Here is a 115,343-nt window from a genome sequence, read left to right as displayed (position 1 = left end):
TCCCTTCTAATGAAGCAGAAAGAGACTATCGTGATGATGCAACAAGTGTAAAGAACTTCAATGCGAAAATAGCGCAGTATTTTACAGGTGATTATACTGCAGTTGTGGGTAGAGGATTCTATAAAGATGGTCAATTAAAAGAATTGAAACTTGAAATTCCAGTTCAGTTTAGTGGAAAGGCAGAAGTCATTGGATTTACACAATATATAGCTGGAGCTGTTATGGATTTCCCTAATTATATTAAAGTGCAAGTTACAATTAAATCTGTAGAACGTCCAGAAGCAATCATTATTCGTGACGTGAAACAAGATAAGCCGTTTGTTCAAGTGTTAGATTAAGAAAAGTCGTTCCTTTTATGAGGAACGGCTTTTTTGTATGTAAGTTACTGCTCTATACAGAATAAAAAGTGGCATGTACTTGCTTTCTCTTCTTGTCTTCGTATTGCACGTGGCAGGAAAAGGCTCTGACCGCTTCTATGCATGGTCAGATGCTCTCGTTCATTTAAAAAGAAAGGGGGTTTTATGTTTTTTAATTTATATTTATATAGTAAAAATTTTGTTATAATTTTTAATGTTGTTAATATACAAGGGGATCGAGGGAAAGTACAGATGGAAGATTTAAGTTTGCAAGTCATTATACTACTCATTGCTTTCGGTTTTTTAGCATCATTTATCGACTCTGTTGTTGGAGGTGGCGGTTTAATTTCGCTTCCGGCACTTATGTTTGTAGGTTTACCTCCTGCTTCGGCAATCGCAACAAATAAATTGGCGGCAACAATGGGTTCATTTACGAGTACAATATATTTTATTCGTTCTAAAAAAGTAGACTTTCGCATTGTAGGAAAACTTATTCCGTTCACAATTGTTGGGGCAATTGCAGGTGCATTTGTTGTAAAATTCATTCCACCGGATGTTTTGCGTCCTCTTATATTAGTTTTACTTGTGTTAATTGCTATTTATATTATTGTAAAAAAAGATTGGGGTAGTGTATCTACTTATAAAAAAATGACGAAGGGAAAAACATTTTTATTCTATTTAGTCATTTTGATTATTGGATTTTATGATGGTTTTTTTGGACCAGGTACAGGTTCATTTTTAATTTTTGCATTTTTATTAATTGGTTTGGATTTTATCCGTGCGGCTGCCGCTGGTCGGATTTTAAATTTTGTTAGCAATATTGTATCGCTGATTACATTTTTATTTTTAGGAGCAATTCAATTTAAATATGGTTTAATTATGGGTCTATCAATGATTGCAGGTGCATATTTCGGTTCGAGATTTGCTGTTCAAAAGGGCGTAGGGTATATACGGATTTTATTTTTGGTAGTAACAATTTTATTAATTGGTAAAAATTTCTGGGAATACATTCATATTTCATAACATAATGCATATGCATCATGTTGTTTTTTTATTTATTATATTCGAAAAATTATTTAATTTTAAAAATGTAAGTCTAAGAATATTTGAACAAATCGGAATTATCGTGTAGAATAATATTGTATTTATGTAAACGTTTTTTTCTAAGGGGAGGCTAAAATAATGGTAGTAGCATACAAACATGAGCCATTTACAGATTTTACAGTAGAGGCAAATAAAGTTGCGTTTGAAGAAGGTTTAAAGAAAGTAGAATCTTATCTTGGACAAGACTATCCATTAATTATTGGGGGAGAAAAGATCACTACAGACGATAAAATTGTTTCTGTAAACCCAGCAAATAAAGAAGAAGTCGTTGGCCACGTTTCAAAAGCAAGTCGTGAATTAGCAGAGAAAGCAATGCAAGTAGCGGATGAAACATTCCAAACTTGGAGAAAAACGAAACCAGAAATGCGCGCAGACATTTTATTCCGCGCAGCTGCAATCGTTCGCCGCAGAAAACATGAGTTTTCCGCAATTCTTGTAAAAGAAGCAGGTAAGCCATGGAATGAGGCAGATGCTGATACAGCAGAAGCAATTGACTTCATGGAGTATTATGGTCGTCAAATGTTAAAATTAAAAGATGGCATTCCAGTAGAAAGCCGTCCAATTGAATATAATCGTTTTTCTTATATTCCATTAGGAGTAGGTGTTATCATTTCTCCTTGGAACTTCCCATTTGCAATTATGGCAGGTATGACAACAGCTGCATTAGTGTCTGGTAACACTGTATTATTAAAACCAGCTAGTACAACACCTGTAGTAGCAGCGAAGTTTATGGAAGTATTAGAAGAAGCTGGCTTACCAGCGGGCGTAGTAAACTTCATTCCTGGTAGCGGCTCTGAAGTTGGTGACTACTTAGTAGATCATCCTCGTACACGCTTCATCAGTTTCACTGGATCACGCGATGTGGGTATTCGTATTTACGAACGCGCAGCAAAAGTAAATCCAGGACAAATTTGGTTAAAACGCGTTATCGCTGAAATGGGCGGTAAAGATACAATCGTTGTTGATAAAGAAGCAGATCTTGAATTAGCGGCAAAATCTATCGTTGCATCTGCATTTGGATTCTCAGGACAAAAATGTTCTGCATGTTCTCGCGCAGTAATCCATGAAGATGTATACGATCACGTATTAAACCGTGCAATTGAATTAACAAATGAATTAACAGTAGGAAACCCAGCGGAACAAGGCACAAATATGGGACCTGTTAACGACCAAGCTGCATTTGATAAAGTAATGAGCTATGTTGCGATTGGTAAAGAAGAAGGTAAACTTGTAGCAGGTGGCGAAGGTGATGATTCTAAAGGCTGGTTCATCAAACCAACAATCATCGCTGATGTTGCTGAAGATGCTCGCCTTATGAAAGAAGAAATCTTCGGACCAGTTGTAGCATTCTGCAAAGCAAAAGACTTTGATCATGCACTTGCAATTGCGAACAATACAGAATACGGTTTAACAGGAGCTGTTATTTCTAATAATCGTGAGCATATCGAAAAAGCACGTGAAGACTTCCACGTTGGTAACTTATACTTCAACCGTGGATGTACTGGTGCAATCGTAGGTTACCAACCATTTGGTGGCTTTAACATGTCTGGTACAGACTCTAAAGCAGGTGGCCCTGACTACTTAGCACTTCACATGCAAGCAAAAACTACTTCTGAAACTCTATAAGAAGTATAAGAAAGACCTTCTCGTAACCGAGAAGGTCTTTAATTATTAGTAAATATAAAATGGAAAAATGACATGATACCAGCGATTTTTAAAATATATCGGCGATTTGACACAATATAAAGTGAAACTTCCATCAGTGACGACTTTCTCACTGATGGAAAGCCCCCCCAATCGGGCTTTTACGGGCAGTCTTCTTCTCCATGCTTCCACAACCTGTACTGCCCGTTAATGCGGGATAAAGACCGTTCGGCAGCATTCGACATGCGTGCGCAGAAAGAAACTAACCTTAAAAGGCTTCTAGGTCAGATCCTATTCTTGTTTAGAAGAGGACATTTCTCTTGCATTGTTCTCATAAATAAATCGGGGTCCTTTGGTAACGATATAAGAGCCATATTATAATTGCTATAAGTAATTTCTGCGCGCTTAAATGTCCAGGCAGGTGCAGAAAGTAAGTTGTAAGTGTATCTGATGCTAGTTATTTCATGGAGCGGAATCATAATTTTGATGAAACCAAATATAGCAACGAGATGTGTGCTTGTAATCTCGTGATAAGAATGAAATAGTGCCCATAGAAGCATACCGATAACAGGTACTATGATGACACCTATTATAATAGAGCCTGCATCAGCTTCTTTTGCAAAAAAGAGAATAAAAGGTATTGGGCATAATGCAATAATAAGTAGAGAAAGCAGTGGATTTCGCTGAATTGGAATTTTCATTAGTTGTACCTCCTTTGTTATCAGTTTACCTTATTTTGGTTTTTTGTGCTTAGTTTAAATAAAAACACACAAAATTACTAGAAAATTTGCCCCATTCGTCATATTTCCTTGTATAAATTTTATAAATTTCCTGTATAATACAATTTGAAGGAAAATCTATGATTAGACAAGAAGACACCGCTTTCAGTTTGCTCGCTGAAAGCGGTGTTTCTTTTTGGATACATTTCACGAAAAAGTGAAATAACCTCTTTTGTTAAGTTTGAAGGGATTGCTCACGTTGTAAAAATTCCGCCTGGCTAATTACCTCAGCGTATACGTCGTTTAAGGAAGCGAGAATGGTGTTGTGAATATATACAGCGGGAATCGAAACATTTTTAAAGATTAAATCTTTCGTTGCACATGCGTCATGCACTACTGTACATGTAAAGCCAAAATCAAAGGCAGCTCGTACTGTAGCATCAATGCACATATGGGTCATCATGCCGCATACAACGACTTGTTCAATTTGTAAATTTTGTAATTCTTGTAATAGCGGTGTCTCTCGAAAACTATTAGGAAAATGCTTAAGTATGACCGTTTCCTGTTGAAAAGGACGAACACTTTCATGGATATGTACGCCTTCTGTATTCGGAAGAAAGAACGTTGCATTTTCCTGTACGGAAACATGTTGAATATGAAAAATAGGCTGATTTGTTTCACGGAAATGTTGAAGTATGCGCTTTGCATATTCGCTTGCTTCATCGGCGTTTCGCAGTTCCATCTTTCCATTTGGAAAATAATCATTTTGGATGTCAACGAGTAAAAGAGCAATTTTCATTTCAGTTGCAGCCTCCAGTTTTTAATTTTATATTCATTTAATTATTCCATTACTTTAGAGAGTTTTCCTTTAAAAAAATGTAAGATGAAGAAATTTACACTAAATTAAAATTAATTTATTTCAGTTTAGTTTTTAATAAACCTGTTTAGAAACAAATTTTCCTGTTTTAAATAAAATGGGAATTAAAATTGCTAATACTCCTGCTACTATAAGTGTGGATAAAAATAACTCTCTAAAAGTTAATTCGTTGTTTTTAAAAAAATGATAAAGAATGAAACTATTAATAGGAATATTCAATAACATACCAGTTAAAAGTCCTGGTGCATATCTTTTTAACACAATGCTTGCAAGTAAATGAGGAAAAATAGCATTAATAATCATTGAACCCATGAAGCCAATAAGAATATATTTAGCCAGACTTGAATTAGGGAAGGATAGATAATAAAAAGTTGAAAGGTAAGCCAATGAAGTAATAACAATAACTGCAAAATAAAATTCGTTTTTCCCTATAGGTTTATGGAATTTTGAGGCGTGATTTGACCACGTTGGTAACCATACTGCTTCTTCTAAATTATGCAATGTAATAGCAAATAAAAATAAAATAACCAATTCTTTCAATAGAAAACCCTCCTTTGTCTAATCTGTTTTATCCCGCTATTCGTGGGCAGTAATACTCCCACCTCAAAATTCAGCGAAAGCAAAGAAGTTAGGTGGGAGATAAACTGCTGGCATGCGCCCGATTGGTTCAACTAATAATCAGTGGGGAATGAAGAAAACCCCCACTGATTAAAGTTTCACTTTATTAAATAATTATTGTGTGTTGTGAGGATAATACATTATTTTTTTAAAAAAATATGCCTTTTTTTAGTTGAATAATGGAAGTTCTTAATATGGATACATTCTTAATTTCTCATAAAATTAAAGCTAAGAAGTTTTAAGTAGAAGAGACTAGGACATTTCCTGGTCTCTTCTTATATAATTATTCAATTGTTATAGGCTTTAAAGAGGTTTCTGCAGGCTGTTTCTGTTCCTGTATATAAGAAGTGAGTTCTTCTTGAAATATGTTTAATACCCCTTTTGCTCGCTGCTGAAGCGGGGCAGGTAATTCGTTTATCATATACGCTCCAATCTCAATTTTCGTCCGAATCATTTTGTGTAGTAAATCTTCATGCATGAACGACACCTCCAAATCGAATGTTGAGGACATCACCTTCAAATTTTGCACCTTGAATGGATAAATGCGTTAATGTTTTTGGTAATGTAATGTTTCGTTTTACGGAACCGGCGCGAATAATAAGTTCGTCACCTTTCTGATTTAAAGAGAGTTCACTTTTATCAGAGAATGGGATCGAAAGAACAAAGGTATATTCATCTCCGTTTTTTGTGACATACTGCGTCCGGCCGTTGAATTTTACCGCAGTTGGATCCGGATCATTTTTAAATAAAGCATCGCCAACACGCTCTAGCATAGATAAGCCCACTACTTCTTGTTCAAACATAGGTGCCTCGTAAATAGGGAGCGGCTGAAAACTATCCTGAATTAATGCTTTATATTTCTTTTGAGCATCTTTCCATGCTTGAAAATACGAATCTGTTACAGTATCAGGAATGACGCGATTAATCATGATAGCATCAACATTGTAGTCATATAAGTTTAAATATGTGAAGCTGCGCTGTGCCTCTTTAATAACCATTTTTTCTGGATTTACAACAACGCGAATGCTTGTTATTTCTCGGTTGGATAAAATATCTCTCATTTCGCCAAGTTGCTCTAGTGTATTTGTTAACTCTCCCATGACATCATCGGTAGGGAGTGGGATTCCTAAAAGCGGCTGAGCAACAGGGCGCACTACGTTTAATACTTTCCGCTTAATTGGGAACAGTTTTTCCATCCACCAGCCGAGCATATCAGGGAAGCTTAACATCGCTAACGTTTCACCGGTTGGGGCACAATCAATAATGATGACATCGTACGTTTTTTGTTTATAGTAGTCTAATACACGCAGTAAACTAATTAAATCTTCCATACCTGGGAACATCGTAAGTTCCTCTGTAGTAATATCGTCAGCCGCTTTTGATGTAAATAGCAAGGTAATATATTTTTGCAGTTTCCCCCAACCCTTTTCCATTTCATAGATTGTATTAATTTCTTGCGCCCATAGGTTTTCACAAATTTCTTGCGGTTCTGATGAAAGTTTCATACCAAAGGAATCTCCTAAGCTATGTGCAGGGTCTGTGCTCATGACTAATGTTTTTAATCCTTGCTTTGCACTTTGTATTGCTGTTGCTGCTGAAATACTTGTTTTTCCTACGCCACCTTTACCTGTGTATAAAATAATTCTCATCATCATATCCCCTTTGTTTCGATAGTCGAATATTACGAGAGTCGAAATATATGTTTGAATAAAAAACCCATAAAGGGTTTTACCCGCATTAACGGGCAGTAATATCTTCGTTTCAGAGTTTGGCGGTGCACAGAAGCTAAGTGGGAGATAAACTGCCCGTAAAAGCCCGATTGGTGAGGGCGGATAATCAGTGGGGGATGAAGAGCCCCACTGATTAAAGTTTCACTTTATTCGATCGGAATGTTTTTTATTTTAGGTGAAGTAAGCTTTTCTTCTGTTTTTTGTTGTGATGTAGCAATATGATTCATGATTTTTTGGAAGATCTGCAGTAAAAATGCTTTTTCTTCTTCTGATAGTGCTTCTGTTACAAGGTTAAAGTAATAAGCAGCATTTTGTTTTACTTCTTCTACAAGCCTTATACCAGTTTCCGTTAAACGAATCAATACAATGCGACGATCACTTTCACTTCGGTAGCGCTCAATATATTCCTTTTTTACGAGACGATTGACTACACCTGTTGTTGTACTCATTGGAATATCGAGAAGTTCCGCAATTTTACTCATCGTAATGTCTGTATTTCGCTCCATCCATAGTAGACAAAATACTTCCGTTTTTGAAAGTGATAAATCAAGGCTTACCCATTCTTCTGGATAGAAAAGCTTCTTGGCGTTATCAAGCAGTAAGTCTAAAAAATGTTCGTATTGCAGCAAAAATTTCCACTCCCGTATATTTCGAAGTTCGTAATATATTTTCATTCTATGTTCAATTGTAATAAATGTCAAATATTTTTCGATTTTTCAGACTAAATCTATTTTATTCTTTATAAAGAACTATATATATGCTAGAGTAATACAAAAGATAGGTTATTTTACATATTCCTGCATAATATGGATAATAGTTCCCTGTTCAATGGTGAATTGAGCAATGATAAGGAGGATAATAATGAGAAAGAGAAACACCCAAGCGTTCACGTTTTTAGCATGGACATCTTTCGTTTGTGCGCTTTCTGGTATGTTAATTGGTATTTATACGTTAGAGGAACCACTTAGTGTAAAAGGCTATTATTTAATTGGTACATTATTTTTAACAATGTCTAGTTTTGTACTGCAAAAAACAATTCGTGATAATGAGGAAGATAATGCACACCTTCCAAAGAAAGAACCAATTGAAAAGTAATAAAATGATAAGGAAGGCAAAAGCCTTTCTTTTTTTATGTAAAAATGCTGTAAGTCTTATGTGCTCACTTGCTTGAACTACTGAAAATTTGGTATCATCAATAGTATTGTAGATTGTACGATATATTATGGAGGTGGCCTAGCCGTGTCAAGAATTTCCGTTGAGAATGTAAAGCACGTTGCCCATTTAGCACGTCTTGCGATTACAGATCAAGAAGCAGAAAAATTTCAAAAACAACTCGATGCAATTGTTACATTTGCAGAGCAGTTAAATGAATTAGATACAACAAACGTAAAACCAACAACTCACGTACTAGATATGAAAAATATTATGCGTGAAGACGTACCTGAAAAAGGTTTACCAGTTGAAGAAGTATTAAAAAATGCACCGGATCACAAAGAGAATCAAATCCGTGTTCCAGCAGTATTAGAATAGAGGAGGGGAATTTCGATGTCATTATTTGATCATTCTGTATCAGAGTTACATAAAAAATTACATAGCAAAGAAATTTCCGTTACGGATTTAGTGGAAGAATCTTACAAACGTATTGCGGATGTTGAAGGTAACGTACAAGCTTTTCTTACATTAGATGAAGAAAATGCACGTGCAAAAGCGAAAGAACTCGATGCGAAGTTAGGCGCTGAAGAGAATGGTTTACTATTTGGTATGCCAATCGGTGTGAAAGATAACATCGTAACAAAAGGTCTTCGTACAACATGTGCGAGCAAAATTTTAGCAAACTTTGATCCAATTTATGATGCAACAGTTGTGCAAAAGCTAAACGCTGCTGACACAATTACAATCGGTAAATTAAACATGGACGAGTTTGCGATGGGTTCTTCTAACGAAAACTCTGGTTTTTATGCAACAAAGAATCCATGGAATTTAGATTATGTTCCAGGTGGATCTAGCGGTGGTTCTGCAGCAGCAGTAGCGGCAGGAGAAGTATTATTCTCTTTAGGTTCTGATACAGGTGGTTCGATCCGTCAACCAGCTGCATATTGCGGCGTTGTTGGTTTAAAACCAACATATGGTCGTGTATCTCGCTTCGGTTTAGTAGCGTTTGCATCTTCTCTTGACCAAATCGGACCGATTACGCGTACAGTAGAAGACAATGCATACTTACTACAAGCTATTTCTGGTGTAGACCGTATGGATACAACTTCTGCAAACATTGAAGTTGGAAATTACTTAGCTGGTTTAACTGGCGATGTAAAAGGTTTACGCATCGGTGTACCAAAAGAATATTTAGGTGAAGGTGTTGGCGAAGAGGCTCGTGAGTCTGTACTAGCGGCTTTAAAAGTGTTAGAAGGCATGGGCGCAACTTGGGAAGAAGTTTCGCTTCCACACTCTAAATATGCATTAGCAACGTATTACTTAATCTCTTCTTCTGAAGCGTCTGCAAACCTTTCACGCTTTGACGGCGTACGTTACGGCGTTCGTTCTGATAATGTGAATAATTTAATAGACCTTTATAAGAATACGCGTAGCGAAGGCTTCGGTGACGAAGTAAAACGTCGTATTATGCTTGGTACATTTGCACTTAGCTCTGGTTACTATGATGCATATTACAAAAAAGCACAACAAGTACGTACACTAATTAAAAATGATTTTGAAAATGTATTTGCGAACTATGATGTTATTATTGGACCAACAACGCCAACTCCAGCGTTTAAAGTGGGCGAAAAAATCGATGATCCGATGACAATGTATGCAAATGATATTTTAACAATTCCAGTAAACTTAGCAGGTGTTCCAGCAATTTCTGTTCCATGTGGATTCGGTGCAAATAACATGCCGCTTGGACTGCAAATTATCGGTAAACACTTCGATGAAGCAACAATTTATCGCGTTGCACATGCGTTTGAGCAAGCAACAGATTATCATACAAAAAAAGCAAGTCTGTAAGGAGGCGAGCATAGATGAATTTTGAAACAATTATCGGTTTAGAGGTTCACGTTGAGTTAAAAACGAATTCGAAAATTTTCTCTGCGAGTCCAACAGAATTCGGAGCGGATCCAAATACACAAACAAGTGTAATTGACTTAGGATATCCTGGGGTGCTTCCAACTCTAAATAAAGAAGCAGTTAACTTTGCAATGAAAGCTGCAATGGCATTAAACTGTGAAATCGCAACGGAAACAAAATTTGACCGTAAAAACTATTTCTATCCAGATAACCCGAAAGCGTACCAAATTTCTCAATATGATAAACCAATTGGGGAAAATGGTTGGATTGAAATTGAAGTAGACGGCAAAAAGAAACGCATCGGTATTACACGTCTTCATTTAGAAGAAGATGCAGGTAAATCAACGCATACAAGCGAAGGCTACTCATTAGTTGATTACAACCGTCAAGGTATGCCGTTAATCGAGATCGTATCTGAGCCAGATATGCGTACACCAGAAGAAGCGTATGCATACTTAGAAAAATTAAAATCAATCATTCAATATACAGGCGTATCTGATTGTAAGATGGAAGAGGGTTCACTTCGTTGTGATGCGAACATTTCCCTTCGTCCAGTTGGACAAGAAAAGTTCGGTACAAAAGCAGAACTGAAAAACTTAAACTCTTTCACTTATGTTCAAAAAGGTCTTGAGTTTGAACAAGTGCGTCAAGAAAAAGAGCTATTATCTGGTGGTATCATTCAACAAGAAACACGCCGCTATGATGAAGCGACGAAGAAAACGATCTTAATGCGTGTAAAAGAAGGATCTGACGATTATCGTTACTTCCCAGAGCCAGATTTAGTCGAACTTTACATCGACGATGAGTGGAAAGAGCGCGTTCGTGCTTCTATTCCTGAGCTTCCAGATGCTCGTAAAGTACGTTATGTTGAAGAGCTTGGCTTACCAGCTTATGATGCACACGTATTAACATTAACGAAAGAGATGTCTGATTTCTTCGAAGCAACAGTTGCAGACGGTGCAGACGCGAAATTAACATCAAACTGGTTAATGGGTGAAGTATTAGCATACTTAAACAAACAACAAAAAGAATTACAAGACGTAGCATTAACACCAGCTGGTTTATCTAAAATGATTCAATTAATTGAAAAAGGTACAATTTCGTCTAAAATTGCGAAAAAAGTATTTAACGAATTAATTGAAAAAGGTGGAGACCCAGAAGAAATCGTAAAAGCTAAAGGTCTTGTTCAAATTTCTGACGAAGGAGCGCTTCGCAAAGTCGTAACAGAAATTCTTGATAATAACGAACAATCTATTGAAGATTTCAAAAACGGTAAAGACCGTGCAATTGGCTTCTTAGTTGGTCAAATCATGAAGGCAACAAAAGGACAAGCAAATCCGCCGCTTGTTAATAAAATCTTACTTGAAGAGATTAACAAGCGATAATAAAGAAAAGCGGAGCTAGATATATAAATCCAAATTGAAAAAACAACATAAAAACCACTTTTTTTAGCTGGGCGAGAGCGGCTGGCCATGTTTAGAGCGGTCAGGGCCCTTTTCTGCCACAGGCAATGTTAAAACAAAGAGAGGTAGCATATCACTTTTTGTTTTACATACCAGCAACTTGGATTTTGAAAAATTAGAGTGGATATATATAACGAAAGGCAGAGGTGGCTCGATTAGAACGGGAAGGCGTTGGAGCTTTCGACAGAGAAGTGCTTTTTGCTTCGTCGGAGGAGGCGAAACGACTGACTGTTCTAGCCACTGGAGCTAGACAGTAACAACAACGATTAATCAGAAAAACACCCATATATGGGTGTTTTTCTGGGTTAATCAAACGTTTGTTTAAATGGTATTTCGTTTAAACAAACGTTTGATTAACTGACAAATATAAGCAAAATGCTGTCATGTTAAGTATGGTAAGATGGTTGCAAAAAACTTGTAATAATGATAAATCTAAATTTAGAGAGAATTTTTTCATCAGATGAAATAAATAGTTCCTTAATGTGAAAAATGAAGTTATAGGGCTTCGTGAGAGTGAAAAATGGAAGGAGGGTATGCATAGGAATGCTAAGTAAGTGCTTAGCGGCTATTCCTTTCCCTTTTTTGATGAATGAGGGTTTTCCTGTGCTAATGTTATATGAAACGAGCAAGAATTATTTATAATCCAACTTCTGGTCGTGAGTTGTTTAAGAAAAACTTACCGGAAGTACTGCGAAAATTAGAACAAGCAGGGTATGAAACGTCATGTCATGCGACAACAGGTCCTGGAGATGCAACTGTGGCAGCGAGGCAAGCGGCAGATCGTAAGTTTGATGTTGTTATTGCAGCAGGTGGCGACGGTACATTGAATGAAGTTGTGAATGGGTTAGTTGGAAATGAATATCGTCCAAAGTTTGGAATTATTCCAGTTGGAACAACAAATGACTTTGCTAGGGCGATTGGTGTACCTCGTACAATTGAAGAAGCTGTTGATATCATTTGTGCTGGTCAAACGGTACCTCTCGATCTTGGAAGAGCAAATGATACATACTTTATTAATATTGCAGGCGGTGGCCGCATAACTGAATTAACATATGAAGTGCCAAGTAAGTTAAAAACTGTACTTGGACAGCTTGCGTATTATTTAAAAGGTATTGAAATGTTACCATCCTTACATCCGACATATGTAGAAATTGAATATGATGGAAAATTACTGCAAGAAGAAATTACAATGTTTTTAATTACAAATACACGATCAGTCGGCGGCTTTGAAAAAGTAGCGCCGTATGCATCTATTAATGATGGTTTGTTTGATTTGTTAATATTAAAAAAAGGATCGATTGCGGACTTAATTAAAGCAGCGACACAAGCGCAGCGCGGTGAGCATATCAATAATCCAAAAGTGTTATATACACAAGCAAATCGAATTAAAGTACATTCAACAGAAAAATTAATGATTAATTTAGACGGTGAATACGGCGGTGATGCACCGATGGAGTTTGAAAATGTGTATCACTGTTTGGAATTATTTGTTCCAGAGCAACAAGAAGCTACCTTGTAAAAGGTAGTTTTTTTGTGAAGGATGGAAAATTACTAGTTATATAAATACAAATTGAAAAACCGATATAAAAAACCTTTCTTTTTTGAGTGGTCGAGAGCAGCTGGTCATGTATAGAAGCGGTCAGTGCCTTTTCTTGCCACGTGCCATGTTTAAAACAAAAGGAGAAAGCGAGAGTAGATCATGTTGTGTTTTGCATTGCAGTGATTTGAATGTTGGAAAATCAAAATGGGTTTATATATAAGTAAAAAAATTGACATAAAAACTGCCTTTTTTAGAGGAGCAAGAGCAACTGGCCAGGCGTAGCAGCGATTTATATAGAGAAATCTTTTAGACAAGTCCTTGAAGACTCGGAATGAGTCTTCAAGGACTTATTTTTGTATCAAGATGCACGGAAACATAAGAGAATCGTGCATTTGTAAGTTGGCACAAATTTTGCATTATAAAAAGCAAATGACTAAAAGAGGTGGAGAATATTATGAGAACAAATTTTGCTAAAGTTAATCAAAATATTCCGGGTTCAAAAGCAGCTTCATTATTTGAACGCCGTCAAAATATTGTACCAAGAGGAGTAAGCAATGGAATTCAAACATTTGTGCAATCGGCTCAAGGAGCACTTGTGACAGATGTGGATGGGAATCAATTTATCGACTTTGCGGGGGCAATCGGTACAATTAACGTCGGACATTGTCACCCGACCGTTACAGAAGCTCTTCATAAGCAAATCGATCAATATATCCATACAGGTTTTAACGTAATGATGTATGAGTCGTATATTGAATTGGCAGAAAAGCTAGCTGCATTAGCACCGGGTGAATTTGATAAGCAAGTTTTGTTTTTAAATAGCGGAGCTGAAGCGGTTGAAAATGCAGTGAAAATTGCTCGTAAGTATACGAAACGAACAGGGATTATAGCCTTTACAAAAGGGTTTCATGGCCGCACGTTAATGACGATGACAATGACAAGTAAAGTAAAGCCATATAAAAACGGATTTGGTCCATTTGCACCAGAAGTGTATAAAGCTCCATTTCCTTACGAATATCGTCGCCCAGCGGGATTAACAGAAGAGCAATATGAAGATTTCATTATTGAAGAGTTTAAAAATTTCTTAATCACAGAAGTAGCACCAGAAAGTATTGCTGCTGTTGTGATGGAGCCTGTACAAGGAGAAGGCGGCTTTATTGTTCCAGGTAAAAAGTTTGTGAAAGAAGTACACCGTTTATGTGCTGAACATGGTATTTTGTTCGTTGCTGATGAAATTCAAACAGGATTTGGCCGTACGGGGAAATACTTTGCGATTGACCATTACGATGTCGTACCGGATTTAATTACTGTATCGAAATCGCTAGGGGCAGGCGTGCCAATTAGCGGTGTAATTGGCCGGAAAGAAGTAATGAATGAGGCTGCACCTGGTGAACTAGGCGGAACGTATGCCGGAAGTCCATTAGGATGCAGTGCTGCATTAGCTGTTCTTGAAGTAATGGAGAAAGAAAATTTAAATGAAAGAGCTGTGCAGATTGGAAAAGTAGTGATGGATCGTTTTCATCAAATGGCTGGAAAATATGAATGCATTGGTGATGTTCGCGGATTAGGAGCGATGTGTGCCTTTGAATTAGTGAAAGACAAAATGACGAAAGAACCGAATAAAGAACTAGCTGCAAATCTTACTGCAGAAGCAAATAAAAGAGGTTTGCTGCTATTAACGGCAGGTACGTACGGAAATGTCGTTCGCGTACTAATGCCGCTTGTGATTACGGATGAGCAACTTGAAGAAGGGCTGATGATTTTAGAAGAGTCGCTGCAATCTTGTTATGGAAAAGTAGATAAAGCGCACGTGTAAGCTGTATATATATTGGCGTAAAAACCTCCTTTTTTAGAGGGGTGAGAGCGACTGGCCGCGCATAGAAGCGGTCAGGTCCCTTTTCTGCCACATGCCAGGTTTAAAACAAAAGGAGGAAGCAAGTAGCGGTCATGTTGTATTCTGCGAGGCCGTGGCTTATGTGTTGGGAAAATGATAAAACCTTTAATATGGCGGCCGTGCATAGAAGCTGTATTAAATCTATATTTTAAAAACTTGTTTGCCACTGTTCCCATGCTCCCTGTTATATAATGATATGAAAGCATTATATAAATTGGACGTGTTTGCATATTATGCCTATTAAAAGGTAAACTCTGCGGTATTTCAAAACAGGGTTATGAAACTTTTAAAATATTTAAACCTCAGGGAGTGACTGGGATGGTGGCGGAAAAGGAACGAGCGTTTATGGATTTAAAAGATGTATTTGAATACGCTTTTGATGAAATTTTTGTAACAGATGAGAAAGGGATTGTCGTTCGTGTAAACAGCATGTGTGAAAGACATTACCAGTTACCGGCGGAACAATTAATTGGTAAGAGTGTAAAAGAGCTGCAAAAGGAAGGGATTTTTTATCCGTCAGCAACTCTTGAAGTGATTGAAAAACAGAAGCCGATTGAACTTGTACAAACAACAAAATCGGGAGAATATTTACATGTTCGCACACGGCCAGTTTTTGATGATCAGAGCAATTTACGAAGGGTTATTAGCTACTCGCGTGATTTAACAGAGCTCTATCAATTGCGCCAAAAGGTAGAGACAATGACCGATCAATTAAAAACGTATAAAAAAGAATTACGAGAAACATATGAACATGAAGGACTTATTTTTAAAAGTGCAGCTATGGAGAGAATAGTTGAAACAATAAAAAAGGTATCTGTAGTCGATAGTACAGTTCTTGTTTTAGGAGAGACTGGAGTTGGAAAAAGTCGATTAGTACGCCATTTACATGAACTGAGTCATCGGAAAAACGAAATGTTTTATGAAATCAATTGTGCGGCTTTGCCAATGAATTTAATTGAATCCGAATTATTTGGATATGCAGGCGGTTCTTTTACAGGTGCGCATCGTGAAGGGAAAAAAGGAATTTTAGAACTGGCTCATAAAGGAACGCTCTTTTTAGATGAAATTGGAGAAATGCCTCTTGAAATTCAGGCGAAACTTTTACAAGTATTACAGGAAAAAACGTTTCGCTTGGTGGGGGGCAGAGAATTAAAAAAAGTAGACGTTCGCATTGTAGCTGCAACGAATAGAAATTTGCAAGAGATGGTGAAACAGGGAACGTTTCGAAAAGATTTATACTATCGCCTTAATGTTATTCCAATTTATATTCCTCCTTTACGTGAGAGGCAGGAAGACATTTTACCGCTCGTTTATTATTACTTGCATCATTTTAACGAGAAGTATGGACGCAGTGTGACATTATCCCCGCATGTGTTACATGCATTTTTAGAATATCCTTGGGAAGGAAACAACCGAGAAATAGAAAATGTAATGGAACGTGTTGTCATTACTGCAGATGAGCTTGTTACAATGGAGGATTTACCGTTATCTATGCAAAAGTCGACAATTGAGCAATCGGGGAAAAGTTTGTATGAAATGTTAGAAGAAGTAGAGCGCAGTATTATTTTGAAGGCGTATAAAGTACACGGGTCAAGCTATAAAGTAGCGGAAGCGCTAAAAATTAGTCAGTCTGCAGCAACGAGAAAAATTAAAAAGTTTATTGAAGAGGAAGAAGTATCGATAAATACGAATTGAAAAACCAAACATAAAAAAACTTTCTTTTTTGAGATGGGCGAGAGCAACTGGCCGTGCGTAGAAGCGGTCAGTGCCTGTCCTGCCACATGCTAGGTTTAAAACAAAGGGAGGAAGCGAGTGCGGATCCGGTTTTATTTAGCATGCAGCGGTTTGGATGTTGGGAAATTGAAAAGGATTTACATGATTAGAAAGTATCTTTGACTACCTCTTGAAAACTCTTTCTTTTTTTGGGGGAGCAAGAGCGTCTGGCCATGTATGGTAGCGGTCAGTGCCCTTTTCTGCCACATGCCGGGTTTAAAACAAAGGGAGAAAGCGAGTGCGAGTCATGTCGTGTTCTGCATGGCAGCGATTTATATGTTGAAAAGTTCGCCATAAAAACCTTTCTTTTTTGGATGGACCATGCGTAGAAGCGGTCAGGGCTTGTTTCTGCCACATGCCAGGTAAAACAAAAGGAGAAAGCGAGTGCGGGTCATGTAGTGTTCTGCGTAGCCGCGAGCATCTTATTTTTTAGGTTACATAAAAAGGTATATCATAGTAAAGATAAAGGAGGACGAACAAATTGGATAAAAAAGCAATGTTAGAGAAGAAAGCGATGTACATAAATGGAGAGTGGATTCATTTGCATGAGCAAATTGAAATTAACAATCCTGCTACACAAGAAGTGTTTGCTACTGTTCCAAAAGGCGGGGTAACGGAGGCGAAGCAAGCAGTTGATGCTGCACATGAAGCATTTAAGGCTTGGTCGAAGTTAACAGCAGCAGAGCGTGCGAACAAATTGAAAAAGTGGTTCACATTAATTGATGAGCAGAAAGAAGAAATCGCAGCTATTATGACAAAGGAACAAGGAAAACCGTTCCCGGAAGCACTTGGTGAAGTAAACTATGCAAATAGTTTTGTAGAGTGGTATGCGGAAGAAGGAAAGCGTGTATATGGCGAAATGATTCCTGCTTCTCACCCTAATAAGCGAATCCTTGTATCGAAACAACCTGTTGGTGTCATAGCAGCAATTACGCCGTGGAACTTCCCGGCAGCTATGATTACAAGAAAAGTAGCACCTGCATTAGCAGCTGGTTGTACGGCAGTTGTGAAACCAGCAAGCCAGACGCCATTAACAGCATTAAAACTAGCTGAGCTAGCGCATGAAGCCGACATTCCAAAAGGTGTTTTAAATATTGTAACAGGCAGTGCGAAAGCAATTGCTGATACATGGATGAATGATGGACGTGTGAGAAAGGTATCCTTTACGGGATCAACGGAAATTGGTAAAGAGTTAATGCGCAGTGCTGCAGAAACAGTGAAAAAAGTTTCTCTAGAATTAGGTGGCCATGCACCGTTTATTGTGATGAATGATGCGGATTTAGATAAAGCTACAGAAGCAGTAATCGGTTCGAAATTCCGTAATGCTGGTCAAACTTGCATTTGTACGAATCGAGTATTTGTTCAAGAAGATGTATATGAAAAATTCATAGAGAAGTTCCAAAAAGCTGTAGAAGAATTAAAGGTAGGTGACGGTTTTGCAGAAGGTACAACTGTCGGACCGCTTATTGATGGGTCAGCTGTTGAAAAAGTGCAAGAACATATAGAAGATGCAATTCAAAAGGGTGGAAAGGTACTGAACGGAGGACAAAAGATTGAAGAATTAAATGGTCACTTTGTTCAGCCAACTGTAATCGGTGAAGCGAATGATGAGATGTTATGTATGACAGAAGAAACATTTGGGCCGGTTGCACCTGTTGCCAAATTTAAAACAGCTGAAGAAGTAATTGAGCGTGCGAATAACACACCGTATGGCTTAGCAGCATATGTCTTTACAACAAATATTAGCCAAGCGTTTCAAATTAGTGAAGCATTGGAATATGGAATTATTGGTTTAAATGACGGTCTTCCATCGGTTGCACAAGCGCCATTTGGTGGATTTAAAGAAAGTGGTATCGGCCGTGAAGGTGGTCACTTTGGAATTGAAGAGTATTTAGAAATTAAATATATTTCATTAGGACTATAAAAAAAAATCGCATCAACGAAACCGTTGATGCGATTTTTTATTGTATGGGTACTAATTTACATTAAGCTTTCTGATGATGTGATAGTATCTCATGTTACCTTATAAAATGAAAAAAATTTAACAATACAAAGATTTCTTGAAATTAGAGATTCTGTAACTCAATTAGATCTAATTCTTTTTGTCTCTTTTTTTTAAAACGTTTTCTGCCTGAAGCCCATATACTTAAAAAACTGCATAAACCAGCTATTATCATTAGCCATGTAGAAAAATAATCACCATTGGTTATTAGCTTATTAAAAAAGAAGCTAATAAAACCTATGTATGCTAAAGGGAAAATTCCACCTAAATAAGGGTTTTTTCGAGATGATAAAAAGGCTTGCGTAACTATTATAACAATAGTAACTAGTATTCCAACTATAGGATTCATAATTAAACATCCCTTTCTTTTTTATATTTTTCTATGATGATTTTAGCAACGTCTAGACTAATTCGCTCATCAATAACAAGTCCCTTAATCATATTTACAAACTCTACATCATCTTCTTTACTGTGTACTTCGATCTTTTTTATTAACCTATCTAATTTGGCACGTACTGTTGGATAAGAAACATCATACAAGTTAGACATGTTTTTTAAAGAGCCAGAATTCAATATGAACTTTCTAATAAATTCTAAAGACTCTTTATCTAAAGCGAGAACCCATGAAGGAATTTCTTCCCTTTCCATAAATAACCACCACCTTACTTTAATGATATTAAACTTTTTATAAAAAATATTCAATATAATATTGAATAAAATTAAAAATATTTTAAATTTTATTCATTAAAACAAACATAACCCCGTCCTAAATTTAGAACGGGGTTATGTTTGTTTTAGGTTTTAAAATGAAATAATTTTATTGTAACTTTACAATTAAAACGCCCAATTCCCTTTACGGAAGATTGGTTCATGAGTACCATCTGCTGTAATACCATCAATATCTAGTTCGCCGGAGCCAATCATAAAGTCTACGTGTGTAATACTAGAGTTTGCACCGTTTTCTGCAAGTTCTTCTTTTGACATTGTTTTACCGCCGTCTAAGTTGAAAGCATAAGCATTACCGATTGCTAAATGGCAAGATGCATTTTCATCAAATAATGTATTGTAGAACAAAATATTTGTATTAGAAATAGGTGAATCGTGAGGTACTAATGCAACTTCTCCTAAGAAGTGAGAACCTTCATCTGCTTCAACTAAGTGTTTTAATGTTTCTTCGCCAACTTCAGCTTTGTAGTCTACAATGCGTCCGTTTTCAAATGTAAGTGTGAAGTTATCAATCACATTTCCGGCATAAACTAATGGCTTTTTACTTGTTACATAGCCGTTTACACCTGTTTTTAATGGCATTGTAAATACTTCTTCAGTTGGAATGTTTGCCATGAATGGTACATTCTTTTCGTTAACGCTGCCAGCGCCAACCCATAAATGTTTTTCAGGAAGTTCGATTGTTAAATCTGTGCCTGGTCCTTTATAGGATAATGCTTTATAGTGTTTATCGTTTAAGTAGTGTACTTTCGTATGTAAGTTATCGTTATGTTCGTTCCATGCTTCAACAGGGTTTTCTAAGTTCGCACGAGTAGCCTGGAAAATAGCATCCCATAATTTTGCGACTTGTTCTTCTTTCGGGACATCTGGGAATACTTTTGCTGCCCATTCTACTGTTGGAACAGAAATCACACACCAGCTTACTTTGTCAGCTTGCATATATTCGCGAACTGTTTTCATCGCTTCCCCAGCTGCTCGGTTTGCACTCGCAATACGCTTTGGATCCACACCTTTTAATAAATCTGGATTTTCTGCGTAAATAGACATAAATGCTGCGCCTTCTTTTGCTAGTTCCTCACGTGCACGTGCTTTCCAAGCAGGGAATTCAGCAAACGCTTCTTCTGGTGCTAAATCAAATTTTAAGCGTGATAATTGCTCATCTACAAAGTCAACGTATACATGTTTTGCTCCAGATTCATAAGCTTTTTTTGTAACAAGACGAACGAACGGGGCAGCTTCAATTGGTGCGCCAATACTTAATGTTTGTCCCGGTTGAATATTTACTCCGACATTTACGGCTAGTGCAGCATACTTTTCTAATGTTTGTTCAAATGACATATGTATTCTCCTTTGTTTCAATATTTATTATATACATAATACAGGAAAATTCTGAAATTATAAATAGAACCCAATTGTAATCGGGTTCTATTTTCTTATTTAATTGCTAACGCAAACTGTTCTACAGTCGTGTTGTTATGAATACGGACACGTTTCATACGTAATAACTCATCTTGTTCACCTTTTGTAATAAATTGTCCAGGTTTCGTTGTTGTCGCAAATTGATAGTATTTTTTCGTTTCTGCAACAACTTGATCATTTACATGGCCGAATGGATAAGCAATAGCAATAACGGGTTTTCCAGTAATTTTTTCTAGTTTCTCCTTTGAACCTTTTAGCTCTTCTTCATAGTTTGTGATTTTTGGTAAATCCGCATGTGTTGCTGTATGAGATTGAACAGAGAAGATTCCGGAATTCACCATTTCTTTTATATCAGCTGTAGATAGAGAACCATCTGTATCGATGGAATTGATAATCATATATTCTGTTGCAGTTGGTCTGAATTTGTCATCTTTAAGCTTTTGTAAAATATGAAAAGCGTTTAGATTATTTTTCATACCATCATCAAATGTAACGAAAATTGGTTTGTTCACTTTGTTAATGTCGTTCCAACGTTCAAAGGTTAAAAGTGTATAGCCATTATCTTTTAAATACTTCATTTGCGCTTCAAAGTTGGCAGGGGAGACGAAAAGGTCTTTAATACCGTCGCCTGCTTTATAATCATCAATCGCATGGTACATTAGAATCGGTACATGCTGCTGAAAGACAATTGCTCCTTTTGTAAGTGGAACTATTTTTCCATCTTCTTTTACACCATTTGCTTCAATTTGATATTCTCCGCGCTTTCCTTCAAATTCTTTCAGATCGAACGGTAAAGAAAAATGATTTGCTTTTTCTTTAGAAGAAAATGTTTTTACACTTTCTTTTCCGTCAGCAGTGCGCCAAATTTTATATTGCACCTCTGTAAGGGGATCTTTTACATCTTTTGTATAGATAACAGTATTTGTTGATTCGTGTGTAATTGGATTCGATGAAATAGCCCCTTGAGGCTGCACTTTCGCCTCTGTTTTCTTAGCGGTTTGCTGCTTGGAAGCTGCTGCTTCTTTTTTCGGTTCTGTTTGCGTCGAATTACTACAACCAGCGATGAACAGAGTAGAGAGTAGTATAGTAGAAATATATTTTTTCATAGTATAAGCATCCTTTAATCAAAGTATAAGAAGAGGCTGCTTTATTCATAAAAACAGCCTTACAATATATAAATTCATTTTCATTTTTCCACATAGCAGTCGCTGTTATGCGGCAGGAATTTATATTATTAATTGCGCTCTCTTACCAATGCCGTAAATTCACCCATTGTTGTTTTAGGTCCAACAAAATGGCGTTTAATTAAATATTGCTCGTTCGGTAAACCTTTGGTCAGATGATTGCCATGATCTGTTGTTACTGCAAATTCGTAATATTTTTTTGTTTCTGCAACAGCTTGATCGTTATAAGAACCTACTGGATACGCAAGAGCAATGATTTTCTGACCAGTAAGACTTTGAATTTTCTCCTTTGAAACCCGTAATTCTTCATCGTAATTGTTTGAAAAAGCCATCATTGCATGAGTAGATGTATGCGATTGGATAGAGAAAATACCAGAATCGACCATCTGTTTAATTTCATCTTTTGAAAGACGATTTGGTGCATCAATATCATTGGCAACGATAAACTCTGTTGCTGCTGGGTGAAATTTGTCATCTTTTAAACCTTGTAAAATTTTAAGGGCATTCATATTATTTTTTCGGCCGTCGTCTAACGTTATAAAGATAGGTTTATTAACACGATTTATATCACCCCAACGTTCAAAAGTCAGCATTGTATACCCATTATCTTTTAAATATTTCATATGTAATTCGAACTGTTCTGGTGGTACATACAAACCTAATTCACCGTCACCGGGTCCTGAGTATTTTTCAATTGCATGATACATTAGAATTGGTACAGATTGTTGGAATGTAATTGTAGATTTAGCAAGAGGTACTTGTGTGCCATCTTCTTTTAATCCTGTTGTTTCAATTTGATATTCCCCGCGTTTCAAATTGAAAGCTTTTAAGTGGAATGGGAAAGCAAAGTTACGTTCTTTTTCATGTGATGAAAATGTTTGTTTGCTTTCAGGGCCATCAGCAGTGCGCCAAACGTGGTATTGTACTTCTTTAAACGCATCTTTTAAATTGTTCATATAGAGCACGGTATTTTTTGCATCAGGTGCAAAAGGCTCCCATGTTATATTCCCTTGTGCTAAGGGAACGTCGACTGTTTTCGCTTCAACTTTTTTCTTCTCGGTAGCTGCTTCTTTTTTCTGTTTATCACTAGTTACGCTAGCGTTGCAGCCTACGAGAATAGTAGAAGAAAGTAAAGCCAATAGTGCGTATTTCTTCATCATATCCATCCTTCTATTGTGTATTATATCCTTGTTAATCATATCATTCTCGAATGGAGAGGGGAATATCCTTTTTTGGATAATTACGACAAAGATGCTGGATTTTTATAACTTATCAGGAAGATGTATATGTATCAGAAAAAACGATATAAAAAACATCCTTTTTTAGGGAGACGAGAGCATTAGGCTGTGTATAGAAACGGTCAGTGCTTTTTTCTGCCACATGCGACATTTAAAACAAAAAGGAGAAAGCGAGTAGCGGTCACGGTGTAGTTTGTATGGCAGCAACTTGTATGTTAAAAAAACGGTATGAAATGGGATGTTCATACTGTATTTTTTGTTTGTCTGTTATAACAAAAGGACAGATTAACAAATAAAAGAGACCAAATGTTCATCTGGTCTCTTGCTTATTATTTCTTCGGCTTAATATAAGGGACGATTTGTGCAGTAGCCCCTACAGAAGCACCACGAATAAAATCTTGATTTTCTAAGGCCTTAAAATTTTTGGTTTGACCAGTCAGCATTACCCCTAAAATTTTTACCTCATCAAACTGTTTATTTTTATTTGATTTTAAAAACTTCTGGATTGTTTCGTCACTACCATCTGTATCATATTTTTTAAGTGCATCAATAAAGCTATTGTATGCCTTTTTCGGTGAATCAGATGGATCGAATCCATAAACAGGCACACCAGCAGGTCCCTTACTTTCATCTGCAATTGGTGATGTCATATATAACCATGCGATGTTTAAGTTATCGGGAATCTTTGCTTGAATTTCTTGTAATGTATAAGGCTGATCGAAAGAAATTGCAACTTCCGCAACGTGATTTTCCATTTGTGAAATTTCACCTAGTTCATTTTGTACACCATCATAGTACTTTTTAATAGATGGATGATAAAATGTCGCAACTTTCTTCTTTGTTTGTTTATCATACTCATAGAACTCTGTATCAGACCAATAAAATCCTGGTATTAACTCATTGTGATCGATATTAACGCGAAGCCAATCATACGAACTTGTAAGTGTGCTCCATTGTACTAAATAACCATTAATATTTTTAGAGCGATTCGTCACAATGTTACCACCAAACATGGAGGAGTTACTCGTAACTTGAGAGTTGATTTTGATATTAGGTTCGGCAATTTCATTATGTAAAAAGAGTTGTTCGTGAAGTCTTGTAGAACTTTTTGCCGCAAAGTAATTGCCAGCTTTATAAAAGATTAGTAATAGAATAGGTACAACGATAATAGAAGTAATGACGATTTTTAGTAATTGTTTTCGTTTAGCTTTTTTTAAAGCATCTTTTAACGAAGTGTCCATTAATGTTTTCCTCCTATTTTTGACTGAATAAATTTACGTGCACGATATAATTTTTGTTTTACACTGCTTACTTTAATGTCCAAAATAGTCGCAATTTCTTCATATGAAAAATCATAGTAATACTTTAAAAAGAAAGCCTCTTTATATTCTTTTTTGACATCTTTTAATAAATAGAAAATCTCATCTTTATTTAAAAGTGCATCAAATTCGCTGTCTGTATATTGTAGCTTTGAATAAATTTCCTCAGTTAAGTAGATGTTCTGCTGCTCTTTTTTTCTTTTTAAGTCAATATATTCATTGAGTGCGACTCTAAAAAACCACGGACGTATATTGCTTTCAGTTAGATCATCCAGAAGTGTGTACACTTTGTAAAAAGTGTTTTGAATTATATCTTCAGCATCTTCTTTTTTTGCTCCTTTCGCTAGTAATAGGTTGAACACTTCCTCTCCTAAATTGATAAGATAGGAGGCGAGTATATCTTCTTTTTTCATTATTTGTCCTCCCTATACTTATACAACGAATAAATAATAATAAATGTATACACTTAAATGAATCAATTATATTGAAAAATCGACATAAAAACCCTCTTTCTTTTTAGGAGAGGACGAGAGCATCTGGCCGTGCATAGAAACGGTCAGGGACTTTTTCTGCCACGTGCAACGTTTAAAACAAAAAGGAGAAAGCAAGTAGCTGTCATGGTGTGTTTTGCATAGTGGTGAGTTGTATGTTGAAAGAATGAAACTATATATAGGTTTTGTGAAGAAAATAAAAAATAGCTTCCTATTTTTAAAATAGGAAGCTATCTGCTAGTTAAATGAATAATCCTGCGATTGTCGCAGATAAAATAGAAGCTAATGTTGAAGCACAAAGGAGTTTCCATCCAAAGCGTGATACAACGCTCCCTTGTTTTTCAGATAGAGCACGAATTGTACCAACGATTGCGCCAATCTGGCTAATGCTTGCAAAGCTAATTAAGAATACTGTTACAATCCCAACTGTGCGAGGGGATAATGTTGTCATGATTTTCTTTAAATCTAAAATCGCAACGAATTCGTTTAATGCAATCTTCGTTCCCATAATACCGCCAGCAGAAATAACATCATGTGCTGGAATTCCCATTAAGAAAGCAAATGGTGAAAGAATGTAACCGAAAATTTGTTGTAATGTAATTTTATGACCAATTGCACCTGAAGCGGAAGAGATTACGAAGTTTACAACTTCCATTACACCGATAAAAGCAATCATTAATGCCGCAACAATTCCGGCTACTTTTAAACCGTCTAATGCACCGTTAATCATTGCATCGATTAAGCTGTTACCAAACATATTTTTATCGAACTTTTGGAGCTTTTCATCCTCTTGTGCCGTATCAACTGGTGTTAATAATGAACAAACGATAAGACTGGAGAATAAGTTTAGCGGCAAGGCTACTAATACATATTTTGTATCTAACATCATCACATAAGATGCTGTGACAGAAGCTGATACAGAGCTCATTGCCGAGCAGCAAATGATAAACATACGGTTTGCATTAAAATGCTGTAGGTCATTTTTAATAACAAGTAATGCTTCACTTGATCCAAAGAAGACTGAGTTTACAGCATGGAACGATTCCACACGCGGCAAACCTGTAATTTTTGAAATCGCACCGCCAGCAACGCGAACGATAAAAGGTAAAATGCCAAGATAACTAAAAATAGAAAGTAGTGCAGAGAAAAAGACAATAATTAATAATACATTAAAGAAAAAGACAAAATCTTTATGAATGCCGTTAAATAAAAAGTCTACACCTGTCGTACCAAGTTTAATTAATTTATTGAAAACTTGACCGATAAAAACAATAATTTGCTGACCAATCTTTGTTCCAAATACAAACCAACCAATTAAAATTTGGAAAACAAGCATAATAATAATAGCGCGGAAATTCACTTTTGCTCTGTTGGTAGAGAAAGCAAAACAAATTCCTAATACGGCAAGAATGCCGATAATACTCATTACATAGTGCACAAAATCTTCTCCTTTCAGATGTTGTTAAGTAAATAGAGGAGTTACCCTCAAAGGTTTCAAGTCATACGTATGATGTCTGACCTTTAAAATAAAAATAAAAAAAGACCCATACAGATCGACTTCCTTCTATGCGAGAAAGCTAATCAATATGAGTCTTTATATATATAATAAAAAAGCTACTATTCATTAGTTTTCCCCATAGTCCAGCAATTTCCGGTTGCCGGGTAGAGACTCTCGATCCATATCATCAAGTATATATGAGGTAACACCATCCGTATGCAATTAGTAGTAGCGTAACATTTATAAAGAATTGTCGTCAATAGATTTTTTCTTCCAATGGCTAAAGAGCGAGGGAGTATGGTAAAATGTAACGCAGTGTTATGAAAAAAGAGAGGTCGGAAAATGAGTAATAAAATGACGCCACCAGTTGAAAAAAACGAGTTTATAGATGTAGTGTTTGAAGATTTAACACATGACGGCGCCGGTGTTGCGAAAGTGGAGGGCTATCCTATTTTCGTCAAAAACGGATTACCAGGTGAAGAAGCGCAAATTAAAATTATTAAAGTAAAAAAGAACTTTGCTTTTGGTCGTTTAATGAAGCTTCATAAAGAAAGTCCATATCGCAAAGACGCAGAATGCCCAGTATACAATCAGTGCGGCGGTTGTCAGCTTCAGCACCTAACATATGAAGGACAACTACAAGCAAAAGAAAAACAAGTACGTGACGTGATGCAGCGCATCGGCGGACTACATGATGTACCCGTTCACCCTGTACTTGGTATGGAAAACCCATGGGTATATCGAAATAAAGCACAAGTACCAATTGGCGAACGTGAAGGCGGACTTGTCGCTGGCTTTTACCGCCAAGGAACGCATGACATCATTAATATGGAAACATGCTTAATCCAAGCAGAAGAAAACGATACATTAATTCAAGAAGTAAAACGCATTTGTGAAAAGCACGGCATAACAGCGTACAACGAAGAGCGCCACAAAGGAACACTTCGTCACGTTATGGCTCGCTACGGACAAGTAACAGGGGAAATTATGCTTGTCTTTATTACACGCACCGCAGAACTTCAAAACAAACAGGCAATCATCGACGAAATCACAGCGAAGTTCCCAAGTGTAAAATCGATCGTCCAAAACGTAAACAACAAACGGACAAACGTCATTTTCGGCAGCGCGACAACAGTCCTATACGGATCAGAATATATTTATGACTTTATCGGTGACATTAAATTTGCGATTTCAGCACGTTCTTTCTATCAAGTAAACCCAACACAAACGAAAGTGCTATATGACAAAGCACTCGAGTACGCAAAACTAGATGGAAACGAAACAGTCATCGACGCATATTGCGGCATAGGAACAATCTCCTTATTCCTAGCGCAAAAAGCAAAAAAAGTATACGGCGTTGAAATCGTTCCAGAAGCAATCGAAGACGCAAACCGAAACGCAGAATTAAACAACATGACAAACGTTGAATTTGGCGTAGGAGAAGCAGAAGTAGTTATCCCAAACTGGTACAAACAAGGTATCATCGCCGACACAATCGTCGTCGATCCGCCTCGTAAAGGCTGCGATGAAGCACTATTAGACACAATCATCGACATGAAACCAAAACATGTTGTATATGTATCATGTAACCCAGCGACACTTGCTCGTGATTTGAAGGTGCTTGAAGAAGGTGGGTATAAGACGCAGGAGGTTCAGCCTGTGGATATGTTCCCGCATACTACGCATGTGGAGTGTGTGGCTTGGTTGAAGTTGGTATAATAGAAAAGCAGTTGATATAGAAAAAATCTATGCCACCTGCTTTTTTGTTTATAAAAATACCATTCAGGACCGATTTTAGTTAAAATAAACATTGCCGATTTTCACAATAGTTTTTCACAAATTATAAATGTCCAAATGTACTTGTGTTTGATAATAAGTTATTAAGCATAATATAAGTGTAAAAGAAGTGGAACATTTGGCTTCATAGTGAGAGGATTTGAGTTTGAAATGATAGATAATTTTTGGCGTGATTTACCACGACCATTTTTTGTACTTGCACCAATGGAAGATGTGACAGATGTTGTTTTTCGTCACGTAGTAAGTGAAGCCGGTCGACCGGATGTATTTTTCACAGAGTTTACAAACTCGGATAGTTATTGTCATCCAGAGGGTATGAAAAGTGTGCGTGGCCGTTTGATTTTTACAGAAGATGAACAGCCAATGGTGGCACATATTTGGGGGGATAATCCCGAATATTTCCGTCAAATGAGTATCGGCATGGCAGAGCTAGGATTTAAAGGCATCGATATTAATATGGGCTGCCCTGTACCGAATGTGGCATCGAGAGGGAAAGGTAGTGGCCTTATTCTGCGTCCAGACGTTGCGGCAGAACTTATTCAAGCAGCAAAAGCGGGCGGGCTGCCTGTCAGCGTGAAAACACGACTTGGCTATAAGGATGTAAATGAGTGGGAGGAGTGGCTAACGCATATTTTAAAACAGGATATTGCGAACCTTTCTATTCATTTACGTACAAGAAAGGAAATGAGCCAAGTAGATGCGCATTGGGAGCTAATTCCGGAAATCAAAAAATTACGTGACCGTATCGCACCAAATACGCTACTAACAATCAATGGAGACATTCCTGATCGTCAAACTGGGCTGCAGCTTGCCCAGCAATATGGTATTGATGGCGTTATGATCGGGCGAGGTATTTTTAAAAATCCTTTTGCTTTTGAAAAAGAGCCAAAAGAGCATAGCAGTAAAGAATACCTTGATCTTTTAAGACTGCAGCTTGATCTTCAAGATCAATATGCGGAAGTACTGCCACGTTCAATCACAGGGCTTCATCGCTTTTTCAAAATTTATGTCAAAGGATTCCATGGAGCTGCTGAATTAAGAAATCAATTGATGAGTACGAAATCAACAGATGAAGTGCGTGCATTGCTTGATAACTTTGAAAAAGAATGTTGATGGGACGGGGACAATGAACTGTGGAGGCTGAATGCGGGAAAGTCGTCTTTCGTAAAATAAGTTTTGGGCAGGAAACGGGCAGTGTTTTTGAGAAATCAAAGCACTGCTTTTTCTTTTAGTCAACGCTTCGGGTTATTTTACTACAAGCATGATTTATAGAGATGTACTTGAATTCATGGTACCGAGGCAATGTCTATGGTTGCTATCTCCAGTTCTGTACAAATGGCAGCATTTTAATGTTGCGGCGGAAAGAATCTTATAAGCGTACTTCCGGGTTTAACAAATATAGACCAAATCCACAGGCGTAATGAAAGAGACAAGAATGAATCAAAAAATCATGTTAATCTTTCTTCAGACTCAAGGTCTTCTTGGGGTTTTTGGTATAACCTTCACAAGTATTAATTCGGGTAAAACTATAAAACATGTCTTTAAAGTGTTAAAGTATTAATTTAGTGGGCATTAGCTTAAAAGTGTTGGGGAATACAATCTTAAGGACGATTCTTGGTGATACGATTTTATTTAACATGATAATTTAGAGCATGTTAGAGTATACACTTTGACTGCTGGATAAATAATCAACATTTTAGGAGGATTAACAATGGGTATGAGCAATAATGATATATTAAAGAGAGTAAGATATTCTATGGATATAAAAGATACAGATATGGTGGAGATATTTAAACTTGGTGGCATTGAAGTAACGAAAGAAGAAGTAGTTGGGATGCTTACAAAATTAAAGAAAAGTCCTCAGAATGAAGCTGACAATGATGGTGATGTAGTTGAAAGTGATTACGTACTAACATGCGATAATATTATGTTAGAGTCATTTTTGAATGGCTTTATTATTTTTAAAAGAGGAAAACAAAATCCAAAACCAGGGCAACCGGATAGACAAGCGATGCCTTTACAAAGTAATGAAAGTGCCAATAACCTTCTTCTAAAGAAAATAAAAATAGCACTATCATTAACGAGTGAGGATGTGCTTGATATATTAGAAGAAGTAGGAGTCAAGGTAACAAAAGGAGAATTAAGCGCTTTATTAAGAAAAGAAGGCCATAAGAATTATAAAGAGTGCGGTGATAGATACGCAAGGAATTTCTTAAAGGGATTAGCTGTAAAATATAGAGGATAAGGAATTGCGAATTCTTTTACACATAAATGATGTGGAAGAAAATTATCTCGAAGCAACAAGTGTTGTAACTAATTAATATTACATGTATTTGCATGGTGAGTGCACATGTGTATTCATGTTAAGAAAGGAAACGATACGATGGATGGAGTAGGAAGTTTTTATCCTACTCTTATTTTTTAATCATTTTTAATACATCATGCATAGGCATAATGCAAAAATAACACGAACGAATACTCTAGGTGATGAAATGATACATACATACTCAGGTGAGACAATTAATTTTCATATAAATTACAAGAAGAAAAAATCCGTACGTATTTACATAGATTCTTACGGAAATGTTGAAGTTCAGGCTCCTAAAGGAACGCCTGTTGAATACGTAATCCAATTGCTAGAGGAGAAGTGGGATTGGATTCAGAAAACACGCAAGGAAATGAAGGATAGAATGCTTGGGCCACAGGAGAAAATCTATGATCAAGGGGAGAGCTTTTTATATTTAGGGAATACATATCCGATACAGATTTCTCAAGACGCAAGTATTGGGCAAGACAGTGCAGTGTTTGAAGAAGGTAAGTTGCATATATATGTGAAACAGCTTGAGGATGAGAAAATAAAGCAGGCTTTGAAACGATTTTATTATCAGCAGTGCAAAGGGTTAGTAGAGAAGAGTATAAAATCGTATCAAAGTAACTTTAAAACAAAGCCGCGTTCAATCCGTATTTCAGATAGTAACCGTACCTGGGGAACCTGTGATTCAAAGCTGCAGTTAACATTTAATTGGAAGCTAGCAATGGCACCGCCGAGGGTAATCGATTATGTAGTCGTTCATGAAATGTGCCATATGGTCCATCTAAATCATGATCGATCCTTTTGGCGCCTTGTTGGGAAAATAATGCCTGATTATAAGGAACTGGAAAACTGGTTAGCATTATCAAGCTGGAAAATGACTATTTAACAGTGACATCGTTGGAGCAATTACTATTGCACTACAGTTTTAGTTTATAATTGCTTCTTTTCTTATAACTGAACTCACAAACACCCTATTGTATTGCCGCATATAATCTGGACATGTGGAGTGTGTGGCTTGGCTTGAAAAGAGCGAGAAGTAAACGGGGAAATTGTTATAAATAAAAGAAAGGTGAGCGCTACTACTAGTAGTGTCTCATCTTTCTTTTATATAGAATGAGTAAGAATTAAATATCGATCTTTAATGGAAGGCGCCAAAAAATAAGTAATTGTTAAAAAGCATAATAAGTCAAAAGTAGCTAAGTTTCTCGACATTAGCCGCTAGCCATTACATAGAAAATAGTGAGATCAGCTAATAAATGTGCAATGGAGCATAAGAAATGGGGAAGTCAATCTCCGAGATAATAGTTTTTAAGCCGTTATACATAAAGAAAAGCTTCCTCATTATAACGAGGAAGCTTTTGATAAGTATATATCCACTTTTGTTCCCTTTCCAATTTCAGATTGTACTTCTAATGTAGCTCCATGGAGAGTAGCGATTTGTTTGGCGATACTCATACCAAGGCCGACTCCTTCTATTTGTTCATCGGTGTTCGTTCCGCGGTAATAGCGTTCAAATAACTGGCCCATCGTTTCTTCATCCATGCCGACACCGTTATCTTCAATACAGATTTGTAGTCCTTTTGGAGATTCAGAGGCCCCAATGGTGATAGTTGTTCCGCTAGGATTATGTTTAATGGCATTAAAAATTAAGTTGTCCATCATTCGCTCGAACCATTTTCTATCTGCCTCAATTTCTACTTGTTTATGAATAGGCTTAAAGTGAAAGCGATAGTCTTGTAATGTTCGATCATCGGAAAATCTATTAAAAATTGTTTCAAGGAGATTATTCAATTGATATGTTTCTTTAGAAAGAAGGAGATTATTATTTTTTAGCTGAAACGTAAGTGAAAAATCTTCAATTAGGTGAAGCATGTAATCTCCTTTTTCGCGAATCGTTTTTCCTATTTCTTCAAGTTCTTCGGCTGACCAATCATAATGCCCACTTTCTAATAAATGTCCATATCCTTGGATGGAAGACAGGGGGGTACGAAGGTCATGAGAAATACCGGTCATCCATTCTTCTCGTGTTTTTTCCAGCTTTGCTCGTTCTTTTACCGATGCATCTAGTTTTTCCGCCATTTTGTAGAAAGCATTGATAACTTCTTTATACAAACGATAACGCATTCTTACTTTACCGTTTTTGCGGTAAATTTTTTTTCTTTCTTTTTCAGTTAATACTTCATCATAATTGCCTTGTTCCATTCTTTCTAACCAACTTGTAAAAAGAAATAGCGGTCTGCCATAACGGAAACCGTTCCAAGAAGAAAGGGTAATTGTAATTAACAACACGATGGCACTTACGATACCAAAACCAATAAGATATTCCTCCATGATAGATAGTGTTTGATTTTTATCTTTCTTTTTTGGTGTATGTAAAATCCAAATCTTATCGGAAGAAGGATCATTATAAACAGACATCTTCGTTGAATGAATACCAGGTGCGGTTTCTCTTGAAACAATATCTAAAGGATCATATTTTTTTAGATTCATTGGCTTCCCAATATTCTCGATAATATCCCCTTGTTTGTTAATAATATGAAGTGTGCCGTTTGTTTTTTTGAGCTGTTCTTCAAATTCAGCTCTATTTGTTTTGGAAATCTGACCATGTAAGCTGTAATTTTTAACAAATCCTTCCAATACATCCTGTTGTGTATCTTTATATCCAACCATAAAAATATGGTCTTTTTTATATGTATTATCAACTTTAGTTAAAACGGTAAATTCACTAAAATGTTTCGTTTCTTTTATTTCTAAAATGTCGCCTACAGAATAGTGTTCAGGCAGGGAGGAAGGCGCATTGCTTGATGTAATCACATGTCCTTGATCATTGACAATTTGTGCCCACATTTGTCTTTCGCGAAGCAATTTTTCCCATTTCTTATCAATTTTTGCCTCGCCATTTTCGATTATCGTATCGGTCGTAATACAATCTAGTATCCCGGCTTGAAAGTTCCGTCTTAATTCTTGGCTACTAATTTGTTGAATCAATAAAAAAAATAGAGCAAAAACTAATAAAATCATCCCAATTGATAAGGTAATAAATTGAAGAGAGAAGTGAAAAATTAACCTTCTTCGTAATGGTTTCATATTATTTCTCCTGAACCAGTTTGTATCCGAGGCCACGGACCGTTAATAAAAATTGCGGTTGACTTGGATCTTCTTCAATTCGTTCTCGAATTCGTCTTACATGGACAGATACGGTATTATCATCTACGTAATGGGTAAATCCCCAAACGGCTTCTAGAAGTTCGGATTTTGAGAATACTTTGTTTGGGTGTTTGCACAAATACAATAAAAGTAAATATACTTGGGTCGGGCAAGAAACTGGCTGACCGTTCACAAATAATTCTCCTTTGTCTTCATCTATTAAAAACCTTCCGAAGTTATATTGCTTCTTCTTGTTAAGGATTCGTGAAATTTCTACGGATGAAGTTCTACGAAAATGCGCTTTAATTCTCGCTGCAATCTCGAGTGGGTTAAATGGCTTTGTGACGTAATCATCTCCGCCAATCGCAAATCCAGTTAAGACGTCAAGATCCGATACTTTAGCTGTTAAGAATAAAATATAAGCATTTGAAATTGCACGGATTTTTGGGCATAATTCAAATCCACTATAATCAGGAAGCATAACATCTAGCACGATCATATCAATTGAATTTTTTTCTAGAATTGCTAAAGCATCTGTAGCTGTATGTGCAGTATAAATATGGCTGAATCCTTCTTTTCTTAACACCATTTCAATCATTTTTACAATAGCTTTTTCGTCGTCTACAAGCAAAATACTTTTGTTTTCCATTCTTATCCACCTCGGTAACTATATTAGCATACGAACATTACGAGAACTTGAACGGAAGTAAAAAAGGTTTATGAAATGTTAATCTCTTGTTTCGTTAATAGAAAGGTTAAAATTGTAAATTAAAAGTAGCAAAAACATGTAAGGGGATAAAAAATGGATAAATATCGAGTTTCTACAGTTGATGGTATAAGGGGATTTAGTTTATTAGGTATATTGTTGGCTAATATGTTGATTTTTCAGTACGGAATATTTGGTAAGGATGAAATTAATTTTTATTCATTATCTACGGCAAATCTAGGAGTTTATAAAGCTGTAAAAGTTCTGATAGAAGGTAGTTTCATGCCTATTTTTACGTTTCTATTTGGTTATTCAATGATTAAAATGAAGGAAAGTCTTGAGCGAAAAGGGGTAAAGGTAAAACGGTATTTTGTGAGACGCTTTTTATTTCTTTTTGTTCTTGGATTGTTACACGGTCATTTTTTATGGGAAGGAGATATTCTTTCCTTTTACGGATTGATGGGTTTTTTCCTATTACTATTTTTAAACCGCAAGAAGAAAACATTGATGGTTTGGGGAATTATTCTATTAGTCCTTACTTCATTCATGGGGTATGGACATATGGAAGAGACGGCCAAGGAGAAAGAAAAAATGGCCCATTATATTGAACAAACGAAGAAGGTTTATGGAAGTGGAAGTTATGCAGAAATTAAAGAGCATCGACTCAATGAAGATCCGTTAGATTTGCCAGATGAGTTTTACTTATTTGTTTTCTTGTTTTTGCCATTTATGTCTGCACCATTATTTTTATTCGGGATGTATGCGGCAAAGGTAAATTGGTTTGCGAATCCGATAAAGGAACGCTCGTTGTATGTGAAAGGGATTTTTCTATTCATCCCAATCAGTCTTGTTTTAAAGCTGATGCCTTACTTAGCGCCTAAAAACGATTGGGTAGGTGTAGGTGATATGCTTGGAAAGAATTTGTTGTCACTTGGGTATATTTTTCTGTTTGCCTATTTTTATACAAAATCATCTAAATGGATGCTTCGAAGGGTCTTTGAAAATATCGGAAAACTGTCGCTGACGAATTACTTAATGCAAACGGTTATTTGTACATCCATTTTTTATGGATATGGTCTTGGGCAATTTGGTAAGATGGGCATGATTTTGAGCGTTATTTTAGCGATTGTAATTTATGCCGTTCAGGCGGTTGCCAGCCACTATTACTTGAGAAGATTTAGTAGAGGCCCAGTAGAAACATTGTTAAGAATGTGGACAAACTTCTCATGGGATGGGCGTGTCCGAGTTAAGGAAGTGTTAACTGTAAAAGAAGTTTCTAGTAAAGTTGAAGGGCTTTAATAATCGGAAGAAAATGTAAATTAACATGTGGTTGGAGAAGTAAACACCGCTCGGAAGATTTTATTCTGAGCGGTGTTTATGTTATGAATATAAATAAAGGAGATGAGGTACATGAGCAGATTAATTGAGAAAGCGATGCAGTTTGCTGCGATTAAGCACAAAGGCCAAATGCGCAAAGGTACTAACATTCCATATATTATCCATCCATTTGGAGTAGCACTCATTTTACAGAAAGCAAAGCAGCGTGATGAAGTGATTGCTGCAGGGTTATTGCACGATACTTTAGAAGATACGAATACAACCGCGGCTGAGTTGTGTGAGCATTTTGGCGAAGAAGTGTTGAAATTGGTTCAGGCGGCTTCAGAGCCAGAGAAATCGTTGCCATGGGAAGAAAGAAAAAAACATACTATCCTATCTCTTCCACACCGTTCGAATGAAGAGATTACTTTAATCATCGCAGATAAATTACATAACTTACGGTCCATTCAAGAGGACGTAGAAAGAGAAGAAGATCAAGTATGGTCACGTTTTAAGCGTGGAAAACGTGATCAATCATGGTATTACATGAGTATCTTGCATGCTTTGAAAGAAAAAAAGCAGGACATTCCAATTATTCGGGTGTTCGAAAAAGAAACACAAAATTTATTCATTGGAAAAGAAACACTTACGTTGAAGGACATCGATGTATTATTCAGTTGTGCGTATGGCATTTATGAGTCACAAAAAGCGAAATTGCATGAAAGAGGTCTATTAAAATTTGTGAAGGAAGTTTCTATTGCTGGTGAGGCGATTTATCGTAGTGGAAATATGGAAATGATCACTCCGTTAGCAAATGATCTGCAAGAAAGAGGAGTTTCTTTTGAGTTCAATTCAGATGGTCCATTTATTTTATTAGCATATTTAACTGAGCTAAAGCATCGAATGGGGTGGTCTGATGAATTATTTTATCAGTATTACTTAAGAAGCTGTTCGAAGTTATAGAGAGGGCATACAACTAAAAGAGTAGGGAACAAATTATCAAGCTCTCTCTATGTTTTCTAAGAAGGACGTCTCATTGAAAAAGGTGATACACTACAGATAGTAGTATCTCACCTTTTTATTTCTTCGGATAAATAATATTAGAAAATGTGCTATTGTTATTTTACTTCCCAAATCAAACCCAATACTCCCCACTACAAAACTCCATCTCATACCCACGATAACCTTTCGCCAGCAACCTTTTCTGCCCAGCAATATCACTTATAAGAAGCCTTTCTATATTCACCCATTCTCTTTGTCTCTCACCCGACAACTCTTTCACAAACACATACCGCAACCGATCGTTATATTTTTCTTTTAGCGTAGCAACTTCCATACCTTGAGCAAATTTATCTTTTAAACTAGGGATATTAAACGGCGCAACGGTGCAGCAAACATACTCATAGTTGTGATCAGACTGTTTTAATTGCTCCATAATCACTTTCGCTAATATTTTTTGAAGTCCGTTTCCTTGGTAAGTTGGATGAACATTTGAAACTTCTTGATAGATGACACGTTCTAGTTCCTCATCTGTTAAGCCGATATCTAATCCTAAATGTTCTTCATCAAGAGGCGGAACTAAGAGCGCACGAAAGACAATGAGTTTGTGAATTTGAGATAGCTGATGTTACATAGTTATATGAGTGAGATTATGGAGATAAAACCTCATAAAGGAATGATGGAATAAAACGGTGATGTTAATTTCTCTTCTGGTACTTCCTCACATTATATTTCAAAAAAACGTGAGAACAATTGTGAATTATCTGTTTCTTTTTGTGTTCTTCTCCAAGTAGAATTTCTTGACATTTGAAAGAATATTCAATATGTTTTTGGGAAGCAGAATTGTTATCAATAAAAAAGGTTGTTTAGCGTCCAATATAGTTTTAAAAGAATAGTTGCGATTTTAGAAGGGAGAGCAAGACGTTGAAAAAAATAGATTTGCAGGATCGGTTAAGTGAGATTTTTCAACATTTACATGAGAACCCTGAAATAAGTTGGAAGGAATACAATACAACGGCCTATATTACTAAATTTCTTGAAGAAGAAGGAATATCATATAAAATATTTGATGATTGTCCAGGTGTAATCGCAGAAATGGGGAGCGGGAAACCGGTTGTCGCGGTTCGAGGTGATATGGACGCATTATGGCAAGAAGTAGATGGAGAGTTTAAAGCAAATCATTCATGCGGCCATGATGCACATATGACGGTTGTGATGGGGCTCATTTTACAGTTAAAACAGGCGGATTGGAAAACAGGAACAGTTCGATTTATTTTCCAGCCTGCAGAAGAAAAGGGAAGTGGAGCTCTGAAAATGGTGGAGAAAGGTGTTGTGGATGATGTCGATTTCCTATTTGGTATTCACTTACGACCGGTAGAGGAATTATCATTGAAGCAAGCAGCACCATCTATCCGGCACGGGGCGGCTGACTTCTTAGAAGCTCATATAATTGGAACTGACGCTCATGGTGCACGGCCACACCAAGGTACGAACGCAATCGATGTCATTACGATGATTAATATTGGATTGAAAAATATATGGCTTTCACCGCAATATTCCTATTCCGTTAAAATGACGAGATGCCAAGCAGGCGGTGAAAGTTTAAATATCATTCCAGGGAACGCTCATTTTGCTTTAGATGTAAGGGCAGAAAGCAATTTACTGTTGGAAGAGTTAAAGAAAAAGATAGAAAAAGTTATTCAATCAGCTGAATCAATGGGTGTAAAGATTTCTTATGATTGGGTCGATTATGTACCTGGGGCAGTGGTATCGGAGGAAGCGGAACAGTTCCTTCGTAAGGGGATTCTGCAAACATATGGAGTAGAAGGTTGCACCGCACCGCTTCGCACAGCGGGAAGTGACGATTTTCATTATTATACGGTGAAAAGGCCTCATTTAAAAGCGGTCATGCTAGGATTAGGTGCGAATTTAAAACCAGGGTTACACCATCCTCATATGACGTTTGACCGAGGTTGTATATTAGATGGCGTACAAATCTTGAAGCAAACGGTATTGGAAGTTTTGAAATAGTATTGTTTTTAAAAAATGAAAGTATAGATTGCAACAAATATAATAAATCCTGATGCTAAAAAAATGTATATGCTGAAGCTTTTCGATTTTCTTTTAAATCAGAAAGAAAAGTATACATTCAAAACACTATAAATAAAGAGATGCAGAAACCCATGGATAAAAAACCACATCTCATTGATGTCCAACCCATCCGAAGTAAAGAACAAATTGAAGATATGAAATGGGCTCTTAAACGTCACTGTTCAGAAAGAGACTACATCTTATTCATGATTGGGATCAATACAGGTCTACGAGTAAGTGATCTACTTCAATTAGAAACTCATATGATTTTAAAATTAAAACGAAAACGTAGAAAAGAATTAAAAATAAAAGAAGGAAAAACCAAGAAAGAACGGATGGTTAATCTTACTTCTATTTTTAACGAAGTATATCAATACGCCCAAACAGTAGAAAATACCTGGTTATTCCCTTCTCGTAAAGGAGATTGACCCATTAGTAAAATCCAGACCTATCGACAATTGCAAAAAGCCGGAGATTTTGCTGGTGTAGAATCCATTGATACCCACACCATGCGCAAAACCTTCGGCTATTGGTTCTATAAACAAACAAAAGATGTGGCGATGTTACAAGATATACTGAATCACAGTACACCACAAATTACCCTTAAATATATTGGGATTAATAAAGAAGAAAAAGACCATGTGTTAGATACATTTTATACTTTAATCCAAACTGATGATTTTAATCTATATAAAATCATCAGTTCCTATATTATGAAAATAAACCTAAAATTTAGATTCTCCGGTAATTCCCTCTATAAAGTCAAAGAAACCAGGTGCTGAAAAACCATTAAAAACATCTATCTTTTCATATATCTTTAGTTTAATTTCTTGTTCTAAATCTTCTCTTTCTTGAAGTGGTGTATTTCTTAAACTTTTTTTTATTTTAGGTAAAAATAAATTTAAAATTTCTTCGAAATTATCGTCACTTGAAAATTTAAAATTTGGCATTACCATCATTCTAATTACACCTCATCTTTTTAAATTCATAGACTGTCTTAATTTTTCAATGGCTTTTTTATGATTATAAGAAACAGTTTGTTCTGACTCACCTAGCAATTCAGCAACTTCCTTGTTGTTATAATTAATTATATAAAGTAATTTTAAAATCTTCAGTTGCTTGTCTGATAAAAAATTTAAAGATGCAAATAAAACTTCGTTAGAAATATGCTCTTGAATATCTTCCTGTATATTTTCAAATTCTAAATAAGTTAAATCCTCTTTTGAAGATGCCAAAACATCAAGTTTTGAAGTAATATTATTTTCTTCTGTAGAAATGGGGGTATCAAGATTTAATAATTGTCTTTGTTTATTAAGAGAAATCTTCTTATCAAAATCAATTGAATAAAAATATATAAGTTTACTAATGTAACTAATCATTTTTACCTTTTTATAATGTTGTTTAAAAACTAAATCTAACCTTTGTTTATTTTTTTCAGTTGGATCTATAATTGCATTTTTAAACAAAACATAATTTTCATCTTCTCTCAAAAAACTTTCAACAATGGGCTGATTTAATTTATCTTGATACTTCTCATAAAATACATCAAGTTGATTATTCCCCATAAAACTCCCTCCTCATAACTCCCTACAACAATAAAAGAGAAATGAAACATATAAAAATCAAAAATAGACACAAAAAAACGAACAAATGTTCCTGTTCTATTTCTATATTATCCCATCTTTTCATTAGAAAGAAAAGAAAAGAATTCATAATTTAACAGTATTTCATTTAATAATTTCTATATCTTAAAAAACAGAATCCGAATCAACAAAAATTATAATTTTTTTAACGATTTTTTTGATTTTTTAAGATGTTTCTCCTCTTTTAAAAATGTATATAGGATATATGTAAACAAGGAGGAAATACAATGAAAAAAACAGTCACTGTATATGGTAATGATAACTGTCACTTTTGTATAATGCTAAAAAATTGGCTAGAAAAAAAACACATTAAATATGCTATGAAAGACGTAAATCAAAATGATGTTAAAACTGAATTCCAAACATACAATGCACAAGGTATTCCACTTATAATTATTAAAGACTTTGAAACAAAAACAGAACAAAAAATTGTTGGTTTTAATAAAGAAAAACTAGAAAAAACATTTATAAAATAAAAATCGGCACAAAAATGTGCCGATTTTTATTTTTTCCATTTTAACTTCACTTTTACAGATAAAAAGAAGAAGGAGAAATGACTATGACAGAAATCACATTAAAACCAATACAGACTAAAACTCTATATGAAAATACACAAAAAATACCTGAAGGTATTGAAATGATCAAAGCAATAGATGTTTGGGGAATTAGTGAAAAAGGAAAAGGTATTGTAATAGCAATTATTGATACAGGTTGTGAAATAAATCACCCAGATTTAAAAGAAAATATCATAAGTGGATATAATTTCACAAAAGATGATAATAACAACCCAAATATCTACAAAGATTATCGAGGACATGGAACTCACGTAGCAGGAATTATTGCAGCAAGTGATAACGGAAAAGGAATTGTAGGTGTAGCTCCAGAAAGTAAATTACTCATTTTAAAAGTAATTGATAAAAATGGTATAGGAAGTTATGAAAATTTAATCAAAGCAATTGAGTTCTCAATAAACTGGGAAGGCCCAAATAAAGAGAAAGTATCCATAATAAACATTTCTTTAGGTGGTTCATTACCTGATAAAAAGCTTTATACAACAATAAAAAGAGCAAAGAAAAAAGGAATTTTTCTAATAGCTGCATCTGGAAATGAAGGAGATGGAGATGAAAATACAAATGAAATTTCATATCCTGGATTCTATAAAGAAGTAATTCAAGTAGGATCAATTACAAAAGATAAAAAACCTTCCAAATTCTCTAATACAAATATTAATTTAGATTTTGTTGCTCCAGGAGAAAATATTATTTCCACTCATCTAAATAACAACTATGTTCAACTATCAGGTACATCTATGGCCGCACCTCATGTAACAGGAGCAATAGCACTTATAATAAAAATAATAGGTAAACAAGAACCCGAAATACTTCCCTATCTGGTAAAATCCTACCTAATTGTTCATTCTCAACGACTAGGATTTCCAAATACACAAGAAGGTTATGGATTAATCCAATTAAAATAACTAAACAAAAAGGAGAACGAAAATGGATATGCTAGAAATAAAAACATTAATAATGATTATTAGTAATTTTGGTTTTCCAGTTGCACTAGCAATTTATTTATTAGTAAGATTTGAAAAGAAAATTGAAACATTAACAGAAGCAATTGATCGATTAAAAGAAGTCATTCGAATAAGAAATTAAAAAAGGCAACTAAATATAGTTGCCTTTTTATGGTGTATTCCAAAATATTAAAGAAACAGCAAAATACACAAGAAAAATGATAAATAACAGTACAGATATAATACATGAAACCTTTTGAAAAAAGTCTTTCTTCGAAAATAATGACGTGATAAATGTTAAGATCAAAACTAATAAGGTTGTAGACATTAAAAAATTATCATCAATTATTCTATTTCCTGTAAATAAATATAACCCCAATAAAACTATAGCCACTAATAACAAAATAAAAGGAACCAAACTTGATAGCTTTTTAATACAAATCCCACCTTTCATAAAATAATATTACAACTAACAAAAAACTAATACAAAAAAATTCCTTTTTAAGTAGGGATAGCATCAGGATTTTGCGGATTTACAACGTTAAGGTAGAAACCCTTGTATCAATAAGGTTTACTCAATTGATACTCAATTGATACTCAATTGATTTTGCTTGAAGTAAGGCTTAAGAGTGTCTCATATGACTTGTTTCAAAATCCTTATCGTTGTTAAATTATTCGTTTTTAATGATATAAACAACTTACCGTTGTAAATCCGCATTTTCGGGACGCTACCCTAAGTAATAAATACATTCATTAAAACATAATAAAAAAACCGCTGATTAATCAGCGGTTTTTTATTATGTTTAATTATTAGCACAACCAACCTCTAGGCTGGAAATAAGAATTAATTTGTAACCAACTCCAATAATCTTGATTTTGGTACGGGTCAATACAACTTGCAAGAGTTTTATCACAACATTTATCACCGTTACCAAAATTACTCCAACAACGATCATGAGCACGACAGCAACTATCAATTGAATTAATAGGCGTTCCTCCACCTAAACCCATGCCATCTCCGCAACCTGGTCCACAATGACGATAAAGCTTTCCAGCATCTTCATTATCTAAACAAAACTTACCATCAATCCAATCAAATGCTTTTTCAACTGTAATTTTACCAGCTTCATATCCTGGATTATTTGGAACATCTAAAGAAATTTGATAATCTAATTCACCTTCATAAGGTCTAGAGAAAGAAAGTTGAACTTGTCCATCTTGCGCAATAAAACCTTTATACTCATCAGTATCTGTAACTACTTTCCCATTAAATACTTCTGATACCTTATCAGCTGTTGTAACTTGAATATAAGAAACTGAAACAGTACGGTCTTTTGTTTCTAAAGTAACAACTTTAATATGAGCTAATTCAGTAGCATAGTTAAGTTGATCAAATTCATAAGATACTACTACTCCTAATTGATTTGCTGAAAAATTTTGTTGATGCTTACTCAACATATCAACGATTAAACCAAACTCCTTTTTTTCTTTCACTTTCTCCATCAAAAAAGTTGTTTCTAATGGAGATATAAACTTTCCATCTAAAATACCTTGCATAAAACATGCTCCTTTTCTCTATTAAATTTGAACTCTATTGCCCGTTCATTTATTAAAGAGAAAATTAACAATCCAAAATCAAAAGATAATATAGATTTTTTAAACTTTGATTTTTACATCCTAGAATTCTCTTTTAAATATATAAAAGTAAAAAGGAGATAAAAAAATGATAAAAAAAGAAATTATAGCTTATATAAGTCCTTCTTGTATGTACTGTTATGGATTAAAAACATTCTTCCAAAAACATGATATTGAGTTCACTTCTAAAAACATAAAAGATGAAAAATATGCAAAAGAACTTGAACAATACGATCCTCAAAAAGCTATTCCTTACATTGTAATCAAAAACAATGATACAGAAGAAACGATTAAAGGTTTAAATATAAAAAAAATACGTAAAATATTACAGATTTAAATGGGATGTGAAATATGAATAATATAGAAAGCAATATAATTAGATATAACGAATTAAAAATAGATTTATTAAACATAAGCAAATGCATTGAAACTTGCGAAGAATGTGATAAAGGATTCTATCAAGATATAGCTATTCAATACTCAAAAAGACATAGAGAAATGAAAAAATTCATAGAGAAAACATACAATGTGAAAATTTGTGAATGTTGCTCATATGAAAAAGATAAATTTTCTTTTGATAAACAAATGAAATAATTCTCTTTAAAAAATATAAAGAACAGAAAGGTGTTCTTAATGATACAAAATCGAATATTAAAAAAAGAAGAAATTATAAACTTAATTTAAAACCTCTATGCAACAAATAACATGCAACAACTAACTGATAAAATTTCAAACTTTATAAACATAAACTTAGCAAAATATAAAATAAAGCTTGCACAAGAATACATTACTAATTCAAAAGAAAAGATGACAATGCTAATCCTCAGTTATCATAATGAATCAATTGAAATCATTTTTCTAAAAGAAAAAACAAAACAAATTATCATAGCAACAATACTAGATGGTCAAAAAATTATGATTGCTTAAAACTAGCAAATGAAAGGAGGTGTTATACATGCATCATGAAAAGAAATTAACAGAACAAGCAACTACTTGCTCTCATTATCAAATTTGTAAAAAACATCGCGACTGTTGTATCAATAATGCATCATGTTATGGATGCGCAATGCCTGACTACTATACGGAAATCGCTTCTTGTGGATGTAGTCCTATTATTGGATAGTCAAAGATTACATCTCTTTTCTAATGTTCAACACAACATATTTTTACGTTCTTGCTTAAAAAACAAGAACGTAAAACATGGCGATATAGCCAAATGGTAAGGCAAAGGTCTGCAAAACCTTGATTGCCGGTTCAAATCCGGCTATCGCCTTTTTATATAACATCAAAACAAGTTAATATTAATCATCCTCTGTTTTTTTATTATCCCCCTCAATAAATTCAAAAAATCCAGGAGATATTTTTTCAACTTCATTTCTCTCTTTTTCTAATTCCTTTTTAATACTAGGATCCAAGTTTTCCAAAAACAATTTTAAATCTATATCTTTTTCAAACAAAGTAAAACACCCCTTTAAAATATAAAAAAATTTAATACCTAACTCATATAATTTAGAAATCAATTAAAAGTAATTTTCTTTTACCTTAACATATATATAGCAAGGGAATGCTTCCAAAATTGATACCATTTCTTTTCATTACTTGCCGCAACCATCTGTTTTACTTCTTGAAGTTCTCGCATAACAGTCATAACAGCTTTATCACGATCAGTAACCTGTTGTTTCTCTATATTATTAGAATGAGTTAATAATTTTTGTTGCGATTCCAATAAATTTGTTAGTTGAGCTATTTGTTCATTTTGATTCTGTAATTGTTTTTGTTGTAACTCCACTGTCCTTTTTAGTTCTTGTAATAATTCTTTCAAATCATCCGATCCAGGAGTTATAACGGTCATATCTGTAATCTTAACTGTTAATCCTTCCTCTTCTAAAAGTAATTTACAAGCATCTTCCAATGTAACTTGTGGCATACTTTTTAATTCTACTAACCTTTGTAATAACCCAACATCATAATCATCAAAAATAACCCGTTCCCTTTCATCCCTTTTAAAAGCATAACAGTTATAACTCTCAATTAATAAATAATATTTTTTAACCGTAGATGGTGATACTTTTAATCTTTTAGCAACTTGGGATACATTTTCATAAATTACAGGAGTCATAATAGTTATAACCTCCTTTTTTAGTATTTCAAATTCGTTATAACGGTTATAACTCCTCTATCTTAGCATTTTAAATAGACTTGATCTAAATCTACTCTTCCTTGCCCAGGATTTCTTGTCCTCGATCATAGGATCCTTCTCATAACTCTTTAAAACGTCCCCTAGCAAAAATATTGTTATTAATTTATCAGCCTCTCTCAGACCCATAGAGAGCTTCCTAGAGTTTTTTTGTTTTTTAATAGTTAACACCCTTTTCTCGAAACCCAAGCTTACAGGTCCTTTTGGAAGCTTCTCAGCTTGCTTATGTATCACTATTTATAGTTGGGATACTGTCAGCATTTCAGAAAAACCCCACGCTAGAAAAAAATAATAAGCCGTCCATATGGACAGCTCATTTACATAATTCTCGAATTCGGAAGTTAATAAGTCTTTAATTTAGTCTCTATATCTACATAAACAAGAAATCCACCTACTGTTACATTGTCGCTTGATTCGAAGTCAACAAGATATACTTCTTTACCGTCATAGGGTGTTTTTGCCTATCCCCCGAAAAGGGGGATGGGCAAAAACACCCAAAAAGGACTAATTGACTGTAAAAAAGAATAATAAAAAGAAGGTACGTGAAAAGTTTTAAATTTGATGAGAGGTGGAGATTCGTGAAAGTACACGATTGTCCTAATTGTAACACCTATAGTAGAGAATGTATCATTGTCATCAAAAATGCTCCGAATTTTTCGGAAGAGATATTAAAGTGCAGTATTTGTTCCTGGAACGGTAAGTGGTCGGACATGACAGTGCGGGAGGTTATATTGCCAGCGATTCCAGGCGGGATAGAGATCCCTGGCGTCGAACCAATTACTGATTATTATGTACTTCATTCAGATCAAATTAGAATTACTTATACAGGAGGTTGTTGCCCTCATTGTGGTGGAAGTGATCCGTTATGCTGGTGCATGACTTTATAAACGATTATCAGAGCCTCTTACTCGAAGTTGACGATTAGACAGGTGCGGACGAGAAATCATCCGAAATAATTTAAGCACTATCTAAAAATAAGGTTAATATTGCAATTTTTCGATCCTTATTCTTTTGGAAGTTGGTAAGCATTTTTAACATTTTAACACATAGACAACAAATATCTTATTGAACTAACGCATGCTTTATTTAAATAAGAATTCAAAAGGACTGTCTAAATTTTACAGTCCTTTTTGTATCGTTAACATAATAGATTCTTGAAGGTTCTGTTGCAAAGTTTGAAAAAAGCATAAACAGGTTGGTAAATGAGGAACAATGTTTAGGAAGTAGCTAGTAATTGTTGAAGTTCATTGTACGTTGAAAAGGCGGAGTCTCTTTGAAGACTTCGCCTTTGTTTATATAGGGCATGAATGGTCTCTCTTTCAGAATTTCAGAGACATCGCGATAACTTAAAGAAAAACAGCAGTAGTAGCCGACAGCTACTAAAATAATTTCTTTCTTTAATTGTTTTCCTTTAAAATATCTCATGCCTGATTCTCCTAGATTCTGTTTTCTAGAGTGTAGCTTCATGTAGAAAACTTTGCAACAGAACCGTTTACGTTAATAAAAGAAAAAACGGGCTTGTTAGACAACCCGTTTTTCTTTTAGCTCTTTTTTCTTTTTGATAAGTCAGGAGCCTTCTTCATTGTGTCAACAACATGCATGACCGCGAAATATGGATGTTTTAAAATCATTTTCGGTCCGCTCTTCTTCATAACATCCTTAACGAAATCTTTCATATCTGGTTTATAACAATGAATTTTGCAATTTTGACATGCTGGCTTCTTCTCTTGAAATGGACATTTTGATAGACGAAAATAAGCATACTCTTTTAACTTCTGGCATTCTTCACATATAGTATCTTGTTCATGTTCGTTTTTACAATACATATCAATCATAATGCTAATTGTTTTCTCTTCACGTTCAATTCGATTCATGGCTAGTGCCTCCCGTTCCAAAGTCTCCCTGCTTTGATTGTAAGACTTTTTTAGAGGGTTTACATGAATTTTCATTGACAGTTTTTCTAACGTTTATCTCTTTCCTACAAATTATTAATGGAGAATGTCCCTACCAATCATAACCAACAGTAAAAGCGAACGCATTAAGACTTAAATAAACATCTTTCTTTTTCTTACGAGCTTCGGATGCTTAAACCACTGGAACGACAAGCGTCCACTCGATTCTTCCACGCTATTGATTGATCTATTTTGACATGGAACTGATTCTATTGGTAGGGACAGTTTGACGCTTACTGTTATATCAAGTAATTCAGCCTTAACGTATGGAATCCGCGTTTTGTTGGGCCATCAAGTTAAGGTATCGGTTGTTCTCCAAAACGAAAAAAACGAGCTGAATTTACATGAATAACTGTCAAGAGATAAAAATTTCGTTTAGGGGGTACCTTAAAATATTAGCTTGATGGGGATGCGGCGATACCCCAATAAGGAAGAGAATTTAAAACGCATTTTAATATGTAATATTGCATATTAAAATGTATTGATAAAAATGTAAGCGCTTACTATAATAAGAGTATAAAGATGAATCACATCTTAACAACAAGAAAGAGGAGGAAGTTATATGGCAATCGCAATGGCAGTTTTAAAATTTATCGGTGGAATCATTCCATTCGTACAAGAGCTGTTAAAAGCAGTAATGTAAGTTCATTATTCAGCAATTATTTATAAAAATGATCTGTATAGCAAAGATGAATTGATGTACAGACCAGAGGAGGAAATCATATGGCAATTGCAATGGCAGTTTTAAAATTTATCGGTGGAATCATTCCATTCGTACAAGAGCTGTTAAAAGCAGTAATGTAAGTTCATTATTCAGCAATTATTTATAAAAATGATCTGTATAGCAAAGATGAATTGATGTACAGACCAGAGGAGGAAATCATATGGCAATTGCAATGGCAGTTTTAAAATTTATTGGTGGAATCATTCCATTCGTACAAGAGCTGTTAAAAGCAGTAATGTAAGTTCGTTATTCAGCAATTATTTATAAAAATGATCTGTATAACAAAGATGAATTGATGTACAGATCAGAGGAGGAAATCATATGGCAATCGCAATGGCAGTTTTAAAATTTATTGGTGGAATCATTCCATTCGTACAAGAGCTGTTAAAAGCAGTAATGTAAGTTCGTTATTCAGCAATTATTTATAAAAATGATCTGTATAGCAAAGATGAATTAATGTACAGACCAGAGGAGGAAATCATATGGCAATCGCAATGGCAGTTTTAAAATTTATCGGTGGAGTACTTCCATTAGTAGCAGAACTTTTAAAAGCAGTAATGTAAGTTCATATTCAGCAATTATTTATAAAAATTATCATACAAATGATCTGTATATCAAAGATGAACTGATGTGCAGATCATTTGTGTGAGCCAAGTCCCTTTATAATATGAAGGGACTTTTTTAGGTTTCTACATACTTGGACTGCTGATAAGGGGATTATGGTAGTAAGATAAAATTATATCCAAAAAACAAAAGTTTTACCCTTCTATAATTATCCATGAGGTAGGGCGTTTAATTTCGTTAGCTTGATGCTGAGGTGGCGAATCCTCTTTATCCCGCATTAACGGGCAGTAATACTCCCACCTCAAAATTCGACGAAAGCAAAGAAGTTAGGTGGGAGATAAACTGCCCGTAAAAGCCCGATTGGTTCAACTAATAATCAGTGGGGGATGAAGAAAACCCCCACTGATTAAAGTTTCACTTTATATAAATGTCTGAATTTTCGCACTTATTTTGTTGGTACGAAAGTTGAGTAAATTAATATTTTGAGTGTGGTTTTTTATAAGATTCTGAACTAGTTAGCGTAGAAGATGTTGCCTTTGTATAACATTTCAAAAATTGTTCGATATTTCACAATTTATGTTTCAAATTACATGTTATGATCAACTGGTAAAGATTAACTTATTAAAATTTTAAAACAATAAAGGGGAAATCGCATATGAAAGCAGTAGTGGTTAATAAAAACAGCAAAGCAAACATTGAAGTTATTGAAAAAGAATTACGTCCGTTACGCTCAGGCGAAGCATTAGTAGATGTAGAGTATTGTGGAGTTTGCCACACTGATTTACACGTTGCGAATCATGATTTTGGTAACACAGATGGCCGCATCCTTGGTCACGAGGGTGTAGGTATTGTTACTAAAATTGCTGATGATGTTACTTCACTTAAGATTGGTGATCGTGTAAGTATCGCATGGATGTTCCAATCATGTGGACGTTGTGAGTATTGCGTAACTGGTAGAGAAACATTCTGTCGTGAAGTTAAGAATGCTGGTTATACAGTAGATGGTGGTATGGCTGAACAATGTATCGTTACTGCTGATTATGCGGTAAAAGTACCAGAAGGATTAGATCCTATTCAAGCATCATCAATTACATGCGCAGGCGTAACTACATACAAAGCTATTAAAGTATCAGACATTAAACCTAGTCAACCTATCGTAATCTACGGTTGTGGTGGATTAGGTAATCTAGCTATCCAATATGCTAAGAATGTATTTGGTGCAAAGGTAATTGCAGTAGATATCAATGACGATAAATTAGCATTAGCTAAAGAGGTTGGTGCTGATATGACTATTAATCCAATTACTCAAGGTCCTGCTGACAAGATTATTCAAGAGGTGTTTGGTGGAGCTTATGCTGCTGTAGTAACAGCAGTTTCTAAAGTAGCCTTCAACTCAGCAGTTGATTCAGTACGCGCTTGTGGTAAAGTAGTTGCGGTAGGTTTACCAGTAGAAACTATGGATTTAAACATTCCACGACTTGTACTAGACGGAATTGAAGTAGTTGGTTCTCTAGTTGGTACTCGTAAGGATCTAGAGGAGGCATTTATGTTCGGTGCAGAAGGCAAAGTAGTGCCGGTTGTTCAAACTTGCCCACTAGATGAAGTGCAAGATGTATTCGAAGAAATGGAACAAGGTAAGATCCAAGGTCGTATGGTAATTGATTTTAAACAGCACAAGTGTAATTGCGAGTGTAAATAATTTATTTTGTTTTAACCATCGTTGGTACGATTCTCTTAGTAAATATTAAAAAGGTAGCTTCTTGGGCCTGAGTCCAGTATTGAACCGAATCTACTCATTAAGAATCGAGTTCGGGCTAGTCGCTATAGCCCACAACTTTATCAAACAAGCGGAAAAGAATCGCTCGTTTTGAGGAAGCAAACCTGAAAAATAACAAAACCCACGGAGAAAATTTATTTTCTCCGTGGGTTTTAGTCATTTAAAGGGGCTTTTGGAACATCCTCCTTTTTATCTTATAAATACTGAATATTCTATTTTTTTGGTATTTAAAATAAATTCCCTTACAATACCACCAAGAATTGGAGCAACGGTGAATATCCATAGTTGAGAGATTACTTCGCTACCAATGAATATAGCTGGTGCAATGCTGCGTGCAGGGTTAACAGATGTTCCAGTTAGCGGAATACCTAATAAGTGAACTAATACTAATGTGAAACAAAGTACAAGTCCAATTAAAGAAAGATTTCCTTTTTTACCCGTTACAGCAACAATAACTAGAATGAACACGAATGTTAAAATGAATTTTACTAAAAATGCTCCACATAAATCTAAATTTCCAAAACTATTTTGTCTTAAATTATCTAAAGGCAGGCTAGTAGATTGTAAAATCGTTATTAGTGTTACAGTTCCTGATAAACCACTATTCGGATAATTCAATACAAGGGAGCTCGATTAGAATTTTCTCTTAATGGACTTTCTTGTGATCCTTCAAGAGGTATCGTCATATACCCATCGGCTTAAAAATATGAACGCCCCATATATGATAAAATTGGATTGCATGCCAGTAGAAAAATTCCGTAGAAAATCAAACAGAGTCTCGATTATATCAAGATTTCTTTCATAGAGAGTAGGCTGAATACATGAACGAACAATATTATGATGCAGTGTTACATATAAAAACAGTAGGAGAGCAAAAAGGATTCAACAAATCCTTACATTATCATCGTTATGAACCAACACCATATTGCGCACTCGAAACATTATTTACGCAATATGACTTAAAAAGCAGTGACCGAGTTGTTGATTTTGGATGCGGGAAAGGACGATTAAATTTTTATATTCATCATTTCTATCGTGCGTCGGTTGTAGGGATAGAAATGAACGAGACGTTTTATAAAGAAGCGATGGAAAATCGAGGTCGTTATATAAAGAGAGAGAAAAAAGGTAAAGATAAAATCCACTTTCAATGTTGCTTAGCACAAGAGTACGAGATTGATCCGCGTGATAATAAATTTTACTTCTTTAATCCGTTTTCGGTGCAAGTGTTTATGAATGTTATAAATAATATATTGTTTTCGGTAGAACAGACAGAACGGGAAATAGATCTGATTTTGTATTATCCATCAGAAGATTATATTTATTTTTTAGATCATCAAACCTCGTTTGAATTGAAAGAGGAAGTGATATTGCCGGGTTTATATGAGCGTAATTTGAATGAGAGGTTTTTGGTGTATCGGTTGGGGGAGTAGTTGGTTTTGGGATTAATTACGCTGAATCGGACCATAAGTAAATGAGTTTTTCCATACACAGCAAAGTTTTATTAAAAAATGACTAGGCTTATCCAGAACGGATAAGCCTGCTTCATTTTCTTATAACTCTATTTTTCGGCGAGGGTTGTAGATATGCCTTAATTTTTGAGTGAAGATTTACTCAGCTTTTTAGGTAAAAGAACTAAATAGAAATTAAAATTTCCTTTCTAAGTTCCAGTTTTCTATATAAAAGTGCAAGTAGCATTGATGGAATAGTACAAACAATCATTCCAATAAAGGCATATCGTGGCTCAATTTCGTATAAATAGGCACCGAAAATTGTAAATACGGCAGTGCTCCAGCTAAGAGCCAGCGCTGAATATATGCCTTGTGCTTGCGGAATCTGTGTATGTGAAATGTTTTTGACTAGGTATTTCATAAAGGCATAATGCCCCATAGCAAATGAGCATGCATGCAAGGTTTGCGCGATACAGAAAACAATTACATTAGGAAAGGTAAATACTAGTATCCAACGTACGGAAGAACCAAGTGCCGCCAGTGCAAGCAAGGAGCCTACTGAAAAGTTATGAAACTTTCGGTCTGCGATTGAGAAAAAAATGATTTCTGCTATTACGGCAATGTTAATAATTATACCTATTAAATATTTGGGTGCATGGATTTCTTGTAAAAAGAGATAACCATAATTGTAATAAGAAGCGTGTGCCGCTTGCAGTAAAATTACTATAATGAGTACCAAACTAAAGTGCTTGATATGAAATAATTTTAACATGCCTTCTTTTTGTGTTTGGTCTGATTGAGGCTTTTTAGATAGAATGACAGGTGCACGCATAAAACCAAGACACACGAATATTACTGTGCCAAATAACAGGGCCCATAAAATCACTTCATCTCCAAGCATCCCCGTAAAGACAGATAAAATCATGCCGGCTAGGACGAACCCGATGGATCCCCATTGACGGCTTCTCCCATAATCTTTTAATTGGTTACTTTGTACGAGTACGCCAGCAGCGCTATCTAAAGCAGGCATCAATGTTGGATAAAAAAAATGGAATACTAATGTGACTATAAGTAAGCCGGTAAAGGAACTTGCCGGAATATAACACAGAATAGCAATAAGCGTACCGATTCCCGCCCCATTTAATAAGGTTTTACTACTAAATTTCCCTGATAAATAAGGAAATGCAAATAATGTGGAAAGGCCTCTTGCAACTAAACCTAAGCTCATAATCAAACTAGCTTGAGGAACCGTAATTCCTTTTGTATGAATCATCCATCCTGTCCAATAGGGTAGAAAAATTCCCCATGTCATAAAAAAACTAAAAAACTGTATACTCATCCAGCGATGTGTGTTCATGCTGTATCCCCCCATAGTTTGCATGTTATCATGTAAATACGTAAAAATAATATGAGATATCTCATATTTTTGAGGTGGATTATGGAAATCTACAAAGGTGAGAAAAAGCAATTGCAGTTGAAGAAGAGTTCTATTGCGCATTTATTTTCTTTTCCAGTTGAAGAGTTTATGGAAGTGCACGAGTATCAACGGGATGAATGGATTATTCAAGAAGGTATGAGAACAGATTTTCTATTTTATGTTATTGAAGGGAAAGCAAAGATATATGTAACACATCAAAATGGAAAAGTTTCCTTAATTAATTTTATTAACACAAATGAGTACATTGGAGAAATGGAATTATTTAATGAGGTGTACTATACAAAAGGAATTCAAGCATCAATGAAGACCATTTGTTTTGCTCTTCCTATTCATCGTTGTCGCACACAATTGATGGAAGATGCAAAATTTCTACGTGAATTAACTAAGTTTTTAAGTATAAAGGCAACACTTATGGCTGCAAAGTATTCACAAAGTCTTGCCTTTCCGCTTGAAAACCGGCTTGCAGATTTTATTTTGCAAACAGCTTATGAAGGGGTTTATAAGGAGAAACACGTAACGGTTTGTGATTATCTAGGTGTATCCTATCGTCACTTATTGCACGTACTAACACAATTTTGCGATAAAGGGTATTTGCAAAAGGAAGGGCGATACTATCAAATTAAACAGTACCATTCTTTATATGAACTTGCAGAGATGTTGAAGAATAAGTAACCATTTAGATAAAAGTATGTTGTGCAGTAAAAAATGTAATTGGAAGAAAAAAGTAACAGCACCCTCTAATTTGATGGAAAGGTGCTGTTTTGTTATTTGAATGCTTAGATGAACATTTGTTGCATAAATGATTGTTTTTGCTCTTGCGGTGAATTTAATTTTTTTGCTTACTTTAATATTCTCCTTTAATTACAAAAAACGAACCCCGAATTGTTCCAGCTAGTTTAGACTTCTGCCTAGCAAACTTAAACTTCTCTTCTAACTCCTTTGGTATCTCCATTCCCTCAGAAAGCTTAAAACCAACAGCTCGCTTCTTAGGGTTATCAACCGTATACATGACGTTGAGCACAAGACCATCCTCATAAATGACGTAGGTAAATTTGATATTTTCCACTTGAAAACGCGACGTTTCTAAAGGTTTGGCCGCAAACTCAATATCACGTTCTTCTTTCAAAATTCGGTTCACATAATCAAGGGTCTCCTTGCTTTCGCTAGCTGGTACAACCGTAAATTCATACTTGTATTTGTTCATAAAGTAACGGGATTCATGAGCACGTAAACCAGCAAGCGCTTCTGCTACAGGTGAAGACTCTAAACCAACCGTAGACACATTTTTAAAATCAACGATATAGGACAATTCCATTCCTCCTTTTATCTCCTTATTTCCTAACAACAGGAATCCATATTTCACCAAATAATAAGCCGTTTCGCAGCCCCATCTCAACTGTTGCATTTGGGCCACCAACATAGGCAAAATTCTTTGCTTCTGGCAAGACTTGACTAAAGGCAATGCCAGTAAGCTTATTACTCAATTCATCAGCCGTCTTTCCTTCTCCTTTAACAACTAGGTATTCCCCCTTAGGAAATTGGATAACCCTGGACTCTTCTGGTACCGAGGCCTCTGTCATGACGCCAGCATAATACATCATTTTGTTATTCACCGCTTCGTTCACGGCAAAAATGTAGTCATTTGTGGCTATGGATTTTAAAGTGTCAAGTCTTCCATCTTGTTTGACGGCCCACCAAAAGTCTGCCTTTTCCTTGTTTATGCCCGCATAGTCTGTGTAATCGCTCTTAAGCTCAGTTCCAATACCTAAAACGGTAAAGCTGTCTTTTTCCTCTAATGTATAATTTTCCATATTCAAAACCTACCTCTTTTTTTATTAATCAAATGATTTGTCTTTTCACTTGATGAGTTTATAATAGCCTTAAATCATGTCAAAAAATGATACTGTTTAGGAGGTCTCGATGAAAAAAGTTGAAAGGATTAATATTATCATGCGGTATATCAACAACCGCGCCCATTTTACAGTTTCTGAAATCATGCGAGAATTTAACATCTCTCGTTCGACAGCTATTAGGGATATCAGAGAAATTGAAGCTATGGGGATGCCACTTGTTGCTGAAGTTGGAAGGGATGGGGGTTATTTTGTCATGAATAACTCTGTCCTGCCCACTGTTCGCTTTACTGATAATGAGATTAAAGCTCTTTTTATTGCCTTTATGGCCACAAGAAATCAACAACTCCCTTATCTAAAGAGTCGTCAGTCTTTAGCTGAAAAATTACTAGGCCTCATCTCAGAAAACCAGCAAGATGACCTTGTTCTTTTAAATCAAATCTTGCTATTTGAAGGGACCAACCCCAATAATCCTGACCTACTTGATCTGTCGGACCTACCCCATCCTATGTTAGAAAAACTCATCCAAATCCTTCTTTTGGATAGCTATTTATTGATTACCATCAAAGAAGAGAAGGTAATAAAGTCTTATCCAATTTATCTCTTGCACCTTTATCGTGAAAAAGGCCTTTGGTTGATTGAAGGTTTTGACTTAAAGGATGAAAAGATACAGATTTTCCCTGTCGACAATCTCACCAATGTCAAAGCATACCCTACGAAAAAAAGATTGAGTAAGAAAAAGATTTTAGAAAAACTAAGTAAGCAGGAAGAAGTAATTAACCTTGTCCTTGAACTTGGTCCAAAGGCGATTGCCCAGTTCAAAAAATACCATCCTTTAAAAGTTTCGATTTCCTATACGAATCCTTACCAAGCCACGGCCATTCTAAAGACGTTTATCAATGTTAATAATCATAAAGAATTGACTGAAATAACAAATTGGCTACTTTTCCTAGGTGGGGATATCAAGGTCAGGGAAGTGCCAGAAGAAGTCTTAGAGGGTTTACAAGAGAGATTATGCTTATTCTGCACATAAGGAGTGCATGTTCATCGTGCACTCCTTCTTTTTGGTACTGTTTGCTTCACTACAATTGAACCTCTTTTTGATTAGGAAATTTATTACTTTTTTATCAGGATCAGTACAGTTTGGTATTAATAATAGTAGTATAATAGTGAATGAGGTGTTAATAGTATGGAAGATATAACCTTAGGATTACTACTAGATGTTGTTGGTGAATTATTTTCAGATGAAATTTCAATTGCCGTTTCGAATACGAAAGAATATATCTACTATCGGCCAAGTAAACGAATTGACTTAAAAATTAGCGTCGGGGATCCTATAAAGGAAGGGACGATTGCCCATAAAGCAATGGTGACGAAGCAAAAGGTTTCTGAGTTTATTGACCGGGATGTTTTTGGTATTCCTTATCATGGAATGGCCGTACCATTTTTTAATAATGGAAATCTTGAAGGCTGCGTGACGGCAATTTATCCAGCTTTAACGGATGGAAAGTCGGTTGTTACCGTAAAAACAACGGACGGCTGGGTTCCGATTCCTTTTTCGAAGGTCATTTATTTAGAGGCTAAAGATAAAAAGACGTATGTAAATTCAGAAGAGTTATCAGGAACACATAAATACTCGCTGCAAGAATTCGAATATTTACTTCCAAGGGATTCATTTATTAGATGCCACCGTTCATTTATTGTAAATGTTAATCATATTAAAGCGATTTATCCGGATACCCATTCTACCTTTTTACTTTCGATGGATAATGGTGAGAGGGTCCCAGTTAGTCAATCATATGCCAGTTATTTTCGGAAGCTTCTAGGATTCTAGATTTTCTGTTTTAGAACCTAGATTCTCTCTTTTATCTGGATTTTTCGTATCGTATACCAAAATCCCTATTTTCATAGTGTTAAAGTGTAAAATAATTATGAATATTCATTAAGAGAGGGATTACTTATGGAGAATAATTTGGAGAGAATCAGGGACCATCGTCTAAAGGACCGAGTAGTTACACCTGAAGAAGCAGCTTCCTGGATTCAAAGTGGAATGACGTTAGGTTTAAGTGGATTTACACGTGCAGGTGATGTGAAGGCAGTTCCATTTGCGCTGGTGAACCGCGTTAAAGATGATAAATCTTTTAAAGTAAATGTCTATACTGGAGCTTCCTTAGGTTCGGATGTGGATAAATTATTTGCTGAAGCAGGAATTTTAGGTAAAAGATTGCCTTTCCAAGCCGATGCGACTATGCGAAAAGGAATTAATAATGGAGACTTTTTATTTGTGGATCAGCACTTATCTCATACAGCAGAGCTGCTCCGTGCTGACGTTATGGATATAGATGTTGCTATTTTGGAAGCGGTTTCAATAACTGAGGACGGAATGATTATTCCAACCACTTCAATTGGAAATTCCTTAGCGTTTGCCTTAAATGCTAAGTCCATTATTATTGAAATGAATATGGCTCAATCGACACAACTAGAGGGGTTGCATGATTTATATGAACCTGGGAAACAAGGGGAAAGATCTCCGATTCCGCTCGTGAAATCGGATGATCGAATTGGAACGATCGGTATTCCGGTTGATGTTGAAAAAGTGAAGGGTATTGTGTTTACGAACCAACTTGATTCGCCATCGACGATTGTTCCTCCAGATGAAGAAACTGTCATCATGGCACAGCATTTAATAGAGTTCCTTCGAAATGAAGTAAAAGTAGGGCGATTAACAAATAGTTTAGCGCCATTACAATCGGGAATTGGTTCAGTGGCCAATGCAGTGCTGCATGGAATGTTAGATTCGGAGTTTGAAGATTTAGAAGTGTATTCCGAAGTATTACAGGATGCGGTGTTTGATCTTATGGATGCTGGGAAAGTACATTTTGCTTCCTGCTGCTCCATCACGCTTTCTGAAGAGAAAATGCAACAAGTATTTTCCGACTTTGAAAAGTATCGCGACAAATTAATGATGCGTCCGCAAGAGATTTCCAATCATCCTGAAATCATTCGCCGCCTCGGATTAATCTCGATTAATACTGCTTTAGAGTTAGATATATACGGAAATGTCAACTCTACTCACGTGTTAGGTACAAAAATGATGAACGGTATTGGTGGTTCTGGTGATTTTGCAAGAAATGCACGCTTAGCTATCTTTGTTACGAAATCCATTGCGAAAGGTGGTAACATTTCAAGTATCGTACCTTTCGTCTCTCATGTAGACCATACGGAACACGATGTCGATGTTATCGTCACTGAACAGGGATATGCTGATTTAAGAGGACTGGCGCCAAGGGAAAGAGTGGAACTGATTATTGAAAATTGCGCACATCCAATGTATCGTGACCAGTTACGAGCTTATTACGAAGAAGCACAAACAAGGGGTGGACAAACTCCTCATGTGTTAGAAAAAGCTTTTTCTTGGCATACGAATTATGCTAAAAATGGCACAATGCTTGAAAAGGTACTAGAAACTGTATAAGCAAGTAATAATAAACCACAAACAGGGGATTGCATTTAATATTAAAGAATTGAAGTTAAGGTTTGAATAAACAATATCTCCTCTATTTATAAAAAAGGACAAGCTTACTTAAATGAGCTTGTCCTTTTTTATCATATGTGGCGAGAAGACCTCCATCTCAAGCGAAATGGTAGGTGGGGGCAGTTCAATTACTTTTCACTACTATATTAATGTCGATTCCTTAAACCATATGTTGAGTCAAGGGTTATACAAACGTTTGGTAAAATAAGGTATACTTAATGTCGTTAATACATTTAATTGGGAGTGATTTTTATATTTAGGCAAAATGTAAAAAGGATACTTATGTCGTTATTAACAAATCCAGTATTAATAATTGGATACGGGATTTTTTGTTATGAGTTAGCTTTATACTGTAAGTATGGAAGAATGAATTATAATATTTATATTTTATTATTATGTATAGTGTTTTTTATATCTATAATTACATTTACTACAATGAGAGTGATAAAAGATAGAGAATATGAATCTAAAAAATTAACTAATTCAACTGCATGGAAATACATTTCTATTATTATCATTGTTGTAATTACATCATTTTATGGAGTAAAGATTTATAAAAGTGCAATAAATCTTGATGGCAAACTTGCATGGTTTATAGAAAGATTAAAACATGAAAGGTCAGTTGAACTTAAACATAATAATATATATGAATCTGGAGTAGAAGGTATTTTTGAAGATATAAATAAGAAATATCCTTTGCCAAAGAAATTATATATGGCAACTGATTTTGATCTTACATTTCATTCAGATGGAACAATCACAGCGTTTGATACATTTGTTTATGGGAAAAATGCTGACGGGAAAGTGGAAACTTATTTAATATCTTATAATAATAAGAAATCAGAAGATATTACTATAATACGAGATGGATATGCAAATCCTGATTATGATGATGATAAATTAGTAGAACCTCTAATTAAAACGGTTAAGGCTATTCCAGTTAAGCAAACGGTTAGTAAGTGGAATGAAAGTAAGTATGGATTGATTTATTATGGGAAAAGGAATTGGGGATACAATACAGATGGAATTATTAATATTACTGAGGATGGTAAGGAGCATAATCTTAAAGAAGCAGCTTCTGAAATCATTGGATATACTGTATCTATATTTGTTCCTGGAAAAGAGAAAGAGCTAGTACCTGCTAGATATAACTTAATATGTGACGCAAGTTGGAGTAAATCAAAGACTCCTCCAAATAAAGATAAGTTTAAAGAGAAGAAACAAGATTTAACGAATGAAAAGGAACAGTTTTTCCTATCAAAAGAAGTTGGTTATAAACTAAATATGACAGAAAAAGCATTAGGGAGTGCTTTTTATTCGCTAAGCAAGACTAGTGATGAAGGGAAAACATGGGAGGTTATCAATCCAGATCCATTTAATAGAGGGATTGGTAGTGTATCAGGAATAACTTTTATAAATGATAAACTTGGATTTTTAGGAGCAGTTAGACCTTCTGGTAATGAGGGAGAGTTATATCGTACAGATGATGGGGGCTTATCTTTCAAAAAGGTAGATTATCCGCCTCACGAAGTGAAATTAGATCATACACAGTCTATAATAAGTCCTTTTGATTCTCCAGGTATGCCATATGAGAAAGATGGAGTTTTCAATATGTTAGTTGGACAAGGAGCAGATGGAGACTACAATGGCGATAGTAGTGCACTTTATCAATCAAAGGATAAAGGAGAGACATGGGAATTTGTAGAGGAAGTTAAAAAGAAATAACGAGAATTTGCAATAACCCCATTACGAGTTATTATTCGTAATGGGGTTATTCCTTTCTAAAAAAGAAAGCCACTACACTACCAATTGGGTAGCACAGCGACTTTCTTTTTTGTTGTTTATGAACGGTACGTACTACTTATGTTCGGTTATTAATTACGGATTAGGTAATCGAATGCACCTAAGGCCGCGTTCGCACCTGATCCCATAGAAATAATGATTTGCTTATATGGACTATTTGTACAGTCACCTGCAGCAAATACGCCATCGACGTTTGTAGCGCCGTGTTTGTCTGTTACGATTTCACCACGAACACGTTCAACTGTTTCGCCTAACCAATCTGTGTTTGGTACAAGACCGATTTGAACGAATACACCTTGCAATCCAATGTGATGAACTTCTTCAGTTTCACGATCGATGTAAGAAATACCATCTACTTTGTCAGTACCAGTGATTTCTTTTGTTTGAACGTTCTTTAGAACAGTTACGTTAGGTAGGCTGTAAAGACGTTTTTGTAATACAGCATCAGCTTTTAGTTCTGGCATAAATTCAAGAACAGTTACGTGTTTTACGATACCTGCTAAATCAATTGCTGCTTCAATACCAGAGTTACCGCCGCCGATAACTGCTACGTGTTTTCCAGTAAACAATGGACCATCACAGTGAGGGCAGTATGCTACACCTTTGTTTTTGAACTCAGCTTCACCTGGTACACCAACATTGCGCCAACGAGCACCTGTTGAAATGATTACGCTCTTACTTTTTAGAACAGCGCCGTTTTCAAGTTCCACTTCAATAAGTTCTTTCTTTTCTAAACGTTTAGCACGTTGTAAATTCATTACATCAATGTTGTACTCTTTTACGTGTTCTTCAAGACTTGCTACGAGCTTAGGTCCTTCAGTGTGTTTTACGCTGATGAAGTTCTCGATACCCATAGTATCCATTACTTGACCACCGAAGCGCTCAGCAACGATACCTGTGCGAATGCCTTTACGTGCTGCGTAAATTGCTGCACTTGCACCAGCTGGGCCGCCGCCAACAACAAGAACATCGTATGGATCTTTATCAGAAAGCTCTGATGCATCAGGGCCATTCCCCATCTTAGCAAGAATTTCTTCAAGTGTCATACGACCACTGCTTAAGAATTCCCCATTTAAGTAAACAGATGGTACTGCCATGATGTCTTTGCTTTCTACTTCTTCTTTGAATGCAGCGCCGTCAATCATAGTATGTGTAATACCAGGATTAAGAACACTCATCAAGTTCAGTGCCTGCACAACATCTGGGCAGTTATGACAGCTTAGGCTGATGTAAGATTCAAAATGATATTCGCCTTGAATATTTTTTACTTGATCAATTACTTTTTGTTCAACCTTTGGAGCTCTGCCACTAACTTGTAGTAAAGCTAACACTAATGAGGTAAACTCATGTCCTAGAGGGATACCAGCAAACGTTACTCCAGTGTCTTCGCCGATACGATTCACACTGAAGCTTGGTGTTCTCTCCAATTGTGTTTTCTCTACCTTAATTTTGGATGACATTGTAGCTAATTCATCTACTAGAGCTAGCATGTCTTTCGATACGTCATCGGATCCTGCGCTAACTTTAAGTAGTACATCGTTTTCCATCAGTTGAAGATACTGGGCTAATTGTGCTTTTATATCTGCATCTAGTATCATTTTGATTACGCTCCTTAAATTTTTCCTACAAGGTCAAGGCTTGGTTTAAGTGTTGCAGCACCTTCTTGCCATTTAGCTGGGCAAACTTCACCTGGATTGTTGCGAACATATTGTGCTGCTTTAATTTTGTTAACAAGGATGCTTGCATCGCGGCCGATACCGTCTGCATTAATTTCAACAGATTGGATAACGCCATCTGGGTCGATGATGAATGTAGCACGAGCAGCAAGACCTTCTTCTGCAACTAATACGTCGAAGTTGCTAGTGATTGTGCGAGTAGGGTCACCAATCATAATGTATTCGATTTTGCCGATAGTTTCTGAGCTATCATGCCATGCTTTATGTGTAAAGTGAGTGTCTGTAGATACAGAGTATACTTCAACGCCTAATTCTTTTAAAGCTCCGTATTGATTTTGTAAATCTTCAAGTTCAGTTGGGCATACAAATGTGAAGTCTGCTGGGTAGAAGCAAACTACGCTCCATTTTCCTTTGAAACTTTCGTCAGTAACTTGGATAAACTCTCCATTATGATAAGCATTAGCTTTAAAAGGTTTTACTTCTGTTCCGATTAATAACATATTAAAATTCCTCCTAAATGTGAGTTATGGGCAGTAAAAATGATCTTGCTCATAAAGTAAATTTTTAAATTAACTATAATAATTCTAATTCGATACTAATTATCATATAAAATTGTTTATTTTGTCAAGGGAAATGTTTGACGCATATTCCTAACAAGCTATAATAAAAACTATATATAAGTTAAAAAACGGCGTAAAAAACCTCTTTCTTTTTAGGGAGACGAGGGCATCTGGCCGTGCGTAGAAGCGGTCAGGGCCTTTTCCTGCCACATGCGAAATTTCAAACAAAAGGAGAAAGCAAGTAGCGGTTTTGTTGTATTCTACATAGCAGCGACTTATATGTAAAATGGGATAGTATAGATGTTTGTTTTAAAAAAATTGTGATACATAGGTTGAAATAGTATCAATCTATCATTTTTACGGCTTTTAGAAAACGCTTACAATTAGGATGGAGGGAGAAACCATGTCTAAGTTTATGAAGTATTTTTTAATGGAAGCTAGTGATGTTATACCGTATGTGATGGAAAAATTGTCGATGTTCGAGGATACACAGCGTTTGCAGTGTAAGGAAATTGGAGATGGTAATTTAAATTATGTGTTTCGTGTTTGGGATGAAGAGAAGGGCACTTCTGTTATTGTAAAGCAAGCAGGAGATACGGCGCGTATTTCGGATGAGTTTAAGTTATCTACAAATCGTATTCGGATTGAGTCAGATGTGTTGCAGTTAGAGGGGAAGCTAGCACCAAGACTTGTACCGAATGTGTATTTGTATGATGATGTAATGAATTGCTGTATGATGGAAGATTTGTCAGATCATACGATTCTTCGGACTGCGCTTATAAATCATCAAATTTTTCCACAACTTGCAGATGATTTAACAACCTTTATGGTGAACACACTACTATTAACATCGGATGTGGTCATGAATCATAAAGAAAAGAAAGAGCTTGTAAAAAATTATATCAATCCAGAGCTGTGTGAGATTACAGAGGACCTTGTGTATTCTGAGCCATTTACAGATCATAACAAACGAAATGAGCTGTTTTCTTTAAATGAAGGCTGGATTCGAGAGCATATATATGGCGATCATGTACTTCGTATGGAAGTAGCGAAGTTAAAGTTTTCGTTTATGACAAATGCACAAGCATTGTTACATGGAGATTTACATACTGGATCTGTGTTTGTAAGAAAAGATTCTACAAAGGTAATTGATCCAGAATTTGCGTTTTATGGACCGATGGGATATGACATTGGGAACGTTGTGGCAAACTTAATATTTGCATGGATAAATGCAGATGCAACAATGGTTTCTGGAGTAGAGAAAGATGTGTATATGAACTGGTTGGAGAATGCAATTAGAGATGTAATTGATCTATTTTCCGTGAAGTTCTTAGAAACATGGGATGTTCATGTTACAGATATTATGGCGAAAGAATCAGGATTTAATCGTTGGTATTTACAGTCTGTATTAAAAGATACAGCGTCTGTTACTGGTCTTGAATTAATTCGCCGTATTGTCGGATTAGCAAAGGTGAAAGATATTATATCTATTACAGATGAAGAAGCTCGCGCTAGAGCAGAACGTATTTGTTTGCAAGCGGCAAAGTCGTTTATTTTACAAGCAAATGCGCATAAAACAGGAAATGATTTTTTACAAACGTTAAAAACAGAAGCGCTGTTACTTAGTACGAAATAAGGAGAGAAGCTCATGTCTGAACAATTAATACCGATTCAATGGAACGAGAACGCTTTAGTTTTATTAGATCAGACTTTATTACCAAATGAAGTTGTCTATGAGTCTTTTAAGACGGCAGAAAGTGTATGGGATGCGATTCAAGTAATGAAGGTGCGCGGTGCACCAGCAATTGGAGTCTCAGCAGCTTATGGCGTGTATTTAGGGGTAAAAGACGTGCAAGAAGATTTGATGGAATTGTTTATAAATAAAGTGCAAAAAGTATGTGCGTATTTGGCGACTTCAAGACCGACAGCTGTGAATTTATTTTGGGCGCTTGAGAGAATGGAGAATACTACAAAGGAAAATGCTCATTTGTCTATTAGTGATTTAAAACAGAGATTGTTAGAAGAAGCAAAAATGATTCATAGAGAAGATGAGGAGATTAATCGTCAAATTGGTGAGCATGCACTTACGTTATTTCAAGATGGCATGGGTGTGTTGACGCATTGTAATGCAGGTGCTTTGGCGACAACAAAATATGGAACAGCAACAGCACCAATGTATTTGGCAAAAGAAAAAGGCTGGAATTTAAAAATTTATTCGGATGAGACGCGCCCGAGATTACAAGGATCTACGTTAACGGCATTAGAATTGCAGCGAGCGGGTATTGATGTAACAGTTATCACAGATAACATGGCAGCGATGGTCATGTCACAAGGGAAAATTGATGCAGTCATTGTCGGCTGTGACCGCGTGGCAGCAAACGGTGATGTAGCTAATAAAATTGGAACGTTAGGTGTGTCTATTTTAGCAAGGTACTATAACATTCCATTTTATGTAGCAGCACCGACGCCAACAATTGATTTAAAAACGCCAACGGGAAAAGAGATTCCAATTGAAGAACGTGATGCGTCTGAAGTTATTAATCGTTTTGGGCAATATTCAGCACCGCAAAATAGCAAGGTGTATAACCCAGCATTCGATGTTACACCACAGGAGAATATTACAGCAATTATTACAGAAAAGGGGATTGTACGCCCACCGTTTGCGGCAAACTTGGAAAAGTTATTTCAGTAATTAGGAAAGATAAAAATGATGGAAAAGCGGTCATTATAGTGAATTAGCAGTAAGAAGCGTTTCGCTGAGGGGGATGTATAGTATATGTTACTACAAAAAGAGAGAGAAGAAATTGTAGAGTATGGAAAGAAATTAATTACAAGTGGTTTAACAAAGGGGACAGGCGGTAACATTAGTATTTTTAACCGTGAACAAGGCCTTGTAGCAATGAGTCCAAGCGGATTAGATTATTTTGAAACAACACCTGAAGATGTGATCGTACTAAATTTAGATGGTGATATTATTGATGGAACAAGAAAACCATCTAGTGAACTGGATATGCACCTCATTTATTATCAGAAAAGAGGCGATTTAAATGCTCTTGTGCATACACATTCTCCTTATGCAAAAACAATTGCATCATTAGGTTGGGAACTTCCTGCCGTTTCTTATTTAGTAGCCTTTGCGGGACCGAATGTACGCTGTGCTCCGTATGCAACGTTTGGAACGAGAGAATTGGCAGAAGCAGCTTATGAAGGAATGATAGATCGCCGCGCTGTTTTACTTGCGAATCATGGGTTAATTGCAGGTGGACATAATATTAAAATGGCGTTTACAGTTGCCGAAGAGATCGAGTTTTGTGCACAAATTTACTATCAAACGAAATGCATTGGAGAACCAAAACTATTGCCGGAAGAAGAGTTGAATGTATTAGCGAAAAAATTTGAGACTTACGGTCAAAAATGAACAAAGAGGAACTTTCATATGACCAGCTCCTCAATATACAATGTATGTGGTAAAGTTGATATGGACGGAAGTTGAATCGATTAATAAAAGGAGTCATTTCATTTACTCCTTTTATTATTAAGAAAGGACTGAATACATTGTATTTAACGGTAAAAGAAGCAGCTGAATTTTTAAGTATGCCAGAATCGTATATCGAAAGCTTAATTCAACAAAAACGCATACGTGCTGTTCATGACGGGGAGCAGTATTTATTGAATAAAGAGCAATTTAATACACACTTAGAACAAATGGAGAAATATAAAAAGCTAGTAGAAGAAATATTAAATGAACCAATTCCAGAAGATATAGATGTGAAAGATGAGGACTAGGAAGCATTTCCTAGTCCTTATATATGGGATCTCGCCAGCATTTTGGAAAACCCTCACGTTCAAGCAAAGATTCTTTTTAAATATTTTAAATCTACATTCTGAAAGATTAAGGCCTTATCCTAAAACTCTATACTTTTAATGCATGGTCTGAAAAAGAAAGAATTGTTGTCGTGAGCCTGTTAGATATTTACTAAATGGGCTCTTTGTTAGACAGAGATTACACAATAAATTTCTGTGAAGCAAATAGGGGGGAATCAGATATGTAAATAAAAAAAGATAAGACTAGGGATTCAGTCTTATCTATGACATAGGGAGAGACAAATGGGACAGAAACCATCACACGCTTATTATAAAATATTATCTTTTAATTTTGAATATTTAAACTGTAAATAATTAGGGTATTCATGTTGAGAAAAAATTAATAGGACTCTTTTTTTACTTTTCTTTTTATATTGTATATTCTACAGATGTGAAATTACCATAATCACGCTTATCAGCAGTCCAAGTATATAGAAACTTAAAAAAGCCCCTTTATAATATCTAAAGGGACTTTGCTCACACAAATGATCTGCACATCAATTCATCTTTGGTATACAGATCATTTGTATGATAATTTTTATAAATAATTGCGGAATAATGAACTTACATAAATGCTTTTAAAAGCTCTTGTACGAATGGAAGTAATCCACCTACAAATTTTAAAACTGCCATTGCAATTGCCATATGATTTCCTCCTCTGGTCTGTACATCAATTCATCTTTGGTATACAGATCATTCTTATAAATGATTGCTGAATATGAACTTACATAAATGCTTTTAAAAGCTCTTGTACGAATGGAAGTAGTCCACCTACAAATTTTAAAACTGCCATTGCGATTGCCATATGATTTCCTCCTCTTTTTTTGTATTACGATGTGGTTCATCTTTATACCCTTATTATAGTAAGCGCTTACATTTTTATCAACACATTTTAATATGCAATATTACATATTAAAATGTGTTTCAAATTCTCTTCCTTTTCTATGTGTTCATAGATTAAGTGATACAGGGAAATCTTGATACGTATACAAAGCCGTGCTATATATAAATGACTAATTTTTTCCTCCTCTTGTACCTAAGCTTTTGTACTATTATGTATACTACTTGATAAGAAAATAGATAAGGGGAGTGAAGGGCGTATGAGATGTTTAAAAATTACAAATCCCCTCTAGGTAATTTTGGTAATTTAACTTTAACAAAAGATTCAGAGTAACTCCAGTTTATAAGGCTTACTCTATTGTGGCGTTTGTATCTTGAATTCAAGAATAGAAAAAGTGTTGACGAGCATAGTGATTGTTTGAGTAAACAATTTGTTACGCAATATATAATTTGTTATTTTTAAATAGAGTATTGTAGGTTATGTATATATCGTTATAATAAAATAGTGGGAAGTTTTTATTTGAAAACATTTCAACCTATAAAGGAGTTTAATGTGGATCCAAGTACGATGCTGTTTCAAGAAGAAGGGAAAAAGCAAGTGATTTTGGTAGAGGCTTAATGGCTGTTTATAAAATTGTTGTTGCCGATAAAGGAGTTTTAACATGGACAAAGCTCATATACTTATACAAGAGGAAGTTAAAGCGTTAAAGCTTTTTTTAAGTTTATTTTATGTAATTTTCTTCTTGAGTGATATTCTGTATTATTATTTTTATCCAAAAGTGGAAATGGGAGATAGCGATATAGGCTTTCCAGAAGGTGGTTTAGGATTCTGGATGTATCCTTTTATGTTTTTATTGTTGTTAATTGCTATCTATTTTATAAAAAAGAAAAATATATATATTGTAAAATATATTATTTTTATAGGATATATTTTTATTGATTTTATTGATAATATAATGATTTATTATGGCACTACAAAACCATTTGACAGTGGTAATGCAGTAGAACCGTTTTTATTTTTATTTTCTCCTATTTTTGTAAATAAACGCTATTTTCGGATCGTGTCACTTGGGATTGTTGGAAAGTATGCCGTTTTAGGAATCATGTTACATGCACCAATTGTAATTGGACCTATTGTGCTATGTGTAAGTTTTGCAACTATCGCGTTTATTCTGTTAACACGTTTTCAATCGTACGTATGTACAATTGAAAACATGTTTGAAGAAGCACAACAAGCTGAAAAATTGGCAGTCATCGGAAAAATGGCGACTACGATCGCACATGAAATACGCAATCCATTAACATCATTAAAAGGCTTTACGCAGATGCAGAGAGAAAAGCACCCTGAAGATGTAGAATACTATAACATCATGGTGCAGGAAATTGAACGTATGAATGCGATTGTTAGTGAATTAATGGTTCTTGGAAAACCGAAAAAGAGACACTATACATTACATAATATAAAAGATATTTTATATTATGTGATTTCGATTGTAGAACAGACAGCCGCTCAATATGGTATTACAATTTCAACAATGTTTGTTAAAGAATTACCTTCTATAAAATGTGATGAAAAACAGATGAAACAAGTATTTCTTAATATTATTAAAAATGCGATAGAATCTATGCCCGGCGGCGGTAATATTATTGTGGAAGCGAATAGAGTTCATGGTGATGAGGTTGTAGTGAGTGTAATTGATGAAGGGTGCGGGATGGAGCAAGAGAAAATAGATAAAATAGGTGAAGCTTTTTATACGACAAAGGAAAATGGAACAGGTTTAGGTTTAATGGTTACATATAAAATTCTTGAAGAACATCAAGGTGAAATGGAATTTCAAAGCAGACTTGGTATCGGGACAAAGGTAAATATCAAGTTGCCAGTAGGAGAAGTGAATTAAATATACGTGAAAAAACTCTTCTTTCATATTCTAAAAAGAAGAGTTTTTTCGTAATTCTGAATGAAAATATTTGAAACACAAAGCTGTTTATTTTATCCGGCTATTTTTGTGCAATAAGACCACTATCTCAAGATTGGGAGAGAGGTGGAGGAAAAACTTACTGGTGGAAGTTTCACATTATACAAAGCCATTTTAAATTTTCAACATTCGCTGCTTTGCAGAATACAACATGCCCCGCACTCGTTCTATACGTTTAACCCTTGCACGTGGCAGGAAAAGGGGTTTATGTCGTTTTTTAATTTGTATTTATATACTTTATAGGTATTCACCTATTTTTTCCTGCTTGCATATTGTAGCTTATGTAGTGAAACTGCTTACAAGGGAGTGAAAGGCAGTGGAAGGAAACATAAAAAATTATTATGCTGGCGGTAATACAGCAAGGGGATTTTACAGTTTATATGAAGAGAACGTAACGGGGTTAGACCGATTATTTATTCTAAAAGGTGGTCCTGGAACAGGAAAATCTTCACTTATGAAGGCGATTGGTCGTGATTGGGTAAAGAAAGGATACGATATTGAGTTTTTACATTGTTCATCTGACAATCATTCAATTGATGGTGTGATTATTCCGGCGTTAAAAGTAGGGATTGTTGATGGAACGGCACCGCATGTGATTGAGCCGAAAGTACCAGGTGTTGTAGAAGAGTATGTAAACTTAGGTATAGCTTGGGATTCTGCTGAGCTTAGGACGCATAAAAGTGAGATTGTACATTATACATCAGAAGCGGCTAATTCGTTTCAGTCAGCTTATGCGTGTTTTAAGACGGCGCTAGAGATTCATGATGAATGGGAGAAGTTTTATATTGACCACATTGATTTTGAAAAAGCAAATGAATTAACAAAGCAGCTTATACAGCAGTTTTTCACTGATAAAACGTGTATGAAAAAAGCGAATGTGAAGCATCGTTTTTTAGGAGCGGCAACGCCAAAAGGAGCAGTTGATTTTGTTCCTAATTTAACGGAAGATGTACCGAAGCGTTATTTTATAAAAGGGCGACCTGGTTCTGGAAAATCGACGATGTTAAAGAAATTAGCAGCGGCAGCTGAAGAGAAAGGATTCGATGTTGAGATCTATCATTGCGGCTTTGATCCAAATAGTCTTGATATGGTCATTGTAAGAGAACTTGGCTTTGCCATTTTTGATAGTACAGCGCCGCATGAATATTTTCCAACTCGTGAGAGTGATGAAATCATTGATATGTATGAACTTATTATTGAACCGGGAACAGATGAAAAATATGCAGTAGAAATTCAAGATGTATCAAGACGCTATAGAGAGAAAATGAATGAAGCGATGTCCTATTTAGCAAAGGCAAAATCTGTGCGTGATAAACTAGAGAAAATTTATATTGCGGCGATGGATTTTGAAAAAGTGGATGCGTACAAAGATGAGATTCAATCTGAGTTTGAGCGGATTGCAGAATTTGTTGCCCAGCAGCAACAGTGAAGAAAAGGAGCTGACTCGAAAAAGGATTAATGTCAGCTCCTCTTTCAAATCGGACGTGTTTGTCTGTATAAATCAAGATTTGGACTTGATCCATTTATAATAACATCACGAATAATTCTAGAGAACACCATGCTGTATACTAAGCCATTATCACCATAAGGATAGATAAAATAGCAGTTAGGCATTTCTTCATATATACCAATCATCGGTAGTCCATCATGCGTGCCGCCATAAAGGGCACCGAAATAAAATTCAGGTTTCACATCGATATTGGGAAACAACTTTTGAAATTCTTTTAATAGTTTATCCCGTTTATGAATTAGTTTCGCATCTCGTTCTTCTGCGATATCCGTATCTTCATCAAGCCCGCCGATAATAACGCGGTTGTCAGCAGTAGTTCTTATATAAATATATGGGCGAGCAGTTTCCCAAATAAGTGTCCGTTTGTACCAGGAAGAAAAATCAGATACAGGGGTTGTGACAATGGCATAAGAACTGCTAAGTGTTGCATTTTTGTCTTTTTTGAACTCTAATCCTTCATAGCCAGCAGCAATTATCACTTTTTTGGTAGTAATAGAATGACCATTTTTTGTGAAAAAAGTAGCTTTCTCTTTTTCTAATTTCTGCCCTGTTATTTCGGTATCTTCATATATTTTTACTCCTTTATTTGAGGCTTGCTTTAATAGGCCGTGCGTAAATTTATATGGGTTAATTTCACCGTCGTTGTATGTATAAAGAGCGGCGCGTTTTTGAAAGGGATACTTTTGACCAATTTGTTTTTCTGTTAGCCAAACTGCTTTGAATCCATGCTTTTGTAAGTAATAAAGTTCTTTTTCTAGTTTCTCAATATCATCTTCACAGCTGGCATAGTACAAGCTATCACGGCGAATAAAATCAGATGAAATGGGTAAATTTTGAGAAGCAGCTTCAATGTCACAAATAGCTTGTTCGCATAATTTAAAATGACGAACGGCATGTTCTTCGCCAAACGTATTCACAAGTTCAAAAAACATTTTATCACCTAAATATTGAATAAGTCCCGTGTTTGGTAAATTGCTTCCATGTCCTACTTTTCTTTTATCAACAACAACGACACGTAAGTCTGTTTCACTTAAGAAATGTGAAAATTGTGCCCCAGAACTTCCTGCACCTATAATTAACACATCACATGTTATATCTTCTTGCAAAGATGAATACGTGGGTGGACTTGGGAGAGTTGTCGTCCAAAACATTTTACCTGTGTGTAAATCCATTCCTATGCACCTGCCTAAATGAAAATCATACTTCTAAAGTTACCGATTTAATGGAGTTGTATACGTTTTCGAATAAAAAGAAGGAATGTTATTATATTTGTCGAATTTCCGAGGAAATGATCAGAAAATGAGAGTGATATAGTATGAGAGAAAAAATCCAATTAGAATTAGAAAGAATTGAGAAAGAGAATGATGTGAAAGTCTTGTTTGCAGTTGAATCAGGGAGCCGGGCATGGGGATTTCCATCAAAAGATAGTGATTATGATGTGCGTTTTGTATACGTACACCGATTGGAATGGTATTTATCAATTGAGCCGAAGCGAGATGTTATTGAGTATCCAATTAACGATGATCTTGATATAAGTGGCTGGGAACTCCGCAAAGCACTGCAGCTATTTTCTAAATCGAATCCAGCTTTGTTAGAGTGGATAAGTTCCCCCATTGTATACAATAAGGCATCAAATCTTCCTGAACGCTTGCAGGAAATGAGTAGTCATTTTGATCCAAAAGCAACGATATATCATTATTTACATATGGCATCTAAAAACTATCGCACATTTTTGCAAAGTGAAGAAGTAAAGATAAAAAAATATTTTTATGTATTACGTCCGATACTGGCGTGCAAATGGTTAGAAGAGAAAAAAATATTGCCACCTGTTGAGTTTGAAAGATTAATGAATGGATTAGCATTGGATTCAGCACTTTTAGAAGAAATTGAGAAACTGCTTGAGAAGAAAAAAGCGGGTATCGAGCTGGATGTAGGACCAAGAATTACGTTATTGAATAAATTTTTAGAAGAGCAGATTACATATTATGAAGAGTACGTGAAGAGTTTAGAAAAGAAATCGGTTATAGATATTGAGCAGTTAAATGTATTATTTCGAGATATGTTACATCAAAGTTGGAAAGAGCACTGATAAAATATTGGTGCTCCTCCTTATATTAGAGATGAAATTTCATATTTAACTATATAAATCCATTTTCATTTTTCAGACATAAAAGTCGTTACTATGCAGCATACATCATGGTCGCTACTTGCATGCTCCCTTTGTTTGAAACCTCGCATGAGGCAGAAAAAGGCCCTGACCGCTGCAATGCACGGCCAGATGCTCTCGTCCTCCTCTAAAAAAGAGGTTTTTATGCTTTTTTACTTTTATATAAGAGAATAGTTGTAAGCTTACAGCATCACATATCTTCAATTCTTTTTAACGCTTCATCAGCCGGCCCTTCAATTACCTCTCCTTCAATTGAAAAACGTGAACCATGACAAGGACAATCCCATGTGCATTCACCGCTATTCCATTCCACTTCGCAGCCTAAATGTGTACAAGTTGTATCGACAATATGCAGTTTCCCATTATCATCTTTATACGCACCGGCACGCTTCCCATTTACTCTTACAACAGCACCTTCTCCGTTTTCGAGATCTTCTGGTTTACGAAGAGCAAACTCTAGTTTTCCTTCAATTAAATGCTTTGCTACGTCGAGGTTTTGCGTAACAAACGTTTTTATATCTGGATTCGTATGGAATCGTGATGGTGCATAGAGTTCTTTGTATGGGCTATCGATTTTCATAACAGATGCTTTTAGCAATAAAGCTGCTGCGGTTCCATTTGTCATGCCCCATTTGCGGTAGCCTGTTGCAACGAAAATGTTAGGGTTATTTTCATTGATGTGTCCGATATAAGGAACTTTATCAAGTGTAATTAAATCTTGTGTTGCCCATCTGTATGGGATTTCCTCTATGCCAAAAGTTTCTTCGCCAAATGCTTGCAGTGCTTCGTAATGATTCATCATGTTAATGCCTTGTCCTGTTTTATGACTTTCACCGCCAATTAACACGAGTTTTTCGCCATCCATTGTGGTGTAGCGGAGGGATCGTTTTGGGTTATCGATGCTTAAATACATTCCTCCTGGATACTCTTGCTTTGTTTTCACGCCAAGGACATAAGAGCGTTCTGCGTACATCCTTGCGAAGAAGAAGCTGTTTGCATCATAAAAGGGAAAGTGTGAACAAGAAATAATGTAACCACAAGTGATTCGATGTCCGTCCTTTGTAATCACTTGTTGATAAAATCCTTTTTCTACATCAATTGCAGTTGTATTTTCATATAGAACGCCGCCAGCTTTAATAAATTCTTCGACAAGTGCTGTGAGGTAGCGAAGCGGGTGGAATTGCGCTTGATTCTTTATAACAAGCGCAGCTTTTACGGGAATGGGAAGTGGGATACTTTCTACATATTCACCAGGGATATTAAGCTGTTTGTATGCTTCTAATTCTTCTGTTAACTTGTGTAAGTTGTCGATTGAGTTTGTATATAGATAAGCATCTTCTTCTGTGAAATCACATTGAATATTGTGCTCTTGTACGGTCTCTTTTATAAATTGCAGTCCTTCATTGTTTGCCTCGTAATATAATTTTGCTTTTTCTTCTCCAAAGTGATTAATGAGTTCATTGTAAATAAGATCGTGCTGCGTTGTAATCTTTGCCGTTGTATGTCCAGTTGTTCCGTTTAAAATATTTCCTGCATCGATTAAAGCAACTTTGACACCTTCTTTAGCGAGTAAATAAGCGGTTGTGATACCAGTGATACCTGCTCCAACAATGGCAACTTCAGTTCTAATGTCCTCTGTTAGCTTTGGGAAGGTAGGCAAATGAATAGAATCACGCCAATATGGTTCTGGAAATTTTGGGAGCTGATTATGTTCCAAGTGAATACACCTCTTATTTTAATGAGTTCTTGCTAACTATTTTTTCCAATTGTTAGGGATTTTATGTATTTGAATCGAATTGCTAATAAATTATTTTAAAATAATTTATTAGTCAGCTTTCCATATATGGTTTTGGCTTTTCATTTCATTAGCAGAACGCGGAATAAATAAGGTTAAGTATAGTATTGACCATGAAACGGAGTAATTAGTGAAGGACAGATGAAAGGATAGTAGGAAGTTGAAATGTAGGTAAATAAACGTTTTTCCTTTAGTAACATAGAAAGTAATTATAAAAATATAACCAACTTTTATTACTAGGTCATAAAATCTATTGACAATATAGAAAACGTACTGATATGATTCATCTTGTGGAAAGGTTGATAAAGGGTAAAAAGAGAAATGTTTTTCAATGAATAATAATTGTAAGAGTGAGTGAACATAATTTTCTGTGAGAAAGAAAATTTATAATAATAGTATTATCAATCTGGAAACGAAAATCAATATGTGCAAAGTGCGTAAGCGCGGCAAGAGAAAGGGGCAAAAGAATGAAGGATCTTCATACGTTTGGATGGTATGCAGCACGCGTATCACCACATTTGCCAAAAAAGGCATTTAAACCAGTCCCGGCTCGTTTGTTTGGAGGACTAGCCTATTTACTCGTTACAGTAGCGGGGTTTTTGGCAATTGGCTTATTCAATTTGAATGTGTGGGCTAATCTTGGAATTGCAATCGTTTTAGGATTGTGTTTTGCATCTATGGGATTTCTTGGTCATGAAATTTTACATGGCACAGTAGTAAGAAAAGCTTGGCTAAGAGATTTTCTTGGAGCAATTGCGTTCATGCCATTATCAACTGGACCGAAATTGTGGAGAAAGTGGCATAATTTAACTCACCATGTGCACACACAACATGAGGAGCATGATCCAGATGCGTGGCCAACGATGGATAAGTTTAAGAAAAGCAAATTTTTACGTTGGGTATATCGCCTACCATTACATGTTCGTTCTTTCTTCAGCTTTTTGTCGTTAACAATTCAATTTACAATGCATTCGTCTCGTATGTTTTTCCTTTTTATCAAGGAATTTAAACCGCAGAATCAAAAATCTGTGTGGTTCCAGCTTCTTTTGCCATGGACAGTATGGATTAGTTTATTGTTTATTATGGGTCCTGCAAAATGGTTTTTTGCTTATGTTATTCCATTATTAATTGCAAACTTCATTGTAATGGCATATATTGCAACAAATCATCGTTTGAACCCGATTGTTCCTGTAAACGATCCACTTGCAAACTGTTTATCGGTAACAGTGCCGCGCTGGGTAGATGTATTACATTTTAACTTCTCATATCATACAGAACATCACTTGTTCCCAGGTATGAGTTCGAAATACTATCCGTTAGTAAAAGAGAAAATTAAAGAAATGTGGCCAGAGCGCTATCATGAAATGCCAATGGGGAAAGCGTTAGCTGCCCTTTGGAATACACCGCGTGTATATTATCAAGGTAGCGAGTTAATTGATCCGCATAAAGCGCATTTATACGGCTCTTTAGGAAATGGACTAGATCCTGCGAATATTGAATATCGCCAGGAAAATATAAAAGAATCAAAAGTTGTGAAAAACGGCTAAAACATAATTTGAAAAAATGATATAAAAACCCTTTTGTTTTTAGGGGAGGACGAGAGCACCTGGCCGTGTATAGAAGCGGTCAGGGCTTTTTTCTGCCACGTGCGATGTTTAAAACAAAGGGAGCAAGTAGCGATCATGTTTTATTCTGCATAGCAACGATATATAATATAGAACCTTCATATATTTTATAGAATGATATTTCAACAAAGTGAAAGCACGAACTCGTGGAGAGTTCGTGCTTTTTACATGGGGATTTCTTCCTGTTTCACAGCTTGTGTATAATTCGTATTTTTTCGTGCCAATCTTTTTTCAAGAAGATGGACAAAGTACGTGAATAGAAGTACAAGCGCAAGATAATAGACGCTGACGATCATATATGTTTCGAGTTGCTGAAAGTTTGCGGCAGCTTCAGAAAGCCCAGTGCCCCACAGCTCTGACATTCCTACATAAGCAACGAGCGAAGAGTCTTTTAAGCCGATAATGAACTGATTGCCAAGCGGCGGAATAGATAAACGAAACGCTTGAGGCAAAATAATACGCCGCATTGCTAATGGATATGACATTCCTAAGGAGCGAGCTGCTTCAAGTTGACCGCGGTCTACAGACTGAATAGACCCTCTAAAAATTTCTGTAATATAAGCACCGTTATGAATAGCGAGAGCTATTGCCCCCGCCCAGAATGGGGATAATACAATAATAGATGTAATTCCAAAATAGAGGATCATAATTTGTACAACTAATGGTATCCCACGAATAATGGCAATGTATACATGTGCAATTCCATTTAAGAGTTTACTATTTGAAATACGAAAAAAAGCAAACAACAATCCAATTATGGATCCAAGTAATAGGGATGTTATGGTTAATTGTAATGTAATGACAATTGCTTTTAGGAACGTTGGATATGTAGATATGAAAATATCAATCATGGTTATCACCTCTATATCGCAGTTTATTTTCGTGTGATTCCGATGCCCCGTCAAAAGGTGCGGGGCATGATCTATGTGTAAAAAATCTATTTTCCTTTTTCACCTAGAATGTTACGACCGAACCACTTTTTACTGATTTTTTCATATGTGCCATCTTGAATGATTTCATCTAGAGCTTTATTTAATTTCTGTAGTAGTTCTTTGTCGTCTTTACGAACAGCAATGGCCATTTCATCAAGAGATAATAGCTTTCCGGCGTCTTTTATATTTGCTTTTCCTTCTTTCATTATGCGAAGACCTACCATTTGATCTGTTATAACAGCATCAATTCGTCCTGGTTCTAAGTCCATAAGGGCGGTAATATCACTATCGTATTCGGTAATTTGGTCTGTTTGTTTAGCAATAAGTGTTTTGAATGTACTTGCTTTCACAACACCTACTTTTTTTCCTTTTAGATCTTCAGCGGAGGATATGGAGGTGTTCGTTTTTGTAACGAAAATTTGTGCCCCAGAACGATAATATGGGTTCGTAAAGTTCACTGCTTTTAGACGGTCTTCTGTGATGGCCATACTCCCTAAAATCACATCATATTTTTTAGCTTGCAATCCTTGGATTAATGTTTCCCAAGGATTTGTCACAGGGACAGCTTTCATATTCATTTTCTTAGCAAGAGCTTCACCAATTTCGACGTCAAAGCCGGCAAGTTTACTATTTTCTTTATAGCTAAACGGTTTATACACACCGCTCATTGCATAGCGAAATTCTTTCTTTCCATCGGTTGATGAAGTACTACTTTCTTTACTGCAAGCACCTAATAATAAAGAAGCACATAATGTAATCACTGCTATCGCTTTAAACATATTTCGTTTCATAAAAGCACCTCCAATTTTTATAAAATATTTCGTAAAAATTGCTTCGCGCGCTGATTTGATGGAGCGGTGAAAAATTGTTCTGGGGGTGCATCCTCTACGATTTGTCCGTCATCCATAAAAATAATGCGGTCAGCTACCTCACGGGCAAATCCCATTTCATGTGTGACGATAATCATTGTCATACCTTCTTTTGCGAGATCTTTCATAACTTGTAGCACTTCTCCGACGAGCTCAGGATCGAGAGCTGAGGTAGGTTCGTCAAATAACATAATTGTTGGGTTCATTGCGAGTGCTCTTGCAATAGCAATTCTCTGTTTTTGACCACCTGATAAAAGATCGGGTGTTACGTTCGCTTTATCTTGTAATCCGACTTTTTCTAGTAATTCGTAGGCAATGCTTGTTGCCTTTGTTTTATCTAACTTTTTGACGTGAATAGGGGCTTCTATGATGTTTTCTAGTGAGGTCATATGAGGAAATAAATTGAAATGTTGAAAAACCATACCGACATTTTCGCGGACGTTGTTTAAATTTGTATGTTTCGGATGAATTTGTTCTCCCTGTATCGAGATTTCTCCATTATCATACACTTCTAGGAAGTTTAAACAACGCAGTAATGTACTTTTCCCTGAACCGCTTGCACCGATTAAGACAACAACTTCTTTTTCTTGTACGTGTAAATTGATGTTTTTTAACACGTTTAAAGACCCAAAGGATTTTGTAAGGTTTTGAACTTGTATCATGCATCCCCCTCCAAAGAAATGTAGATGTATAAAAATAACTTATTTTTGTTAATTAGTCATAAATCGTCAAATTCCTTTATTTTTGTTAAAAATTTTAAGGGAATATAGATTGTTGTATATAAATAGAAAACAGGAAAAATTGTTATAAAAAGTAGAGATATGAACGTTTCCGCAACATTTGTCGTTGTCTCTTTCAGAAGAAAATTATAGCAAGATATAATAAAGCTATAATATTAGAGGGAGTGTCTTTCATGAAAAAAGAGAAAAGACAACAACTAATTAAACAATTGGTGAGAGAGAATGAAATAGATACACAAGAAAAATTGGTAGAGTTGTTAGAGGAACGTGATGTATTGGTCACACAAGCAACGGTTTCTCGAGATATTCATGAATTAAATTTAGTAAAGGGAGCTTCTTCAAAAGGAGTAGCAATATATAAGGTTTTTACAGAAGAGAACCAGCGAGCAGATATACAGCTAAAGAAAAAAATAAGAGAAGTAGTTGAAAAAATCGATTATGTAGAACAACTGATTATTATTAAAACTTTGCCTGGGAATGCTCATGTTATCGGTGCTTTATTAGATTCTTTAGACTGGAAAGAAAAAATAGGATGTATATGTGGGAATGATACATGTCTTGTAATTGCGGGGTCAAAAGTAGATAGGGAGATTATAAAAGATAGATTGGGGTTGATTATGTAAATCCAAATTGAAAAAATGACAAAAAACCATTCTTTTTAGGTGGATGAGAGTATCTGGCCATGCATAGAAGCGGTCAGGGCCTTTTTCTGCCACACGTGAAGTAAAAACAAAGGGAGAAAGAAAGTAGTAGGCTCCTTTTTTCTACATAGCAGCAATCTATATGTCGAAAAATCAAAATGGATTCATATAGCTTTGTATAGAAGCGAATTGTATGTTAAAACATCAAAATATATTTATACATATAAATGAGAAGGCTGTTTCTAATGAAAATTAGAACAGTCTTTTTTAATTTATATATACAAGTTAAAAAAACGACATAAAACCTCCCTTTCTTTTTAGGTGGGACGAGAGCATCTGGCTGCGCATAGAAGCGACTTATATGTCGAAAAATTAAAATGGATTTATACATAAGGCTTAATCAGTCATCAGAAGGAGTGTCTTTATCTTCGCTAATCGGAATGGATCTGATAAAACGTCTTTGTTTTTACTAAACTTTATGCTAATACGATATAAAAAATTTTAACCTCAAATAGGAGGCAATTATACAGCTAATATGCGTGATATTTTACCTAGTTAGTTAATTATGAGATGAAATATCTTATAAAAATACAATTACATATGATTTTTAAAAAATAATTTGTGAAATATTCCACTTAACATTGTTAGCGTTTTCACAAAGAGATATGTGCATTCTGTTTATTATGTACTTGTAGACATCAAATGAATTTAAAAGGGGGTACAACAAATGAAACATCCGATACATGTTACTTCAGAAATTGGGGAATTACAAACAGTTTTATTAAAACGTCCAGGTAAAGAAGTGGAAAACTTAACGCCAGATTATTTACAACAATTATTATTTGACGATATTCCATATTTACCAATTATTCAAAAAGAACATGATTATTTTGCGCAAACATTACGCAATCGGGGTGTTGAAGTTCTTTATTTAGAAACACTAGCAGCTGAGGCGTTAGTTGATAAAAAACTTCGTGAAGAATTTGTTGATCGTATTTTAAAAGAAGGACAGGCTGACGTAAATGGTGCATATCAGAATTTAAAAGAATATTTACTTTCCTTTTCAAATGAAGAAATGGTTCAGAAAATTATGGGGGGCGTACGTAAAAACGAAATTGAAACTAGTAAAAAAACCCACCTGTATGAATTAATGGAAGATCATTATCCATTTTATTTAGATCCAATGCCAAATTTATATTTTACACGTGACCCAGCAGCTAGTATAGGTGGCGGTTTAACAATTAACAAAATGAGAGAACCAGCACGGAGACGTGAATCATTGTTTATGGAATATATCATTAAACATCATCCACGCTTTGCGAGTCACAATGTACCAGTTTGGTTAGATCGTGACTATGATTTTCCAATTGAAGGCGGCGATGAGCTTATCTTAAATGAAGAAACAATTGCGATTGGCGTATCAGCTAGATCATCGGCTAAAGCGATTGAACGATTAGCAAAAAATTTATTTAGTCGTCAAAATAAAATTAAGAAAGTACTAGCAATAGAGATTCCAAAATGTCGTGCATTTATGCATTTAGATACAGTATTTACAATGGTTGATTATGATAAATTTACAATTCATCCAGCTATTCAAGATCCAAAAGGAAATATGAATATTTATATTTTGGAAAAAGGAGAGAGTGAAGAAGTTCTCAAAATCACACATCGTACTTCTTTAACTGAGGCTTTAAAAGAAGTGTTAGGTTTGAGCGAATTGGTTCTTATTCCTTGCGGAGGAGGAGATGCGATTGCTTCTGCTCGTGAACAATGGAACGATGGATCCAATACATTAGCAATTGCACCGGGAGTAGTTGTTACATATGATCGCAACTATGTATCCAATGCTTTATTACGAGAGCATGGTATAGAGGTTGTGGAAGTATTAAGTTCGGAATTGTCTCGCGGTCGTGGGGGTCCACGTTGCATGAGTATGCCAATTGTTCGAAAAGATATCTAAGCTAAATACAAGAGAAAGTAGGGACGAATGATGATGATGACAAAACCAAACTTAAAAGGAAGAAGTTTTCTTGCTGAAAAAGATTTTACAGAGGAAGAATTTTTATATCTTATTGATTTAGCGGCAGAATTAAAAGAGAAAAAGAAAAACGGTATCCCGCATCATTATTTAGAAGGTAAAAATGTTGCCCTTTTATTTGAAAAAACTTCAACTCGTACCCGTTGTGCATTTACGGTGGCTTGTACGGATTTAGGGGCAAATCCTGAATACCTAGGTAAAAATGATATTCAGCTCGGGAAGAAAGAATCTGTTGAAGATACAGCAAAAGTGTTAGGACGTATGTTTGACGGTATTGAATTCCGTGGATTTTCACATGCAACAGTAGAATCTCTAGCGAACAACTCAGGTGTGCCAGTATGGAATGGCTTAACAGACATGTGGCATCCAACACAAACACTTGCAGATTTGTTAACAATAAAAGAGCACCTCGGAAAATTAGAGGATATTAGGCTCGTCTACGTCGGAGATGGACGTAACAATGTGGCGAATAGCTTATTAGTTGGCGGTTCGATGGTAGGAATGGAAGTACGCATTTGTACTCCAGAGTCACTATTCCCAGCACAAGAAATCATTGATACTGCTAAAAAATATAGTGATCGGGTCATGGTAACGAGCAACGTGGAAGAAGCTGTTGCCGGTGCAGATGTTATTTATACAGATGTATGGGTATCTATGGGCGAAGAAGATAAATTTGCTGAACGTATTGAACTTCTTACTCCATATCAAGTGAACATGGAAATGATTAAAAAGACCGGAAATGAAAATATGATTTTCTTACATTGTTTACCTGCATTTCATGATATAGAAACATTGTACGGAGAGGAAATATATGAAAAATATGGCATAAAAGAAATGGAGGTAAGTGACGAAGTATTCCGCAGTAAGCATTCAAAAGTATTTGATCAAGCGGAAAATAGAATGCATACAATTAAAGCGGTTATGGCAGCTACTTTAGGAAATATGGAATAAAGAAGGAGGAGATTCCTCCTTCTTTATCCCTCTATTGATAGAAGTTTCACCTTATCCCGCATTAACGGGCAGTAAGATCCCTATCTCAAGATTGAGAGGGAAGCAAAGAAGATAGGTGGGGGATAACTGCCCGTAAAAGCCCGATTGGTTCAACTAACCATCAGTGGGGGATGAAGAAAACCCCCACTGATGGAAGTTTCACTTTATTCCTATCTGATAAAAGAGAGGTGAGTGTAATGGGTGAAGAAAAGAAATTAGGACTGTTTACTTTGACCGCCCTTGTTGTAGGCTCTATGATCGGAGGCGGAGCATTTAACTTAGCAAGTGATATGGCAAAGGGTGCAGGCGCAGGAGCAATTATTATTGGTTGGATTATAACAGGTATCGGAATGGTTTCACTTGGATTGGCGTTTCAAAACTTAACAGTGAAAAGACCCGATTTAGATGGTGGAATTTTTAGTTATGCAAAAGCTGGATTTGGTAATTTTATGGGGTTCAATAGTGCCTGGGGATATTGGTTATCCGCTTGGCTCGGAAATGTAGCTTACGGTACATTATTATTTGCTTCAATAGGTTATTTTTTCCCAGTTTTTGAAGGTGGACAAAATGTAGCATCGATTATTGGAGCGAGTATATTACTGTGGTGTGTTCATATGTTGATTTTACGCGGTGTACAATCAGCAGCACTTGTGAATTTAGTAACAACAATTGCAAAGTTAGTACCTGTCTTTGTATTTATTGTTGTAGGGATATTTGCTTTTCATATTGATGTTTTCTTAGATGGATTTTGGGGGCAAGGTGCTACTTTTTCGTGGGCGGATGTAGGAAGTCAAGTTAAAAGTACAATGCTTGTCACACTTTGGGTATTTATTGGGGTAGAAGGAGCTGTAGTCTTATCGAGTCGTGCAAAAAGTCGAAGTGATGTTGGGAAGGCAACTGTTATTGGATTAATAGGAACTCTCATTATTTACATTCTCTTGACACTATTATCATTAGGCATTATGAAGCAGGCTGATGTTGCAAATTTAAAAAGTCCAGCAATGGCATATTTATTTGAAAGCGTTGTCGGGAAATGGGGAGCTATCTTTATTAATTTAGGTTTAATTATTTCTGTATTAGGTGCTTGGTTAGGATGGACGTTACTAGCATCTGAAATTCCTTACTTGGCTGCGAAAGACGGTGTATTTCCAAAATGGTTTGCGAAGGAAAATAAAAATAAAGCGCCTGTTAATTCATTATGGTTAACAAATGGTCTGATTCAAATTTTCTTGTTAACATTTGTTGTTTCAGATCAAGCTTATCATTTTGCATTTTCGCTCGCTTCTTCGGCAATTTTAGTTCCGTATGCTTTTTCAGCTTTTTATCAATTTAAGTATAGTTTGCAGTCTCAAGAGAAAGATCGCACAAAAAATATTGTCATTGGTTTAGTCGCGAGTATGTATGGGGTTTGGTTAATTTATGCAGCTGGTTTAGATTATTTATTGCTGACTATGACACTATATGCACCAGGAATTTTTATCTTTTACAAAGTTCAAAAGCAAACAAATTCAAAACAAATCTTTACTCGTGTCGAGCTTATATCCTCAATAGTCATTGGAGCTTTGGCACTGGTTGCAATTTATCAATTGGCTACAGGTGGTATTACTCTTTAAAAACTCTTTTGAAAAGAAATGGGAGGGTTACAAGATGACAAGAAAAAAAATCGTCGTTGCACTAGGAGGAAATGCAATCCAATCTGGAGATGCTACTGCAAAGGCGCAACAGGAAGCGTTAGAAAGAACGGCAGAACAACTCGTTGCAATTATCGAAAATAATGTAGATGTTGTCATTGCTCATGGAAATGGTCCGCAAGTAGGGAACATTTTATTGCAGCAAAAAGCAGCAGAAACAGAAAAAACACCTGCCATGCCACTAGATACTTGCGGGGCAATGAGCCAAGGAATGATCGGGTATTGGATGGAAAATGCAATTGAAAAAGCTTTGAAAAAGCGGGGTATCGAAAAAGATGTAGTAACGGTGATCACGCGGGTTGAAGTGGATGAAGAGGATGAGGCGTTCGAAAATCCAACAAAACCAATCGGTCCTTTTTATACAGAAGAAGAAGCACGGAAGTTAATGGAGACAACAAAAGCGACATTTAAAGAAGATGCAGGTCGTGGCTGGCGTCGTGTTGTCCCATCGCCAAAACCGGTAAGCATTCACGAACATAAAGTGATTAATGCGTTAGTGGAGGATGGTGATATTGTTATTGCTGTTGGAGGCGGAGGCATTCCTGTTATTGATTCGAAAGATGGATTAATAGGAACAGAGGCTGTTATAGATAAAGATTTTGCTGCTCAAAAACTAGCTGAATTAGTAGATGCTGATATTCTCGTCATTTTAACGGCAGTTGATTATGTGTATGTAAACTTCAATACACCAGATCAGAAGAAGTTAGAGCATGTTACAGTTGATGAGCTAACGCAATATATACAAGAAAATCAATTTGCACCTGGAAGTATGCTTCCGAAAATTCAAGCAGCTATTAATTTTGTGAATACAGATCTAAAACGAAAAACGATTATTACTTCATTGGAAAAAGTATATGAAGCGTTAGAAGAGAATGCGGGTACCATTATTTCCAAGTAAGATATATAAATAGTAGTTAGATGATAAAAAGAGTGAAGTGCTGTGCTTCATTCTTTTTGTGTACGAAGATAAAGTAAATTCATAAAGTATTCATTATAAAAAAAAGATTCAGCAATTAATTATGATAAAATAGTTTTTGAAGGCGCTTTCTTTACAGATTAGTCCCCAAATGATGAAAGTTTCACTTTATAGAAAGAGAGGACGTTCTATGCAAAGACGAAGCATAGTTAAAGACTTAAAGCAATTTGAATTATTTACTGATTTAACAGATAAGAAATTGAAGAGTTTAGCAGATCTTGTTTATTGGCGAACTTATAAAAAAGGGCAATTTCTATTTTTAGAAGGTGATTCAAGAGAAAGAATTTATCTTATGTTAGATGGATTTGTAAAATTAGAGCGGGCTAATCAAAGTGGAAATTTATTATATGAAGATTACATAAAGCGTTTTTCTATTTTTCCCTACTGTGGTATGTTTACAGACAAGTCATATAATTATACAGCTATAGCAATGACAGACGTTGATGTATACTATATTCCCACCTCTATTTTTGAGGATATGGTGAAATCAAATCATAAACAGCTCATGTATGTTGTTCAAGAATTGTCTTCTATATTAAAACTAAATGAAAGACGAGTCCAAAATATTACAATTCCAAACGCGCAAGATCGCGTCATACAGACATTAAGTTATTTGATGGACGATTTAGGGGAAGAAGCTGGAGAAGAAATTTTAATTTCATGTCCTCTTACAACAATTGAAATTTCTAAAATATCTGGGACGTCTCGTGAAACGGTTAGTGGAGTATTAAAGCAACTAAAAAATGATTGTATTGTTACAGTTCTAGATAAAAAAATTACAATACATGATCCAACCTATTTTGAAGAAATCTCTATGTAAAAACAAAATAATTGATAGTAGGAAAAGTACAAAGAAGATATCAATAGCCATTTTAATTGTTAATCTTCTTTTTCTCATTTTCTATAATTAAAGTTCTTTATATGTTTATAAAGGGCTTTTTCGCGTTATTAAATATAAAGATTATATATTGCTGTCTTAACAAATGGGATAAAAGTTTCACTTTGTTTAAGAATAATCATACATATATAAATACAAATTAAAAAACTGACATAAAAACGCCTTTCTCTTAGGTGGACAAAGGCATCTGTTCATGCATAGAAGTGGTCAGGACTTTTGTTTGCCACATGCAAGGGGAGAAAGTAAGTGTAGGTCATGTTGTATTCTGCATAACAGCGGTTTATCCCGCATTAACAGGCAGTAAGACCCCTACCTCAAGATTTAGAGAGAAGCAAAGAAGATAGATGGGGGACAACTGCCCGTAAAAGCCCGATTGGTCGGGCTCTCCATCAGTGGGGATGAAGAAAACCCCCACTGATGGAAGTTTCACTTTATATGAAATGGATTTATATAGATTAACGATAAAAATAGAAGATTTGTTTTTTAGATGGGTGTTTTAGTAATAGTGTAAAAAATATGGTTGCAAACTCTTCATATTTTGTTATGATAGTGTTACGAAAACGTTTGCATAACATTGTGCAAAAGGAGAGAAGAGATTATGAACAAAACGTGGTGGAAAGAAGCTGTAGCTTATCAAATTTATCCGCGCAGTTTTATGGATTCAAACGGTGATGGAATTGGTGATTTACAAGGTATTATTTCAAAATTAGACTATTTAAAAGATCTAGGTATTGATGTGATTTGGATTTGCCCAATGTATAAATCACCAAACGATGATAACGGCTATGACATCAGTGATTATCAAGATATTATGGACGAATTTGGCACAATGGCTGATTTTGATGAATTGTTAGCTGAAGTGCATAAACGTGATATGAAGCTTATTATTGATTTAGTTATTAATCATACAAGTGATGAGCATCCATGGTTCATTGAATCCCGTTCTTCTAAAGATAATCCAAAGCGTGATTGGTACATTTGGCAGGACGGAAAAGATGGGAAAGAACCGAATAACTGGGAAAGTATTTTTAATGGATCTGCTTGGGAGTATGATGAAGAAACGGACCAATATTACTTACATTTGTTCTCACGTAAGCAACCAGATTTAAACTGGGAAAATGAAGAAGTGCGCGAGGCGTTATATAGCACGGTGAATTGGTGGCTTGATAAAGGAATTGATGGCTTCCGTGTTGATGCGATTAGTCATATTAAGAAGGAAGAAGGATTCAAGGATATGCCGAATCCGAAAGGGTTAAAGTATGTACCTTCTTTCGATAAACATATGAATGTTAATGGCATTCAGCCGCTTTTAGAAGAGTTAAAAGCAAACACGTTTGCCAAGTATGATATTATGACTGTCGGCGAAGCAAATGGCGTGAAAGTTGAAGATGCTGAGCTTTGGGTTGGAGAAGAGCAAGGGAAGTTTAATATGGTATTCCAATTTGAGCATTTAAGCTTATGGGATGCAGAAAAGAAAAAAGAACTCGATGTTGTAGGGCTTAAAAAAGTTTTAACGAAATGGCAAAAAGGTTTAGAAAATAAAGGTTGGAATGCGTTATATATTGAAAATCATGATAAACCTCGTATTGTTTCTACTTGGGGTGATGATACACAATATTGGCGCGAAAGTGCAACGTCTTTAGGGGCAATGTATTTCTTTATGCAGGGTACGCCGTTTATTTATCAAGGTCAGGAGATTGGAATGACGAATGTTCAGTTCCCGCATATTGAAGATTATGATGATGTGGCGATTAAGAACTTATATCGTCAAAAGATTGAAGAGGGGACACCTCATCAAGAAATTATGGAGATTATTTGGGCATCTTGCCGGGATAACTCACGTACACCGATGCAGTGGAGTAACGAAGAAAATGCTGGTTTTACAACAGGTACGCCTTGGTTTGGAATGAATTCAAATTATAAAGAAATTAATGTAGCTGTGCAGCAAACAGACTCAAATTCTATTTTAAATTTCTATAAAAAGATGATTGCACTGAAAAAAGAACATGACGTGTTTACTTATGGCACGTATGATTTATTTTTAGAGGATCATCCGCAAGTTTATGCGTATACACGTACGTTAAATGATGAAAAAGTTGTTGTAATTAGCAACTTATCAAAGAATGAAGCTGCATATGATGAGACTGCATTCAAGCTAGAACGCAATCGCTTGCTTTTAAATAACTATGAAGTAGAAGAGCATGATGTAGTGACAACAATCACTTTAAAACCATATGAAACAAGGATTTATTATATTTATTAATAAAAAAAGATGCTTATATAGCATCTTTTTTTATATAAAAATTTATATTTTTTATAAAATTGTTATTGCAATATGAAAACGCTTTTATTAAAATGAATTTATGAAAACGATTGCGTAAAAAAGTTTTCGTAAGGGGATATGCAATTATTATTTATACATGAGGGATTGTAATTTAGAAAAAGGAGGAACAAAGAAATGAAGAAGCTTGGATCTTTTGATTTTTGGCAAAAATTCGGAAAAGCTTTATTAGTAGTAGTTGCGGTTATGCCGGCTGCTGGTTTAATGATTTCCATTGGTAAATTAATCGGTATGTCTGCTGGTGATGTATCGGCAGTGCAAACAATTGCTAGAGTTATGGAAGATATCGGTTGGGCAATTATTGTAAACTTACACATTTTATTCGCTGTAGCAATTGGGGGATCTTGGGCAAAAGACCGTGCAGGCGGTGCATTTGCAGCCTTGCTGGCATTCGTATTAACAAACCGAATTACAGGAGCAATTTTTGGTGTAAACGCTGTAATGTTAGCGGATTCAAAAGCGAAAGTATCTTCCCTATTAGCGGGAGATTTACTTGTAAAAGATTACTTTACTTCTGTTCTTGGTGCACCAGCACTTAACATGGGAGTATTCGTAGGTATTATTTCAGGCTTCTTAGGAGCTACACTATACAATAAATATTATAACTATGATAAATTACCACAAGCATTAGCGTTTTTTAATGGAAAACGTTTTGTACCATTCGTAGTAATCGTTGGTTCTACAATCACTGCTATTATTTTATCGTTAGTATGGCCGTTTATTCAAAGTGGATTAAACGAATTTGGACGTTGGATTGCAACTTCAAAGGATAGTGCACCAATTGTTGCACCATTTGTATATGGAACACTAGAACGTTTATTATTACCATTTGGATTACATCATATGTTAACGATCCCAATGAACTATACGGCACTTGGCGGCTCGTACACAATATTGACAGGTGCTAAGGCAGGACAAGTTGTTGCAGGACAAGATCCGTTATGGCTTGCATGGATTACAGACTTAAATAACTTATTAACTAAGGGTGATATGAAAGCATATCATGATTTATTAAACAATGTCGTTCCAGCGCGCTTTAAAGTAGGACAAGTTATCGGTTCAACTGCATCTTTAATTGGTATCGCATTTGCGATGTACCGTAACGTAGACGTAGAAAAACGTCATAAATATAAACCAATGTTCTTCTCAGCAGCATTAGCAGTATTCTTAACTGGGGTTACAGAACCAATTGAGTTTATGTTCATGTTTATCGCACCAGTATTATATGTTGTGTATGCAATTACAACAGGTTTGGCATTCGCATTAGCAGATTTAATTCACTTACGTATTCATGCGTTTGGTTTTATTGAGTTATTAACTCGTACACCAATGATTATAAAAGGTGGATTAACGAGAGACCTTATTAACTTTGTTGTTGTATCAGCTATATTCTTTGGATTAAACTTTACAATCTTCAACTTCTTAATTAAAAAGTTCAACTTACCAACACCAGGACGTGCTGGTAACTACATTGATAATGAAGATGGTGCTGAAGAAGTAGCAGCAAATGTAAAAGAAGGTTCATTAGCAGCAGCGGTTATCGAGCTATTAGGCGGGAAAGACAACATTGCAGATGTAGATGCTTGTATGACACGTTTACGTGTAACAGTAAAAGACTTAGATATTGTTGCAAAAGAAGCAGAGTGGAAGAAGAACGGAGCACTTGGATTAATTGTAAAAGATAAAGGTGTACAAGCTGTGTATGGTCCAAAAGCTGATGTATTAAAGTCAGATATTCAAGATATGTTAGGTATATAAGAAATGAAATTATTAACATTAAATTGCCATTCATGGCAAGAAGATGAGCAACTTGCAAAGATTCATTATTTAGCAAAAATAATTCAAGAAAATGACTATGATGTCATAGCATTGCAAGAGGTAAGTCAGTCAATTGCAGCAAGAAATGTATGCGGTAACATGAAAGAAGATAATTTTGTAAGCTTATTACAAGTGGAGTTAGAAAAGCTTGGAGCCGCAAAATATGACGCTGTATGGGACTTTGCTCATATTGGATATGATGTGTATGAAGAAGGTTTAGCAATTTTAACAAAGCATTCAATTATAAAGAGTGATTCATTTTTCGTATCAGACAGTATAGATACAACGTACTGGAAAACACGAAAAATTGTAAGTGTAACAGTTTCTTATTACAATCAGCCGGTGACATTCTATTCTTGTCACCTTGGCTGGTGGGACGATGAAAAAGAACCATTTAAGAAGCAAGTAGATCATTTACTGCATCGTGTAGAGAACGATGAATTGTCGTTCTTAATGGGTGACTTCAATAACAATGCGCGTATGCAGAATGAGGGCTATGACTATCTCATACAAAAAGGTTTATATGACACGTATAAATTAGCCGAAAAAAAAGATGAAGGAACAACTGTGCAAGGAAAGATTGCTGGATGGGATGAGAATAAGAAGAATTTACGTATCGATCTTATTTTAAGTAATCAGCCTGTACAAGTTACTTCTTCCAAAGTGATTTTTAATGGTATAAACCGAGAAGTAATATCAGATCATTTTGGTGTTGAGGCTCAAATTAACGTGTAATGAAAAGGCAACCACCGTGTAAAATACGGATTGGTTGTCTTTTTTATTACATTTCATATATAATCTTTAATATTGAACGTAAAACCAAAATAGTCATTTTGTTTGTATACTTTATTGAAATTATCATATAATGATGTATACCGTTTTTCAGGAACGTATAGATGATGTAAGTGAAATTTTTCTAGAAACAATGTTATAATGGCGAAATGCATGTATGAATTTGGAAGAAAGGAAAAACATATAATTAGGTGATTAATAATATGAAACAAATATGGCGTATTTATACGACAGACATACGGAATGTAGCGAAACATTGGGCTGCAATTGTTATCATCATAGGGCTGACAATTTTACCATCGCTCTATGCGTGGTTTAATATTAAAGCCTCATGGGATCCTTATGGAAGTACGAAAGATGTTCCAATTGCAATATCTAATAAAGACAAAGGTGCAAATTTACGAGGGAAGGACATTAATATAGGGAAGGAAGTCGTAGATTCCCTAAAAAAGAATAAAAATCTCGGTTGGAAGTTCGTTGATGAGAAGGAAGCAATACATGGTGTGGAGCATGGTGAATATTACGCAAGTATCACTATTCCAAAAGATTTCTCAGAAAAAATTGCAACGGTATTGGATGATAATCCGCAAAAACCAGAGATTCAATATTATGTGAATGAAAAGGTAAATGCCATTGCACCAAAAATCACTTCAAAAGGTGCGTCTGGTATTGTTGAAGAAATAGGCAAAAACTTTGTCAAAACCGCAAATGGTGAGATTTTTAAAATCTTTAATGAACTTGGAATTGATTTAGAAACAAACTTACCAAGTATTGAAAAAGTAAAGGACCTCGTTTTCAAATTAGAAGCGCAGTTCCCAGAAATCAACAAAATTGTAGATACAGCATTAACAGATGCTGATAAAGCGCAAGGTCTTGTAACGACAGCGCAAGATACGATGCCGAAGATTGAAAGCATCATTCATGATAGCCAGCAATTGACGAAGGATTTAGATACGTTCTTTGCAAAAAATGATCAAACGTTGGAAGAGGCACCGGCAGCGGTCAAGAGAGACTTAGTGTATGCGAAAAAAGCTGCAGATCGTACAGCGCAGATTACGGATTATTTAAAAGATCCGTTGGCAAATGTGAATAAGGAATCGATTAAAAATAATATAAAATCTGCACAAGGAACAGCAAATAGGGTAAAGGAAGTTTCGCAAAAGATTCCGAGTTATACAAATAAGGCGCGAGAAGAGCTAAATAAAGTTGATCCGGCAAAGGTCAAAGAAATTCTCGAAGGAATAGAGCAATTATCTGCAGGAGCTATTGAACAGATTAATTTAGATATTAAAAACTTACAGGATTCAAACCAACCTAATAAAGATGAAGAGTTGAAAAGATTAGAGGATCTTAAAACTGCATTTACTGCAATCAATAAAATGGCAACAGAAGCAGCAAACGATCCTAGCAAGAATAAGCAGTCCATTGAAAATTCATTAAATCAAATTGATAGTGCAGCAAAAGAGGCTGAAGGGCTTGCAGATAGTGTTATTGATGCTACAAATAATGCGATGAATATCATTGATAACGGTGTAGGTGATAAAGGATATTTAGAACCGGCAAAACAAGGATTGTATGATGTTCAATCACAGCTTCAAAAGGGCATTAATTTTATAGATGATATTATTCCCGTGTTAAATGATGTAGATAAGCTCGCAGGCCATGCCGGAAAAACAACAAACATTCCTGATACTGTAGCGAAATTAAATAATGCAAAAGGAGATATGCAAAAGGGAATTAATGCAACAAATAAGGCTCTTGATGCCATTAATAAAGGGAAACTACCGTCAAAAGATGATATAGAAAATATAAATGCAGCGGCTAAAGATGCATCTAAAGAAATAGATGGTATATTAGCACGATATGACTCTGAAATCGTCCCGAATTTCAACGATGCAATTGCTAAAACGAAAAAAATAAATAAAGAAGCAGCGGATGTTTTAAACACAGCAAATGAAAAGCTGCCTGATGTGAAAAAATTGTTAGAGGATGCATCAAAAGGGTTAGCTCTTGGCAAAGAGGACGTAACGAAAGTAAAAGCGGAACTCCCTGAAGCTGAGAAGAAAATTAAAGAAATTGCTAATAAAATTCGCGAATTTGAATCACAAGAAGATTTAAAGGATATTATTCGTTTGTTAAAGCATGACGTAGAAAAACAAAGTGATTATTTCGCAAATCCAGTAAACTTAAAAGAGAATAAATTATTCCCAATTCCAAATTACGGTTCAGCGATGTCACCATTCTACACAGTACTAGCGTTATGGGTAGGGGCATTGCTCATGGTGTCATTATTAACAGTAGAAGTACATGAGGAAGATGCGGAGTATAAAAGCTATCACATTTATTTCGGACGCTTTTTAACATTCCTATCCATTGGTCTGGCTCAGGCATTTATCGTAGCAATGGGAGATATATTCTTATTAGGAACTTATGTGGTTGATAAATTCTGGTTTGTCCTATTTAGCATGTTAATTGCTGGAGTATTCGTTTGTATTGTATACTCACTTGTTTCTGTATTTGGAAACATCGGTAAATCCATGGCAATCGTATTACTTGTATTACAAGTTGCTGGTTCAGGTGGAACATTCCCAATTCAAATGACGCCAAAATTCTTCCAAGCAATTTATCCATTCTTGCCATTCACATATGCAATTCGTATTATTCGTGAGGCAGTTGGCGGTATGCTTTGGGATATTGTATGGAAAGACCTTCTTGTATTGGGCATATGGGTCGGTATTATGCTCGTTATTGCATTGCTTCTGAAAAAACCAATTAATAAGTCCAGTGAAAGATTTGTGGAAAACGCAAAAGGAAGTAAATTGATTCATTAATAACAAAAGGTTTCTACCAATTTGGTAGGAACCTTTTTCTTTTTAGAGGAAGAGTATATCGAACGTTGTCGAAAGGGCTTTATCTTGTGTCGAATCGCCGATATATTAGTGGACATGGAAAAAGGAGTTGGTAAGCCAACTCCTTTAATCAAACTTCAATTTCTTTAATGCTTCTGCTAATGCATTATTCAGAGGTTCTTCCTGCTGTTGTTGCTGTTTCATGTATTTTTGAACGGCACGTTTATCTGCTTTGTTACCTGATTCTTTTTTACGACGTTCTTGGAATGTAGATAGTTTCTCACGGTAGCCGCATTTACATGTGAAGATTTGACCAGCACCTTCACCGCGTAGCTCTAATTTTTTCTTACATTGCGGGCAGCGTGCATTTGTCGTGCGGGATACATTTTTACGATGACCGCATTCACGATCTTGGCATACAAGCATTTTTCCTTTTTTACCGTTTACTTCTAGCATTGGTTTGCCGCAGTCTGGGCAAGTTTTTGTAGAAATGTTGTCGTGTTTATATTTTTTATTGCTTGATTTAATTTCGGAAACAATTTCTTTTGTGTAGTTTTTCATTTCTGAAATGAATACTTCTTTTTTCAATTTGCCTTTCGCAATCGCCTCAAGTTTTTGCTCCCACTCAGCAGTTAGTGTAGGAGATTTTAACTCTTCTGGAACTAAATCCAGTAACTGACGGCCTTTTGATGTAATGTGAATGTCTTTGCCGCGTTTTTCAATTAAGAACGAATTGAACAATTTATCAATAATGTCAGCACGGGTCGCAACTGTACCTAGTCCGCCCGTTGATTTTAATGTGTCTGCAAGTTGTTTGTTTTGCGTACCCATATACTTTGTTGGGTTTTCCATTGCTGAAAGTAATGTCGCTTCATTAAAGCGTGCAGGTGGCTTTGTTTGACCTGACGTTCCTGCAATTAGTTTCACATTTAATGTATCGCCTTTTTCGATGCGAGGTAAAAGTTGTTCTTTTAAATCATCTACTGCATCGTCATCTTCAAAGCGATTTTCATAAACTTCTTTCCAGCCAGAATTCACAATTGTTTTGCCGCGTGCGACGAAGTTTTCATCACCGATCTTGGCACGTAACGTTAGTTGTTCATATTCGAAAGCAGGGAATAAAACTGCTAAGAAACGTTTAACAACTAAGTCGTAAATTTTGCGTTCTTTATCTGTGAATGCAGAGAAGTTTACATAGCTTTCTGTTGGAATGATGGCATGGTGATCACTTACTTTACTATCATCAACAAAAGATTTGGAAACTTTAATTGGTTTCGTTAAGACTTTATTAGCTAAAGAACGATACTCACCTACTCCGCAAGCTTTTAGACGTTCTGAAAGTGTTCCAACGATGTCAGATGAGATATAACGTGAATCTGTACGCGGATATGTTAATACTTTGTGCTGTTCGTACAGTTTCTGCATAATATTTAACGTTTCTTTTGCAGAATAGCCAAAAATTTTATTTGCATCACGTTGTAGCTCTGTTAAGTCATAAAGACCAGGAGCAAACGACTTCTTAGGTTTTTTTTCAATTTCCACTACAGTAGCATTTTGGTTTCCTAGTTTTTTCACAATCACATCAATTTTTTCTTTATCAAAGCTGCGGCTATTGCCTTTCGCATCTTGCCAAGTTAGTTTTAATCTATCTGTTGTTTGCGCTTCAATGCCGTAGTATGTTTGTGCTTTGAAGTTTTTAATTTCTTCCTCACGACTTGCGATGATCGCGACAGTAGGTGTTTGGACACGACCGCAGTTTAGTTGTGCATTGAACCTTGTAGTTAATGCACGTGTTGCGTTAAGACCGATATACCAGTCAGCTTCCGAACGTGCAACAGCTGAAGCATATAAATTGTCGTATGCTTTACCAGGCTTCAAATTTGCAAAGCCGTCTTTGATTGCTTTATCGGTAACAGATGAAATCCAAAGACGTTTAATAGGTTTATTAACTCTAACTTTATCAATAATCCAACGAGCTACTAATTCACCTTCGCGTCCTGCGTCTGTAGCTACGATGATTTCATTTACATCATTTCGAGTCAGTTGACTTTTCACAGCATTAAATTGCTTGCCGGTTTGTTTAATCACTGTTAATTTTAAACGTTCCGGCAGCATTGGAAGATCTTCTAAAGTCCACGTTTTATACTTTACATCATAACTTTCTGGATCTGCTAATGTAACGAGATGCCCTAAAGCCCACGTAACAATATATTTACTGCCTTCAAGGTAACCATTTCCCTTTTTATCGCACTTCAATACACGTGCAATATCACGTGCAACAGAAGGTTTCTCAGCAATTACAACACTTTTTGCCATATTTCAAACATCCTTTCAATTTCCGTAAGTTAACTATAGCATACATCCCTTTTAGATTCAGTTATTCCAAAGATTTGAATCGGTTGTTATTAAATATAAGCATTACATTTTGAATTAGTTTTAGAAATGACCTGCACTTGCTTTCTCCTTTTGTTTTAAAGGCAGAAAAAGGCCATGATCGCTTCTATACATAGCTAGTTGCTCTCATCCACTTAAAAAGAAAGGTGTTTTTATGTTTTTTCTTTATGTAAATTTCGGCAAAGAAAATAAAATATACCCAGCACTCGCTTTCTCCCTTTGTTTTAAACGTTGCCCGTGGTAGGGATAGGCTATACATAGTCAGAAGCTCTCGCCCACCTAAAAAAAGAGTTTTTTTATTTTTTTCAGTTTGTATTTACATAGTTAAGAAGAACTTGTTATTTCAATAGAATCGGAGTAGACTACGGAAGTAGATGAATAAGAAAACACATGGGGGTTTGCGGATGCAAACTGAGAGTACGGCTAATCCGTCGTTGACCATTTGAACCTGTTGGGTAATGCCAGTGTAGGGAGAGTGTGAACGCACATTATGAAGACACTTTGCATGCGCAAAAGTGTCTTTTTTGCTATATCTCCCGTTATAAAAAAGGAGAGATACATATGAAAATGAAAGAAATTGCACAAGTAATTGAAACAGTACGTGAAAGAAATCCGCTCGTCCATAATATTACAAATGTGGTGGTGACAAACTTTACTGCCAATGGATTACTAGCATTAGGGGCATCACCTGTGATGGCATATGCGAAAGAAGAAGTAGCTGAAATGGCAAGTATTGCGGGAGCGCTCGTTTTAAATATGGGAACACTTCGCCAAGAAGAAGTAGAGGCGATGCTTATTGCTGGAAAGTCAGCAAATATGCACAACGTACCAATTGTCTTTGATCCTGTCGGTGCCGGGGCAACTTCGTACCGAACAGAAGTGGCAAGGCATATTCCAAGTGAAGTAAAGCTAGCAATCATCCGCGGGAATGTAGCGGAGATTGCAAATGTTATTGATGAGAGATGGGAGATTAAAGGGGTTGATGCAGGGGGAGGAAATGGTGATGTTGTGTCAGTTGCGAAACAGGCAGCAAAGCAGCTACGTAACATTATCGTTATTACTGGAAAAGAAGACGTTATAACTGACGGGGAAAGAACGTTTATTCTTCGTAACGGAGATCCCATTTTAACGAAAGTAACAGGAACGGGTTGCTTATTAACATCCGTTATCGGAGCGTTTACAGCAGTTGAAAAAGATTACGTAAAAGCAGCTGTTGCGGCTGTAGCATTTTACGGTGTAGCGGCAGAAATTGCGGCAAGTAAAACAGCTAAGCAAGGACCGGGAAGTTTCCGAATTGAATTTCTAAATCAGTTAGCAAACGTTACTGCAGAAGACGTTGAACGATATGGAAATGTTGAAGAGGTTTGCTAAGGAAGGATGAGAGAAATGGCACGGATTGATAAACAGCAGATGTCGGAGTTATTACAAGTGTATTTTATTATGGGAAGTAATAATTGCAGCAAAGATCCATTACAAGTTATGAAAGAAGCTCTTGATGGCGGAGTTACCCTTTTTCAGTATCGTGAAAAAGGTGACGGAGCATTAACGGAAGAAAACCTGTATACATTTGCAGGGCAGCTGCAATCATTATGTAAAAAGTATCATGTTCCATTCATCGTAAATGATGATGTGGAATTAGCAATAGCGTTAGATGCAGATGGTGTTCATATTGGGCAAGATGATGAAAACATTCAGATCGTACGTGAAAAAATGGGCGATAAAATCATTGGTGTATCCGCTCATACAATAGAAGAAGCTCGTTTTGCGATTGAAAATGGTGCCGATTATTTAGGAGTAGGACCGATTTTTCAAACAAACACGAAAAAAGATGCAAAAGCAGTACAAGGAACGGCAGGATTACGTTTTTTCCGTGAAAGTGGCATTGAAATTCCGATTGTCGGTATTGGTGGGATTACAACCTACAATGCTGCTTCTGTCGTGGAAGCAGGGGCAGATGGTGTTTCGGTGATTTCAGCGATTAGTTTAGCGGAGTCTCCTTATAATAGTGCGAAGAAATTGGCTGAGCAAGTGAAAAAAATTTAAACAAACGTTTGATTAAAAAGAGCTAGTCCTTGTAAAGACTAGCTCTTTCTTCATTAAAACATCAGTGAAACGAGAAGCATCCCTATTCCAATTGATGTAATTGTTGCGACAAGACCTGGAATCATAAAGCTATGATTTAACACATATTTACCGATACGAGTTGTACCTGTACGGTCAAAGTTAATTGCCGCGACGATTGTTCCGTAGTTTGGAATAAAGAAATATCCGTTTACAGCTGGGAACATTGCGATCAATAGTACCGGTGAAATGCCAAGTGTTAATCCAAGTGGTATTAATGCACGTACTGTTGCAGCTTGGCTATATAACAAGATTGATAGCACGAATAGTGCAATTGCAAATAACCATGGTGCACTTGTTACGAGGTCTTGAATAGAACCTTGAATCATTTGTAAGTTACCATTAAAGAACGTATCCCCCATCCATGCGATACCGAAAATCGCAACAACTGCTGTTGCTCCTGCTTTAAAGACGTTACCAGACACGATGCTTTCTACATTTGGTTTACAAAAAATAATAATAAGTGCTGCAATTGTTAGCATAACCATTTCAATGGTGTTTGGCATAGAAAGACGTACAAGTTTTCCGTCTATCATCCAACTAGGACGTAACGCTTCAAAAGACCCAAGAAGAACAACTAGAACCGTTGCAAGTAAAAAGAGGATAACAGACAGTTTTGCACCTTTCGGGACAGTAAACTCTTTCTTTTCTTCTAGTTTTGGAATCATGCCTTCTTGTAATCGTTTTAAGTATTCTTCATCTTCGTTTAGCTCTTTCCCCATTTTGCTTACGACGAAAGCAGCTAACATACAAGCGATAAAGGTAGATGGAATACTAATTTTTAAAATATCTAATAATGTAATCTTATAGTCAGCAAGCATAGCGAGAAGTGCAACGGTTGCTGCTGAAATTGGACTTGCCGTAATCGCTTGCTGCGATGCAATAACAGCAATTGACATGGGACGCTCTGGTCGAATTCCTGATTCACGCGATACTTCAGCAATGACAGGAAGAACTGAATAGGCAACGTGTCCTGTTCCTGCACAAAGCGTAAATAAATAAGTGACGATTGGGGCGAAGAACGTAATACGTTTCGGGTTTTTGCGGAGCGCTTTTTCTGCAATATGAACAAGATAGTCCATCCCCCCAGCAGCCTGCAAGGCTCCAGCGGCTGTAATAACTGCTAAAATCATAAGCATAACATCGATTGGGGGAGAGGTTGGTTGTAAGTGGAAGAAGAAGACAAAGATTGTCATCCCAACGCCTCCCATTACGCCAAGGCCAACACCTCCAAGGCGTGCGCCGATGAAAATACAGAGTAATAAGATGATAAACTGTAGCCAGAACATAGTATAGCACCTCCGAGATAATAATTAATTGTTATTATCAAATAATTTAACTTGTTTAATGATTCGAAAGTAGAGTGATATATATACAAGTTAAGAACCCGACATAAAAAAACTTTCTTTTTAGGAGGGAACGAGAGCATCTAACCGCGCATAGAAACCAAGTAGCAATCATATTGTATTCTGCATAGCAGCGACTTCTATGTCGAAAAATTAAAATGGATATATATAATAAATCTCTAAAAATCGCTTTTTTTTTCATTATATAACACATCAAAAACATGATTTACTCTAGTTGTTAAAATTATGTTACAAAAGGGTTATTTCGGAATATTATATTTATATGTACGGATAAATGGTTAATTTGATTTGGAGGTTGTAATCTGTGGACAGAGAATTGTGTAATTTTCATAAAACTCTCATATCGTTCATCGAGAAAGACAAACTTATGGAAACATAAGGACACAAAGCTGTAGGGGCTAAGGACGAATGAGACTAGGCTAGCCAGTTACCGGACTGATAGGATTGGTTAGGCCAATGTTTTTTATGACATTGATCTCTTTTTTATGTGTAAAGATAATAATAGTAAGAATACTACTACTAGCAACAAATGGGATAGTAGTGTGATGCCGATCAATTGCAAGAGCTAGTGTAATCATCATAACTGGAAGTCCAGCTGAGAAGTAATAACTGAATAGATACTTCTTTTCATGCAAAATTAAGAGATATTAACATATCCATCTACATACAAATTCCACCTCTCTACATCAATTGTTGAGTACAAAATGCATGAAGAGTAACTTGAGGATAGTATTTTTGAGAAGAAAAAATAAATTTGTTTGTTCATAAAAATAATCCGTGCTACAATGAAGACGAATTGAAACAGGGGAGCCGGTATGGCTGAGAGGATGTAACAAGACATCGACCCTTAACCTGATCTGGATAATGCCAGCGTAGGGAGTTGTATCAAGAATCGTAGCAATTGTTATTCTATGATAACTTGTATATAAGGCTTTCCTGCTTTTGGCAGGAAAGCCTTTTCTTTTTATACGAAATTTAAGGAGGAATTTATTGTGTCACAGCAAGTTACAGTTTCATTTTCAGTTGTACCACAAGCGAAGCATAAAGATGTATATGCAGTTGTAGATAAAGCGATTGAAGTTGTTCAGAAATCTGGAGTACGCTATGAGGTTGGGGCAATGGAAACGACGATGGAAGGAGAATTAGACGAGCTTCTTGCCATTATTAAACGTGCGCAGCAAGCTTGCATAGATGATGGAGCAGAAGAAGTAATTACTTCTATTAAAATCCACTATCGTCCAAGTACAGGCGTAACGATTGATGAAAAAGTGTGGAAGTATCGTGAAGAATATGAAAAAACAGAAGCGATCTAACATAGCGATTACAACAATATGGCTGTTCCTTCTCATCGCAATATGGGAAGGAGCTGTTTCCATATTCCATATTGAACCGTGGATTTTGCCAAAGCCTTCTGCAATTGTACATGAACTTATCGAAATGAAAGATTTGTTACTTCCAAATACGATGCAGACTTTGCAAGAAGTGTTCATAGGATTATTTTTTGCAATTATACTTGGAACGAGCATTGCAATTATTATGGATGTGATTCCGTTATTCCGTGTGTTAATGAATCCGTTACTAGTGATTTCACAAACAGTTCCGATTGTTGTACTAGCACCTTTATTTATCATTTGGTTTGGCTACGGAATGCTGCCAAAAGTAATGGTTGTGATTCTCATATGCTTCTTTCCGATTACACTTAGTATTTTAGAAGGCTTTCAAACGGTAGACAAAGCGATGTTAAAGCTGCTGCAAACAATGCGGGCAAGCAAGTGGCAAGTCTATCAAAAAGTGAAGTTTCCAGCAGTACTGCCATATTTTTTTTCAGGATTAAAAATTGCCGTTACATATAGCGTAATGGGGGCTATTATTGGAGAATGGCTTGGGGCAAGTGAAGGTTTAGGCGTTATGCTGACAAGAGCGACGAAATCTTTTTTAACAGCTCGTGTGTTTGGAATCGCTGCTGTTATTGCCTGTGTGACACTACTCTTGTATTTTATTGTTGAATTTATGGCAAGACTAACAGCACCGTGGGTTTACAGAAAGGATGGAGAGAAATGAAAAAAGGGTTAAAAGCGTTATTAGCAGCTTCTTTATTATTTACATTTGCAGGCTGCTCAGCAGGGAAGAAAGAAGAGAGTAAAGAGAAGAAAGTAACCGTAGTATTGGATTGGTTTCCAAATACAAACCATACTGGCTTATATGTAGCAAAGACGAAAGATTACTATAAAAAACAAGGGTTAGATGTAGAGATTATTCAGCCAGGTGAAAATACGTCTGCTGAACAAATGGTTGCATCAGGAAAAGCTGATTTTGGTGTAAGTTATCAAGAGAACGTAACAACAGCAAGGGTTGAAGATATTCCAGTTGTATCAATTGGTGCGGTTATTCAACATAATACATCTGCATTTGCATCTTTAAAAAAGGATAACATCACATCTCCAAAAGCATTTGAAGGAAAACGATATGGCGGTTGGGGAGCACCGGCTGAAGAAGCTACTTTAAAAACAATTATGGATAAGCATCAAGCAGACTATAATAAAGTGCAAAAGGTTGTACTTGGACAAACAGATTTCTTTAAATCTATTGGCCGTGATGCTGATTTTGAGTGGATTTATTATGGCTGGGATGGTATTGAAGCGAAGAGAAAAGGCATTGAGCTAAACACGATTATGCTAAAAGATTTAGATCCAGCGTTAGATTATTATAGCCCTGTTATTATTACTAGTGAAAAACATGCAAAACAAGATAAAGATTTTGTGAAGAAGTTTATGAAAGCAACAACAGATGGCTATAACTTTGCAATTAAGGAGCCGCAAGCATCAGCGGATATTTTAATTAAAAATGTACCGGACATTAATAAAGAGTTAGTACAAGAAAGTCAAAAATGGTTAAGCACGAAATACCAAGATGATGCGAAAGCGTGGGGAGTACAGAAGGAAGAGGTATGGACGAATTATATGAATTTCTTATATGACAATAAGGTCATTAAAAAGAAAATTGATGTGAAAGCGGCCTTTACGAACGAATTCCTTCCGAGCGAAAAATGAACGGACTACAAGTAAAAGACGTTACAAAAACATTTGATGGGAAAACAGTACTAGAGCATATGAACGTCTTGGTTCAAGAGGGTGAATTTGTCTCTTTCGTTGGACCAAGTGGTTGCGGAAAAAGTACGTTATTAAACATTGTTGCTGGGATTGAACAAGCAAATGATGGAGATGTGCTTTACGAAAACGAATCTGTTATGAATCGTAATATTGTTAGCTACATGCCGCAGCAAGATCTTCTGCTTCCATGGCGGTCTGCTCTTCATAATATTGTATTACCTTTAGAAATTGAAGGGCAATCCAAAAGAAAACGATTAGAAATTGGGATGGAAGCGCTAAGGCAATTTGGACTTGATGAATATGCAGACCATTACCCAGATGCTTTATCAGGTGGAATGCGGCAGCGTGTTAGCTTTTTACGTACGTATTTATGTGATAAACCGATTATGCTGCTTGATGAACCCTTTGGAAAATTAGATGCATTTACAAAAATGGAAGTGCATAGCTGGTTACTAGAATCATGGCAAAAAGGGAAACAAACAATCATTATGGTTACGCATGACTTAGACGAAGCGATTTTGTTATCAGATCGTGTCTTCATTATGTCACAGCAACCATCAACAATTGTTGGAGAAGTGAAAGTGAACTTACCGCGCCCTAGAACGATGGACATGTTAACGTCAGAAGAATTAAAAGAAGATAAAACAGAGATATTAAAAATATTGGCTCCTTATATGAGGAAATAAAGTATGGCCTCTTAACAGTTATTATTACAATTACTGTTAAGGGGTTTTTATTATATAAATTTATTTTGATATTTTGACATATAAGTCGCTGCTGTGCAAAACATGATCCGCATGTACTTTCTCCTTTTGTTTTAAACCTCGCATGTGGCAGAAAAAGGCCCTGACCGCTTCTATGCATGGCCAGATGCTCTCGTTTCCCTAAAAAGAAAGGGATTTTTACGGATTCTAAGCAGGAGTTTTAACAAATTTGCAGAATTTAGCATATGATAGAATAAATTTATGATTTTTGTTTATTCTATATGCAAATAATAATTTATAAAGAGGTGAAAGGATAAGATGACTTTATCAACTGTTCTTCAAATGGTTTTGGCTTGATAAGGGAGAAGTCTGCCCAATTTTTGAGTAAAAGCCAACCGAAAGACAGTAGATAAAGAACCTTATTCCTTTTTTACGATAATAATTTGTAATGGATAAGGTGTGTTTGCCTTATCCATTTTTACGTTTAGCGAATTGAATATTGTTTTTTTGTACTGTTCTCTCGTTTGGCTTTAGATGTAAAGCGAAAAGGAGAGAGTAAAATGAGTATGTTATCAGTTGAAAATCTTACCCATATGTATGGGGATAAAATAATCTTTCAAAATATTGGTTTTCGATTACTCCGAGGTGAGCATGTTGGTCTTGTAGGGAGCAATGGAGCGGGTAAATCGACATTACTGCGTATATTAGCAGGAGAGTTACTTCCTGATGAGGGAATGATTGAATGGTTTCCTCATATGAATATCGGTTTTTTACAGCAACATATAGATTTGCAGGCTGGAACAACTATTATGGAGTATTTACAAAGTGCCTTTGCCCACTTGTATGATATCGAAAATAATATGCTGCAAATAGCAGAAAAAATGGCAGTAGGTGATAACCTTGAAAAATTGTTAGTGCAATATGGAGAGTTACAAAGTGTACTAGAGCATTCTGATTTTTATCATATTGAGGAAAAAATAGAAATGGTCGCTGCGGGGTTAGGAATTTTAGAACTTGGTATGGATCGTAATGTAGAACAACTAAGCGGCGGCCAACGAACAAAACTGTTATTAGGAAAATTATTGTTAGAAGAGCCGCATGTTTTATTACTAGATGAACCAACAAACTATCTCGATAACGTGCATATTGAATGGCTGATGGGGTATTTGAAAAATTACGAACATGCTTATATTGTCGTTTCGCATGATGAAAGATTTTTAAATGAAATTACGAATGTCATTTATCATTTAGAGCATAAAGGACTGAAACGTTATATAGGTAATTATCAAACATTCATAACAAACTATGAGCAACATAAACAGCAATTACAAGTAGCGTATGATAGGCAGCAAAAAGAAATGGAAAGATTAAAGGATTTTATTCAAAAGAATAAAATTCGTAAAGCAAAACAAGCAAAAAGTCGTGAAAAAGTATTAGCAAAAATAAATCGAATCGGAAAGCCAACTGCTGTGCTGCAACCACGTTTTATGTTTCAGGTGTACTTGGAGCCTGTTAGCCGAATTTTAGAGACGAAAGATATGCAGATTGGCTATAAAGAGCCTTTATTTAGTCCTATTGATTTACAAATAAAGCGAGGTGAAAAAATTGCTATCGTCGGCTATAACGGGATTGGAAAAACAACAATGTTAAAAACATTGCTCGGGTATTTGCAGCCTTTAAGTGGCATAGTGCAAATAGGAGAGAGTGTAAACCCAGCTTATTTTGCACAAGAAGAATTTGCCACGGAGCAAACACCGCTTGAGGAAGTATGGTCATTGCGGCCGGATATGACGCAAAAACAGATTCGGCAGGCATTGGCAAGATGCGGTTTAACAGAAGAGCATATTTTACAGCCGCTTTGCTCTTTAAGCGGCGGGGAACAAACGAAAGTACGCTTATGTGAATTAATGTTGAAAGAAAGTAATGTACTTGTTTTAGACGAACCGACGAATCATTTAGATATTCGGGCAAAGGAAGCACTTAAGGAAGCTCTTATGGAATATGAAGGTACGGTTCTGCTTGTTTCTCATGAACCAGATTTTTATAAAGAATGGGTGACGCAAGTTTGGACGGTGCAAGACTGGTGTAAACGCGCTTAATAGTGAGGAAAGTATTTCTTGTTAATGGAATAAACTATAAAAGAGAGGAGGTGGTGGAGTCATGGATATCTTTTCGATTCTTGCTGAGGAACGTATTCGGCAAGCGATGAAAGATGGTGAATTTGCAGACCTGCCAGGGAAAGGGAAACCTCTTCAGTTAGAAGATTTATCGATGATCCCAGAAGAACTTCGCATGAGTTACAAGATTTTAAAAAATGCTGGTGTGATCCCTGAAGAAATGCAGTTACAAAAAGAGATGTTAAAAATTGAAGATTTATTGGCTTGTTGTCATGATGAGGCAGAGAGAAAACAATTACACGAAGAATTAACAGCGAAATCACTTCGTTTTCAGCAACTGATTGAAAGACGCAAATTAAAAGAAACGGCTTCATTTAATATATACCGCGATAAGATATTTCGAAAATTTTTGTAAGGGAGTTCGTATAATTTTGAAGTAAACAAGAGCTAACAATTGCTATCTGTACTATTAGTTTGAAATTAATCATAATATAGGTAAAAATGTAATTTTATTGGAGGATATGGAGGGAGTTTTGGCGAAATATTTAATTGTGATTGCTTTCCTTGAAAAATATAAATCGTACTCTAGTTGAAGGGTGAAAGGGGGATTTTAGAATGGAAATGGTAGTAGGCGTTATGTTTTTTATTTTACTGTTTGCCATTATTGTAAAGGCAAGTGCATCCAGTGGAAGAAAAAGAGGACGAAAACGATATAATTCCGATTCAACGGATAGTACAGGATATAGTGCACCAATATTTTTTGCAGGATCTAGTGATAGCTCGGGAGATTGCGGAAGTTCTTTTGGCGGAGATGGTGGCAGCTGTGGCGGTGGAGATGGCGGCGGCGGTGGAGATTAATGTAGAAACGCGCCTGAAAAGGCGCATTTTTTATTGTTTTGAAATGTAAACAAACGTTTGATTAGTTGGGGGAAAGCCTTGTGAAATGTATTAAACAAACGTTTGATTAATAAAGAGAAAAAGAGATAAAGAGGGAATATAGAATGGAAAAAAAGCCGAAAGTAAAAAACAAAGGGAAAATGATTGCATTTGCTGTAGTAGCAGGGGGAGTTGTTCTATTTAAGGTGGCGTTAAAAGTAGGGAAATTGTATACGATTCATAATTGGATCGATAAGATATTTTCTTAAATAAGAAAATTGCCTCTTGTAAGGAAGGGGCAGTTTTCGTTAAAATTAGACTGAACGGTCGGTTTGGTGAGGTGTAATGATGAGAAAGAGTGCTGAAGAAATTAAAAGAGAAATTGCTTATAAAGCTGAACAATTATTTTCAAAAACAGGGTATGCAGCAACATCTATGGAAGATATTTGTGAAGTTACTGAGCGGAGTAAGGGCAGTATTTACTACCACTTTAAAAGTAAAGAAGAATTGTTTTTATTTGTAGTGAAACAGCATACGTACGATTGGCTGGAAAAGTGGGCAGAAAAAGAAAAACAATACCATACAAGCACGGAAAAGTTATATGGCCTTGCTGAATATTATGTGGAAGATGTCCAAAACCCAATTTCTAGCACAATTGAAGAATTTCTAACGAGTCAAGTTGTAAGGAAAGATATAATGGATGAAATGATAGCCTTAACTCGTGAATCGTATAGTATTTTTAAGAAGCTAGTCGAAGAAGGGATGGCATCAGGTGAATTTCGCCAAGACGATGTAAATGATCTCATGTACGTTGTGAACGGTCTATTAGCTGGGCTTGGACCATTATATTATGAAATGAATGCAGAGGAAATGAAGCGGATTTATAAAAAAGCAATTGATGTTTTATTACAGGGAATGGCAGCTGGATCGTAATGTCAGCAGCTTTTCTTTTAAAACAAATTAGACTGAACGGTCGGTTTAGTGAAGGGGAGATATGATGAATGCTTTGTTAAAAAATCGAGTGTTTCTGCTTGTAATCGCTTCTGATATTTTACAGCAATTTGCGATTTGGATCCGAAATATGGCGCTTTTGTTTTTTGTTATGGAACATACAAATAATGATCCTGTTGCTGTCTCTTTATTGTCTGTCATGGAATATGCACCTATATTCATTTTTTCATTTGTTGGAGGTGCCTTGGCTGATCGGTGGAATCCAAAGCGCACAATGATTACAGGAGATATATTAAGTACGCTATCTATCGTCATGATTGTTTTCTTATTAAAGCTTGGATATTGGCAAGCGTTATTTGCTGCAACATTTGTGTCAGCGGTCGTCAGCCAATTTTCACAGCCAGCAACTTCACGCGTTTTTAAACATCATGTTGAAGAGGAACATGTTAGTGCAGCCATTGCAATATCTCAAAGTTTACAATCATTGTTCCTTATCTTTGGTCCAGTCGTAGGAACATTCGTATATACACAGCTTGGGTTATTTGTATCATTCTATAGCTTAATCATTATTTTTGCTTTATCAGCTCTTTGTCTTTCATTTCTGCCAGGATGGATGAAAGAAGTAGAGACGCGACAATCTTCATTATGGAATGATATAAAAGAAGGTTGGTTGTATGTGTTACGTTCGAATCCTTTACGAATGTTGGTGGCTACTTTTTCGATTATTGGCTTAGCAGCAGGTTTAGTACAACCGCTTGAAATCTTTCTCGTTGTGGAGCGATTAGGAATGGAGAAAGAAGCTGTCCAATATTTAACTGCAGCTGATGGCATTGGGATGTTAATTGGGGGCGGTGTGGCAGCTATGGTTGCTGCAAAAGTAAAGCAGAAACATCTACTTGTTTTTGGAATGCTTGTTTTAGCAGTCTCATTTGTTGTAGAAGGATTTTCGACTTCGTTTTGGATTACAGTATGCATGCGGTTTATAACAGGAGTTTGTTTAGCTTGTGTAAACATCGTAGTCGGAACGTTTATGATTCAACTTGTAGATGAGAACATGATTGGCCGGGTAAATGGAACGGTATTACCGCTATTTATGAGCACACTGTTAATCGGTGTTTCGCTAGGAGGAGTATTGAAGGAGACAACTTCGCTCGTAATCGTATTTAGCATAGCGGCAGTATTAGGATTAGCAGCTATTTTACCGGTACTTCGAATGAAAATGACACAAAAACAAGAAGGGTAAAAGAGAGGATACACTAGGAAAAGTAAATCCATCATAAGAACGCTCTCCCATATAAGCTGGGAGAGCGTTTTATTATAATGTTTCTGGTTTTTGAGAAGGTTCTGTTACAGAAGTAGACGAAACCTCTGGTACACGTGTTAACAGAAATCCTCCAATGATAAATAGTACGATAACACTTAAAACACCAGCGTTTGTTTTACCAGTTAACTGCGTTGTGACACCGACGAGAACTGGGCCCATAATGGCTGCAAATTTACCAAAGATGTTATAAAAGCCGAAGAATTCGTTTGCGGATTCTTTCGGAATAAGCTTTGCAAAATAGGAACGGCTTAACGCTTGAATCCCTCCTTGTGAAGTAGCAACGAGCATCGCTAAAATCCAGAAATCTAATGTTGTTTGTAAGAAATAAGCGTACGTACAAATAATAATATACATAATAATCCCAACATATAGCATTTTCTTGCCAGTAAATGTTTCAGATAACTTGCCATATAACAAGGCAAACGGACCGGCGACGATCTGCGTGACGAATAAAATAATTATTAAATTTGTTGCGCTAATTCCAAGGTCTGTTCCGTATGCTGTTGACATTGTAATGATTGTGTCGACTCCATCAATATAAAAGAAATAGGCAAGGAGGAAGAAGAAAACTGTTCGGTATTGACGGATATTTTTAAATGTATGAATAAGACGCTTAAAGCTTGTCACAACAGGATTGGGATCACGTTCGATAAAATAGTGTTGTTCCACATTTTTTAACATAGGGATTGTAAAGAGTCCCCACCAAAGCGCTGTAATTGCGAATGAAATTTGGCTTGCCACGCCGACTGATAATGGGATGATCTCTTTTTGCGAAAGAATAATAAGAGTCATGCAGCCGATAAATGGAATCGTGCTCCCAATATAGCCAAGGGCAAAGCCGCGTGTTGAAATACGGTTCATTCGTTCCTCTGTCGTCACATCTATTAAAAAAGCATCGTAAAAAATATTTGCTCCTGCAAATCCAATTAAGGCGAGCATATAACAGCAAAGTAAGAGAATCCACTGCGAAGTTGGTACGACTGCTAACATACTTGTAAAAATAATGCCTAATAGGAAAAAGAATGTGAAGAAACGTTTCTTAAATCCTTTATAATCAGCAATTGTGCCAAGAATTGGAGCGAGTATAGACACCATAAGTGTTGCAAAGGAATTGGCATATCCCCAATATGCAGTTGATGTTGTGCCTGCAAGACCAGCTTCTTTAGCAGCTGCTTTAAAGTAGATTGGAAATATAGCAGTTGTAATAACGAGTGAATATACTGAGTTTGCCCAGTCATATAATATCCAGCTTTTTTCTGGCCTGGACATTTTTTTCATATATGTTCCCCCTCTAATCAATGTAATGTTATTGTACAAAAAGGAATTTGTAAAAAAGATAAACTAACTGAAAATTTACATAATTTTTACATAGCTTTACAATTCCAATAAATCCTCTATAACCGTACCGTCTGTTTCACCAAGATGTAATCCAAGTAATCTTGCAATTGTAGGACCTTCATCAATTAGTCGCATGTGCGGAATAATCGCGCCTTGACGAATTCCTTTACCGGCTGCCATAAAAATCGTTTCGTAATTTGGCTTTGATGGAGAATAGCCGTGGGTACCAAACGTATACTTTTTACTAGAGGTCACATCTTTTCTTGTAATCTCTCTTATAAGGTCTCCAGTATGATTTTCTAAAAAGTAATAGCCTTCTCGTGCTTCCAGCATAAAGAGGCAATTTCCATCGGCACCGAAATCTTTTGCTTCCTCATCAGTTAATAGAAATTCTATGCCGTTTTCTTTATCTTGTATGAGTTCTTGTAGTAAACGGTGTACACTTCCGATTGTTTCTGTATCATTTTTATCTTTTACGTATACATATGCTGAGCCGTCACAGCTTTGACAATAAGCTTTCCAATTTATTACTTCTCCTTTTTTATTTACAGTAAGGAGTCCTTTTTCACGCAATAAGACATTTAATTGGATCGCTTTATGTTCATCTAATGCGCTGTGATCCCCCAGTACAACGATGGTTGTTTCTTCATACATATCGCTTTCGCGCAGCGCATCAATAATTGCACCTAGACGTTTGTCATGGCGATGAATCGCTGCGACTGTTTCCTCAGAAGAAAATCCATGATAATGGCGCTGTGTATCTAAGTCAGTGAAATGAACAAACATAAGATTTGGTTTTTTCTTTTGAATTGTATGTACCGCAGAAGCAAGTACAAAATCATCTAGCTCCGGTTGTGACAACCCATTCCGAATGTGACCAAAACGCTGATTTAATTCTAGTTGATACAATGGACTCCCGCTAAATAAGGAAACGAGCACTTGATTTTGCCATGGACGATTTGGAAAAATTTCTGGCATGTTGTAGTCAATTTTTGCTTTTCCTGTTACCGGCCATAGAAGTGCAGCTGTTTTTAAATTTGCTTTTCGCGCTTCATCATAAAGGGTTGTTCCTTGAATCGAGCGACGGTACCAGTGCCAGTCCGGGGATTCTTTTCCGGGCTGTAGTAATGTATTGTTCACAACCCGATGCTTTGCAGGGTAATTTCCGGTCACAATCGTTGTATGGCACGGATATGTAACAGATGGATAAATACTTTCAACTTTTTCGGCGTATGCACCACGTTTTAGTAAAGAACTGAAGTGAGGAAGGGTTTGTAATATAGGAAAATCTAAAGCTGATAAACAATCAAAAGATAAAACAATAACATGTTTTGCTGCAGGTTTGTTCATAGAAAATACCTCCAAAAGTTCTACAATCTATTTATATATATTACTATTAATACTTGGTAATAAAAACTACTGCTAATAAGAAAGTTTTTTTAGAATTTTGAGACTTATAAACATATAATAGAATTAAGGGAGTGAAAATGATGGAATTTTTTTTAATGAGTAGCATAATCACAACGGTTCTCATTTTTTTTATTTCGTTCACATTACGCAAAAGTTTTCCTAATCGTTCGCTTGATATTTTGTTCGGACTTATTATGATTATCATTTGCTTGGTTGGTTTTTTATGTACGTTATTTTTTATTGGTGGATGGGAAGGCATGGGATATGGTTTCTTATGTTTTTTTCTATTAATTGGAACACTTATTGGGATGATACTTCATCAAATCGTGAAATTTTTCCGTGAGAAATATATGTAACAAAAGTATAAAACAAAATAAACTGAAAATAATATATAAAAATCAAAAAATTCCCTATTGCGTTATAATTGGGTGTGTATTATGATAATCAACAAATTTATATTGTTATGACGATGAAAAAGGATTAGTACATATTCCATCTTTTTGCAGAGAGAGAATCCAGTGGCTGAGAGATTCTTAAAAGACAATATGGAACCTACCTTTGAGTTCTGCGTATGCAGCGGGAATTCCCGTTATCAAACAAGAGAGCATATACATATTGTATATGAATCAGGGTGGTAACGCCGGCAAAAAGCTCGGTCCCTATTTTAGGGATGCGGGCTTTTTTTATTTTTAGAAGGAGGAAAAGAAGATGAAAAAAGAACAAGTACAAGCCATTACAAAAATGGAAGAAGATTTCGCACAGTGGTATACGGATATCGTAAAAAAAGCTGAACTTGTTGATTATTCAAGTGTAAAAGGATGTATGATTTTACGTCCATATGGGTACGCTCTTTGGGAAAATATTCAAAAAGTAATGGATGAAAAGTTAAAAGAAACAGGTCATGAAAATGTATATATGCCAATGTTTATTCCAGAAAGTTTACTTCAAAAAGAGAAGGATCATGTAGAAGGTTTTGCGCCGGAAGTAGCGTGGGTAACGCACGGCGGGGATGAGGAATTAGCTGAGCGTCTTTGTATTCGTCCGACATCAGAAACGTTATTCTGTGAGCATTTCTCGAAAATTGTTCAGTCGTACAATGATTTACCAAAGCTATATAATCAATGGTGCTCTGTTGTTCGTTGGGAAAAAACAACACGTCCATTCTTACGCACAACCGAATTTTTATGGCAAGAAGGTCATACAATTCATGAAACAGCGGAAGAGTCACAGCAAGAAACGATTAACATTTTAAATATATATGCGTCGTTTTGTGAGGAGTATTTAGCGATTCCGGTTATAAAAGGGCAAAAGACGGAAAAAGAAAAATTTGCAGGGGCGAAAGCGACCTACACAATTGAAAGTTTAATGCATGATGGCAAAGCGTTACAAACGGGTACGTCGCATAATTTTGGCACGAACTTCACAGAAGCATTTGATATTAAGTTTCTAGATCGAAATGGGAAGTGGCAATATGCCCATCAAACATCTTGGGGTGTATCAACGAGAATGATCGGCGGCCTTATTATGGTGCATAGTGATAATAATGGACTTGTATTACCACCAAAGATTGCACCAACGCAAGTAATGATTGTACCAATTGCACAGCACAAAGAAGGCGTGTTAGAAAAAGCAACTGAGCTGCAAACTCGTATTCAAAAAGTTGCGCGGGTGAAAATGGATGCAAGCAACAAAACACCAGGCTGGAAGTTTAACGAATATGAGATGAAAGGTATACCAATTCGTTTAGAAGTAGGGCCGAAAGATATTGAAAAAAATCAAGTTGTCCTTGTGCGCCGTGATACGAAAGAAAAAGAATTTGTAGCTATAAATGAATTAGAAGAACGTATTACAAAGTTACTTGAGGATATTCAGCAGTCTCTATTTGAAAAAGCAAAAGCGCTCCGTGAAGAAAAAACGTATACGGCTATTACTTTTGAAGAGATGAAGCAAGTAGCAGCAGAAAAGCAAGGATTTATTAAAGCAATGTGGTGTGGAAGCCTTGCTTGTGAAGAAAAGTTAAAAGAGGAAATAGGCGTTACATCACGTTGTATGCCATTTGAAAAAGAGGAATTAGCTAAGCAATGTGTGTGCTGTGAGAAAGATGCAAAGCATATGGTGTATTGGGGTAAGGCATATTAAAGAATGGATATAGTTACTTGTGTGGCAGTAAATGAGTATAAGGGAAAAAGGTTAGTGAAATGCTAACCTTTTTCAGCATTGTAAAGTGCATTTTCTTTGATTTTATTAAATATTAATAATCTTCAAATAATTATAATAGTGGTATTTATGCTATAATATTAGATGAGAAAATAAGGAAAGGAAGTGAATAGAGAATATAAAAATCCTTATATTCTAATAAATAATGGAAAGAACAACGAAGCAAATAATAGCAGGTACATTTATAGCGACAGGAGCATCTCTTATTTCTACAAATGCTTTTGCACAAGAAGAAAGCACAGCTACAGTAAACGCGACAAATTTAAATATACGTCAACAACCAACAACACAAAGTCCAATTGTCGGACAAGTAAAGCAAGGAACAACTGTAAAGGTATTAGAAGCACAAAAAGATTGGGCAAAAATTTCTTACAATGGTAAAGAAGGATATGTTTCACTGCAGTTTTTAAAGATAGCAGGAACGAAGCCTACAATAGAATCGAAGCAACAACCGAGTATTAATAGTGAACAACGTGAAACGGGTGTTGTAACAGCAGCACGTTTAAATGTTCGTAATAGTCCTGAAATAGGTAGTACTCTTCTGGGAAGTGTTCAAAAAGGAGAGAGTGTTACCATTATAGGAAAAGCAAATGGTTGGGCAAAAATTGAATACAAAGGAAAAGAAGGATATGTTTCACTGCAGTTTTTAAAGATAGCAGGAACGAAGCCTACAATAGAATCGAAGCAACAACCGAGTATTAATAGTGAACAACGT

Annotated in this window: 103 protein-coding genes, 1 tRNA gene, 5 pseudogenes, 3 riboswitches and 1 other annotated feature (1 of these 113 running past the window's edge); of the genes and pseudogenes, 68 read left to right on the top strand and 41 right to left on the bottom strand. The window is 35.8% G+C overall.

Annotated features, from left to right (window positions below; translation table 11 throughout):
* The 3 genes from ACIGHG_RS12155 to pruA form a co-directional block, all read left to right on the top strand.
* Positions 1-338, top strand: partial view of a CamS family sex pheromone protein gene (locus tag ACIGHG_RS12155; protein WP_336472951.1) — the end only. It extends 841 nt beyond the left edge of the window; only the last 338 of its 1,179 coding nucleotides appear in the window; its start codon lies beyond the left edge, outside the window; it ends in the stop codon at positions 336-338.
* A 270-nt stretch (positions 339-608) separates the two neighbouring features.
* Positions 609-1,379, top strand: coding sequence for a TSUP family transporter (locus tag ACIGHG_RS12150; protein WP_336472982.1), 771 nt, complete (start codon positions 609-611; stop codon positions 1,377-1,379).
* A 159-nt stretch (positions 1,380-1,538) separates the two neighbouring features.
* On the top strand, positions 1,539-3,086 hold the full coding sequence (gene pruA, locus ACIGHG_RS12145) for an L-glutamate gamma-semialdehyde dehydrogenase (RefSeq protein ID WP_336472950.1): 1,548 nt from the start codon (positions 1,539-1,541) through the stop codon (positions 3,084-3,086).
* 302 nt (positions 3,087-3,388) lie between these two features.
* Here the strand turns inward: pruA and ACIGHG_RS12140 are convergent, their stop codons facing one another.
* The 6 genes from ACIGHG_RS12140 to ACIGHG_RS12115 form a co-directional block, all read right to left on the bottom strand.
* Positions 3,389-3,805 carry a PH domain-containing protein gene (locus ACIGHG_RS12140; protein ID WP_336472949.1) on the bottom strand — a complete coding sequence of 139 codons (417 nt, stop codon included), beginning with the start codon at positions 3,803-3,805 and terminating at the stop codon, positions 3,389-3,391.
* A 253-nt stretch (positions 3,806-4,058) separates the two neighbouring features.
* On the bottom strand, positions 4,059-4,622 hold the full coding sequence (locus ACIGHG_RS12135) for a cysteine hydrolase family protein (RefSeq protein ID WP_090917447.1): 564 nt from the start codon (positions 4,620-4,622) through the stop codon (positions 4,059-4,061).
* 132 nt (positions 4,623-4,754) lie between these two features.
* Positions 4,755-5,240: an HXXEE domain-containing protein gene (locus tag ACIGHG_RS12130; protein ID WP_336472948.1), complete on the bottom strand. Its 486-nt coding sequence runs from the start codon at positions 5,238-5,240 to the stop codon at positions 4,755-4,757.
* Positions 5,241-5,601: 361 nt separating this feature from the next.
* Positions 5,602-5,796: a DUF3926 domain-containing protein gene (locus ACIGHG_RS12125; protein WP_090917451.1), complete on the bottom strand. Its 195-nt coding sequence runs from the start codon at positions 5,794-5,796 to the stop codon at positions 5,602-5,604.
* Positions 5,789-6,970 (bottom strand): ArsA family ATPase, encoded by a 1,182-nt coding sequence (locus tag ACIGHG_RS12120; RefSeq protein WP_396548631.1) that lies wholly within the window; start codon positions 6,968-6,970, stop codon positions 5,789-5,791. Before ACIGHG_RS12120 ends, ACIGHG_RS12125 begins: the two co-directional genes overlap by 8 nt.
* 224 nt (positions 6,971-7,194) lie before the next feature.
* Positions 7,195-7,677 carry a MarR family winged helix-turn-helix transcriptional regulator gene (locus ACIGHG_RS12115; RefSeq protein WP_396548629.1) on the bottom strand — a complete coding sequence of 161 codons (483 nt, stop codon included), beginning with the start codon at positions 7,675-7,677 and terminating at the stop codon, positions 7,195-7,197.
* A 232-nt stretch (positions 7,678-7,909) separates the two neighbouring features.
* On the opposite strand from ACIGHG_RS12115, the gene ACIGHG_RS12110 reads away from it, so the two are divergent.
* From ACIGHG_RS12110 to ACIGHG_RS12075, 8 genes are all read left to right on the top strand, one after another.
* On the top strand, positions 7,910-8,143 hold the full coding sequence (locus tag ACIGHG_RS12110) for a YiaA/YiaB family inner membrane protein (RefSeq protein WP_336472946.1): 234 nt from the start codon (positions 7,910-7,912) through the stop codon (positions 8,141-8,143).
* 144 nt (positions 8,144-8,287) lie between these two features.
* A complete protein-coding gene (gene gatC / locus ACIGHG_RS12105; RefSeq protein WP_020062440.1) occupies positions 8,288-8,578 on the top strand; it encodes an Asp-tRNA(Asn)/Glu-tRNA(Gln) amidotransferase subunit GatC in 291 nt (96 codons plus the stop codon).
* Positions 8,579-8,593: 15 nt separating this feature from the next.
* Positions 8,594-10,051, top strand: coding sequence for an Asp-tRNA(Asn)/Glu-tRNA(Gln) amidotransferase subunit GatA (gene gatA / locus ACIGHG_RS12100; protein WP_396548594.1), 1,458 nt, complete (start codon positions 8,594-8,596; stop codon positions 10,049-10,051).
* A gap of 14 nt (positions 10,052-10,065) precedes the next feature.
* Entirely contained in the window at positions 10,066-11,496 is a 1,431-nt protein-coding gene (gatB, locus tag ACIGHG_RS12095; protein ID WP_090917460.1) for an Asp-tRNA(Asn)/Glu-tRNA(Gln) amidotransferase subunit GatB, read from the top strand.
* 694 nt (positions 11,497-12,190) lie between these two features.
* The gene (locus ACIGHG_RS12090) at positions 12,191-13,093 is read left to right on the top strand and encodes a diacylglycerol kinase (RefSeq protein ID WP_090917462.1); all 903 of its coding nucleotides are present in this window, start codon (positions 12,191-12,193) and stop codon (positions 13,091-13,093) included.
* Positions 13,094-13,568: 475 nt separating this feature from the next.
* The gene (gene gabT, locus ACIGHG_RS12085) at positions 13,569-14,930 is read left to right on the top strand and encodes a 4-aminobutyrate--2-oxoglutarate transaminase (RefSeq protein WP_336472943.1); all 1,362 of its coding nucleotides are present in this window, start codon (positions 13,569-13,571) and stop codon (positions 14,928-14,930) included.
* A gap of 396 nt (positions 14,931-15,326) precedes the next feature.
* Positions 15,327-16,703 (top strand): sigma-54 interaction domain-containing protein, encoded by a 1,377-nt coding sequence (locus ACIGHG_RS12080; protein WP_336472942.1) that lies wholly within the window; start codon positions 15,327-15,329, stop codon positions 16,701-16,703.
* A gap of 592 nt (positions 16,704-17,295) precedes the next feature.
* Positions 17,296-18,705: an NAD-dependent succinate-semialdehyde dehydrogenase gene (locus ACIGHG_RS12075; protein ID WP_396548627.1), complete on the top strand. Its 1,410-nt coding sequence runs from the start codon at positions 17,296-17,298 to the stop codon at positions 18,703-18,705.
* 142 nt (positions 18,706-18,847) lie between these two features.
* Here ACIGHG_RS12075 and ACIGHG_RS12070 read toward each other — a convergent pair whose 3' ends face one another.
* The 8 genes from ACIGHG_RS12070 to ACIGHG_RS12035 form a co-directional block, all read right to left on the bottom strand.
* Positions 18,848-19,132: a hypothetical protein gene (locus tag ACIGHG_RS12070; RefSeq protein ID WP_396548591.1), complete on the bottom strand. Its 285-nt coding sequence runs from the start codon at positions 19,130-19,132 to the stop codon at positions 18,848-18,850.
* Between the two features lie 2 nt (positions 19,133-19,134).
* Positions 19,135-19,431, bottom strand: a complete 297-nt coding sequence (locus ACIGHG_RS12065; protein ID WP_098916913.1) for a DUF2089 family protein — start codon at positions 19,429-19,431, stop codon at positions 19,135-19,137.
* A 186-nt stretch (positions 19,432-19,617) separates the two neighbouring features.
* On the bottom strand, positions 19,618-20,847 hold the full coding sequence (locus ACIGHG_RS12060; protein WP_396548589.1) for an aminopeptidase: 1,230 nt from the start codon (positions 20,845-20,847) through the stop codon (positions 19,618-19,620).
* Positions 20,848-20,942: 95 nt separating this feature from the next.
* Positions 20,943-22,034, bottom strand: coding sequence for a polysaccharide deacetylase family protein (locus ACIGHG_RS12055; RefSeq protein ID WP_336472939.1), 1,092 nt, complete (start codon positions 22,032-22,034; stop codon positions 20,943-20,945).
* 128 nt (positions 22,035-22,162) lie between these two features.
* Complete coding sequence (locus ACIGHG_RS12050; RefSeq protein ID WP_336472980.1) at positions 22,163-23,269, bottom strand: polysaccharide deacetylase family protein; 1,107 nt, start codon at positions 23,267-23,269, stop codon at positions 22,163-22,165.
* A 410-nt stretch (positions 23,270-23,679) separates the two neighbouring features.
* Positions 23,680-24,591 carry a sigma factor regulator N-terminal domain-containing protein gene (locus ACIGHG_RS12045; protein WP_336472938.1) on the bottom strand — a complete coding sequence of 304 codons (912 nt, stop codon included), beginning with the start codon at positions 24,589-24,591 and terminating at the stop codon, positions 23,680-23,682.
* Positions 24,591-25,082 (bottom strand): RNA polymerase sigma factor, encoded by a 492-nt coding sequence (locus ACIGHG_RS12040; RefSeq protein WP_396548586.1) that lies wholly within the window; start codon positions 25,080-25,082, stop codon positions 24,591-24,593. Before ACIGHG_RS12040 ends, ACIGHG_RS12045 begins: the two co-directional genes overlap by 1 nt.
* A 319-nt stretch (positions 25,083-25,401) precedes the next feature.
* Entirely contained in the window at positions 25,402-26,598 is a 1,197-nt protein-coding gene (locus ACIGHG_RS12035; RefSeq protein ID WP_090917477.1) for a NupC/NupG family nucleoside CNT transporter, read from the bottom strand.
* Positions 26,599-26,777: 179 nt separating this feature from the next.
* Positions 26,778-26,879: riboswitch (purine riboswitch) on the bottom strand.
* A 121-nt stretch (positions 26,880-27,000) separates the two neighbouring features.
* Here ACIGHG_RS12035 and rlmD point away from each other — a divergent pair.
* The 4 genes from rlmD (at position 27,001) to ACIGHG_RS12015 (ending at position 31,655) form a co-directional block, all read left to right on the top strand.
* Positions 27,001-28,377, top strand: a complete 1,377-nt coding sequence (rlmD, locus tag ACIGHG_RS12030; RefSeq protein WP_336472936.1) for a 23S rRNA (uracil(1939)-C(5))-methyltransferase RlmD — start codon at positions 27,001-27,003, stop codon at positions 28,375-28,377.
* Between the two features lie 228 nt (positions 28,378-28,605).
* Positions 28,606-29,568, top strand: a complete 963-nt coding sequence (locus ACIGHG_RS12025) for a tRNA dihydrouridine synthase (protein ID WP_336472935.1) — start codon at positions 28,606-28,608, stop codon at positions 29,566-29,568.
* A 598-nt stretch (positions 29,569-30,166) separates the two neighbouring features.
* Positions 30,167-30,700, top strand: a complete 534-nt coding sequence (locus ACIGHG_RS12020) for a YehS family protein (RefSeq protein WP_336472934.1) — start codon at positions 30,167-30,169, stop codon at positions 30,698-30,700.
* Between the two features lie 247 nt (positions 30,701-30,947).
* Positions 30,948-31,655: a M48 family metallopeptidase gene (locus tag ACIGHG_RS12015; protein WP_336472933.1), complete on the top strand. Its 708-nt coding sequence runs from the start codon at positions 30,948-30,950 to the stop codon at positions 31,653-31,655.
* Between the two features lie 455 nt (positions 31,656-32,110).
* Here the strand turns inward: ACIGHG_RS12015 and ACIGHG_RS12010 are convergent, their stop codons facing one another.
* Positions 32,111-33,856 (bottom strand): sensor histidine kinase, encoded by a 1,746-nt coding sequence (locus tag ACIGHG_RS12010; protein WP_396548583.1) that lies wholly within the window; start codon positions 33,854-33,856, stop codon positions 32,111-32,113.
* A gap of 1 nt (position 33,857) precedes the next feature.
* On the bottom strand, positions 33,858-34,565 hold the full coding sequence (locus ACIGHG_RS12005) for a response regulator (RefSeq protein ID WP_336472931.1): 708 nt from the start codon (positions 34,563-34,565) through the stop codon (positions 33,858-33,860).
* A gap of 153 nt (positions 34,566-34,718) precedes the next feature.
* Between ACIGHG_RS12005 and ACIGHG_RS12000 the strand changes: the two genes are divergently transcribed.
* The gene (locus ACIGHG_RS12000) at positions 34,719-35,921 is read left to right on the top strand and encodes a DUF418 domain-containing protein (protein WP_396548581.1); all 1,203 of its coding nucleotides are present in this window, start codon (positions 34,719-34,721) and stop codon (positions 35,919-35,921) included.
* A gap of 111 nt (positions 35,922-36,032) precedes the next feature.
* Positions 36,033-36,902 (top strand): HD domain-containing protein, encoded by an 870-nt coding sequence (locus ACIGHG_RS11995; RefSeq protein ID WP_396548579.1) that lies wholly within the window; start codon positions 36,033-36,035, stop codon positions 36,900-36,902.
* Between the two features lie 172 nt (positions 36,903-37,074).
* On the opposite strand, the pseudogene ACIGHG_RS11990 reads toward ACIGHG_RS11995, so the two are convergent.
* Positions 37,075-37,548 (bottom strand): annotated as a pseudogene (locus tag ACIGHG_RS11990) (N-acetyltransferase); the annotation flags it as partial.
* 314 nt (positions 37,549-37,862) lie between these two features.
* Here ACIGHG_RS11990 and ACIGHG_RS11985 point away from each other — a divergent pair.
* Entirely contained in the window at positions 37,863-38,969 is a 1,107-nt protein-coding gene (locus ACIGHG_RS11985; RefSeq protein WP_396548577.1) for a M20 peptidase aminoacylase family protein, read from the top strand.
* 8 nt (positions 38,970-38,977) lie between these two features.
* On the opposite strand, the gene ACIGHG_RS11980 is transcribed toward ACIGHG_RS11985, so the two are convergent.
* The gene (locus ACIGHG_RS11980; protein WP_336472979.1) at positions 38,978-39,034 is read right to left on the bottom strand and encodes a hypothetical protein; all 57 of its coding nucleotides are present in this window, start codon (positions 39,032-39,034) and stop codon (positions 38,978-38,980) included.
* 87 nt (positions 39,035-39,121) lie between these two features.
* On the opposite strand from ACIGHG_RS11980, the pseudogene ACIGHG_RS11975 reads away from it, so the two are divergent.
* Positions 39,122-39,688: pseudogene (locus tag ACIGHG_RS11975) on the top strand (tyrosine-type recombinase/integrase); the annotation flags it as partial.
* A gap of 66 nt (positions 39,689-39,754) precedes the next feature.
* Here ACIGHG_RS11975 and ACIGHG_RS11970 read toward each other — a convergent pair.
* Entirely contained in the window at positions 39,755-39,988 is a 234-nt protein-coding gene (locus ACIGHG_RS11970) for a hypothetical protein (protein ID WP_336472927.1), read from the bottom strand.
* A 12-nt stretch (positions 39,989-40,000) separates the two neighbouring features.
* Positions 40,001-40,594, bottom strand: coding sequence for a sigma-70 family RNA polymerase sigma factor (locus tag ACIGHG_RS11965; protein ID WP_336472926.1), 594 nt, complete (start codon positions 40,592-40,594; stop codon positions 40,001-40,003).
* Between the two features lie 305 nt (positions 40,595-40,899).
* Between ACIGHG_RS11965 and ACIGHG_RS11960 the strand changes: the two genes are divergently transcribed.
* The 3 genes from ACIGHG_RS11960 (at position 40,900) to ACIGHG_RS11950 (ending at position 42,330) form a co-directional block, all read left to right on the top strand.
* Complete coding sequence (locus tag ACIGHG_RS11960) at positions 40,900-41,148, top strand: glutaredoxin family protein (RefSeq protein WP_336472925.1); 249 nt, start codon at positions 40,900-40,902, stop codon at positions 41,146-41,148.
* 83 nt (positions 41,149-41,231) lie between these two features.
* Positions 41,232-42,149, top strand: coding sequence for a S8 family peptidase (locus ACIGHG_RS11955; protein ID WP_336472924.1), 918 nt, complete (start codon positions 41,232-41,234; stop codon positions 42,147-42,149).
* A 22-nt stretch (positions 42,150-42,171) separates the two neighbouring features.
* Positions 42,172-42,330: a YvrJ family protein gene (locus ACIGHG_RS11950; RefSeq protein ID WP_336472923.1), complete on the top strand. Its 159-nt coding sequence runs from the start codon at positions 42,172-42,174 to the stop codon at positions 42,328-42,330.
* A 668-nt stretch (positions 42,331-42,998) separates the two neighbouring features.
* Here ACIGHG_RS11950 and ACIGHG_RS11945 read toward each other — a convergent pair.
* Positions 42,999-43,745, bottom strand: coding sequence for a phospholipase A2 family protein (locus tag ACIGHG_RS11945; protein WP_336472922.1), 747 nt, complete (start codon positions 43,743-43,745; stop codon positions 42,999-43,001).
* Between the two features lie 166 nt (positions 43,746-43,911).
* On the opposite strand from ACIGHG_RS11945, the gene ACIGHG_RS11940 reads away from it, so the two are divergent.
* The 5 genes from ACIGHG_RS11940 to ACIGHG_RS11920 all read left to right on the top strand — a co-directional run bounded on the left by ACIGHG_RS11940 (position 43,912) and on the right by ACIGHG_RS11920 (position 45,096).
* Complete coding sequence (locus ACIGHG_RS11940) at positions 43,912-44,160, top strand: glutaredoxin family protein (RefSeq protein ID WP_336472921.1); 249 nt, start codon at positions 43,912-43,914, stop codon at positions 44,158-44,160.
* Positions 44,161-44,174: 14 nt separating this feature from the next.
* Positions 44,175-44,417 (top strand): hypothetical protein, encoded by a 243-nt coding sequence (locus ACIGHG_RS11935; RefSeq protein WP_336472920.1) that lies wholly within the window; start codon positions 44,175-44,177, stop codon positions 44,415-44,417.
* A 111-nt stretch (positions 44,418-44,528) separates the two neighbouring features.
* The gene (locus ACIGHG_RS11930) at positions 44,529-44,750 is read left to right on the top strand and encodes a hypothetical protein (RefSeq protein WP_336472919.1); all 222 of its coding nucleotides are present in this window, start codon (positions 44,529-44,531) and stop codon (positions 44,748-44,750) included.
* A gap of 28 nt (positions 44,751-44,778) precedes the next feature.
* The gene (locus ACIGHG_RS11925; RefSeq protein WP_275857410.1) at positions 44,779-44,946 is read left to right on the top strand and encodes a hypothetical protein; all 168 of its coding nucleotides are present in this window, start codon (positions 44,779-44,781) and stop codon (positions 44,944-44,946) included.
* A 79-nt stretch (positions 44,947-45,025) separates the two neighbouring features.
* A tRNA-Cys gene (locus ACIGHG_RS11920) sits at positions 45,026-45,096 on the top strand.
* A gap of 28 nt (positions 45,097-45,124) precedes the next feature.
* Here ACIGHG_RS11920 and ACIGHG_RS11915 read toward each other — a convergent pair.
* Positions 45,125-45,280 carry a hypothetical protein gene (locus ACIGHG_RS11915; protein WP_336472918.1) on the bottom strand — a complete coding sequence of 52 codons (156 nt, stop codon included), beginning with the start codon at positions 45,278-45,280 and terminating at the stop codon, positions 45,125-45,127.
* Between the two features lie 80 nt (positions 45,281-45,360).
* The gene (locus ACIGHG_RS11910) at positions 45,361-45,942 is read right to left on the bottom strand and encodes a DUF3967 domain-containing protein (RefSeq protein ID WP_396548571.1); all 582 of its coding nucleotides are present in this window, start codon (positions 45,940-45,942) and stop codon (positions 45,361-45,363) included.
* A gap of 656 nt (positions 45,943-46,598) precedes the next feature.
* Here ACIGHG_RS11910 and ACIGHG_RS11905 point away from each other — a divergent pair.
* Positions 46,599-46,907: a hypothetical protein gene (locus tag ACIGHG_RS11905; RefSeq protein ID WP_396548569.1), complete on the top strand. Its 309-nt coding sequence runs from the start codon at positions 46,599-46,601 to the stop codon at positions 46,905-46,907.
* 329 nt (positions 46,908-47,236) lie between these two features.
* Here the strand turns inward: ACIGHG_RS11905 and ACIGHG_RS25685 are convergent.
* The 3 genes and pseudogenes from ACIGHG_RS25685 to ACIGHG_RS11895 form a co-directional block, all read right to left on the bottom strand.
* Positions 47,237-47,335: pseudogene (locus ACIGHG_RS25685) on the bottom strand (IS6 family transposase); the annotation flags it as partial.
* A pseudogene (locus ACIGHG_RS11900) lies at positions 47,332-47,445 on the bottom strand (IS6 family transposase); the annotation flags it as partial. The pseudogenes ACIGHG_RS25685 and ACIGHG_RS11900, both read right to left, overlap by 4 nt.
* Before the next feature lie 116 nt (positions 47,446-47,561).
* Positions 47,562-47,894 carry a nitrous oxide-stimulated promoter family protein gene (locus tag ACIGHG_RS11895; protein WP_396548567.1) on the bottom strand — a complete coding sequence of 111 codons (333 nt, stop codon included), beginning with the start codon at positions 47,892-47,894 and terminating at the stop codon, positions 47,562-47,564.
* Positions 47,895-49,915: 2,021 nt separating this feature from the next.
* Here ACIGHG_RS11895 and adhP point away from each other — a divergent pair.
* Positions 49,916-50,959 carry an alcohol dehydrogenase AdhP gene (gene adhP / locus ACIGHG_RS11890; protein ID WP_090919801.1) on the top strand — a complete coding sequence of 348 codons (1,044 nt, stop codon included), beginning with the start codon at positions 49,916-49,918 and terminating at the stop codon, positions 50,957-50,959.
* A 267-nt stretch (positions 50,960-51,226) separates the two neighbouring features.
* Here the strand turns inward: adhP and ACIGHG_RS11885 are convergent.
* Positions 51,227-51,637: pseudogene (locus ACIGHG_RS11885) on the bottom strand (aquaporin); the annotation flags it as partial.
* 221 nt (positions 51,638-51,858) lie between these two features.
* On the opposite strand from ACIGHG_RS11885, the gene ACIGHG_RS11880 reads away from it, so the two are divergent.
* Positions 51,859-52,467, top strand: coding sequence for a methyltransferase (locus ACIGHG_RS11880; protein ID WP_336472915.1), 609 nt, complete (start codon positions 51,859-51,861; stop codon positions 52,465-52,467).
* A gap of 202 nt (positions 52,468-52,669) precedes the next feature.
* On the opposite strand, the gene ACIGHG_RS11875 is transcribed toward ACIGHG_RS11880, so the two are convergent.
* Positions 52,670-53,842: an MFS transporter gene (locus ACIGHG_RS11875; protein ID WP_336472914.1), complete on the bottom strand. Its 1,173-nt coding sequence runs from the start codon at positions 53,840-53,842 to the stop codon at positions 52,670-52,672.
* 81 nt (positions 53,843-53,923) lie between these two features.
* Here ACIGHG_RS11875 and yeiL point away from each other — a divergent pair, with 81 nt between their 5' ends.
* The gene (gene yeiL / locus ACIGHG_RS11870) at positions 53,924-54,595 is read left to right on the top strand and encodes a transcriptional regulator YeiL (RefSeq protein WP_336472913.1); all 672 of its coding nucleotides are present in this window, start codon (positions 53,924-53,926) and stop codon (positions 54,593-54,595) included.
* Positions 54,596-54,767: 172 nt separating this feature from the next.
* Here yeiL and ACIGHG_RS11865 read toward each other — a convergent pair whose 3' ends face one another.
* Together ACIGHG_RS11865 and ACIGHG_RS11860 are read right to left on the bottom strand one after the other, a co-directional pair.
* Positions 54,768-55,268, bottom strand: coding sequence for a phage tail protein (locus tag ACIGHG_RS11865; RefSeq protein WP_396548624.1), 501 nt, complete (start codon positions 55,266-55,268; stop codon positions 54,768-54,770).
* The gene (locus ACIGHG_RS11860; protein WP_396548564.1) at positions 55,255-55,734 is read right to left on the bottom strand and encodes a GyrI-like domain-containing protein; all 480 of its coding nucleotides are present in this window, start codon (positions 55,732-55,734) and stop codon (positions 55,255-55,257) included. Before ACIGHG_RS11860 ends, ACIGHG_RS11865 begins: the two co-directional genes overlap by 14 nt.
* A 109-nt stretch (positions 55,735-55,843) precedes the next feature.
* Here ACIGHG_RS11860 and ACIGHG_RS11855 point away from each other — a divergent pair, with 109 nt between their 5' ends.
* The 4 genes from ACIGHG_RS11855 (at position 55,844) to ACIGHG_RS11840 (ending at position 61,033) form a co-directional block, all read left to right on the top strand.
* The gene (locus ACIGHG_RS11855) at positions 55,844-56,806 is read left to right on the top strand and encodes a helix-turn-helix transcriptional regulator (protein ID WP_336472912.1); all 963 of its coding nucleotides are present in this window, start codon (positions 55,844-55,846) and stop codon (positions 56,804-56,806) included.
* A gap of 156 nt (positions 56,807-56,962) precedes the next feature.
* A complete protein-coding gene (locus tag ACIGHG_RS11850; protein ID WP_336472911.1) occupies positions 56,963-57,607 on the top strand; it encodes a LytTR family DNA-binding domain-containing protein in 645 nt (214 codons plus the stop codon).
* Between the two features lie 126 nt (positions 57,608-57,733).
* Positions 57,734-59,248: a succinyl-CoA:acetate CoA-transferase ScpC gene (gene scpC, locus ACIGHG_RS11845; protein WP_396548561.1), complete on the top strand. Its 1,515-nt coding sequence runs from the start codon at positions 57,734-57,736 to the stop codon at positions 59,246-59,248.
* Between the two features lie 303 nt (positions 59,249-59,551).
* Entirely contained in the window at positions 59,552-61,033 is a 1,482-nt protein-coding gene (locus ACIGHG_RS11840; protein ID WP_396548622.1) for a WD40/YVTN/BNR-like repeat-containing protein, read from the top strand.
* A 149-nt stretch (positions 61,034-61,182) separates the two neighbouring features.
* Here ACIGHG_RS11840 and ahpF read toward each other — a convergent pair whose 3' ends face one another.
* Both ahpF and ahpC read right to left on the bottom strand, forming a co-directional pair.
* On the bottom strand, positions 61,183-62,709 hold the full coding sequence (gene ahpF, locus ACIGHG_RS11835; RefSeq protein WP_396548559.1) for an alkyl hydroperoxide reductase subunit F: 1,527 nt from the start codon (positions 62,707-62,709) through the stop codon (positions 61,183-61,185).
* A 14-nt stretch (positions 62,710-62,723) separates the two neighbouring features.
* Positions 62,724-63,287 (bottom strand): alkyl hydroperoxide reductase subunit C, encoded by a 564-nt coding sequence (ahpC, locus tag ACIGHG_RS11830; RefSeq protein ID WP_336472907.1) that lies wholly within the window; start codon positions 63,285-63,287, stop codon positions 62,724-62,726.
* 463 nt (positions 63,288-63,750) lie between these two features.
* Here ahpC and mtnK point away from each other — a divergent pair, with 463 nt between their 5' ends.
* The 6 genes from mtnK (at position 63,751) to ACIGHG_RS11800 (ending at position 71,456) form a co-directional block, all read left to right on the top strand.
* A complete protein-coding gene (gene mtnK / locus ACIGHG_RS11825) occupies positions 63,751-64,983 on the top strand; it encodes an S-methyl-5-thioribose kinase (protein WP_396548557.1) in 1,233 nt (410 codons plus the stop codon).
* 12 nt (positions 64,984-64,995) lie between these two features.
* Positions 64,996-66,039, top strand: a complete 1,044-nt coding sequence (gene mtnA, locus ACIGHG_RS11820) for an S-methyl-5-thioribose-1-phosphate isomerase (protein ID WP_336472905.1) — start codon at positions 64,996-64,998, stop codon at positions 66,037-66,039.
* Positions 66,040-66,123: 84 nt separating this feature from the next.
* The gene (locus ACIGHG_RS11815; RefSeq protein WP_090919766.1) at positions 66,124-66,765 is read left to right on the top strand and encodes an L-fuculose-phosphate aldolase; all 642 of its coding nucleotides are present in this window, start codon (positions 66,124-66,126) and stop codon (positions 66,763-66,765) included.
* A 137-nt stretch (positions 66,766-66,902) separates the two neighbouring features.
* The gene (locus ACIGHG_RS11810) at positions 66,903-67,133 is read left to right on the top strand and encodes an excisionase family DNA-binding protein (RefSeq protein WP_139207770.1); all 231 of its coding nucleotides are present in this window, start codon (positions 66,903-66,905) and stop codon (positions 67,131-67,133) included.
* A gap of 1,580 nt (positions 67,134-68,713) precedes the next feature.
* Positions 68,714-69,949, top strand: coding sequence for an ATP-binding protein (locus tag ACIGHG_RS11805; RefSeq protein WP_336472904.1), 1,236 nt, complete (start codon positions 68,714-68,716; stop codon positions 69,947-69,949).
* 394 nt (positions 69,950-70,343) lie between these two features.
* Complete coding sequence (locus ACIGHG_RS11800; protein ID WP_336472903.1) at positions 70,344-71,456, top strand: PRK06851 family protein; 1,113 nt, start codon at positions 70,344-70,346, stop codon at positions 71,454-71,456.
* A gap of 44 nt (positions 71,457-71,500) precedes the next feature.
* Here ACIGHG_RS11800 and ACIGHG_RS11795 read toward each other — a convergent pair whose 3' ends face one another.
* A complete protein-coding gene (locus ACIGHG_RS11795; RefSeq protein WP_336472902.1) occupies positions 71,501-72,709 on the bottom strand; it encodes an NAD(P)/FAD-dependent oxidoreductase in 1,209 nt (402 codons plus the stop codon).
* Between the two features lie 143 nt (positions 72,710-72,852).
* Here ACIGHG_RS11795 and ACIGHG_RS11790 point away from each other — a divergent pair, with 143 nt between their 5' ends.
* Positions 72,853-73,626, top strand: a complete 774-nt coding sequence (locus ACIGHG_RS11790) for a nucleotidyltransferase domain-containing protein (RefSeq protein WP_090917727.1) — start codon at positions 72,853-72,855, stop codon at positions 73,624-73,626.
* A gap of 268 nt (positions 73,627-73,894) precedes the next feature.
* Here ACIGHG_RS11790 and ACIGHG_RS11785 read toward each other — a convergent pair whose 3' ends face one another.
* Positions 73,895-75,421, bottom strand: coding sequence for an FAD-dependent oxidoreductase (locus ACIGHG_RS11785; RefSeq protein WP_396548553.1), 1,527 nt, complete (start codon positions 75,419-75,421; stop codon positions 73,895-73,897).
* 545 nt (positions 75,422-75,966) lie between these two features.
* On the opposite strand from ACIGHG_RS11785, the gene desB reads away from it, so the two are divergent.
* Complete coding sequence (desB, locus tag ACIGHG_RS11780; RefSeq protein WP_090917731.1) at positions 75,967-77,046, top strand: Delta(10) desaturase DesB; 1,080 nt, start codon at positions 75,967-75,969, stop codon at positions 77,044-77,046.
* Between the two features lie 242 nt (positions 77,047-77,288).
* On the opposite strand, the gene ACIGHG_RS11775 is transcribed toward desB, so the two are convergent.
* From ACIGHG_RS11775 to ACIGHG_RS11765, 3 genes are all read right to left on the bottom strand, one after another.
* Positions 77,289-77,975, bottom strand: a complete 687-nt coding sequence (locus ACIGHG_RS11775) for an amino acid ABC transporter permease (protein ID WP_090917733.1) — start codon at positions 77,973-77,975, stop codon at positions 77,289-77,291.
* Between the two features lie 86 nt (positions 77,976-78,061).
* Positions 78,062-78,847, bottom strand: coding sequence for an ABC transporter substrate-binding protein (locus ACIGHG_RS11770; RefSeq protein ID WP_336472901.1), 786 nt, complete (start codon positions 78,845-78,847; stop codon positions 78,062-78,064).
* 17 nt (positions 78,848-78,864) lie between these two features.
* Entirely contained in the window at positions 78,865-79,587 is a 723-nt protein-coding gene (locus ACIGHG_RS11765; protein ID WP_336472900.1) for an amino acid ABC transporter ATP-binding protein, read from the bottom strand.
* Between the two features lie 251 nt (positions 79,588-79,838).
* Here ACIGHG_RS11765 and argR point away from each other — a divergent pair, with 251 nt between their 5' ends.
* The 10 genes from argR (at position 79,839) to ACIGHG_RS11715 (ending at position 94,681) form a co-directional block, all read left to right on the top strand.
* Positions 79,839-80,288 (top strand): arginine repressor, encoded by a 450-nt coding sequence (gene argR, locus ACIGHG_RS11760; protein ID WP_090917739.1) that lies wholly within the window; start codon positions 79,839-79,841, stop codon positions 80,286-80,288.
* A 745-nt stretch (positions 80,289-81,033) separates the two neighbouring features.
* Positions 81,034-82,266, top strand: coding sequence for an arginine deiminase (gene arcA, locus ACIGHG_RS11755; RefSeq protein WP_336472899.1), 1,233 nt, complete (start codon positions 81,034-81,036; stop codon positions 82,264-82,266).
* Positions 82,267-82,296: 30 nt separating this feature from the next.
* Positions 82,297-83,295: an ornithine carbamoyltransferase gene (gene argF, locus ACIGHG_RS11750; RefSeq protein WP_336472975.1), complete on the top strand. Its 999-nt coding sequence runs from the start codon at positions 82,297-82,299 to the stop codon at positions 83,293-83,295.
* Positions 83,296-83,531: 236 nt separating this feature from the next.
* Entirely contained in the window at positions 83,532-84,947 is a 1,416-nt protein-coding gene (gene arcD, locus ACIGHG_RS11745) for an arginine-ornithine antiporter (protein ID WP_336472898.1), read from the top strand.
* Positions 84,948-84,981: 34 nt separating this feature from the next.
* Entirely contained in the window at positions 84,982-85,923 is a 942-nt protein-coding gene (gene arcC / locus ACIGHG_RS11740; protein WP_336472897.1) for a carbamate kinase, read from the top strand.
* 208 nt (positions 85,924-86,131) lie between these two features.
* Complete coding sequence (locus ACIGHG_RS11735; RefSeq protein ID WP_396548549.1) at positions 86,132-86,821, top strand: Crp/Fnr family transcriptional regulator; 690 nt, start codon at positions 86,132-86,134, stop codon at positions 86,819-86,821.
* A gap of 676 nt (positions 86,822-87,497) precedes the next feature.
* Positions 87,498-89,162, top strand: coding sequence for a glycoside hydrolase family 13 protein (locus ACIGHG_RS11730; RefSeq protein ID WP_396548547.1), 1,665 nt, complete (start codon positions 87,498-87,500; stop codon positions 89,160-89,162).
* Positions 89,163-89,357: 195 nt separating this feature from the next.
* Entirely contained in the window at positions 89,358-90,998 is a 1,641-nt protein-coding gene (locus ACIGHG_RS11725) for a PTS transporter subunit IIBC (RefSeq protein WP_090917752.1), read from the top strand.
* Positions 90,999-91,001: 3 nt separating this feature from the next.
* Positions 91,002-91,793, top strand: a complete 792-nt coding sequence (locus tag ACIGHG_RS11720) for an endonuclease/exonuclease/phosphatase family protein (RefSeq protein WP_336472895.1) — start codon at positions 91,002-91,004, stop codon at positions 91,791-91,793.
* Between the two features lie 260 nt (positions 91,794-92,053).
* Positions 92,054-94,681 carry a YhgE/Pip family protein gene (locus ACIGHG_RS11715; protein WP_396548544.1) on the top strand — a complete coding sequence of 876 codons (2,628 nt, stop codon included), beginning with the start codon at positions 92,054-92,056 and terminating at the stop codon, positions 94,679-94,681.
* Between the two features lie 144 nt (positions 94,682-94,825).
* Here ACIGHG_RS11715 and ACIGHG_RS11710 read toward each other — a convergent pair whose 3' ends face one another.
* Positions 94,826-97,015: a DNA topoisomerase III gene (locus tag ACIGHG_RS11710; protein ID WP_396548542.1), complete on the bottom strand. Its 2,190-nt coding sequence runs from the start codon at positions 97,013-97,015 to the stop codon at positions 94,826-94,828.
* Positions 97,016-97,654: 639 nt separating this feature from the next.
* Between ACIGHG_RS11710 and thiM the strand changes: the two genes are divergently transcribed.
* Positions 97,655-98,464 (top strand): hydroxyethylthiazole kinase, encoded by an 810-nt coding sequence (gene thiM, locus ACIGHG_RS11705; protein ID WP_396548540.1) that lies wholly within the window; start codon positions 97,655-97,657, stop codon positions 98,462-98,464.
* Between the two features lie 15 nt (positions 98,465-98,479).
* Entirely contained in the window at positions 98,480-99,136 is a 657-nt protein-coding gene (gene thiE, locus ACIGHG_RS11700) for a thiamine phosphate synthase (RefSeq protein WP_396548538.1), read from the top strand.
* Positions 99,137-99,189: 53 nt separating this feature from the next.
* Here the strand turns inward: thiE and ACIGHG_RS11695 are convergent, their stop codons facing one another.
* On the bottom strand, positions 99,190-100,503 hold the full coding sequence (locus ACIGHG_RS11695; protein WP_396548536.1) for an anaerobic C4-dicarboxylate transporter family protein: 1,314 nt from the start codon (positions 100,501-100,503) through the stop codon (positions 99,190-99,192).
* 426 nt (positions 100,504-100,929) lie between these two features.
* Positions 100,930-101,016: riboswitch (cyclic di-GMP riboswitch) on the top strand.
* A gap of 358 nt (positions 101,017-101,374) precedes the next feature.
* Positions 101,375-101,477, top strand: a riboswitch (TPP riboswitch).
* Between the two features lie 96 nt (positions 101,478-101,573).
* On the opposite strand from ACIGHG_RS11695, the gene ACIGHG_RS11690 reads away from it, so the two are divergent.
* From ACIGHG_RS11690 to ACIGHG_RS11645, 10 genes are all read left to right on the top strand, one after another.
* Entirely contained in the window at positions 101,574-101,894 is a 321-nt protein-coding gene (locus tag ACIGHG_RS11690) for an MTH1187 family thiamine-binding protein (RefSeq protein WP_336472889.1), read from the top strand.
* A complete protein-coding gene (locus tag ACIGHG_RS11685; protein WP_336472888.1) occupies positions 101,842-102,642 on the top strand; it encodes an ABC transporter permease in 801 nt (266 codons plus the stop codon). The genes ACIGHG_RS11690 and ACIGHG_RS11685 overlap by 53 nt, the downstream gene beginning before the upstream one ends.
* The gene (locus tag ACIGHG_RS11680; protein ID WP_336472887.1) at positions 102,639-103,631 is read left to right on the top strand and encodes an ABC transporter substrate-binding protein; all 993 of its coding nucleotides are present in this window, start codon (positions 102,639-102,641) and stop codon (positions 103,629-103,631) included. Before ACIGHG_RS11685 ends, ACIGHG_RS11680 begins: the two co-directional genes overlap by 4 nt.
* Positions 103,628-104,377, top strand: coding sequence for an ABC transporter ATP-binding protein (locus ACIGHG_RS11675; protein ID WP_396548533.1), 750 nt, complete (start codon positions 103,628-103,630; stop codon positions 104,375-104,377). Before ACIGHG_RS11680 ends, ACIGHG_RS11675 begins: the two co-directional genes overlap by 4 nt.
* A gap of 578 nt (positions 104,378-104,955) precedes the next feature.
* Positions 104,956-106,494 (top strand): ABC-F family ATP-binding cassette domain-containing protein, encoded by a 1,539-nt coding sequence (locus ACIGHG_RS11670; RefSeq protein ID WP_336472885.1) that lies wholly within the window; start codon positions 104,956-104,958, stop codon positions 106,492-106,494.
* Between the two features lie 61 nt (positions 106,495-106,555).
* Positions 106,556-106,927 (top strand): DnaJ family domain-containing protein, encoded by a 372-nt coding sequence (locus tag ACIGHG_RS11665; protein WP_336472884.1) that lies wholly within the window; start codon positions 106,556-106,558, stop codon positions 106,925-106,927.
* A 200-nt stretch (positions 106,928-107,127) separates the two neighbouring features.
* Positions 107,128-107,370 (top strand): hypothetical protein, encoded by a 243-nt coding sequence (locus ACIGHG_RS11660; RefSeq protein WP_090917788.1) that lies wholly within the window; start codon positions 107,128-107,130, stop codon positions 107,368-107,370.
* A 143-nt stretch (positions 107,371-107,513) separates the two neighbouring features.
* On the top strand, positions 107,514-107,657 hold the full coding sequence (locus ACIGHG_RS11655; protein WP_090917790.1) for a histidine kinase: 144 nt from the start codon (positions 107,514-107,516) through the stop codon (positions 107,655-107,657).
* Positions 107,658-107,736: 79 nt separating this feature from the next.
* Positions 107,737-108,321 carry a TetR/AcrR family transcriptional regulator gene (locus ACIGHG_RS11650; RefSeq protein ID WP_090917792.1) on the top strand — a complete coding sequence of 195 codons (585 nt, stop codon included), beginning with the start codon at positions 107,737-107,739 and terminating at the stop codon, positions 108,319-108,321.
* 64 nt (positions 108,322-108,385) lie between these two features.
* The gene (locus ACIGHG_RS11645) at positions 108,386-109,582 is read left to right on the top strand and encodes an MFS transporter (RefSeq protein ID WP_336472974.1); all 1,197 of its coding nucleotides are present in this window, start codon (positions 108,386-108,388) and stop codon (positions 109,580-109,582) included.
* Between the two features lie 72 nt (positions 109,583-109,654).
* Here the strand turns inward: ACIGHG_RS11645 and ACIGHG_RS11640 are convergent, their stop codons facing one another.
* Together ACIGHG_RS11640 and ACIGHG_RS11635 are read right to left on the bottom strand one after the other, a co-directional pair.
* Positions 109,655-110,941: an MFS transporter gene (locus tag ACIGHG_RS11640; protein WP_336472883.1), complete on the bottom strand. Its 1,287-nt coding sequence runs from the start codon at positions 110,939-110,941 to the stop codon at positions 109,655-109,657.
* Between the two features lie 96 nt (positions 110,942-111,037).
* Positions 111,038-112,351, bottom strand: a complete 1,314-nt coding sequence (locus tag ACIGHG_RS11635; RefSeq protein ID WP_336472882.1) for an alkaline phosphatase family protein — start codon at positions 112,349-112,351, stop codon at positions 111,038-111,040.
* A gap of 140 nt (positions 112,352-112,491) precedes the next feature.
* On the opposite strand from ACIGHG_RS11635, the gene ACIGHG_RS11630 reads away from it, so the two are divergent.
* The 3 genes from ACIGHG_RS11630 to ACIGHG_RS11620 all read left to right on the top strand — a co-directional run.
* The gene (locus ACIGHG_RS11630) at positions 112,492-112,767 is read left to right on the top strand and encodes a YesK-like family protein (protein WP_336472973.1); all 276 of its coding nucleotides are present in this window, start codon (positions 112,492-112,494) and stop codon (positions 112,765-112,767) included.
* Positions 112,768-112,871: 104 nt separating this feature from the next.
* Positions 112,872-113,075: a binding site (T-box leader), on the top strand.
* Between the two features lie 44 nt (positions 113,076-113,119).
* Positions 113,120-114,550, top strand: a complete 1,431-nt coding sequence (proS, locus tag ACIGHG_RS11625; protein WP_336472881.1) for a proline--tRNA ligase — start codon at positions 113,120-113,122, stop codon at positions 114,548-114,550.
* A 223-nt stretch (positions 114,551-114,773) separates the two neighbouring features.
* On the top strand, positions 114,774-115,343 hold a 570-nt coding region (locus ACIGHG_RS11620), incomplete at its 3' end, for an SH3 domain-containing protein (RefSeq protein ID WP_396548529.1).

Origin of the sequence: Bacillus sp. NPDC077411 (assembly GCF_044543425.1) — a bacterium.
Classification (GTDB): Bacteria; Bacillota; Bacilli; order Bacillales; family Bacillaceae_G; genus Bacillus_A; species Bacillus_A bruguierae.
This window is presented reverse-complemented; position numbering and strand designations above follow the sequence as displayed.

Excerpts from the sequence above, each read along its gene's own strand:
- ACIGHG_RS11960 (WP_336472925.1), top strand. The coding sequence starts at position 40,900 with ATGAAAAAAACAGTCACTGTATATGGTAATGATAACTGTCACTTTTGT.
- ACIGHG_RS12015 (WP_336472933.1), top strand. The coding sequence starts at position 30,948 with ATGATACATACATACTCAGGTGAGACAATTAATTTTCATATAAATTAC.
- ACIGHG_RS11945 (WP_336472922.1), bottom strand. The coding sequence starts at position 43,745 with ATGCAAGGTATTTTAGATGGAAAGTTTATATCTCCATTAGAAACAACT.
- ACIGHG_RS11670 (WP_336472885.1), top strand. The coding sequence starts at position 104,956 with ATGAGTATGTTATCAGTTGAAAATCTTACCCATATGTATGGGGATAAA.
- ACIGHG_RS12045 (WP_336472938.1), bottom strand. The coding sequence starts at position 24,591 with ATGGACACTTCGTTAAAAGATGCTTTAAAAAAAGCTAAACGAAAACAA.
- ACIGHG_RS11860 (WP_396548564.1), bottom strand. The coding sequence starts at position 55,734 with ATGGAAAATTATACATTAGAGGAAAAAGACAGCTTTACCGTTTTAGGT.
- ACIGHG_RS11955 (WP_336472924.1), top strand. The coding sequence starts at position 41,232 with ATGACAGAAATCACATTAAAACCAATACAGACTAAAACTCTATATGAA.
- rlmD (WP_336472936.1), top strand. The coding sequence starts at position 27,001 with ATGAGTAATAAAATGACGCCACCAGTTGAAAAAAACGAGTTTATAGAT.
- argR (WP_090917739.1), top strand. The coding sequence starts at position 79,839 with ATGAAAAAAGAGAAAAGACAACAACTAATTAAACAATTGGTGAGAGAG.
- ACIGHG_RS12020 (WP_336472934.1), top strand. The coding sequence starts at position 30,167 with ATGGGTATGAGCAATAATGATATATTAAAGAGAGTAAGATATTCTATG.
- ACIGHG_RS12055 (WP_336472939.1), bottom strand. The coding sequence starts at position 22,034 with ATGAAAAAATATATTTCTACTATACTACTCTCTACTCTGTTCATCGCT.
- ACIGHG_RS11815 (WP_090919766.1), top strand. The coding sequence starts at position 66,124 with ATGTTACTACAAAAAGAGAGAGAAGAAATTGTAGAGTATGGAAAGAAA.
- ACIGHG_RS12070 (WP_396548591.1), bottom strand. The coding sequence starts at position 19,132 with ATGAATCCTATAGTTGGAATACTAGTTACTATTGTTATAATAGTTACG.
- arcC (WP_336472897.1), top strand. The coding sequence starts at position 84,982 with ATGACAAGAAAAAAAATCGTCGTTGCACTAGGAGGAAATGCAATCCAA.
- ACIGHG_RS11710 (WP_396548542.1), bottom strand. The coding sequence starts at position 97,015 with ATGGCAAAAAGTGTTGTAATTGCTGAGAAACCTTCTGTTGCACGTGAT.
- ACIGHG_RS11895 (WP_396548567.1), bottom strand. The coding sequence starts at position 47,894 with ATGAATCGAATTGAACGTGAAGAGAAAACAATTAGCATTATGATTGAT.
- ACIGHG_RS11675 (WP_396548533.1), top strand. The coding sequence starts at position 103,628 with ATGAACGGACTACAAGTAAAAGACGTTACAAAAACATTTGATGGGAAA.
- ACIGHG_RS11935 (WP_336472920.1), top strand. The coding sequence starts at position 44,175 with ATGAATAATATAGAAAGCAATATAATTAGATATAACGAATTAAAAATA.
- ACIGHG_RS12005 (WP_336472931.1), bottom strand. The coding sequence starts at position 34,565 with ATGGAAAACAAAAGTATTTTGCTTGTAGACGACGAAAAAGCTATTGTA.
- ahpF (WP_396548559.1), bottom strand. The coding sequence starts at position 62,709 with ATGATACTAGATGCAGATATAAAAGCACAATTAGCCCAGTATCTTCAA.
- ACIGHG_RS12050 (WP_336472980.1), bottom strand. The coding sequence starts at position 23,269 with ATGAAGAAATACGCACTATTGGCTTTACTTTCTTCTACTATTCTCGTA.
- arcD (WP_336472898.1), top strand. The coding sequence starts at position 83,532 with ATGGGTGAAGAAAAGAAATTAGGACTGTTTACTTTGACCGCCCTTGTT.
- ACIGHG_RS11665 (WP_336472884.1), top strand. The coding sequence starts at position 106,556 with ATGGATATCTTTTCGATTCTTGCTGAGGAACGTATTCGGCAAGCGATG.
- ACIGHG_RS12080 (WP_336472942.1), top strand. The coding sequence starts at position 15,327 with ATGGTGGCGGAAAAGGAACGAGCGTTTATGGATTTAAAAGATGTATTT.
- proS (WP_336472881.1), top strand. The coding sequence starts at position 113,120 with ATGAAAAAAGAACAAGTACAAGCCATTACAAAAATGGAAGAAGATTTC.
- ACIGHG_RS11635 (WP_336472882.1), bottom strand. The coding sequence starts at position 112,351 with ATGAACAAACCTGCAGCAAAACATGTTATTGTTTTATCTTTTGATTGT.
- ACIGHG_RS12040 (WP_396548586.1), bottom strand. The coding sequence starts at position 25,082 with ATGAAAAAAGAAGATATACTCGCCTCCTATCTTATCAATTTAGGAGAG.
- ACIGHG_RS11790 (WP_090917727.1), top strand. The coding sequence starts at position 72,853 with ATGAGAGAAAAAATCCAATTAGAATTAGAAAGAATTGAGAAAGAGAAT.
- ACIGHG_RS11970 (WP_336472927.1), bottom strand. The coding sequence starts at position 39,988 with ATGATGGTAATGCCAAATTTTAAATTTTCAAGTGACGATAATTTCGAA.
- ahpC (WP_336472907.1), bottom strand. The coding sequence starts at position 63,287 with ATGTTATTAATCGGAACAGAAGTAAAACCTTTTAAAGCTAATGCTTAT.
- ACIGHG_RS12090 (WP_090917462.1), top strand. The coding sequence starts at position 12,191 with ATGAAACGAGCAAGAATTATTTATAATCCAACTTCTGGTCGTGAGTTG.
- ACIGHG_RS11940 (WP_336472921.1), top strand. The coding sequence starts at position 43,912 with ATGATAAAAAAAGAAATTATAGCTTATATAAGTCCTTCTTGTATGTAC.
- ACIGHG_RS11930 (WP_336472919.1), top strand. The coding sequence starts at position 44,529 with ATGCAACAACTAACTGATAAAATTTCAAACTTTATAAACATAAACTTA.
- ACIGHG_RS11645 (WP_336472974.1), top strand. The coding sequence starts at position 108,386 with ATGAATGCTTTGTTAAAAAATCGAGTGTTTCTGCTTGTAATCGCTTCT.
- adhP (WP_090919801.1), top strand. The coding sequence starts at position 49,916 with ATGAAAGCAGTAGTGGTTAATAAAAACAGCAAAGCAAACATTGAAGTT.
- ACIGHG_RS11680 (WP_336472887.1), top strand. The coding sequence starts at position 102,639 with ATGAAAAAAGGGTTAAAAGCGTTATTAGCAGCTTCTTTATTATTTACA.
- ACIGHG_RS12060 (WP_396548589.1), bottom strand. The coding sequence starts at position 20,847 with ATGTCATTTGAACAAACATTAGAAAAGTATGCTGCACTAGCCGTAAAT.
- ACIGHG_RS11655 (WP_090917790.1), top strand. The coding sequence starts at position 107,514 with ATGGAAAAAAAGCCGAAAGTAAAAAACAAAGGGAAAATGATTGCATTT.
- ACIGHG_RS11950 (WP_336472923.1), top strand. The coding sequence starts at position 42,172 with ATGGATATGCTAGAAATAAAAACATTAATAATGATTATTAGTAATTTT.
- ACIGHG_RS12135 (WP_090917447.1), bottom strand. The coding sequence starts at position 4,622 with ATGAAAATTGCTCTTTTACTCGTTGACATCCAAAATGATTATTTTCCA.
- gatB (WP_090917460.1), top strand. The coding sequence starts at position 10,066 with ATGAATTTTGAAACAATTATCGGTTTAGAGGTTCACGTTGAGTTAAAA.
- scpC (WP_396548561.1), top strand. The coding sequence starts at position 57,734 with ATGGAGAATAATTTGGAGAGAATCAGGGACCATCGTCTAAAGGACCGA.
- gatA (WP_396548594.1), top strand. The coding sequence starts at position 8,594 with ATGTCATTATTTGATCATTCTGTATCAGAGTTACATAAAAAATTACAT.
- ACIGHG_RS11875 (WP_336472914.1), bottom strand. The coding sequence starts at position 53,842 with ATGAACACACATCGCTGGATGAGTATACAGTTTTTTAGTTTTTTTATG.
- ACIGHG_RS12000 (WP_396548581.1), top strand. The coding sequence starts at position 34,719 with ATGGATAAATATCGAGTTTCTACAGTTGATGGTATAAGGGGATTTAGT.
- arcA (WP_336472899.1), top strand. The coding sequence starts at position 81,034 with ATGAAACATCCGATACATGTTACTTCAGAAATTGGGGAATTACAAACA.
- ACIGHG_RS11720 (WP_336472895.1), top strand. The coding sequence starts at position 91,002 with ATGAAATTATTAACATTAAATTGCCATTCATGGCAAGAAGATGAGCAA.
- ACIGHG_RS11910 (WP_396548571.1), bottom strand. The coding sequence starts at position 45,942 with ATGACTCCTGTAATTTATGAAAATGTATCCCAAGTTGCTAAAAGATTA.
- yeiL (WP_336472913.1), top strand. The coding sequence starts at position 53,924 with ATGGAAATCTACAAAGGTGAGAAAAAGCAATTGCAGTTGAAGAAGAGT.
- desB (WP_090917731.1), top strand. The coding sequence starts at position 75,967 with ATGAAGGATCTTCATACGTTTGGATGGTATGCAGCACGCGTATCACCA.
- ACIGHG_RS11995 (WP_396548579.1), top strand. The coding sequence starts at position 36,033 with ATGAGCAGATTAATTGAGAAAGCGATGCAGTTTGCTGCGATTAAGCAC.
- ACIGHG_RS11805 (WP_336472904.1), top strand. The coding sequence starts at position 68,714 with ATGGACAAAGCTCATATACTTATACAAGAGGAAGTTAAAGCGTTAAAG.
- ACIGHG_RS12010 (WP_396548583.1), bottom strand. The coding sequence starts at position 33,856 with ATGAAACCATTACGAAGAAGGTTAATTTTTCACTTCTCTCTTCAATTT.
- ACIGHG_RS11730 (WP_396548547.1), top strand. The coding sequence starts at position 87,498 with ATGAACAAAACGTGGTGGAAAGAAGCTGTAGCTTATCAAATTTATCCG.
- ACIGHG_RS11715 (WP_396548544.1), top strand. The coding sequence starts at position 92,054 with ATGAAACAAATATGGCGTATTTATACGACAGACATACGGAATGTAGCG.
- ACIGHG_RS11660 (WP_090917788.1), top strand. The coding sequence starts at position 107,128 with ATGGAAATGGTAGTAGGCGTTATGTTTTTTATTTTACTGTTTGCCATT.
- ACIGHG_RS11695 (WP_396548536.1), bottom strand. The coding sequence starts at position 100,503 with ATGTTCTGGCTACAGTTTATCATCTTATTACTCTGTATTTTCATCGGC.
- ACIGHG_RS11725 (WP_090917752.1), top strand. The coding sequence starts at position 89,358 with ATGAAGAAGCTTGGATCTTTTGATTTTTGGCAAAAATTCGGAAAAGCT.
- ACIGHG_RS11685 (WP_336472888.1), top strand. The coding sequence starts at position 101,842 with ATGAAAAAGTGTGGAAGTATCGTGAAGAATATGAAAAAACAGAAGCGA.
- ACIGHG_RS11630 (WP_336472973.1), top strand. The coding sequence starts at position 112,492 with ATGGAATTTTTTTTAATGAGTAGCATAATCACAACGGTTCTCATTTTT.
- thiE (WP_396548538.1), top strand. The coding sequence starts at position 98,480 with ATGGCACGGATTGATAAACAGCAGATGTCGGAGTTATTACAAGTGTAT.
- ACIGHG_RS12120 (WP_396548631.1), bottom strand. The coding sequence starts at position 6,970 with ATGATGAGAATTATTTTATACACAGGTAAAGGTGGCGTAGGAAAAACA.
- ACIGHG_RS12125 (WP_090917451.1), bottom strand. The coding sequence starts at position 5,796 with ATGCATGAAGATTTACTACACAAAATGATTCGGACGAAAATTGAGATT.
- ACIGHG_RS11640 (WP_336472883.1), bottom strand. The coding sequence starts at position 110,941 with ATGAAAAAAATGTCCAGGCCAGAAAAAAGCTGGATATTATATGACTGG.
- ACIGHG_RS12065 (WP_098916913.1), bottom strand. The coding sequence starts at position 19,431 with ATGGAAAGGGAAGAAATTCCTTCATGGGTTCTCGCTTTAGATAAAGAG.
- ACIGHG_RS11965 (WP_336472926.1), bottom strand. The coding sequence starts at position 40,594 with ATGGGGAATAATCAACTTGATGTATTTTATGAGAAGTATCAAGATAAA.
- ACIGHG_RS11850 (WP_336472911.1), top strand. The coding sequence starts at position 56,963 with ATGGAAGATATAACCTTAGGATTACTACTAGATGTTGTTGGTGAATTA.
- ACIGHG_RS11880 (WP_336472915.1), top strand. The coding sequence starts at position 51,859 with ATGAACGAACAATATTATGATGCAGTGTTACATATAAAAACAGTAGGA.
- ACIGHG_RS12140 (WP_336472949.1), bottom strand. The coding sequence starts at position 3,805 with ATGAAAATTCCAATTCAGCGAAATCCACTGCTTTCTCTACTTATTATT.
- ACIGHG_RS12075 (WP_396548627.1), top strand. The coding sequence starts at position 17,296 with ATGTACATAAATGGAGAGTGGATTCATTTGCATGAGCAAATTGAAATT.
- gabT (WP_336472943.1), top strand. The coding sequence starts at position 13,569 with ATGAGAACAAATTTTGCTAAAGTTAATCAAAATATTCCGGGTTCAAAA.
- ACIGHG_RS12150 (WP_336472982.1), top strand. The coding sequence starts at position 609 with ATGGAAGATTTAAGTTTGCAAGTCATTATACTACTCATTGCTTTCGGT.
- ACIGHG_RS12025 (WP_336472935.1), top strand. The coding sequence starts at position 28,606 with ATGATAGATAATTTTTGGCGTGATTTACCACGACCATTTTTTGTACTT.
- mtnK (WP_396548557.1), top strand. The coding sequence starts at position 63,751 with ATGTCTAAGTTTATGAAGTATTTTTTAATGGAAGCTAGTGATGTTATA.
- argF (WP_336472975.1), top strand. The coding sequence starts at position 82,297 with ATGATGATGACAAAACCAAACTTAAAAGGAAGAAGTTTTCTTGCTGAA.
- pruA (WP_336472950.1), top strand. The coding sequence starts at position 1,539 with ATGGTAGTAGCATACAAACATGAGCCATTTACAGATTTTACAGTAGAG.
- mtnA (WP_336472905.1), top strand. The coding sequence starts at position 64,996 with ATGTCTGAACAATTAATACCGATTCAATGGAACGAGAACGCTTTAGTT.
- ACIGHG_RS11650 (WP_090917792.1), top strand. The coding sequence starts at position 107,737 with ATGAGAAAGAGTGCTGAAGAAATTAAAAGAGAAATTGCTTATAAAGCT.
- thiM (WP_396548540.1), top strand. The coding sequence starts at position 97,655 with ATGAAAATGAAAGAAATTGCACAAGTAATTGAAACAGTACGTGAAAGA.
- ACIGHG_RS12110 (WP_336472946.1), top strand. The coding sequence starts at position 7,910 with ATGAGAAAGAGAAACACCCAAGCGTTCACGTTTTTAGCATGGACATCT.
- ACIGHG_RS11770 (WP_336472901.1), bottom strand. The coding sequence starts at position 78,847 with ATGAAACGAAATATGTTTAAAGCGATAGCAGTGATTACATTATGTGCT.
- ACIGHG_RS11795 (WP_336472902.1), bottom strand. The coding sequence starts at position 72,709 with ATGGATTTACACACAGGTAAAATGTTTTGGACGACAACTCTCCCAAGT.
- ACIGHG_RS11855 (WP_336472912.1), top strand. The coding sequence starts at position 55,844 with ATGAAAAAAGTTGAAAGGATTAATATTATCATGCGGTATATCAACAAC.
- ACIGHG_RS11775 (WP_090917733.1), bottom strand. The coding sequence starts at position 77,975 with ATGATTGATATTTTCATATCTACATATCCAACGTTCCTAAAAGCAATT.
- ACIGHG_RS11735 (WP_396548549.1), top strand. The coding sequence starts at position 86,132 with ATGCAAAGACGAAGCATAGTTAAAGACTTAAAGCAATTTGAATTATTT.
- ACIGHG_RS11765 (WP_336472900.1), bottom strand. The coding sequence starts at position 79,587 with ATGATACAAGTTCAAAACCTTACAAAATCCTTTGGGTCTTTAAACGTG.
- ACIGHG_RS11925 (WP_275857410.1), top strand. The coding sequence starts at position 44,779 with ATGCATCATGAAAAGAAATTAACAGAACAAGCAACTACTTGCTCTCAT.